A 114,060-nucleotide genomic window follows, 5' to 3' on the forward strand; every position below is an offset into this window, starting at 1 on the left:
GATCGACTACAAGTACAAGCGCACCTACAAGGACGGCCCCATGTGGGCGCCCGTCACCGGGTACTCCTCCCAGCGCTTCGACTCCAACCAGATCGAGAAGCTCGAGGACAAGGTCCTCACGGGCGACGACGACCGGCTGTTCTTCAACCGCACCGTCGACATGATCACCGGAAAGGGCAAGAAGGGCGGTGACGTGATCACCACCCTCAACGCCAAGGCGCAGGAGGCCGCCTTCAAGGGCCTGGGCGACAAGCAGGGCGCCGTCGCGGCCCTGGACCCGCGCACCGGCAAGATCCTGGCCCTCGCCTCCACGCCCTCGTACGACCCCTCGACGATCGCCGGGGCCAACGACGGCGCGGCCTACACGGCGCTGACCAAGGACAAGAACCAGCCCATGCTCAACCGGGCGCTGCGGCAGACCTACCCGCCGGGTTCCACCTTCAAGGTCGTCACCGCCTCGGCCGCGCTCGAGAACGGCCTGTACAAGGACGTCGACTCCAAGACCGACTCCCCGCTGCCGTGGACACTGCCGGACACCGCGGGCGTCGAGCTGAAGAACGAGGGCAACCTCCCCTGCAAGGACGCCACGCTGCGCGAGGCGCTGCGGGTCTCCTGCAACACGGTCTTCGGCAAGGTCAGCGCCGACCTGGGCAACAAGAAGATGATGGACGAGGCCGCGAAGTTCGGCTTCAACAAGCCCATCGACACGCCCGTGCGCGCCGTGCCGAGCATCTTCCCCAAGGACAACCGCCCGCAGAACGCCATGGCGGGCATCGGCCAGGCCTCCAACCGCGTCACCCCGCTGCAGATGGCCATGGTCGCCGCCGCGGTCGCCAACAACGGCAAGCTCATGGAGCCGTACATGGTCGACAAGCTGCGCGCGCCCAACCTGAACGTGATCGAGCACCACACGCCCAAGGAGATGAGCCAGCCGCTCAGCTCCGAGCACGCGCAGATGCTGCAGTCGATCATGGAGACGGTCGTCGAGAGCGGCACCGGAACCGCCGCGAAGATCGACGGCGTCAAGGTCGGTGGCAAGACCGGTACCGCCCAGCACGGTGTCGACAACAGCGGCAACCCCTACGCGTGGTTCATCTCCTACGCCAAGACGGACAACGGCTCGCCCGTCGCCGTCGCGGTCGTGATCGAGGGTGACGACAACACCGCTCGCGACGACATCGCCGGTGGCAGGCTCGCCGCGCCCATCGCCAAGAGCGTCATGGAGGCGGTACTCAAGACGGAGAAGTGATCCGGCTCACCTGTCACAGCCGAACGCCGCCGCGGTCGGTACCGGTCCTGTATCGGGTGACGGTGGCGCCCCTGAGGCGCCCGGTGCGCCGGGTACGGTATGCCGGACAGCACACTGCCGGACGTGACGAAGGTGCGGTCAGGGAAACGGAAGGGCTGGAGCTATGGAAGAGCCGCGTCGCCTCGGCGGCCGGTACGAGCTGGGCTCGGTGCTCGGCCGTGGTGGCATGGCCGAGGTCTACCTCGCGCACGACACCCGGCTCGGCCGCACCGTCGCCGTGAAGACGCTGCGGGTGGACCTTGCCCGCGACCCGTCCTTCCAGGCCCGGTTCCGCCGTGAGGCCCAGTCGGCCGCCTCCCTCAACCACCCGTCGATCGTCGCCGTGTACGACACGGGCGAGGACTACGTCGACGGGGTGTCGATCCCGTACATCGTCATGGAGTACGTCGACGGGTCGACGCTGCGCGAGCTGCTGCACTCCGGCCGCAAGCTGCTGCCCGAGCGCTCGCTGGAGATGACCATCGGGGTGCTCCAGGCGCTGGAGTACTCGCACCGGGCCGGCATCGTCCACCGCGACATCAAGCCCGCCAACGTCATGCTGACCCGCACCGGCCAGGTGAAGGTCATGGACTTCGGCATCGCCCGTGCGATGGGCGACTCCGGCATGACGATGACGCAGACCGCAGCCGTCATCGGCACCGCCCAGTACCTCTCCCCCGAGCAGGCCAAGGGCGAGCAGGTCGACGCGCGGTCCGACCTCTACTCCACGGGCTGCCTGCTCTACGAGCTGCTCACGGTCCGGCCGCCGTTCATCGGCGACTCGCCGGTGGCCGTCGCCTACCAGCACGTACGGGAAGAGCCGAACCCGCCGAGCACCCACGACCCCGAGATCAGGCCCGAGGTCGACGCCATCGTCCTCAAGGCGCTGACCAAGGACCCGGACTACCGATACCAGTCGGCCGACGAGATGCGCGCCGACATCGAGGCGGCCCTCGAAGGGCGGCCGGTGGCCGCCGCGGCCTCGCTGGGCGCGGCCGGGTACGGCGAGGACCAGCCGACGACCATGCTGCACGCGCAGGATGCGGGTGCAGCCGGGCAGACGTCGATGATGCCGCCGGTCTCCGACGGCGGCGGCTACGGCGGCTACGACAACGGCTCCGGCGGCGGGCGCCGCGGCGGTGGCGGCAAGAAGAGCAACCTCTCCACCATCCTGCTGGTCGTCGCGGGCATCCTGGTGCTGGTCGGCGCGATCTTCATCGGCAAGTCGCTGTTCAGCGGCGGCGGGGCCAACTCCGAGGTCACCGTGCCGAACCTCAAGGGCGAGACGCTGGCGTCCGCCCAGAAGCTCGGCGTCAACGGCGACTTCAAGGTCGTCCAGGGCGGCACCAAGCCCTGTGACGAGCCCAAGGGCAAGATCTGCGACCAGGACCCGGGTCAGGGCGCGAAGGTGAAGTCCGGCTCCGAGGTCAAGGTCGTCGTGTCCGAGGGCGAGGAGAAGATCGCCGTACCGGACGTGCGGGGCATGAAGTTCGAGGAGGCCTCGTCGCAGCTGGAGGACAAGGGCTTCACGGTCAAGCAGAAGCAGCAGGAGTCCGACCAGACGCCCGGCGTCGTCATCAGCCAGGACCCGGCGGCCGACTCGAAGGCCCCCAAGGGCACCGAGATCACCCTGACGGTCGCCACGAAGGCGGCGAGCAAGACGGTGCCGTCGGTGGTCGGGCAGACCTACGACGCGGCCAACAAGCAGCTCACCGACAACGGCTTCCAGGTCGTCCGGGAGGACGAGGACTCGGACAAGCCGGTGAACACGGTCACCCGGCAGAGCCCCGACGGCAACACCTCCGCCAAGCCCGGCTCGACGGTGACGCTCTTCGTCTCCAAGGGCGCGGCGCAGAAGGGCGTGCCCGGCCTGATGGGCATGAAGCTCAAGGACGCCAAGAAGGCGCTGACGGACGCGGGCCTCAAGCCCGGCAACATCAACGGCCCGCAGGACGACAACGCCGTGGTGGTGACCTCCGACCCGGCCCAGGGCCAGCAGGTGCCCCAGGGCACGGCGGTCAACCTCACCACCATGGCGGGCCTGCCCGGCGGTGACACCGGCGGGCAGCCGGGCACCGGCGCGGGCCAGACGGGCGGCCAGCAGGACATCGGCGGCCTCTTCGGCGGCATGCCCGGCGGCCGCAAGCACTGACGGCTCATGATGAAGCCCCGGCAACCTCCCTGCGGAGGGTGCCGGGGCTTCATCATGACGTGAACGGCTAGCGGAGCTCCTTGGGCGGGGTGCGCTTGGCGTCGACCTTCTCCGTGCGCTCCAGCTCGGCCCAGACGATGTAGCGGTAGTCGGAGGTGTAGACGGGCGTGCAGGTCGTCAGGGTCAGATAGCGGCCGGGCACGGTCTTGCCGGATTCCTTGGGGACGGCGTCCAGGACATCGACGTTGAAGCGCGAGGTCTCCTTGAGCTCTCCGTAGACCTTGTAGACGTACCAGACGTCGCGCGTCTCGAAGACGACCGGATCACCGGTCTCGATCTTGTCGATGTTGTGGAACTTGGCGCCGTGCCCGTCCCGGTGCGCGGCCAGGGTGAAGTTGCCCTGCTTGTCCCAGGGCATCGCGGCCGGCACGGGGTCGCGGTAGAAGCCGGCCACGCCCTCGTTGAGGACACCGGTGCCGGTGCCGGGCTTGACCAGCACCTCGCCGTTCTTCATGGCCGGCACGTGCAGGAAGCCGATGCCGTCCTTGGTGTCGAGCGCGCCCGGCCCGGCGGGCTTGGCCCAGTTGTGGCGCACGTGGTTGGCCTGGCGCTTGGCCTCGCGGTCCGCGAGGACGTTCGTCCACCACAGGGAGTAGACGACGAAAAGCGCCATGATCACGCCCGCTGTGATCAGCAGCTCGCCTATGAAGCTGACGACGGCGGCGATCCGGCCGCGCGCGCCGCCCGGCCGCGGGCGGTCCGGCCCCTGCTGCCGCCGTGGCTCGTCGCGGTCCGCTTCCTGCTGCAGCTGTGGCTCGTCGCCGTCGGTCCGTGCCACCGCGCCTGTACCCCGTCTCTCCATTGCCTCACTCGACGAGCGCGTCCGGCTTTCCCTTGGACCGGGGCCGCTCGTCGACCATCTTGCCCCACACGATCATGCGGTACGTACTGGTGAACTCCGGGGTGCAGGTGGTCAGCGTGATGTACCGCCCGGGCCCCTTGAAGCCGGAGCCGACCGGAACAGGGTCGATGACCCGCACGTTTGCCGGGGACGTCTGATCCAGACGGCTCGTCATCTCATACGTGTAGAAGGTGCTCTTGGTTTCCACCACGATCTTGTCGCCGGGTTGCAGCCGGTTGACGTAGCGGAACGGTTCGCCGTGGGTGTTGCGGTGCCCGGCGAGCGCGAAGTTTCCCTGCTGGTCCCAGGGCATCACGGCCTTGAGGCCGCTCTCGTCGTAGTGCCCGACCATGCCGCGGTCGAGCACCTTGTGCTTGTCGGTGCCCTGGGCGATGGGGGCCTTCACGTCCAGCTTGGGGATGTAGAGGATGGCGAAGCCCTGGCCCGGCGAGAAGGCGCCCGCGTCCCGGTCGGGGCCGTCGCCCTTGTCCCAGCTGTTCTGCAGGCTGTGGGCGGTCCCGCCCGCCTGCTGGTGGGCGATGATGTTCGTCCACCACAGCTGGTAGGCGACGAAGAGCAGCATCACCACGCCGAGGGTGATGAAGAGCTCGCCCACCAGGCGGCTCACGATCACACCGGGGCTGTCCCGGCGGGCGCGCGCGGCGCGCTGCGCCGCCTTGCGCCGCTCCGCACGCCCCCCGGTGACCGGGGGCGGCGCGGGTTCGATCCGGCGCAGCGTCATGGTCGCGTCGTCCTCCGGCGGCAGCGGCTGCGAGACGACGGGCGTCGCGCGGCCCTGCGGCCCGGAGGTCAACCACGGGTCCTGCTCGGGCCGGAGCGTGGTCACGCCCCGGCCTTGCCCACCACCGGGGCGAGCCCGGCCGACCGTTCCACCGCCCCGGCGTCACCGCAGGCCACCAGCCAGTTCGCGAGCATCCGGTGCCCCCACTCGGTGAGCACGGACTCGGGGTGGAACTGCACGCCCTCCACCGGCAGGTCGCGGTGGCGCAGGCCCATGGCGATGCCCGTGTCGGTCCAGGCGGTGATCTCCAGCTCGTCCGGCCAGCTCTCCCGCTCGACGGCGAGGGAGTGGTAGCGGGTGGCGGTGAAGGGCGAGGGCAGGCCGTGGAAGACGCCCTTGCCCTCGTGCGTCACCGGCGAGGTCTTGCCGTGCAGCAGCTCGGGCGCGCGCCCGACGACTCCTCCGTAGGCGACGGCCATCGACTGCATGCCCAGGCACACCCCGAAGACCGGCACCCCGGTGTTGGCGCAGTGCCGCACCATGTCGATGCAGACGCCCGCCTGTTCGGGTGCTCCGGGGCCGGGCGAGAGCAGCACCCCGTCGAAGCCGTCCTGGGCGTGGCCGGGCTCCACCTCGTCGTTGCGCCGCACTTCGCACTCGGCGCCGAGCTGGTAGAGGTACTGGACGAGGTTGAAGACGAAGCTGTCGTAGTTGTCCACGACGAGGATGCGCGCGCTCACGAGGCAACCGCCGTTCCGCCGGTGACCGGCATGCCGTTGTCGACCGTCACGTCGTTGAACGGCAGCAGCGGCTCCGCCCAGGGGAAGACGTACTGGAAGAGGACGTAGACGATCGCCAGCACGAGGATCAGGGAGATCAGCGCCTTCATCCACGCGTTGCCCGGCAGATGACGCCAGATCCAGACGTACATGCTCTACCCACTCGCCGATGGTTTGGTCGTTTGCAGCACCAGAGTAAGGGGCGGCACCCGGTGCCGGAGGGTCAGCCGAGCAAAGCCTTCGGCTTGCCCTCGGCGGCCGGACGGGTGGTTTCGAGGTGCGCCCAGACGATCAGCCGGTGGCTGTGGCCCCACTCCGGATCGCAGGTCGTCAGCGTCAGATAGCGGCCCGGTTCGCGGTATCCGGAGGCGGCGGGCACCGGGTCGATGACACCGGTGTCGCCGGGGAGGGTGCGGTACGGGCGGGTGTCGACGCGGTAGGTGAACCAGGTGGTGCCGTCGGTCAGCACCACCGCGTCGCCGGGCCGCAGTTCGTCCAGGTCCTTGAACGGGTCGCCGTACGTGCGGCGGTGCCCGGCGACGGCGAAGTTGCCCGTGCCGCCCAGCTCGGCGGTGCGCGCATAGTGGCCGAGGCCCTTCTTGAGGAGCTCGGTGCCGGTGCCCTGGAGGACGGGTTTGGCCCAGCCTTCGCCGAAGCGGGGGACGTACATCACGGCGAAGGGCGCGCCGGAGCGGTAGTCGGCCGGGGGCGGGGCGGAGGAGCGGGCGCCGGGAGGTGTCGTCGCCCCTGGCGTCCGTCCGGCGCGGGGGGCCGGGCCGTTCCCGGCGCTGCCGGCCGCGGCCGTTGCGTCCGCGGGCGGGCCGGGCGCGTCGGTGCCGGTGCCGGTGCCGCCCGGGGTCACCGGGCCGGTGGCCCACTGGTCCTGGAGGCGGCCTATCTCGCCCTCCATGGCGCTGTCCGCCCGGACTCCGGTCCAGTACAGGACGTACACCACGAACAGGACGGTCAACGTACCGACGGTCAGGCACAGTTCGCTGAGCGTACGGACGACGAGTCGTAACCCCATCGGCCGGCTCCCTCCCGGGTCACCCCACGGGCTTGGCGTAGTGGAGATCCACTGTGCCCGAGTAGCCGGGAAGAGTCACCGCGTCGTGCTGGTCGACTTTCCAGCCGAGCCCGTACGCGGCCACGTACTGGAGGTAGTTCTGGATGGCGGGCGAGCTGTCCAGCGCCTTGCGCAGGGCGCCGCGGTCGCCGACGGCGGTCACCTTGTAGGGCGGGGAGTAGACGCGGCCCTGAAGGATGAGGGTGTTGCCGACGCAGCGGACGGCGCTGGTGGAGATCAGCCGCTGGTCCATGACCTCGATGCCCTTGGCGCCGCCCCGCCACAGGGCGTTGACGACGGCCTGCAGGTCCTGTTGGTGGATGACGAGGTCGTTGGGCTGGGGCTGGGGGACGCCGGGGATCTTGGCGGTGGCGTTGGGCGGCGCGTCGGTGAGGGTGACGGTCATCCCGGGGCCGGTGAGCTTCTGAGTGCCGGCGGCGGTCTCCAGGGCGTTGAGCTTGCGGTCCTGGGCCGCGGTGTTGCCGTTGTCGCGGCGGGCGAGGGCGTCGACCTCGGCGCGGGCCGCGGCGGCGCTGTCCTCGAGCTCGCCGTTCTTGTGGCTGCGCTCCTGGATGAGGTCCGACAATCGCAGCATCGAGGAGTCGGTGCGGATGTTGGTGCCCTGGGCCGTGTTGAAGCTCGTCCAGAAGATGAGCCCGGCCAGTGCGAAGACCCCGCCGGTCAGCAGGCGCACGGGCTTGAAGCGCCGGACAGGTGAGCTGGTGGAGTCCGCAGAATTGCTCAACGTACCCTTATCCTCTCCGACGCCGCGGAAGCACTACGCTAACGGACGCCCGGGCCGATCAGCCCACCTTGTAACCCAGCGCGGTCACGCAGCGCATCGACAGGAGAGAGTTCCCTCGTGCCGAAGTCACGGATCCGCAAGAAAGACGACTTCACGCCGCCGCCGGTGAAGCAGCAGAACATCAAGCTGACCACCGGCCGTCGCTGGGTGGCGCCGTTGATGCTGGCGATGTTCCTGATCGGCCTGGCCTGGATCGTCGTCTTCTATGTGACGAGCGGCGACATGCCCGTCCAGGCGCTGCACAACTGGAACATCGTGGTCGGCTTCGGCTTCATCGCCGCTGGCTTCGTCGTGTCCACGCAGTGGAAGTAGCCTCGGCACACCAAGCCTTCCCCTAAGCCTTTCGGCGAGTTATCCACACCCTCGTCCACAGTGGGGAAAACTCAGACGATCTGTGGATAACTTCCGGGACGTTGACGCCGGTGTGACCGGGCGCACGTGCTGTGCTCCCCTGGCCACACCGGTGTCTTCCAGCGCAAACGCAGCTCAGAGGCGTCGCGGAGGCGGGGAACGGACGTTCCCGCACACCGTGCACAAGATTCCGCACTCGCTGTGGACAACGTGTGCATCCACCGATGTGGGTGACGTAACCCGAACGGCTCCCCGCAGCTCCGCTCAGGCGAGCTGGAGGGTCCGTACGCACACCACCACGACGATCGCCAGCGCCGCCGCCGCGCAGGTGAGGCCCTGCACCAGCGCGCGCTTGTCCCGAGGGGCGTGCACCATGCCATACGCCACCGCCGTGCCCACCACGAGCCCGCCGACGTGTGCTTCCCGGGCGATGTTGTGCCACGTGAAGGTGAAGATCAGGTTGAGCACGAGCAGCGCGATCACCGGGCGCATGTCGTACCTCATCCGCCGCAGCAGCACGGCGGTGGCACCCAGCAGGCCGAAGATCGCGCCCGAGGCACCCAGTGAGGGCTGGTTCGGCTCGGCGATCAGATAGGTCAGCGCGCTGCCGCCCAGTCCGGACAGCAGATAGAGGGCCAGATAGCGGGCGCGGCCCAGCGCGGCCTCCAGGGGCGGGCCCAGGAACCAGAGCGAGATCATGTTGAAGGCGATGTGCTCCGGTGCCTGGTGCAGGAAGACGGCCGTCAGCAGCCGGTACCACTGGCCGTCGGCGACGCCCTCCACCGGGCCGCCGTAAAAGCGCGCCTGTCCCAGCATCTCCAGGGAGTCCAGCAGGCCGTCCCCGACGGTCATCACCGCGATCCACAGGGCGACGTTGAGCCCGATCAGGATCTTGGTCACCAGGCGCGGATCGTCGGTGTGCACGCTCCCCGCGACGGTGCGCGGCGCGGAGGCGGCGGGGCCGTGCCCCGTGCCGGAACCACTGCCCACACACTCCGGGCACTGGAAGCCGACGGAGGCGCTGACCATGCACTGCGGGCAGATCGGACGCTCGCAGCGGGTGCAGCGGATGCCGGTCTCCCGGTCCGGATGGCGGTAACAGCGGTCGGCCTGGTCGCTCATGCTCTCCCCTTGCCCCTGTCGCGGGCGCTGCTCGGTGCGCGGCAGCGGTGCCCTGCCCGGCAGCACGCCGCCCCGCCCGTCATACGGACGGACGGGGCGCCAGGTTCCCCCGGGACGTCGTGACAGCCGCGCGGCCCGGCGTCAGCGGGTCTCGACGACGACGGACTCGATGACCACGTCCTGGACGGGGCGGTCGGTGCGCGGGTTGGTCTGGGCGCTGGCAATGGCGTCCACGACCTTCTTGCTCGCGTCGCTCGCGACCTCGCCGAAGATGGTGTGCTTGCCGGTCAGCCAGGCGGTGGGGGACACGGTGATGAAGAACTGCGAGCCGTTGGTGCCCGGGCCGGCGTTGGCCATGGCCAGCAGGTAGGGCTTGGTGAAGGCGAGCTCCGGGTGGAACTCGTCGGCGAACTGGTAACCGGGGCCGCCCGTGCCGTTGCCCAGCGGGTCGCCGCCCTGGATCATGAAGCCCTCGATGACGCGGTGGAAGACCGTGCCGTCGTAGAGCTTGTCCGTGGTCTTCGCGCCCGTCGAGGGGTTGACCCACTCGCGCTCGCCCTTGGCGAGCTCGACGAAGTTCTTGACCGTCTTGGGGGCGTGGTGCGGCAGGAGCCGAATCTCGATGTCGCCCTGGTTGGTCTTGAGGGTGGCGAAAAGCTGCTCGGCCACGGATCTACCTTCCATAGTCTTCACTGACGGCTACCGATCCTCGCACGACGGGTATCCGGCGGGAGCCATCAAAGCCCGGCGCGCGGCGGCGAACCGTGGCATTGTCGACCGGAGCTCCCCTTACGGCGTTCTCCCGGGGGAACGCGTTCTCCGGAAGGCGCTGCACGTGTCGTGGCTCCGCCAGGGGGCGGCTCCCCCGGCACCCGGATGCCCGCTCGCACATGCCGGTCCGCCCATCGGCAGGCATGATTTTCCACTGGGTGGAAAGGCGACAAACCATACGCCACCGAGGAGGAGGTTCACGTGACCCGCAAGCACAGCGTGCACGCCGCGACCTGCACGGCCAAGGACAGCGTGCGTCACGCCGCGGAAGTGGTGGCGCCCTACGCAGGCACCGCGAAGGACGCGGCCGCGCACTACGCCCACGAGGCCCGGGCACGGCTCGCGCCCATGGTCGCCGACGCCGCTCACCAGGCCCGGGCCCAGTACGACGTCCATCTGCAGCCCCGGCTCGAGCACGCCCGCGAGGCCCTGCCGCCGAAGCTGGACCACGCGGCGGCCCGCGCCCGCGCCGCCGCCGAGCCCGTCCGGGACGAGGCGCTCTCCCGGGGCACCGCCGCCCTCGCCGCGCTGCGCGGCGAGGTCTCCGCCGCCGAGGTGGAGATGCTCGTGCGCAAGCGCAGTCGCGGCTGCCGCGTGGGCCGGGCGGCCAAGCGGCTGGCGGTGGTGGGTCTGCTCGCGGGTGCGGCCTTCGTCGCGTGGAAGTGGTGGGACAAGCAGGCCAACCCCGACTGGCTCGTCGAGCCCCCGGAGGCCACCGAGCCCGGCCGCTCCCCCCTCACCTCGGTGGACGGCAGCGCGGAGTCCTCGCTCCTCGACCCGGAGGTCCGTGCCAAGCAGGCGAAGGACTCCGACGACGAGCCCGGCGACACCGCCTGACCCAGGACGCACCGGCCCAGGACGCAAAGAAACCCCTCCGACCGCGTTTACGCAGGTCGGAGGGGTTTCGTCTGTGGAGCCTAGGGGAGTCGAACCCCTGACATCTGCCATGCAAAGACAGCGCTCTACCAACTGAGCTAAGGCCCCGTCGGGGACCAGACTACCCGGTGCCAGGAGTGTTTCCCGACCGGGTATCGCCGGGACCCACCACTCTCCGTAGGATGCACCGCAAGATTCGCGGCAGCGAAGCGAAGGGGAGAGCGAGATGGACGCAGCACAGCAGGAAGCCACCGCCCGCGCACGGGAGCTGCAGCGCAGCTGGTACGGGGAGCCGTTGGGGGCGCTCTTCCGCCGTCTCATCGACGACCTCGGCCTCAACCAGGCCCGTCTCGCCTCCGTTCTGGGCCTTTCGGCGCCCATGCTCTCGCAGCTGATGAGCGGTCAGCGCGCGAAGATCGGCAATCCTGCCGTGGTGCAGCGGGTCCAGGCGCTCCAGGAGCTCTCCAGCCAGGTCGCGGACGGCAGCGTGAGCGCCGCCGAGGCCGCCGAGCGGATGGAGGAGGTCAAGAAGAGCTCGGGCGGCTCGGTCCTCAACTCCACCCAGACCACGGCCAGCAGCGGTGCGCCGACCGTGCGCCGCGTGGTGCGCGAGATCCAGTCGCTGCTGCGCTCCGTGGCGGGCGCGGGCGACATCATCGACGCCGCGGTCACCCTCGCTCCCACCCACCCCGAACTGGCCGAGTTCCTGCGGGTCTACGGCGCCGGACGGACAGCCGAGGCGGTCGCGCACTACGAGGCGCACCAGAGCTGACCGTGTGGGCACGGCGCGGCGGGTGGCTGGGGTGGGGGCAATACGGCTGGCCTGGGCGGGGGCGGTACAGACGCGATGGGTGAGCTCTTCGCCGGGCGGTACGAGCTGGTGGACCCGATCGGTCGCGGCGGGGCGGGGGCCGTGTGGCGGGCCTGGGACCGGCGCCGCAAGCGCTACGTGGCCGCCAAGGTGCTCCAGCAGTCCGACGCCCACACCCTGCTGAGGTTCGTCCGCGAGCAGGCGCTGCGGATCGACCACCCCCATGTGCTCGCGCCGATGAGCTGGGCGGCCGACGACGACAAGGTGCTGTTCACCATGGACGTGGTGCGCGGCGGCTCGCTCGCCCATCTCATCGGCGATTACGGCCCCTTGCCGCCGCACTTCGTGTGCGTTCTCCTCGACCAGTTGCTGTCGGGGCTCACCGCGGTGCATGCGGAAGGCGTGGTGCACCGGGACATCAAACCGGCCAACCTCCTTTTGGAGGCGACCGGTACTGGGCGGCCGCATTTACGCCTCTCCGATTTCGGTATCGCCATGCGCAAGGGCGAGCCCCGGCTGACCGAGACCAACTTCGTGATGGGGACGCCCGGTTACTTCGCGCCGGAGCAAATGGTGGGCGAGGAGCCCGACTTCCCCGCGGATCTCTTCGCCGTCGGTCTGGTGGCGCTCTATCTGCTCACGGGCCGCAAACCGGATGCCGAGGCGCTCGTGGAGCGATTCCTGGAGCACGGCGTGCCAGGCCCGCCGGAAGAGGTCCCGGCGCCGCTGTGGGAGGTGATCGCGAATCTGCTGCAGCCCGACCCCTACGCCCGTTTCCGCACCGCTGCGGGGGCGCGCAAGGCGCTTGCGGCCGCCGTGAAGCTGCTGGATCCGCCCCCGGCGGACGAGGAGCGGATCGAGGTCTTCGACCAGCTGGGCCCGCTGCCCGAGGGTTTCGGCCCGAACGGCCCCGCGCCGCGGCCGGAGCGCTCACCGGAAGGGGAAACGCCGGCCACCGTCCGTCCGGCGGCACCGCCCCGCCCGAACTACCCGCCCACACGGCCCTACAGCGGCGCTCAGCCCTTCTCCCGGCCGCTGCCGCGACCCGCGGCGCCGCCGCCCCCGCTCGTGGCCCATACGCCCCCTGCAAGGCCGTTACGGCCCGCACGCGGGCGTCCCGGCCCCTCGCCCAAGGTGGCGGTCCCGGTGCTGCTCGTCGCGCTGCTGTGCCTGGCGGTCGGGGTGTGGGCGCTCACGGCCGGAGGGTGGTGAGCAGCCGCAGGCAGTTCACTTTCGCAATCATTTTATTTGCGATTGCAAGTATTCGGGGGATGGAACGGCCAAAGGGGCCCGGAACGCCACGCCACAGACCCCGGAACGCCACAGGGCCCCGGCCGCTTGAAGCGGCCGGGGCCCTGCGTCAAAACTCGTGATGGCTCACACGCCCGAACCTGCGGGCACGGAGTCGGTCGCCTCCGTCCACAGGTCCTGCTCGGCACGATCCGCCTGGATCTGCCGGTACACGAGGAGCCCGCCGATGGCGGCCAGTGCGACCAGGAGCAGCTTCTTCACCGCGCGACCTCGTCTTTCCTTGACGTAAGGGGACCTCTGGTGGCCGATGATACACACCGGCCGATACCGATCGGTGACCTGCGTCCGCTCCCCCGGCAGCCGCCCGGCCACGGCCTCCGTGGATAGCCTCCGGCCCGAACTCCCAAAAGCGATCGGCCCGGACGGAGAATTCCGTCCGGGCCGATCGTGCGGTGGGGCTAACAGGACTTGAACCTGTGGCCTCTTCCTTATCAGGGAAGCGCTCTAACCGTCTGAGCTATAGCCCCGCGCTGCACCGAAAGATTAGCGCACTTGGGGCCCAGTCCCAAAATCGTCCGGGCCCCGGCCTCCTCCGGCCGCTATTCGTCCTCGGCGAGAGTGAGCTCGACGCCGCCCACGAACCCGGCGGAGAGGTTGTAGACAAAGGCTCCCAGCGTCGCCAGGGCCGTCGCCAGCACCACGTCGATCACGGCGATCACCGAGGTGAACAGCAGCACGTTCGGCAGCGACAGGAACGACTGCAGGTCGAAGCCGCCGCCCTCGCTGGAGCCCGTGGCGTCGCTGATCGTGCCGCCGACGGTGGAGAAGACGCCCATGACGTCCAGGACCGTCCACAGCACGGCCGCCGCCACGATCGTGCACACGCCCAGCGCCACCGACAGCAGGAAGCTGACCTTCATCACCGACCACGGGTCGGCCTTGGCCACCCGCAGCCGTGCCTTGCGCGTCCGCGGGGCCGTACGGGCCTCAGGACGCGCCGGGCGGGCCTGCTCCGGGACGGTGGGCCGGCCGGACGCCTTGACGGGGCCTGCGGCCTTGGCGGGCTCCGTGGCCTTGGCGGACCCGCGCGCGGCCTTGGCGGGCTTGCCGGCCTTGCCGTTCTTGGAAGCGGATTCGGAAGCGGAACCGGATGCGTCATCGGCTGCGGCACCCGAAGCGGAATCCGAAGCGGAGCGCTCCGCCGGAGGCTCGTAGGCCTTCGGCGGGTGGTAGGGCTGAGGACCTCGGGTCTCCGTCACGCTCTTCCCCCTGCCTGCGGACTTGGTGTCACCACCCTTGGAGACTGCCCCACCCTCGCCGTCGGCATCTGCGGTGCCGACGGCCTTGGTGTCCTCGGTGCCCGAGCCACGGGAACCTGCTGTATCGGTGACGGTGCGGGCGGAACCGCTCCGCTTGGCACCGGCCCCGCCTGCCGCGGTGCCCGTGGCTCGACTCACGACTTACTCCTCGGTGTCCTCGGCCGTGGGCGCCGTGCCCTCGGCCGCCCCCGGCCCGTCGCCCTCGGCTGCGTCGGCCAACTCCTCGACGCCCTCAGCCTCGCGACCGGCCTCGGCGTTCCGTGCGATGCCCACGACGGCATCGCGCTTGCCCAGGTTGATCAGTTGGACGCCCATGGTGTCACGGCCGGTCTCCCTGACCTCGTCCACCCGGGTGCGGATCACGCCGCCGCCCAGCGTGATGGCGAGGATCTCGTCGCTCTCCTCGACCACCAGGGCGCCGACCAGCGAACCGCGGTCCTCGACGATCTTGGCAGCCTTGATGCCGAGACCGCCACGGCCCTGGACCCGGTACTCGTCGACATTGGTCCGCTTCGCGTAACCGCCGTCTGTCGCGGTGAAGACGAACGTGCCCGGCCGGACGACGTTCATCGACAGCAGCTCATCGCCCTCGCGGAAGCTCATGCCCTTGACGCCCGAGGTGGCGCGGCCCATGGGACGGAGGGCTTCATCCGTTGCGGTGAACCGGATGGACTGCGCCTTCTTGCTGACCAGCAGCAGGTCGTCCTCGGCGGAGACCAGCTCGGCACCGATCAGCTCGTCCTCGACACCGCCGTCCGTCTCGCGGAGGTTGATGGCGATGACACCGCCGGAGCGCGGCGAGTCGTAGTCCTTGAGCGGGGTCTTCTTCACCAGGCCGGACTTGGTGGCGAGCACCAGGTAGGGCGCCGCCTCGTAGTCGCGGACGGCGAGGATCTGGGCGATCTTCTCGTCCGGCTGGAAGGCCAGCAGGTTGGCCACGTGCTGGCCGCGCGCGTCCCGGCCGGCGTCCGGCAGCTCGTAGGCCTTGGCGCGGTAGACCCGGCCCTTGTTGGTGAAGAACAGCAGCCAGTGGTGCGTGGTGGAGACGAAGAAGTGGTCGACGATGTCGTCCTGCTTGAGCTTCGTGCCCCGTACGCCCTTGCCGCCGCGCTTCTGCGAGCGGTAGTCCTCGGTCTTGGTGCGCTTGACGTAGCCACCGTTGGTGATGGTGACGACGATGTCCTCTTCGGCGATGAGGTCCTCGATGGACATGTCGCCGTCGAAGGGGATCAGCTCGGAGCGCCGGTCGTCGCCGAACTTGTCGACGATGGCGGCGAGCTCCTCGCTGATGATCATCCGCTGCCGCTCGGGCGAGGCGAGGATCGCGTTGTACTCGTTGATCTTCGCCTGGAGCTCGTCGTGCTCCGCGGTGATCTTCTGGTGCTCCAGGGCCGCCAGGCGGCGCAGCTGCATTTCCAGGATCGCGTTGGCCTGGATCTCGTCGATCTGCAGCAGGCCCATCAGGCCCCCGCGGGCGACGTCGACGGTGTCGCTGCGCCGGATCAGCGCGATGACCTCGTCGATGGCGTCCAGGGCCTTGAGCAGGCCGCGCAGGATGTGGGCGCGCTCCTCGGCCTTGCGCAGCCGGAAGCGGGTGCGCCGGACGATGACCTCTACCTGGTGGGTGACCCAGTTGCGGATGAAGGCGTCCAGCGACAGGGTGCGCGGCACGCCGTCCACCAGCGCCAGCATGTTGGCGCCGAAGTTCGTCTGCAGGTCGGTGTGCTTGTAGAGGTTGTTGAGGACGACCTTGGCGACCGCGTCCCGCTTGAGGACGATCACCAGGCGCTGGCCGGTGCGGGAGGAGGTCTCGTCGCGGACGTCCGCGATGCCGCCGACCTTGCCGTCCTTCACCAGGTCGGCGATCTTCTGCGCGAGGTTGTCCGGGTTGACCTGGTAGGGCAGCTCGGTGACCACCAGGCACTGGCGGTTCTGGATCTCCTCGACCTGGACCACCGCACGCATGGTGATCGAGCCGCGGCCGGTGCGGTAGGCCTCCTCGATGCCCTTGCGGCCCACCACGAGGGCGCCGGTCGGGAAGTCGGGGCCCTTGATGCGCTCCATGAGCGCCTCGAGGAGTTCCTCGGGCGTCGCCTCGGGGTTCGCCAGGAACCACTGGGCGCCCTCGGCCACCTCGCGCAGGTTGTGCGGCGGGATGTTGGTGGCCATGCCGACCGCGATGCCCGCCGAGCCGTTGATCAGCAGGTTGGGGATGCGGGCCGGCAGGACCGTCGGCTCCTGGTTGCGGCCGTCGTAGTTGTCCTGGAAGTCGACGGTCTCCTCGTCGATGTCCCGGAGCATCTCCATGGACAGCGGCATCATCTTGCATTCGGTGTACCGCATGGCGGCGGCCGGGTCGTTGCCCGGGGAACCGAAGTTGCCGTTGGAGTCCACCAGCGGCAGACGCATCGACCAGGGCTGGGCGAGGCGCACCAGCGCGTCGTAGATCGAGGCGTCGCCGTGCGGGTGGTACGTACCCATGACGTCACCGACGACACGGGCGCACTTGTAGAAGCCCTTCTCGGGCCGGTAGCCGCCGTCGTACATCGCGTAGAGCACGCGGCGGTGCACCGGCTTGAGGCCGTCGCGGACGTCGGGCAGCGCACGCGAGACGATCACGCTCATCGCGTAGTCGAGGTAGGAGCGCTGCATCTCCGTCTCGAGCCCCACGGGCTCGACGCGCATCCCCACGCCCTCCAGCGGTGCGGGGGCGCCTTCGGGCGTCACTTCGGGCACAGGGGCGGTGGGAGTCTCAGGGGTCTCGTCGGCCATTGCTGTTCAAAGTCCTTTCGCGCTGCGGCTGTTTCTCGTGGGCCGACAGGCTCAGATGTCGAGGAAGCGGACGTCCTTGGCGTTGCGCTGGATGAAGGAGCGCCGTGCCTCGACGTCCTCGCCCATGAGCACCGAGAACAGGTCGTCCGCCTGCGCGGCGTCGTCCAGGGTGACCTGGCCGAGCACACGGTGGTCGACGTCCATGGTGGTGACGCGCAGCTCCTCGGCGTTCATCTCGCCGAGGCCCTTGAAGCGCTGGACCGAGTCGTCCTTGATCCGCTTGCCGTTCTCCCGGCCGAGCTGGATCAGCGCGTCGCGCTCGCGGTCGGAGTAGGCGTACTCGAAGTCGTCCCGGCCCCACTTGATCTTGTACAGCGGCGGACGGGAGAGGTAGACGTGCCCGGCCTCGACCAGCGGCCGCATGAAGCGGAAGAGGAAGGTCAGCAGCAGGGTGTTGATGTGCTGGCCGTCGACGTCGGCGTCCGCCATCAGGATGATCTTGTGATAGCGGAGCTTCGCGATGTCGAAGTCCTCGTGCACGCCGGTGCCGAAGGCGGAGATCAGCGCCTGGACCTCGGTGTTCTGCAGGATCTTGTCGACGCGCGCCTTCTCGACGTTGAGGATCTTGCCTCGGATCGGGAGGATCGCCTGGTACTGCGGGTTCCGGCCGGACTTGGCCGAGCCGCCGGCGGAGTCACCCTCGACGATGAAGATCTCGCACTTCGTCGGGTCGTTGGACTGGCAGTCGCTGAGCTTGCCCGGCAGCGACGCCGTCTCCAGCAGGCCCTTGCGGCGGGTCAGGTCGCGCGCCTTGCGGGCCGCCACGCGGGCGGTCGCGGCCTGGATGCCCTTGCGGATGATGTCCGCGGCCTCGTTGGGGTTGCGGTCGAGCCAGTCCGTGAGGTGCTCGTGGACGACCTTCTGCACGAAGGTCTTGGCCTCGGTGTTGCCGAGCTTCGTCTTCGTCTGGCCCTCGAACTGCGGCTCGCCGAGCTTGACGGAGATGATCGCGGTCAGACCCTCGCGGATGTCCTCACCCGTGAGGTTGTCGTCCTTCTCGCGCAGCAGCTTCTTGTCGCGGGCGTAACGGTTGATCAGACCGGTCAGCGCGGCGCGGAAGCCCTCTTCGTGCGTACCGCCCTCGTGGGTGTGGATGGTGTTGGCGAAGCTGTACACACCCTCGCTGTACTGGCTGTTCCACTGCATCGCGATCTCGACCGAGAGCATGCGCTCCTTGTCCTCGGCCTCGACGTCGATGACGGTCGGGTGGATCAGCTCGCCCTTACGCGAGTTGAGGTACTTCACGAAGTCGACGATGCCGCCCTCGTAGTGGTACTCGACCGTGAGCGGCTTGCCCTCTTCGTCGACGTGGTCGGCGCGGAAGTCCGTCAGCGAGATGCGCAGGCCCTTGTTGAGGAAGGCCATCTCCTGGAAGCGCCGCGCGAGCGTCTCGAAGGAGTACTCGGTGGTCTCGAAGATGTCGCCGTCGGCCCAGAAGGTGACCGAGGTGCCGGACTCGTCGGTCGCCTCGTTCTTCTGCAGCGGGGCCGTGGGGGCACCGAGCTTGTAGTCCTGGGTCCAGCGGAAGCCGTCGCGCTTGACCTCGACAGCGACGCGCGTCGACAGGGCGTTGACGACCGAAACGCCGACGCCGTGCAGACCGCCGGAGACGGCGTAGCCGCCGCCGCCGAACTTGCCGCCCGCGTGCAGCACGGTGAGCACGACCTCGACGGCCGGCTTCCCCTCGGAGGGGACGATGTCCACGGGGATGCCGCGGCCGTTGTCGACGACGCGCACGCCGCCGTCGGGCAGGATCGTCACGTCGATGGTGTCCGCGTGTCCGGCCAGGGCCTCGTCGACGGAGTTGTCGACGACCTCCTGCACCAGGTGGTGCAGGCCACGCTCACCGGTCGAGCCGATGTACATGCCGGGCCGCTTGCGGACCGCGTCCAGTCCCTCCAGGACGGTGATCGCGCTGGCGTCGTACGACGCCGACGTCTCAGCGGAAGGGGCGCCGGGTGCGGCGCCCTCGTCCTGGGAGGTGGTGGTGTTCTCGTTGGGGTTGCCGGAATCGGCCACGAAGCGCCCTTTCTGGCACAGCACAGGCCTTCCCCTGCCTACGGCGGAAGACCCCGCCCGGGGCAGGCAGGAGCGGCTGCGTCGTTCAGCGTTGGTCGACGAGTCCCGCAAGCCGGCGGGATTACTACCAGTGTACCGGTGGCACTGACATGAATGGGGGTTTGGCGGTGCCTGAGTCCTCACGTGCCGCCCTGAACCGGCATCAGCCGACTCCCTATATGTAGACCCGGGCTCCAAGAGGCTCACAGCGGCACTCAGCGCTTCCGGCTGTCAACCACCCGCAACCATGAGCGGAGTCCCAGGGGGCATCCGGGGTCACGGAGGCCTCCGGGCGCACACCGGAGGTCGATCCGGCGCCCGGTTTCACCCGTAGGTGTCGCCCGGGCCGGTGCTGCCGGGGGCGCGCAGCGGCCCGTAGCGCCGTCCGGGCCCTCCCGGACCCAGCACCTTGATCATCTTTACGGTGCCCTGGCCCAGGTCGTCGTTGAGCCGGGCCACCAGCTGCGGCGCCAGCAGCCGCAGCTGCGTCGCCCACGCCGTCGAGTCGCACTGCACGGTCAGCACCCGTGCGTCCTCGTCGTACTTCTGCGGCTCGCAGTGCAGTGCCACCTCCGGGCCCACCATCTGCGGCCAGCGGCCCATCACCCCGCCCACCGCGGCGGGCGTCTCCCAACCGCGCTCGGTGATCAGCCGGTTGATCGCGGCGCCCAGCGGCAGCGGGTCGCGGCCGTCGGCGCGCGCGCCGGAGCGCAGGCCGCCGCGGCGCGCCTGCTTCTTCTGGAGTGCGGCGTTGCCGCGTGCCCGGGCCTGCTCCTTGGCGGCGCGCAGCGCCACCCGGGCCAGATCCACTCCGGAGGGCTCGGGCGGGGTGGGGGGCGTCACCGGCTGCTCGCTCATACGCGCTCGACCGCACCTTCCGCGACCGCGTAGCGCGCACCGGACAGGAGGGCGGGCACGTCGTCGTCGACGGCGGCCGTCACCAGCACCTGCTCGCCGGGCGCGACCATCTCGGCCAGCCGCTCCCGCCGCCGGGCGTCGAGCTCGGCGAAGACGTCGTCCAGGATGAGCACCGGCTCGTTGCCCTCCGAGCGCAGCAGCTCGTACGAGGCCAGGCGCAGGGCCAGCGCGTACGACCAGGACTCGCCGTGCGAGGCGTAGCCCTTGGCCGGGAGCTCGCCCAGGCGCAGCACCAGTTCGTCGCGGTGCGGGCCGACCAGGGTCACGCCGCGCTCGATCTCCTGCTTGCGCGCCTCGCCGAGCGCCGCGGCGAGGACCTCGTAGAGCTCCTCGCGGCTGTGGGCGCCCTCCGATCCGGCCGGGCCCCGGTAGTCGAAGGAGACCGGGCCGCCGCCGGGCGCCAGCTGCTCGTACGCCTTGTCGGCCAGCGGGCGCAGGGTGGCGATCAAGTCCAGGCGGTGGGCGAGCAGCTCGGCGCCGGCGCGGGCCAGGTGCTGGTCCCACACGTCGAGGGTGGACAGGTCCATGCCCTTGCCTCCGTGGCGGCGGGCCATGGCGGCGGACTTCAGCAGGGTGTTGCGCTGCTTGAGGACGCGCTCGTAGTCGGAGCGGACGCCGGCCATGCGCGGGGCGCGGGCGGTGATCAGCTCGTCGAGGAAGCGGCGGCGCTCGCCGGGGTCGCCCTTGACCAGCGCCAGGTCCTCGGGGGCGAACAGGACGGTGCGCACGATGCCGAGGACATCGCGCGGTCTGACCTGGGAGGAACGGTTGATCCTGGCCCGGTTGGCCTTGCCGGGGTTGAGCTCCAGCTCGATCAGCTGCTGGCGCTCGCCCTGGGTGACGGCGGCGCGGATGACCGCGCGCTCCGCCCCGAGCCGGACCATCGGGGCGTCGGAGGAGACCCGGTGGCTGCCGAGGGTGGCGAGATAGCCGACGGCCTCGACCAGGTTGGTCTTGCCCTGGCCGTTGGGGCCCACGAAAGCCGTGACGCCCGGGTCGAGTGGGACCTCGGCCCGGGCGTACGAGCGGAAGTCGGCCAGCGACAGATGCGAAACATGCATGGTTGCGCGCCGACCTCCCCCGGCTGCGGGTGTTACTTGCTCTCGACCGCGTGGCCACCGAACTGGTTGCGCAGCGCGGCGATCATCTTCATCTGCGGGGAGTCCTCCTGGCGCGAGGCGAAGCGCGCGAAGAGCGAGGCCGTGATCGCGGGCAGCGGCACGGCGTTGTCGATGGCGGCCTCGACCGTCCAGCGGCCTTCGCCGGAGTCGGCCGCGAAGCCGCGCAGGCGGTCCAGGTGCTCGTCCTCGTCGAGGGCGTTGACGGCCAGATCCAGCAGCCAGGAACGGATGACCGTGCCCTCCTGCCAGGAGCGGAAGACCTCGCGCACGTCGGTGACGGAGTCGACCTTCTCCAGGAGCTCCCAGCCCTCGGCGTAGGCCTGCATCATGGCGTACTCGATGCCGTTGTGGACCATCTTGGCGAAGTGGCCGGCGCCGACCTTGCCCGCGTGGACCGAGCCGAAGTCGCCTTCGGGCTTGAGCGCGTCGAAGACCGGCTGGACCTTCGCCACGTTCTCGGCGGTGCCGCCGTACATCAGGGCGTAGCCGTTCTCCAGGCCCCAGACGCCGCCGGAGACGCCGCAGTCGACGAAGCCGATGCCCTTGGCCGCCAGCTCCTCGGCGTGCTTCTCGTCGTCGGTCCAGCGGGAGTTTCCGCCGTCGACGACGACGTCGCCGGGGGACAGCAGCTCGCCGAGCTCGTCGATCGTGGACTGGGTGGCGGCACCGGCCGGGACCATCACCCACACGACGCGCGGACCCTGCAGGGAATCCACAAGCTCCTTGAGGCTGTGGACATCCGCCAGGTCGCGGTTGCGGTCGTATCCGATGACGGTGTGGCCTGCGCGGCGGATGCGCTCGCGCATGTTGCCGCCCATCTTGCCGAGACCGACGAGACCGAGCTCCATCAGTGATCCTCTATGCCGTAGTCGTTGCGATTCCTGGGACCGAGCCTACGCCCGAGGGCCGGTGCACACCTGTGGGGCCGGGGCGCTCAAAGGGTGAGTGCCCCGGTCCCGGGAGGCATGGGCTCAGCCGGACAGTCGCACCGGCATGATCAGGTACTTGTAGGCCTCGTCGGCCTCCGCGTCCACGGCCGGCTTACCGCTGAGCAGCGCGGGCTTGGTGGAGGTGGTGAAGGAGAGCTGGGCGACCGGCGAGTCGATGGCGGACAGGCCCTCCAGCAGGAAGCCGGGGTTGAACGCGATCGAGATGTCGTCGCCCTCGAGCTGGGCGTCGACCCTTTCCACAGCCTGTGCGTCGTCGCTGGAGCCGGCCTCCAGGATGAGCACGCCCTGCTCGAAGCTGAGGCGCACGGGGGTGTTCCGCTCGGCGACGAGTGCGACGCGCTTGACGGCCTCGACGAACGGGGCGGTCTCGATCACGGCGACGGAGTTGAACTCGGTCGGGAAGAGCGTGCGGTACTTCGGCAGGTCGCCCTCGAGGAGGCGGGTGGTCGTGCGGCGACCGGCGCCCTCGAAGCCGATGAGGCCCTCACCGGCACCGGAGCCGCTCAGCGCGAGCGAGACCGTGTCGCCGCCGCTGAGCGACTTGGCGGTGTCCAGGAGCGTCTTGGCGGGCACCAGGGCGACGGCGGAGATGTCCGGCGTCTCGGGCTTCCACATGAACTCGCGGACCGCGAAGCGGTAGCGGTCGGTGGAGGCCAGGGTGACGGTGTCGCCCTCGATCTCGATGCGCACACCGGTGAGCACCGGCAGCGTGTCGTCGCGGCCGGCGGCGATGGCCACCTGGGCGACGGCCGAGGCGAAGACCTCGCCGGGCACGGTGCCGGTGGCGGTCGGCATCTGCGGCAGCGACGGGTACTCCTCCACAGGCAGGGTGTGGAGTGTGAATCGCGAGGAGCCGCAGACGACCGTGACGCGCACGCCGTCCGTGGAGATCTCCACAGGCCTGTTGGGAAGTGCGCGGCAGATGTCGGCGAGCAGGCGGCCGGAGACGAGGACGGTGCCGTCCTCCTCCACATCGGCCTCGACCGAGACGCGGGCGGAGACCTCGTAGTCGAAGCCGGAGAGGCTCAGGGAGCCGTCCTCGGCCTTCAGCAGCAGGCCCGCGAGGACCGGCACCGGCGGACGGGCCGGGAGGCTGCGGGCCGCCCAGGCCACTGCCTCCGCGAGTACATCGCGCTCCACCCGGATCTTCACCGGAACCGCCTCCTGCTTGTTGCTGGCTCGCCCTGCTGGCTACGTCGTCGGCTGAGTTGCCGGAGACCAGTCTGACGCACGCCGCTGACAGTCGGTGCGGCTGGCGGTCAAGTCGAGGTCCGGGGCGTGGCGCGGCCCGAGGCCGATTCATCCACAGCACCCACTTCGAAACCAGTTCCCCGCTAGATCTCTGTGGTCGTAGTAGTAGGGCCTGTGGAAACGGTGGAAAACTGCCTTTGCCCAGGTCGGAACGGATTTTTTGTCCACCGGGCCTGTGGGTGGAGGCGGTGGAAAACCGGGGTGGTCTGTGGACCACGGAAAGTTCTGCACACCCGGTGCACAGGCAGGGCCCACTTCTCCCCAGGGCCATCCCCAGGTTTACCCACGTTGCCCACAGCCCAACCCGGCACCTTGGTGTGACGCCTTTCACTCGGTGCGGTGACCTTGGGCGTTTCGTTGCCGAACAGTGGACAGGGATGTGGAAAGGCTGTGTATAACACCGGTCCTCCTGTGGGCGGCCGGTGGACAACGGTCGGGGCCGTTGTGAGCAGTCCGGCCGTCCACAGGCTGTGGAACCTCGTCGACCACAAATCCACAACCCCCTGACCTCCCCTGATGGCATATCAACAGCCCGGTCTGTGGACACCGTCTGGATAACTTCGCCCTCCCCAGGGTGTGGACGGTGGACAGCGGCGAAATCTGTGGAGAACCGGCAGGTCGGAGGCGGTATTCGAACAGGCTGGGGATATCCGGGCGGGGCCCGAGGACGGCGAGGACGGGCTCGGGGACGGTGGAGACGGGCTCGGGGACGGGCAAGACGGGCTTGAGGACGGGCTCCGGGATGGCGGGGACGGGGCCCGAGGACGGCGAAAGGGCGCCCCGGGGAAGCTCCCGAAGCGCCCTCAGCGGTGCGCGGGCGGCCTGTCTCAGCCGTTCTTGATGCGGTTGGTCAGCTCGGTCACCTGGTTGTAGATCGAGCGCCGCTCGGCCATCAGAGCGCGGATTTTGCGGTCCGCGTGCATCACGGTCGTGTGGTCGCGGCCGCCGAACTGTGCGCCGATTTTCGGCAGCGAGAGGTCGGTGAGCTCCCGGCAGAGGTACATGGCGATCTGCCGGGCCGTCACCAGCACCCGGCTGCGCGAGGCACCGCACAGGTCCTCGACCGTGTGCCCGAAGTAGTCGGCGGTGGCGGCCATGATGGCCGTCGCGGTGATCTCCGGTGCCGCGTCCTCGCCACCGGGGATGAGGTCCTTCAGCACGATCTCGGTGAGGCCGAGGTCCACCGGCTGCCGGTTCAGGCTCGCGAAGGCGGTGACGCGGATCAGCGCGCCCTCCAGCTCGCGGATGTTGCGCGAGATGCGGGACGCGATGAACTCCAGCACCTCCGGCGGAGCGTTGAGCTGCTCCTGGACCGCCTTCTTCCGCAGGATCGCGATGCGCGTCTCCAGCTCCGGCGGCTGCACGTCCGTGATGAGGCCCCACTCGAAGCGGTTGCGCAGCCGGTCCTCCAGGGTGACCAGCTGCTTGGGCGGCCGGTCCGAGGACAGCACGATCTGCTTGTTCGCGTTGTGCAGGGTGTTGAAGGTGTGGAAGAACTCCTCCTGCGTCGACTCCTTGCTCGCCAGGAACTGGATGTCGTCGACCAGCAGGATGTCCATGTCGCGGTAGCGCTTGCGGAACGCGTCCGCCTTGCCGTCGCGGATGGAATTGATGAACTCGTTGGTGAACTCCTCGGAGCTCACGTAGCGCACCCGGGTGCCCGGGTACAGGCTCCGCGCGTAGTGCCCGATGGCGTGCAGCAGATGCGTCTTGCCGAGCCCCGACTCCCCGTAGATGAACAGCGGGTTGTACGCCTTGGCGGGCGCCTCGGCCACCGCCACCGCGGCCGCGTGGGCGAAGCGGTTGGACGCGCCGATGACGAAGGTGTCGAAGAGGTACTTCGGGTTCAGGCGTGCGGTCGGCTCAGCGGCTCCCGAGGCGGAGGACGACGAGGACGACGAGGACGACGAGCCGGAGCCGCCGCCGGAGGCCGATCCCCCGCGCGCGGGGCTCTCGGGCAGCTCGCGGCGCTGCTGCTCGTACGACGGGCGCTCCCCGGCTCCCCCGGAGCGGTAGTCCGGCTGCTGGTGCTGCTGCTCGTACTGCGTGGCGTACGGGTCGCGCTCGCTCTCGGCGAAACCGCCCAGCCGCGGCTGCTGCCAGCCGTAGTCGCCCCGGTCGGGCGCGGGCGGGCCTGCGGGGCCGGAGGGGCCCGTGTGCCGGGGCCAGGAGCCGGGCTCCTGGCGGGGCTGCTGGTAGTCGGGGTACGCGGGGCGGACGGCCGGCAGGTCGTCGGCGGCGGACTGGCGGCCGTAGCCCTCCCGGCCCTCGTAGCCGCCGTGGCCCTCGTAGCCGTCCCGGCCGTTCTCGTACGGGTCGCGTACGTCACGTCCCTGCGCCCCCGTACGGGGGACGGGGCCGGCGCCGGGGTTGTCGTAGGGCGACGGGCGGGTGTCCTGGGCCTGGGGGGCGGGCGGCTCGCCGGCGGAGTCGTCGACGGTGATCGCGATCCGGATGGGGCGGCCGCACTCGCGGCTGAGGGTCTCGCTGACGATGGGGGCCAGGCGGCCCTCCAGGACGCCCTTGGCGAACTCGTTGGGGACGGCCAGCAGGGCCGTGTCGGCCACCAGTGCCAAGGGCTGGCACCGCTTGATCCAGTGCTCGTCCTTGCTCTCCACGCCCTGGCCACGCCCCTCACCGAGGAGCTGTTCGAGCACGCGCGGCCACACTGCGGCAAGATCGGCGGGCAGGTCAGCCACAGGACACGCTCTCTCAGTCACGGGGGGGCGCCCTGGAGTCCCACGAATGTGTGGTTCTCGGGACGGGCGGGAAAGATTAGGAGTTCAGTCAAGGTAGTCAGCCCGAGGCGCGCGGTTCAAGTCGTTGTCCACAGGGTGTGTACAAATGTGCCATGCGGCATGTGCTCGCGGCGCCAGGGCCTCCGGGCAGCTACGGTGTATCCCTGGTGCGCTGCCGGTTTGACCGGATGGCGTAGCCGCGCGTACCGTGACCAGGTCGAGTTGTCGATGGCTGCTGCCGCCTGCCTCCGATGGGCAAAGACGGCGATCCTGTCGGGTCGTGGTCATGAAGCGGTGCACTTGGGCGTATTGCGAGTTCCTCGTGGGCGCACGGTGACAGCCAGGCGATGTCCCGCCATCACACGATTCATTTCTGGAGTCCCCGAGTGAGCAAGCGCACCTTCCAGCCGAACAACCGCCGCCGCGCGAAGACCCACGGCTTCCGCCTGCGCATGCGTACCCGTGCCGGCCGCGCGATTCTCGCGTCCCGCCGTGGCAAGGGTCGCGCCCGCCTGTCGGCCTGACCAGCACGACGTCAAGGTCCATGAAGTGCTGCCTTCCGAGTCTCGGCTGAGGCGGCGCGAGGACTTTGCCACCGCGGTTCGCCGAGGGCGCCGGGCCGGCCGCCCGCTCCTCGTCGTCCACCTACGAAGCGGTTCAACGGACCCGCACACACCCGGGGAGAGTGCTCCCCCGGTGCGTGCGGGTTTCGTCGTGAGCAAGGCCGTCGGCATCGCCGTCGTCCGCAACCGGGTCAAGCGGCGGCTTCGCCACCTCGTGCGTGACCGGCTGGATCTTCTGCCCGCCGGTAGCCTGGTGGTGGTGCGAGCCCTGCCCGGCGCGGGCGAGGCGGACCACGACGAACTGGCCCGCGATCTCGATACCGCGCTGCAGCGGCTGCTGGGAGGGGCGCCGCGAAGCAATCCCCCGGGGGGTGACCCCCGGAACCCCGGTCACCCGGGAGGGAGTGCACAGTGAAGTATCCGCTGCTCTGGTTGATCAAGATCTACCAGTGGACCATCAGCCCTCTGCTGGGCCCGGTCTGCAAGTACTACCCGTCGTGCTCGCACTACGGCTACACAGCCATTGACAGGCATGGTGCGGTCAAAGGAACGGTGCTGACGGCCTGGCGCATCCTGCGCTGCAACCCGTGGTCGCTCGGTGGCGTCGATCACGTCCCTCCCCGGAAGCGTCCGGTCTGGCACCAGCGGCTGAGGAGCCGACTGGGTGGGCACCCCGAAGCGGGGCCCGTCGCTCAGCCCGAGACCCAGCCCAACGCCCAAGGAGCCTGATTCGTGGACACGATCCTCGGTCCCCTCTATTACGCCGTTTCCTGGATCATCGTCCAGTTCCACGCGTTCTACAGCTTGATCTTCGACAGGAACAGCGGCTGGGCGTGGGGCCTGTCGATCGTCTCGCTGGTGGTGCTGATCCGCATCTGCCTGATCCCGCTCTTCGTGAAGCAGATCAAGGCCACGCGGAACATGCAGGCGCTCCAGCCGAAGATGAAGGCGATCCAGGAGCGCTACAAGAGCGACAAGCAGCGCCAGTCCGAAGAGATGATGAAGCTCTACAAGGAGACGGGCACCAACCCGCTCTCGAGCTGTCTCCCGATCCTGGCCCAGTCGCCCTTCTTCATCTCGCTGTACCAGGTCCTGAACCACATCGCGCAGGGCAAGACGGTCGGCTTCATCGACAAGTCGCTGCTGGACAGCGCGCGCCAGGCACACATCTTCGGTGCCCCCCTGTCCGTGAAGTTCACGGACTCCGCGGCCAAGGTCGAGTCCCTCGGCGCCTCGCTGACCGATGTGCGCGTCGTCACGGTCATCATGATCATCCTGATGTCGCTGTCGCAGTTCTACACGCAGCGCCAGCTGATGACCAAGAACGTCGACCTCACGGTGAAGACGCCGTTCATGCAGCAGCAGAAGATGCTGATGTACGTCTTCCCGATCATGTTCGCCGTCTTCGGCATCAACTTCCCCGTCGGTGTCCTGGTCTACTGGCTCACCACCAACGTGTGGACCCTCGGTCAGCAGATGTTCGTCATCCGCCGCAACCCGACCCCCGGCTCCCTCGCCTTCGCCCAGCGCCAGGAGCGCCTGCGCGCCAAGGGCAAGCTCAAGGAGGCCCCGGCCGAGGTCGAGGCCAAGAAGGCCGCCGAGGCCGCCCGCGCCTCCCGCCAGCAGCCCAAGCGGCAGACCAAGTCCAAGCGCCAGGTCGGCGGCACCACCCAGGCTGCCCAGCCCGGCAAGAAGACCTCGCTGGAGAAGGATCAGCCGGGCTCCGGCGAAGGCTCCGGCGGTGACGCCAAGTCCGACCAGGCCGGCGGTTCGTCCCGCGGCACCAAGGCCGGCCAGCGCAAGGGCGGCCCGCAGCAGCCCAAGCACCCGACGAAGAAGTAACGAAGGAGTCCACCGTGACGGACACGCAGCCTCAGACCGGCGGGACCGCCGCTCCGGGCACCGACACCCTCTCCCGGCTGGAGCAGGAGGGCGAGATCGCGGCCGACTACCTCGAGGGGCTGCTGGACATCGCCGACCTCGACGGCGACATCGACATGGACGTCGAGGCCGACCGCGCCTCCGTGTCGATCATCAGCGACTCCACCAGCCGTGACCTGCAGAAGCTGGTGGGCCGCGACGGCGAAGTGCTGGAAGCGCTCCAGGAGCTCACCCGGCTGGCCGTCAACCGGGAGACCGGGGACCGCAGCCGTCTGATGCTCGACATCGCGGGCTTCCGCGCGCGCAAGCGCGAGGAGCTGGCCGAGCTGGGCGCCAAGGCCGCCCAGGAGGCCAAGACCAGCGGCGAGCCGGTCAAGCTCGACCCGATGACGCCCTTCGAGCGCAAGGTCGTCCATGACGCGGTGGCCGCCGCCGGCCTGCGCAGCGAGTCCGAGGGCGATGAGCCCCAGCGCCGAGTGGTCGTACTCCCGGCCTGACCGGTCCCACTTCCAGGTGTGTACGGCCCCGTCTGCTCGCAGGCGGGGCCGAACCTTGTCAGCCTGAGATTCCTCAGGGCACCCTCAGCCTGATATTCAGAAGCCTGATCTTCTGATCAAGACTCCCCGACGATGTTGTACGGAAGGACGGTTCCCCGTGGAAGAGGCAGCGGAGCTCCCCCCGGCGCCCGAAGCGGCGCGGGCGGTTTTCGGTGACCGCTTTCCAGAGGCCGTTCGCTATGCGGAGCTGCTCGCCGACGCGGGGGTGAAGCGCGGCCTGATCGGCCCCCGTGAGGTCCCCAGGCTCTGGGAGCGGCACCTGCTGAACTGCGCGGTGCTCTCCGAAGCCGTACCGGACGGCGTGACGGTGTGCGACGTGGGCTCCGGCGCCGGCCTGCCGGGCATTCCGCTGGCGCTGGTCCGGCCCGACCTGCAGATCACCCTGCTGGAGCCGCTGCTGCGCCGTACGACCTTCCTCCAGGAGGTCGTGGAGCTGCTGGGCCTGGACCATGTCACGGTCGTCCGGGGCCGCGCCGAGGAGATGCTCGGCAAGGTCGAGCCCGTCCACGTCGTCACGGCCCGGGCTGTGGCACCGCTGGACCGGCTCGCCGGCTGGGGTGTACCGCTGCTGCGCCCGTACGGCGAGATGCTCGCTCTCAAGGGCGACACGGCCGAGGAGGAGCTCAAGAGCGCCCGAGGCGCGCTGAGCAAGCTCGGTGTCGTCCGGACATCGGTGCTCCAGGTGGGTGAGGGTGTGGTCGACCCGTTGTCCACAGTGGTCCGGGTCGAGGTGGGGGAGAGCCCCGGCGGGGTGCGCTTCGCCGCCAAGCGGGCCAAGGCGGCCCGGAGCACGCGCTCGCGCCGTCGGCGCTAAGGCATTTTGCCTACGGGCAGTGCTCCATACAAGCTGGCAAAACTACCCATAACGGAGTGTCGCGGCGGGGTCGCGGTGTGTGCCATGCATCGTGTTTCACGTGAAACGTCGCTCCCTGTTGCATGGAATCATCGGCCGAGGGCGCGCGGGTGCCGCCGCTCTCGCCGCGCCGCGTGACCGCCGACCGGTCCAGGACGTGGATTCATCCACAGGCTCATGGGATTCATCCACAGGAGAACGGGCCTCGCTGGTTCACGACCCCGAAAGCATGGCAGGCTCTGCCTATTGCGAGCCTGATGTCGAGGAGAGTGAATCCTTGCGGTCCGACGCCAATCTTGCGGGGCCGATGACCGATCCGGTCCCCGGTCCCCGCCCCGCCGATTCCGAGCCGGTGGCGGCTCCCGGTTTTCTCCCCGCCGGAGAGGCCGCTTCCGAAGTCGTTTCACGTGAAACGCCGCACACCATGCCCCGGCCGGAGCAGACCAGGGTCATGGTGGTCGCCAACCAGAAGGGCGGCGTGGGCAAGACCACCACTACGGTCAACCTCGCGGCGTCCCTGGCGCTGCACGGCAACCGGGTGCTCGTGATCGACCTCGACCCGCAGGGCAATGCCTCCACGGCGCTGGGCATCGATCACCACGCCGAGGTGCCCTCGATCTACGACGTCCTGGTGGACAGCAGGCAGCTCTCCGATGTGGTGCAGCCGGTCATGGATGTGGAGGGGCTCTTCTGCGCCCCTGCCACCATCGACCTCGCGGGCGCCGAAATCGAGCTGGTCTCGCTGGTGGCCCGGGAAAGCCGGCTGGACCGGGCGATCAAGGCCTATGAGCAGCCGCTGGACTACATCCTCATCGACTGCCCGCCCTCGCTCGGCCTGCTGACCGTGAACGCCCTGGTCGCAGGCGCCGAGGTGCTCATCCCGATCCAGTGCGAGTACTACGCGCTGGAGGGGCTGGGGCAGCTGTTGCGCAATGTGGAGCTGGTCCGGGGGCACCTCAACCCCAAGCTCCATGTCTCCACGATCCTGCTGACGATGTACGACGGGCGGACCCGGCTCGCGTCGCAGGTGGCGGACGAGGTGCGCAGCCACTTCGGGCACGAGGTGCTGCGGACCAGCATTCCGCGCTCCGTCCGTATTTCGGAGGCGCCGAGCTATGGGCAGACCGTTCTTACCTATGACCCGGGCTCCAGCGGCGCGCTGTCCTACCTGGAGGCAGCCCGGGAGATCGCACTGCGGGGGGTCGGGGTGCACTACGACGGTGGCATGGCCCATACGGTGGGCCGTCAACAGCAGCATGACCAGCACAGCATGTCGGAGGGGCTTCAGTGAGTGAGCGACGTAGAGGACTGGGCCGGGGGCTCGGTGCGCTGATCCCACCTGCACCCAAGGCGGCGGAGAGCAGCGGGCCGGCCATGGGGCCCGGCGCGACCTCCCCTGCTGCGGTGCCCGTGCTCACGGTGGAGCGGGGGGTGACAGCGGGGAGGGCGGCCACGCTGCCGGTGGACGAGCTCTCCGACGCCCTTGAGCCGGCTGCTCCGGATTCTGCGTCGCTGGGCCGCGTTTCACGTGAAACAGAGGCTGCACAGGGAATCGACGGTGTGGAGTCGGCGCCGGTGGCGGGGGCCCACTTCGCCGAACTCCCCCTGGACTCCATTACGCCCAACCCCAGGCAGCCTCGCGAGGTATTCGACGAGGATGCGCTCGCCGAGCTGGTGACCTCCATTCGGGAGGTCGGCCTTCTCCAGCCCGTGGTGGTCCGGCAGCTGGCCCCCGAGCGCTACGAGCTCATCATGGGCGAGCGCCGCTGGCGCGCCTGCCGTGAAGCCGGTCTGGAGAAGATTCCCGCCATCATCCGGGCGACGGAGGACGAGAAGCTTCTCCTGGACGCCCTGCTGGAGAACCTGCACCGGGCCCAGCTGAACCCGCTGGAAGAGGCGGCCGCCTATGACCAGTTGCTCAAGGACTTCAGCTGCACCCATGACGAGCTGGCCGACCGCATCGGCCGTTCGCGCCCTCAGGTCTCCAACACGCTGCGGCTGTTGAAGCTTTCTCCGCCGGTGCAGCGGAGGGTGGCGGCCGGGGTGCTGTCCGCCGGGCATGCGCGGGCTCTCCTCTCCATCGACGACTCCGAGGAGCAGGACAAGCTCGCGCATCGCATTGTGGCCGAGGGGCTGTCGGTGCGTGCGGTGGAGGAGATCGTCACCCTGATGGGCTCACGGCCCAAGGGGTCGGGGAAGCCCAAGGGCCCCCGGGCCGGTGCCCGGGTCTCCCCGGCGCTGACCGATCTGGCGTCGCGGCTGTCGGATCGCTTCGAGACCCGGGTGAAGGTGGACCTCGGGCAGAAGAAGGGCAAGATCGTCGTCGAGTTCGCCTCGATGGACGACCTGGAGCGGATTCTGAGCACGCTGGCTCCCGGCGAGGGCCGGGTGCTGGAGCAGAAGCTCACCGGCGATGACGAGGGCGCCGCAGAGTAAGCAGTGCCCCTTGTGTCGGGTGCTCAGGGCGGGTTGTGTTTCACGTGGAACCTCCATGATGAACACAACCCGCCCTTTGCCTTGTCGAGCTATCGACCCAAACAAGCTGCGGATACCATGCGTTGAGGTATGGCACATCCACGTTGGACTTGGTTCACGGAGGGGCGGGGCCATGCGAACGGTGAGCCGGACCGGACTGGTGGCAGCGGGCTTGATCCTGGGGGCAGTCGGCGGATTCGTCGGCAGTCTTCTCAGGGAGCGCAGTGCGCTGGGCGCCGCCCGGAGCGTGGCACGCGACGGAAGTGAGGAACTGGCTGCATGGGGCGTCGGCTCGTACCGCTCACTCTCGACAACCTCCCGGACCTCCCCAAGCGATGTCGCGCCTGTGTCTTCTGGGAGCTCGACCCCGTCAGTGGTGAAGCCGCGCTGAGAGCCGGCCGTCCCGAGCTGGAGAAGGAAGCCTGGATCTCGGCCGTCCTGCTGGAGTGGGGGTCCTGTGGTCGGGTGGTCTATGTCGACGATGTGCCGGTGGGCTTTGTGCTCTATGCGCCGCCCGCTTATGTGCCACGCTCGACGGCCTTTCCCACCAGCCCCGTGGCCGCGGATGCCGTCCAGCTGATGACCGCCTGGCTGATGCCGGGATACCAGGGGCAGGGGCTGGGCCGGGTGATGGTCCAGACGGTCGCCAAGGATGTGCTGCGGCGGGGCTTCAAGGCGATCGAGGCCTTTGGCGACTCCCGCTGGAAGGAGCCGGTGTGTGTGCTGCCCGCCGATCACCTGCTGGCGGTGGGCTTCAAGACCGTACGCCCGCATCCCCGCTACCCCCGGCTGCGGCTGGAGCTTCGTTCGGCGCTCTCCTGGAAGGAGGACGTCGAGCTGGCCCTGGACCGGCTGCTCGGAGCCGTCCAGAAGGAGCCCGCCCTACGGCCGCTGTGAAGGCCTGACGGTTGTGAAGGCCTGACGGTGCGACGGGGCAAGAAAACAGCGCGCGGTTTCACGTGAAACCGCGCGCTGTCTTCTGTACTTCGCTTACACGTGGATGAAGTCCGTGAGCTCGCGCTCCAGAGCGGCCTTCGGCTTGGCGCCGACGATGGTCTGGACGACCTCGCCGCCCTTGTAGACATTGAGCGTCGGGATGGACATCACGCCGTACTTGGCGGCCGTGGTCGGGTTCTCGTCGATGTTCAGCTTGACGATCTCGATCTTCTCGCCGTGCTCGGCGGCGATCGCCTCCAGGGCCGGGGCGATCTGGCGGCAGGGGCCGCACCACTCAGCCCAGAAGTCCACCAGGACGGGCTTGTCGCTCTTGATGACGTCCTCGTCGAAGGAAGCGTCGGTGACGGCCTTGAGAGCCATTGAGATGTCTCCTTGAATCTTCTGTGTGTGGGGGGGGGAGAGAGATGAAGGTCAGACGGCGGCGGACTGCTCGGGCTCACGGAGGTTCTCGCCGTCGGCGAGCGCGGCCAGGTAGCGCTCGGCGTCGAGGGCGGCGGAGCAGCCCGTACCGGCGGCGGTGATCGCCTGGCGGTAGGTGTGGTCGACGACGTCGCCGGCGCCGAAGACACCGGTGGCGTTGGTGCGGGTGGAGGGGGCGTCGACCTTGAGGTAGCCCTCCTCGTCCAGCTCGAGCTGGCCCTTGAAGAGCTCCGTGCGCGGGTCGTGGCCGATGGCGATGAAGAGACCGGTCACCGGCAGCTCGGAGGTCTCGCCGGTCTTGAGGTTGCGCAGGGTCAGCCCGGAGAGCTTGCTCTCACCGTGGATCTCGGCGACCTCGCTGTCCCACACGAAGGAGATCTTCGGGTCGGCGAAGGCCCGCTCCTGCATGGCCTTGCTGGCGCGCAGGGCGTCACGACGGTGGACGACGGTGACGGACTTGGCGAAGCGGGAGAGGAAGGTGGCCTCTTCCATGGCGGTGTCGCCACCGCCGATGACGGCGATGTCCTGGTCCTTGAAGAAGAACCCGTCACAGGTGGCGCACCAGGAGACACCCCGGCCGGACAGCTCGTCCTCGCGCGGCAGGCCCAGCTTGCGGTGCTGGGAGCCGGTGGTGACGATCACGGACTTGGCGCGGTGCACGGTACCGGCGGAGTCGGTGACGGTCTTGATCTCGTCGCTGAGGTCGACGGCGATGACGTCGTCCGGAATCAGCTCCGCACCGAAGCGCTCGGCCTGGGCCCGCATGTTGTCCATCAGGTCCGGGCCCATGATGCCCTCGCGGAAGCCGGGGAAGTTCTCCACGTCGGTGGTGTTCATCAGCGCACCACCGGCGGTCACGGCGCCCTCGAAGACCAGCGGCTTCAGGGAGGCACGGGCGGTGTAGAGCGCGGCCGTATAGCCCGCGGGCCCGGAGCCAATGATGATCACGTTGCGGACGTCGCTCACGGGTGTCTTCCTTGTCTCTGCCGACAGCTGTTTGGGTCCTTGCTGGGTCTCACCCCACCCAACGGATCCTACGGGGCGCGCATTCCCGAGGAGGACGACAGCACGCGGCGAGACGGCTCAGTTACGCGCCAAGGTCTCGTTGAGCAACACCTTCCCGGCACCCGGCCCCTGGGAGGGAGAGGTGCCACAGGTGGCGGAGACCACATAGGCGTCCACCAGAGCGGTGTTGCCGGAGTGGGGCAGGACGAACAGATAGGCGTCTTCCCCGTTGTACGTCTCCTGATGTGTGGCCAGCGCAGGCTCGGCCCGCTGGATGCCGTCGCGGACACAGGCCGGGGGCGTGGTCCCGGTGTCCTGGAAGGTCTCGGGAGAGCTCTGGGCGCTCATGCCCCGTGACTCGGCGGACTTATTGCTCACCAGCAGCTCGTGGACGCGCGTCCTGAGGTCGCCGGAGGCGAGCCCGACCGCCGACGGGCTCTTGGCCGGCTCGGGGTGGTCCGCGCGGGTCGCGTTGTCACCGGTCTGGAGGAAGAAGCTGCCGACTCCGATGACCGCGGCGGCACAGGCGGTGCCCAGCAGCACCTTGGGCCAGCGGCGGGCCCGCCGGATACGGGCCCCGGAAGCGGGGCCTTGACGGCTGGGCCCGGTCGCCGCGCGAGGGCGTCCCGCCGGGCGGTCGTTGGTTTCACGTGAAACGCGCTCGGTTTCACGTGAAACCACGGTGGGCGCGACAATCTCCGTTTCACGTGAAACGGGGACCTGCGCCGGGTCAGGTGCCTCGGCGTCCACGGGAGCCGTTGCGTCCAGCAGCGCTTCCGCCGCGAGGGCCGCATCGATACGGCCGGCGATGTCCTCCGGCATCCGCATGGGCCCGGGGAGCGTCCCCAGCAGCCCCCGGATCTCGTTCAGCGAGCTCCGTACGTCTTCGCACAGAGGGCAGCCCGCCAGATGTTCCTTGACGTCCGCCGTCCGCGAGGGGGAGAGGATGCCTTCGGTGAGTGCGGAGATCTCCGCGACCTCCGGGTGCCCATCCGTGCCGGTCGTTGAAGTCACGCTCGCCCACCTCCGCCCTTCACTGGATCTGCGTCGCTCTGCCCTGCCGGTGGTGGGACGGACGTCCCCTGCGACCGGTTCCTTTCCCTGTCAAGAGGTGGGCTACCCCTGCCATCGGGGCGCAGATGGGTGAGCAGAGGGAGCAGCCGCGCCCGGCCGCGAGCACATCTGCTCTTCACCGTGCCGGTCGGCACGTCCAGCACCTTGGCTGCTTCGGCCACCGGGTAGCCCTGCATGTCGACGAGGACCAGAGCTGCCCGCTGGTCCGGCGGCAGGGTGGCCAGCGCCTGGATCAGCTCACGGTGAAGATCCCCGCGTTCGGCGGGTGCGGCCGCGGACTCGTGCGGTTCGAGGAGCTGCTCCAGCCGCTCGGTCTCGACGAGGGGCGCGGTGCGCCGGGAGGCGGCCTTGCGGGCTCGGTCGAGGCAGGCGTTGACGGTGATGCGGTGCAGCCAGGTGGTGACGGCGGACTGGCCGCGGAAGGTATGGGCGGCCCGGTAGGCCGAGACCAGGGCGTCCTGCACGGCGTCCGCGGCCTCTTCCCGGTCTCCGAGCGTGCGCAGCGCCACCGCCCAGAGCCGGTCACGGTGGCGCCGCACTATCTCCCCGAAGGCTTCCGGGTCCCCGTCGACATGCAGCGCGAGGAGCTCGGTGTCACTTGTGCCGGCGCGTGTGACGTCGTCCAACGTCGAGCCTCCCCCCCTGCCGGTCCGACGTGCGGTCAGCCGGTGAACTGCACCTCGGTGATGGCCTGCTTGTAGCCCGCACCGCTGTATTGCTCGCGTCCAGCGTGGGGCATCGCGGTGATCCACAAGAGGACGTACCGCGTCTCCGCCGGCTTCTTCAGGGAGATTTTCGCCGTGGTGGCGCTCGTCTTCACCTTTGCGAGCTTCTTCATCGAGCTCAGCGGCGCCGAGGGCGAATCGGCCCCGTAGAGAGTCATGGTGGTGTGATCGCCGCCGAACTGCAGCCCCACCGTGGCGCCGTCGACCTTCTGACTGGACCCGAGGTCGTAAACGATCCCCACGCCGGGCTTGATCACGATTTCCGGCCCGTCGTCGAACGAGTGGGTGTGCCACGCGGTGTCGGGCTTCCCGTCGTAGGTCTGGCCCACTTGCTCGCTGTGCTGCGGCTGGCCGTCGGCTGCGTACTCCTCGGCGCCCGCGATGGCGATCGGCTTGCTCTCCGCCTTCTTCGAATTGTCTTCATTCGACGGCTGCGAGTGCGAGGTGTCCGGCTCGCCCTTCTTGAGCAGAGTGTCCGCGAGCTGCCAGCTTCCCAGGCCCAGTGCGGCGATGAGGATGGCCGAGACGGTCCACTTCAACGCCCGTCCCGTGCGGCTCTGCAGGGGCGGCGGCGGGGCGGCCGGCATGGGCTGGACGGGGCGGCCGTTGCGGGACGCCTGTGGGGCACGGGCGAACGGGGGCGGCGTCGCGTACTCGGACTGCGGGGGCCGGATGCGCGGCATCGCGGCGACCGCCTTGGCCAGCTCCTCCGGCGTGGTGCAGGGCTGCTCCTGCCGCGCCGCGGTCGCGCCGTCGTTGACGAGGGCGCGCATGGCGAGCTCGGAGAGGCCCCGGTGGACACCGGCGCGGACCTGATCGGGGGCGATGAGCCCCACGCCCTTGGGCAGGCCGGACAGCCCGTGCGCATTGCTCTCGTACGGCCAGCGCTGGGTGAGCGCGGCGTAGAGCAGCGCGCCGATCGCCTCGGTGTCGGTCCGCTGGGGATGGTCGGAGGTGATGCCGCGCAGTGCGGCCATCACGGCCAGGCCGCGGATGCGGTACTGCCCCGTCCCCGTGCGCAGGACCGAGCCGGGGTTGAGGCGCAGGTGGGCGAGACCCTCGCGGTGGGCCGCGGCCATGGCCTGGGAGACCTGGCTCACGAGCTGGTAGGCGTCGTGCGGCTCCATGGGGCCGGTGGCGAGGATCGGGGTGAGCTCGGTGGCGTCGGGCAGCCACTCGTGGACGACGTAGACCAGCTCGTTCTCCTCGACGGCGTCGAGGACCTGGACGAAGCGGGGGTCACCGAGCAGCGCGGCGGACCGGGCCGCGGCGAGCACCGGGCGGGCCCGCGGATGGTCGGCGGGCAGCAGGTGGACGCCGACGGCGCGGCGCAGCTTCTCGTCGACGGCACGCCAGCTGCTGAATCCGTCCAGACGGGTGACGCACTCCTCCAGCCGGTACCTTCTGGCGAGCTTGTGACCGCTGTGCAGCTCGGGCGGTTGTGCGTCGCGCGCGGGGCTCTCGCTCTCCGTGCGCTGGGTGCCCTTGTGGGTGCTGACCTTCTTTTCGGCCTGCGCCTCGTCGGTCGTGGCCTGGTCCGCCTCGGCGGTCAGCGGCTGGTCGCCGCTGTTGTCGGCCACGTCGACGGCAGCCGTGCTCCGTTCCGCCACCGTCGCTCCTGCCTCCCCATCCGTTGCACGCTGTCCACAGCCAAGACAATTGTGCCCACAGTCCGGTGCTATGCACGACACGCGGCGGCGGGCGATGGTTGTGCTCCGGTCAGCGACCGAGTCGACCGCGAACCATACCGACCATGGCGGTCAACTCGTCAATGCGCATCCGCTTGGCGGCGATATAGAAGACCGCGATCAGGATCAGTCCGCCACCGACCAGGGCCGCGAGCGATCCCATGACGCCGTTGCCCAGAACCTGACCGATTCCGTAAGCGATCGCTCCGCCGATCAGTGCCGCGGGGACGGACGCACCGGCCAGGCGGGCGTAGGTCCGTACGACGCGGGCGCCGTCCAGCTCCCCGCCCAGCCGGGTCCGCAGCCGTCGCCAGGCGACGCCGACGCCGACCGCGTAGGCCAGGCCGTAGGACGCGGCCATGCCGGCAACGGCCCAGCGCGAAGGAAGGACGAAGAAGCTGACGACGGAGGCCACGGCGTTGACCGCGGCGACGATCACGGTGTTGTAGAACGGGGTGCGCGTGTCCTCGTAGGCGTAGAAGCCGCGGAGGATGACGTACTGCGCGGAGTACGGGATCAGGCCGAGGCCGAACGCCATCAGGATGAACCCGATGTTGGTGGCGCCCGCGCTTCCCGCGCCGCCCGAGAACATCAGGGTGCACATCGGGACGCCCAGTGCGACGAAGACGAAGGCACAGGGCACGATCGCGACCGCCGAGGTGCGCAGGCCGTGTGAAAGATCGTCGCGGACGGCCGAGGCATCGCCGTCGTGGGCGGCGCGGGAGATCCGGGGCAGGACCGCGGTCATCACCGAGACGGTGATGATGGCCTGCGGCATCTGCCAGAGCTGCAGTGCGTACTGGTAGGCGGCGAAGCCGGTGCCGGTGTGGCCACCCTTCTCCGCCAGACCACCGGCCCGGGTGGCGAGCTGAGTGACGACGACCATGCCGAGCTGGTTGGCGAGGACGAAGAAGAAGGTCCACTTGGCGAGGCCCATGGCCTTGCCGAGGCCCTGGCCGCGCCAGTCGAAGCGCGGCCGGATCCGGAAGCCCGCGTCACGCAGGTAGGGGAACATCGACAGGGCCTGGACGACCAGGCCCAGCAGGGTGCCGATGCCGAGCAGGCGAATGCCTTCGGGCGAGATGTTCGCGGCGCCGACGTGGCTTTCGCTGAAGGGACCGAAGGCCCAGATGAAGGAGCCGAAGGTGGCGATGATGATGATGTTGTTGAGGACGGGCGTCCACATCATCGCGCCGAACCGGCCCCGGGCGTTGAGGATCTGGCCGAGCACGACATGCACACCCATGAAGAACATCGTGGGCAGGCAGTACCGGGCGAAGGCGACCGCGACGTCCATCTGTGCGGGGTCGGAGGCGATGCTCGGCGACATCATCTTGATGAAGAGCGGAGCCCCCAGGACACAGACCGTGGTGACGCCTGCCATCAGGACGACGACGAGGGTCAGAAGGCGGTTGGCGTAGGCCTCGCCGCCGTCCTCGTCGTTCTTCATCGCGCGCACCAGCTGCGGAATGAAGACGGCGTTCAGCGCGCCACCACCGACCAGGATGTAGATCATGGTCGGCAGGGTGTTGGCGACCTGGTAGGTGTCATTGAGGCTGCCGACACCGATCGCGGCCGCCATGACCAGGTTCCGGCCGAAGCCGAGGAGGCGCGACACCATCGTGCCCGCCGCCATGAGCGCGCTCGACTTCAGCAGGCTCGCCGCCTTGCCGCCCTTGGCCGCGGCCGGAGCCGCCGCGGGGGCCTCTTCCGGCGGCGTGGGCTCGGCGGACGGGGACTGCGGCGTCTGCGGAGGCTGGGGGACGTACTGACCAGGCGCGGGGATCTGCTGGCCGGGCTGGCGCGGCGGCTCGTACGGCTGCTGCTGGTCCCGGTAGAGGTGCGTGAACGCGTCCCGCTCGGGCCGGCCGTCCGAGGCGGAGGCCTGGTTGCCGAAGCCCTCCACGCCCACGAGCTTGGTCGTGGCGTCGACGTCGTACGGCCGGGCGGGTGCCGGAGCCGGGGCCTCGGCACGCTGGGCCTGGGCGGGCGGCCACATCTGCGGCTCCGCCGCGTGCGCAGGCGCGGACTGCTGCTGGTAGCCACCCGGCTGCTGCGCGGGGTGGGGGTTCAGGTCGTACGGCGCGTCGGTCACCGGACCCTGGGCGGTCGCGTCGTGCCCGGGGTACGGCTCGGCGGCGTAGGCGTCGCGGAGGTAGGGGTCCTGGGCGTACGGGCCCTGGTGCGCGGCGCCCGGGCCGGGCGGCGGGGGCGGCGGGAAGGGCTCCCGCTGCTGCTCACCGCCCGCGTCCTGCCCGCGGTCACCGTCGTACGGCGCGTTCATCGCTACCCCACCTCATTGTCCGCGGCCGACCGGCCCCACAAAGTCGTCAACGTTCCACTTTCTCACCTGGGCCGGACGGCCCACCGCTTTGCGCCGTGGTGTCCGCGGCCTGGTCACCCGGCTGCGCGGGCTTGCCGTCATCGGACCCGCCGCCGTCGTCCGGCTCTCCCCCGCCCGGCTCGTCAGGGCCGCCACCTGCGGCTTTACGGGCAGCAGCCCGCTTGCGCTGGAGGTAGATGCGGAGCCCGGCGAGAACCAGGAGGAGGACGCCACCGGCGATGACCAGCAGCACCATAGGCGTGATGGAGGTGACATGCACAGTGAAGGTGATCGGGTCGCCGTAGGGCTGGCCGTCGGCGGCGTAGAGCCGGGCGGTCACCTGGACCGGACCGTTGGCGTTGGCCCGGGCCTCGAACTTCACCGTCTGCTGGCGTCCGCCCTCGATCCGGATCTGCTGCTTGTCCTCGATCTGGAGGCGGTTCGTCTGCTGGGAGACCAGGACGAGCGTCAGCCCCTGGACCCCCTGCAGCAGGCCGTTCTGCACGGTCACCGGGATCGTCGCGCTGCGTCCGGACAGCGTCGCGTCCGACTTCCTGACCAGGTGGACCTGGCGCTTGAGCTGGTCGAGGTAGGACTGCACGGCGTCGCGGAAGGCCTGTCCGCCTTTGGGATCGCCGCGCCACGACGTGGACATCTCCCGCATGATCGCGCTGCCGAAGGGGGTGACGACCCGGTCCTGTGCGGTGAGGATCACCTTGAAGCCGTCCAGATCGCTCTGGGTCTTCTGGATCTGCTCGAACGCCTCGGTCGTCAGCTCCTGGGCACGCAGCCCGTCGGGGTAGGAGCCGCTGCCGGGCACCTGCTGGTTCGCGGACGGGTCGGGCTTGGCCGTCGCCGCGTCGCCCAGGTCCAGGGGTTCGGTCCAGCGGCCGTCCGAGAGGCCCTTGAGCGCCGTCGCCATGGCCTGCGCCTGGCTCGTCGTGGGCATCCGCTGCGGTGCCACGACGATGCTGCGCTCCTCCTCCGGCGCCTGCTTGTTCACCATCAGGGTCTGGGAGAGGAAGCGCTGCACAGCGAGCGAGGAGTCGCCCGCCCGGATCATCTCGCTCTGGAAGGCGGTGGACAGCCGGGCGTCGGCCACGATCGCCGTGTTGCCGCCGCCGATCTGGCGGGCGGCCGTGGGGGCGTACGGGCCGCTGGGGTCGCGGAGGCTGTCGCTGCGGGCGATGACGTTGTGGGCGCCGGCCGAGGTGGCGACGTCCACGATCGAGGAGTCGACCGCGCCGTCGACGGGCCAGGCGAAGTCGGTGCGCGGCTTGACCCCGAGGATCGTGTCCACCGTCGTCGAGGCCAGCTCGGTCGCCGACTGGAGGTGGCTGAGGGCCCCGGAGACGTCCTTGCCGCGGTGGGCGAGCGAAGCGAGGTCGGGGTCGCCGAAGGGCAGCGCCACCACTTGGTGGCCGCCGACGGCGTCCTGGAGCTGGTTGAGCCACTGCTTGGCGACGGCCTGGCCCTTGCCGGGGGTGCTCTGGTCGCTCTGCTCGCCGACCCGGTAGCTCTTGGTCATGGCCTCGACTGTCGCGAGCAGGTCGGGGTCGATCACCCAGGTGATCGGCAGCCCCTTGCCCAGCGCCACCAGCTGCTGCAGCCGGCCGCCCGGCGCGAGCTCGGCCACCAGGTCGTCGTTGGGGAAGATCGGCGTCTGCTGCTGGTCGGACTCCGTGCGGGCGGAGAGGTGGGTGGCGGAGATCAAGGGCCACAGGAAGGTGAGCTTCGTCTTCTTGCCGTCGGTCGCGGACGGCTGCCACGGCAGCAGGGTCCGGTGGATGCCGAGGACGTGCTCGTACGGCTGGTCGGCGGACTGCCCGGAAAGGGTCACGCCGAGCGGGTAGACGCCGTCCTTGCCGAGGTCCAGGTCCTTCACCGGAAGCGAGAGCGAGAAGTCCTGGCTGACCCCGGGCGCCAGCTTTTCGATCTTCTGGGTGTGGTTGCCGCCCACTTCGGAGCCGTCGGTGCCCGGCGAGAACCCGCTGCGGTCGGCGATGTCGTCGATGTCGCTGCGCGTGCCGACCTGGGGGCCCACCCGCAGGCCCACCCGGGCCCCGGTGATCGTGGACTTTCCGTTGTTGGTGACCGTGCCGGAAACGGTGAGCGTGTCGTCCTGCTTCGGGGCGACGGGCGTCAGCGAGTCGACCGAGATGGCGACCGCCCGGGAGCCGGCGGACTCCGCGTGCGCGGACTGCGCCGCGGGAAGCTGTCCCAAGCCCATGACCAGCAGCACCCCGGCGATCAGCATCGCGAGGTGCCGGTACCACCGGCAGGCAGGAGCGGATCTCGTCCCCTGGAACTCTGCCGCATCGGCCACGCGCTCGCCCGTCTCTCGTCGTCGTCAGTGGTCGTCGGATGTGCGTCCACGAATGGTAACGAGGCCCGCTGTGACGAAGTGCTGCGGACCGCACTACAAGATCGCTGCCCGGCCTGTTGTCCGGGCTCCGCCTGCTTTGTGAGAGCTGTTGTGAAGCGCCCCATAACGAAGAGGCCTCGGCGCGCGCGGACACGTACCCTGTTCTGTTGTGCCGAACGCCAACAATGACAGCCCCACCCCGCCGTCGACGAACGAGCTCAGCCAGGTGCAGCGCCGTGCCGTGAGTGAGCTCCTGCGGGTGTCCCCCGTAGCCGACGATCTTGCCCGCCGATTCCAGGAGGCCGGGTTCACGCTTGCCCTGGTCGGCGGATCGGTGCGGGATGCGCTGCTCGGCCGCCTCGGCAACGACCTGGACTTCACCACCGACGCCCGCCCCGAAGAGGTGCTGAAGATCGTCCGGCCGTGGGCCGACGCGGTCTGGGAGGTCGGGATCGCCTTTGGCACCGTGGGGTGCCGCAAGTCGGACTTCGACATTGAGGTCACGACATATCGGTCGGAAGCCTACGACCGGACCTCCCGGAAGCCGGAGGTCTCCTACGGCGACTCCATCGAGGAGGACCTGGTCCGCCGCGACTTCACCGTCAACGCCATGGCCGTGGCGCTGCCGGAGAAGGAGTTCATCGACCCGCACAACGGGCTGGAGGACCTGGCCGCCCGCGTGCTGCGGACCCCGGGCACCCCGGAGGACTCCTTCTCCGACGACCCGCTGCGCATGATGCGGGCCGCGCGCTTTGCCGCACAGCTGGACTTCGAGGTCGCGCCCGAGGTCGTCACCGCCATGACGGAGATGGCCGGCCGCATCGAGATCGTCTCCGCCGAGCGGGTCCGGGACGAGCTGAACAAGCTGATCCTCGCCGACCACCCCCGCAAGGGCCTGAGGCTCCTGGTCGACACCGGCCTTGCCGATTTCGTCCTGCCGGACCTTCCGGCGCTGCGCCTGGAGCGCGACGAGCACCACCGCCACAAGGACGTCTACGAGCACACGCTGACTGTCCTTGAGCAGGCCATCGACCTCGAGGAGAACGGGCCCGACCTGGTGCTGCGCCTGGCCGCGCTGCTCCACGACATCGGCAAGCCCAGGACGCGGCGCTTCGAGAAGGACGGCCGGGTCTCCTTCCACCACCACGAGGTGGTGGGCGCCAAGATGACCAAGGTGCGGATGACCAAGCTCAAGTACTCGAACGACCTGGTGAAGGACGTCTCGAAGCTGGTCGAGCTGCACCTGCGCTTCCACGGCTACGGCACGGGCGAGTGGACCGACTCCGCTGTGCGTCGGTATGTCCGGGACGCCGGGCCGATGCTGGACCGCCTGCACAAGCTGACGCGCTCCGACTGCACCACGCGCAACAAGCGCAAGGCCCAGGCGCTCTCCCGTGCCTACGACGGCCTGGAGGAGCGCATCGCGCGGCTCCAGGAGCAGGAGGAGCTGGACTCGATCCGCCCCGACCTGGACGGCAACGCAATCATGGAGATCCTGGGCATCGGCCCGGGCCCGCAGATCGGCCAGGCGTACAAGCACATGCTCGAGCTCCGGCTGGAGCACGGGCCGATGGAGCACGATGCGGCCGTCGCTGCCCTCAAGGAGTGGTGGGCGGCCCAGGAGGGCTGATGCGTCGCGGTGGTGTTTCACGTGAAACATCACTGGCGGAATGTGCTGAGGGGCGGTGTTTCACGTGAAACACCGCCCCTCAGCACATCCGGGGTCGATCCGTCCCCTACTTCTTGTTGTCACCCAGGCAGAGCGTGAACTTGTTGGTGCGCTCCTTCCAGGTGAGCGCCTCGGTGGCGCCCTCGACGTTGCTGCACGCCAGGCTAGCCAGGGTGGAGCCGTCGACCTTCTTGAGCACCTTGTGGGTCGCCTTGCTGTCCGTGCAGTCGAGCTTCTTGATGTTCGGGTTGGTCATTGAGCCGGTGTTCTGCAAGCAGTCGCCGACCGCCAGCGAGGTGGTGTCGTCGTCGCTCATGTGGCGGAAGAAGTAGAAGCCGACGGCGGCTATGAGGGCGAGAACGAGTCCACCGATTTTCTTGCCCAGCCTCTTGCCCCGGGACGGCGCCGGCGGGGGCACCGGGGTGCCGGGGTAGCCGCCGGGCTGGCCGTACGGGCCGGGCTGCTGGCCGTAGGGACCGGGGGGCTGCTGGCCGTACGGGCCCGGCTGCTGCGCGTACGGTCCGGGCTGCGGCTGGCCGTACGGGCTGCCGCCCTGCTGGCCGTACGGGTGCTGGTTGGGCGGCGGAGTGGACAAGGTAACCCCCGAAAAGAAGCGTGATCCGGTTGCGAATGCAGCCCGTAAGGTATCCGGACTCACCGACAATTCCGCAGCGCTGAGGCATGCTGTGGCCTTGGCGTGACATTTACCGGCGGATAAACCCGCGCAAAGTAAGGGCGATTGTTGCGTAGATCACGGCGACCGTTGCCACCAACAGTGGCGATCGGCCGTCCGGTGGCAGCATGAGCGCCGCCACCGCTGCCGCGCCGACGAAGGCGACGTTGAACAGGACGTCGTAGAGCGAGAAGACCCGCCCGCGGAAGGCGTCGTCGACCGAGGCCTGGACCACCGTGTCGGTGGAGATCTTGGCGCCCTGGGTGGTGAGACCCAGGACGAACGCGGCGACCAGCATGGGTGCGGGCTCGAAGGGAAGGCCGAGGGCGGGCTCCAGGACGGCAGCCGTCGCGGCGCAGCACGCGATCCAGCCGAGCCGCCCCAGTCGGCCCACGGCCCACGGCGTGACGAGGGCCGCCGCGAAGAACCCCGCCCCCGAGACGCCGACGGCATAGCCGAGCAGGGCCAGTGCTTGTGAGTCGTTGTCGGACCAGGCGTACCGGCAGAGCATCAGCAGAGTGACCGTCAGTGCCCCGTAGCAGAAGCGCATGAGGGTCATCGCCGCCAGTGCGCAGGCGGCCGCGCGGCGCCCCGCCAGATGTCGCATCCCGGCGGCCAGCCCGCGCACGGTGACCGCCAGAGCCGTCCGCAGCCGGGTGCGGATGACGCGGGCGTCCGGCCCCAGCAGGCCCACGGGCATCCGCAGCGCGGCCAGTCCGGCACACAGGTACAGCACGGCACCCAGGAGGACGACGCACGCGTCGGACGCGACGCCACCGGGGGCGGCCAGGCGTACGGCGAAGGCGAGCCCGCCACCTGCGGTGGCCGCGAGCGTGCCGGCGGTCGGGGAGAGGGAGTTGGCCATGACCAGGCGCTCCGCGGAGTCGACGACGCGGGGCAGGGAGGCCGAGAGCCCGGCGAGGACGAAGCGATTGACCGCGGTGACCGACAGGGCGGAGACGTAGAAGAGCCAGTCGGGGACCCGGGCGACGATGAGCAGCGCGGTACCGGAGGCCAGGGCGGCACGCAGCAGGTTGCCGCAGAGCAGCACCTGGCGGCGGCGCATGCGGTCGAGGAGCACCCCGGCGAAGGGGCCCAGCAGCGAGTACGGCAGGAGCAGCACGGCCATGGCGGAGGCGATGGCGGCCGGGGACGTCTGTTTCTCGGGGGAGAAGACCACGTAGGCAGCGAGGGCGACTTGGTAGACGCCGTCGGCTGCCTGGGAGAGCAGCCGGACTGTCAGCAGGTGGCGGAAATCGCGCAGGTGGAGCAGGACGCGAAGATCACGCACAACGGGCATGCAGCACAGCCTCACACAACGCGCAGGTCCCCGGGTGGATTACCCGGGGACCTGCGGTGGGTGCGATGCGCCGGACGGCAGCCGGGCCGCCGACGCTCGAGCGCGCTGCGCTTTAGCGCTCGACCTCGCCCTTGATGAACTTCTCGACGTTCTCGCGGGCCTCGTCGTCGAAGTACTGCACCGGCGGCGACTTCATGAAGTACGAGGACGCGGAGAGGATCGGGCCACCGATGCCGCGGTCCTTGGCGATCTTCGCGGCGCGGACGGCGTCGATGATGACACCGGCGGAGTTGGGGGAGTCCCAGACCTCGAGCTTGTACTCCAGGTTCAGCGGGACGTCGCCGAACGCGCGGCCCTCGAGGCGCACGTAGGCCCACTTGCGGTCGTCCAGCCAGGCCACGTAGTCGGACGGGCCGATGTGGACGTTGTCCTCGCCCAGCTCGCGGTCGCGGATCTGGGAGGTGACGGCCTGCGTCTTGGAGATCTTCTTGGACTCCAGGCGCTCACGCTCGAGCATGTTCTTGAAGTCCATGTTGCCGCCGACGTTCAGCTGCATCGTGCGGTCCAGGATGACGCCCCGGTCCTCGAAGAGCTTCGCCATCACGCGGTGCGTGATGGTGGCGCCGACCTGCGACTTGATGTCGTCGCCGACGATCGGGACGCCCGCCTCGGTGAACTTGTCCGCCCACTCCTTGGTGCCGGCGATGAAGACCGGGAGGGCGTTGACGAAGGCGACCTTGGCGTCGATGGCGCACTGCGCGTAGAACTTGGCGGCCTCTTCGGAGCCCACCGGCAGGTAGCACACCAGGACGTCGACCTGCTTGTCCTTGAGGACCTGGACGATGTCGACCGGGGCCTCGGCGGACTCCTCGATGGTCTGGCGGTAGTACTTGCCCAGGCCGTCGAAGGTGTGGCCGCGCTGCACGGTCACACCGGACTGCGGCACGTCGCAGATCTTGATGGTGTTGTTCTCGCTGGCGCCGATGGCGTCGGCGAGGTCGAGGCCGACCTTCTTCGCGTCGACGTCGAAGGCGGCCACGAACTCGACATCACGCACGTGGTAGTCGCCGAACTGCACGTGCATCAGACCCGGCACGCGGCCGTTCGGGTCGGCGTCCTTGTAGTACTCGACGCCCTGCACCAGCGAGGCGGCGCAGTTGCCCACACCGACGATCGCTACGCGAACCGAACCCATTCCGGTTGCTCCCTGTTTGTACTCGACAAGCCCTGCGGAGTGCAGAGCTCACTTGGTGGTGTCGTCGGACGGATCCGGCCGGGAGCCACCCCGGTGCCGGGGCAGGCCGCCCGCTTCTCCTGATGTGTCTGGCGCGGCGGAGCCGTTGCGCTGGTAGCGCCCGGCCCGCTCGCTCTCGATCAGCTCGTTCAGCCAGCGGACCTCGCGCTCCACCGACTCCATACCGTGACGTTGCAGCTCGAGGGTGTAGTCGTCCAGCCGCTCGCGGGTGCGGGCCAGGGAGGCGCGCATCTTCTCGAGGCGCTCCTCCAGGCGGCTGCGGCGGCCTTCCAGCACGCGCATGCGCACGTCCCGCGAGGTCTGGCCGAAGAACGCGAAGCGGGCGGCGAAGTGCTCGTCCTCCCACGCGTCCGGACCGGTGTGGGCGAGCAGCTCCTCGAAGTGTTCCTTGCCCTCGGCCGTCAGACGATAGACGATCTTCGCCCGCCGGCCGGCGAGGGACGCCGCGCGGGCGTCCTCCGGGGCACTGCCGGGCTCTTCGATCAACCATCCGTTGGCCACAAGAGTCTTCAGGCAGGGATAGAGGCTGCCGTAACTGAACGCACGGAACACCCCGAGCGAGGTGTTGAGGCGTTTGCGCAGCTCGTAGCCGTGCATGGGGGACTCGCGGAGGAGGCCGAGGACAGCGAATTCCAGGATTCCGGAGCGCCTGCTCATATCCAGCCCCCTTCGTCCCCTTGGTCCCTTTATGCCGAGCTGATGTATCGACTCGATACATCCAGACGATAGAACGAGCGCCTTCCAGCGACAAGAGGAGGCACGGTGAACGAGGTCACATCACTGATTCGTGGGACACAACGGGCCTGAATTGGAGTGAACATCCCCAGTGGGCTGGATTTGGCCGTGCGTAGTCTGTGCGCCATGCAAACCACTGGGAACCGGGTGATGCCCCCGGGCGTCCTCGTCCCGTGTGCAGTGCGGCTCGCGGCTCGGGGGGACGGCCGGATCGCACATCGGGGGGAACGCAAGCCACCTGCCGCTGTCAGGCGATAGCGCCTGCCCGAGGAGTAATCGTTCGATGAGCGAGCACCGCCGCAAGCCGCCGCAGCCCGAGGGCGGCGGACGCGCCGCGGCCCGGCGCGCGGCCCAGCAGCCGACGTCCGGCCGACGCGCCACACCACCCAGCAACTCCGCAGGACCCGATCCACGCGCCGGAGGCCGGGCCGATTCCCGGCGCGCCGTCACGCGCGGCGGCTCGGGAGGCGGCCGCAGACGCGGCCCGGACACCGCCACCGGCGGGGGCGGCCGGGGACGAAAGGACAACGGCCGTCCGGTCACGAAGCGCTTTATCGACTACCCGCGGGCCGGCAAGTCCGGCGTGCGGCGCTGGCTTCCGTCCTGGAAGCTCGTCCTGGGCATGTGCGTCGGCTTCGCCGGGCTGATCGTCGGCATCGTCGGCGTGGCGCTGGCCGTGGTGCAGGTGCCCAGTGCGCAGAAGGCCTCGGTGGTCCAGAAGAACGTCTACTACTGGGCCGACGGCAAGCAGATGGTCGTCGCCGGCGGCGGCAATCTGAACCGGCAGATCGTGCCGATCTCACAGATCCCCAAGTCGATGCAGTTCGCGGTGATTTCCGCCGAGAACGCCAGTTTCTACCAGGACTGGGGCGTCGACCCGATGGGCATCGCGCGCGCGGTCGTGAAGATGGCGCAGGGCGGTGAGACGCAGAGTGGCTCGACCATCACGCAGCAGTTCGTGAAGAACACCTACCTGAGCCAGGAGCAGACGCTCAAGCGCAAGGCGACCGAACTCCTCATCTCCATAAAGGTGGGAGCCACCCAGGACAAGAACGACATTCTGGCGGGCTACCTCAATACTGCTTATTACGGGCGGGGGGCCTATGGCATCCAGGCTGCGGCGCGCGCCTACTACGACCGCGACTGCGCCGACCTCACCCCGAGCCAGGGCGCGTTCCTGGCGGCGACGCTGAACGGCCCGAACCTGTACGACCCGTACGGCGGCCAGGGCCCGGCGGCGACGCCGGAGAAGAACCTCAAGCGGGCCTCGGACCGCTGGAAGTGGACGCTGGACCGAGAGGTCCAGGTCAAGCACATGGCGCCGGAAGAGCGGGACAAGTGGGTCAAGGAGGGCTTCCCGCAGCCGCAGAAGCCCAAGCAGGCGACCAACCGTGCCGGGCAGATCGGCTACCTCACCGACCTCGCCGACAACTACGTCGTCGCCCACTCCAAGATCAGCAAGGCTGAGCTCGACAAGGGCGGCTACCAGATCTACACGACCTTCGACCGTAACAAGGTGGACGAGCTGACGAAGTCGGTCGAGGAGGTGCGCAAGGCGAACATCAAGCCGAAGGAGCGCGACGTCGACCAGTTCGTCCAGTTCGGCGGCGCCTCGGTGGAGCCGAAGACAGGCAAGATCGTCGCCATTTACGGCGGCGAGAACGCCCTGGAGCACTTCACCAACAACGCCGACTACACCGGCGTCCAGGTCGGCTCGACCTTCAAGCCGTTCGTCCTGGCCGCGGCGATGACGCACGGCAAGCGCAACCCCGGCCTCGGCGAGCAGCAGAGCGACAGCCAGCGCACGCTCGTGTCGCCGGAGAGCGTCTACAACGGCAACAACAAGCTGGCGCTGCGGACGTACAACGGCCAGATCTGGCACGACACCGACGGCAGCGAGTGGCACCAGCGCAACGACGGTGACGAGGACCGGGGCAACATCACCCTCCGTACCGCCATGCAGTTCTCCGTGAACACCCCCTACATCCAGCTCGGCATGGACGTGGGCACGGACCTGGTGCGCGACGCCGCGGTGAAGGCGGGTCTGGACAAGGACCAGCTCGCCTCGCTGACCCCCACCTTCTCCCTGGGCACCTCCGCCCCCAGCGCGATCCGGCTGGCAGGGGCGTACGGGACCTTCGCGGCGGCCGGCAAGCAGGTCGACCCGTACTCCGTCGACAAGGTGGAGAAGGACGGCAAGCCGGTCTTCGAGCACGAGGAGAAGAGCGCGCAGGCCTTCGACGCGAACGTGGCGAACAACGTCACCGACGTGCTGAAGACCGTCGTCGAGTCGGGTACCGGTACGTCGGCGCAGCTGGGCGACCGCCCGGTGGCGGGCAAGACGGGTACGACCGACGGCAACCGCTCCGCCTGGTTCGCGGGCTACACGCCCCAGCTGTCGACCGCGATCGGCATGTACCGCGTCGACCCGAACGCCAAGAAGCAGGAGTTCCTGTCGATGCGCGGCGTGGGCGGCAAGCCGACGATCCACGGTGCGTCCTTCCCCGCGGAGATCTGGGCGGACTACATGGGCAAGGCGCTCAAGGGGGCGCCCGTCCTGCAGTTCGACGCGCCGCAGCCGATAGGAGAGAAGGTGTACGGGGACGGGGCCAGCCCCTCCCCCAGCGCCGCACCGTCGGCGCCGCCCTCGGCGCAGCCCTCGGCATCCGCCTCGCCGTCGGCGTCGAAGTCCCCGTCCGCTTCCCCGTCGCCGAGCAAGCAGTGCAAGCCCGGCAAGTGCCGCCCGGGCCAGATCGGCGGCGTCGACGGGGGCGACACGGGCGGCCCCGGCGGTGTGGACGGCGGTACGGGCGATACGCCGACGCCCGATCCGAGCCGGCGCCAGACGGGCGGTGGCGGCCTGTTCGGCGGTCCGCAGGGCTGACGAGCGGGCTGCGGCCCTGGTCGCGGCCGTGAGGTTCAGGGGGCCGTCCCGCGTTCGCGCGGGGCGGCCCCCGACGTTATCCACAGCCTCCGACGGGTTCGCGGCGCGTACGGCAGGATGGGCCCATGAGGAGCGTGCAGGACGACCAGCTCGTGCGGCCCACCGTCGAGGACGGTGTGGCCGTGGCCGGCAGCGAGCTCATCGGGGGGCCGGTGGGACGCCGGGCGCTGCTCGGGGTGAGCTGGTGGACGCCGGTCCGGGTGATCGCCCTGGTGGCCATCGGGATGTTCGCGCTCGGGATGGTGCAGAAGCTCCCGTGCTACAACCACGGTTGGTTCTTCGGTGCCACCACCCAGTACACCCACGCCTGTTACTCCGATATCCCGCACCTCTACAGCGGGCGCGGCTTCGACCAGGGCCTCATCCCGTACTTCGACCGCATCCCGCAGAGCGTCTCCGGCGGGATGGACTATCTCGAGTACCCGGTGCTGACGGGCCTGTTCATGGAGGTTGCGGCGGTCTTCACGCCGGGCGGCGGGAGCATCCAGCACCGCGAGCAGATGTACTGGTTCGCCAACGCCGGGATGCTGCTTGCCTGTACCGCGGTGATCGCCGTGTGCGTGGCCCGCACGCACCGCCGCCGTCCCTGGGACGCGCTGCTGGTGGCTCTCGCGCCCGCCTTCGCGCTGACCGCCACCATCAACTGGGACCTCTTCGCCGTCGCCCTCACCGCGGCCGCGATGCTCATGTGGTCGCGCGGCCGGACGGTCGCGACGGGCGTCCTGATGGGCCTGGCGGCCGCGGCCAAGCTCTATCCGGCGCTCCTGCTGGGCCCGTTGCTCGTCCTGTGCCTGCGGGCCGGGCGGCCCCGGGCGTTCCTCTCCGCGGCGGGGGCGGCGGTGGGATCGTGGCTGGTGGTGAACCTGCCGGTGATGCTCACCCATGACGCCGGCGGCTTCCACATCCGCGACGGATGGTCGAAGTTCTACCGTTTCAGCCAGGAGCGGCCGATCGACTTCGGCTCGGTCTGGCTGTTCATCTCCCAGCGCACCGGAAACCCGCTGGACGACGCCAATGTCTACGCGGAGCTGCTGATGCTGCTCGGGTGCCTGGGCATCGCGGCGCTCGGCCTGTGCGCCCCCAGGCGTCCGCGCTTCGCGCAGCTGGCCTTCCTGGTGATAGCGCTCTTCATCCTGGTCAACAAGGTCTATTCGCCGCAGTACGTGCTGTGGCTCGTCCCGCTGGCCGCCCTGGCCCGGCCCAAGTGGCGCGACTTCCTCGTCTGGCAGGCCTGCGAGGTCCTCTACTACCTCGGGATCTGGTTCTATCTGGCCTATACGGGAAGCGGCGACAAGCACCAGGGCCTGCCGCCGGAGGGCTACCAACTGGCGATCGTCCTGCACCTGCTGGGGACGCTCTACCTGTGCGCGATCGTGGTGCGTGACATCCTCAAGCCCGAGCGGGACGTGGTCCGCCGCGACGGCTCGGACGACCCCTCCGGGGGCCTCCTGGACGGGGCGCCGGACATATTCGTCTTCGGCCCCGCGCGCCGTGCGTCACGGCACGCGGAGCACTCGGACGAGGTACGTGTCCAGTGGGGCACCGGGAGCCGCAGCTCGTAGTCCGCGGCGCCGGGCCCCTTCCACCGGGGGGGAATCAGTGGTCGAGCACCCGGTCGAACTGCGTGGTGGTGTGCCGCAGGTGGGCCACCAGCTCGTCGCCGACCTGCGGGGCGGGAGCGTCGCCCGGCACGAAGAGGATGGAGACCTGCATGTGCGGGGGCTCCGCGAACCAGCGCTGCTTGCCCGCCCAGACGAACGGCGAGAGGTTGCGGTTCATGGTCGCCAGGCCCGCGCGGGCGACGCCCTTGGCACGCGGCATCATGCCGTGCAGCGCCTTCGGCGCCTCCAGCCCGACACCGTGCGAGGTGCCTCCGGCGACCACCACCAGGTAGCCGTCGCCGGCTGCCTTCTGCTGGCGGTAGCCGAAGCGGTCGCCCTTGGCGACGGGCGTGACGTCCAGGACCGAGCCGCGGTACTGGGTGGCGTCGTGGTCGCCGAGCCACAGCCGGGTGCCGATGCGGGCGCGGAAGCGCGTCTGCGGGAACTGCTGCTGCAGCTGCCTCAGTTCCTCGGCCTTGAGGTGGCTGACGAACATGGTGTGCAGCGGAAGGTGGGCGTTGCACAGCCGCTCCATCCAGCCGGCCACCTCCTCGACGGCACTGGTGCCGTCCCCGCGGTCCAGCGGCAGGTGGATGGCGAAGCCCTCCAGGCGCACGTCCTCGATGGCCGCGTGCAGCTTGGGCAGGTCGGCCTCGCTGATGCCGTGCCGCTTCATGCTGCTCATGACCTCGACGACGACCCGGGCGCCGACCAGGCCCCGTACGCCCTCGACCGAGGAGACGGACCGGATGGCCCGGTCCGGCAGCGGCACCGGCTCCTCGCCGAGCCGGAAGGGGGTCAGCACCAGCAGGTCACCGCTGAAGAAGTCCTTGATCCGGGCCGCTTCGTAGGTGGTGCCGACGGCGAGGATGTCGGCACCCATGCGGGTCGCCTCATCGGCAAGCCGCTCGTGGCCGAAGCCGTAGCCGTTGCCCTTGCAGACCGGGATGATGCCCGGAAACTGCTGGATCACGGACTGCTGGTGTGCCCGCCAGCGCTTGGTGTCGACGTAGAGCGTGAGCGCCATGGCCGGTCCCGGAACCTTTCCCTGAGTGTGGATGGAGCTGTTGGATCAGCGGCGCGACATGTAGATGTCGAGGGCCTTGTGGAGCAGCTTGTTGAGCGGGAAGTCCCACTCGCCGAGGTACTCGGCGGCCTGGCCGCCCGTGCCGACCTTGAACTGGATGAGACCGAAGAGGTGGTCGCTCTCGTCCAGGGAGTCGCCGATGCCGCGCAGATCGTAGACGCTGGCGCCGAGCGCGTAGGCGTCGCGCAGCATCCGCCACTGCATCGCGTTCGACGGCCGGACCTCGCGCTTGTGGTTGGCGGAGGCGCCGTAGGAGTACCAGACGTGCCCGCCGACGATCAGCATCGTCGCGGCGGCGACGGCCTCGCCCTCGTGCACGGCGAAGTACAGCCGCATGCGGTTGGGGTCCTCGCTGTTGAGGGCCGTCCACATGCGCTGGAAGTAGCTCAGCGGGCGCGGGCGGAACTTGTCGCGCTCCGCGGTGATCTCGTACAGGTGCTGCCAGGTGGCCAGGTCCTCGTAGCCGCCTTGGACGACCTCGACGCCGGCCTTCTCGGCCTTCTTGATGTTGCGGCGCCACAGCTGGTTGAAGCCCTTGTGGACGTCTTCGAGCGAGCGGTTCTCCAGCGGCACCTGGAAGACGTAGCGCGGCTGCACGTCACCGAAGCCGGCGCCGCCGTCCTCGCCCTGCTGCCAGCCCATGCGGCGCAGCTGGTCGGCGACCTCGAAGGCACGCGGCTCGATGTGGGTGGCCTCGACGTCGCGCAGGCGCTTGACGTCGGGGTCGGCGATGCCGTTCTTGATCGCGGTCGCGTCCCAGCGCCGGATGACGACGGGCGGGCCCATCTTCACGGAGAAGGCGCCCTGCTGCTTGAGGTGGGCCAGCATCGGCTCGAGCCAGTCCTGCAGGTTCGGGGAGAACCAGTTGATGACCGGGCCCTCGGGCAGGTAGGCCAGATAGCGCTTGATCTTGGGCAGCTGGCGGTAAAGGACCAGCCCGGCACCCACGAGCTGTCCGGTCTTGTCGAACCAGCCCAGGTTTTCCGAGCGCCACTCGGCCTTTACGTCTGCCCATCCCGGCACCTGCATGTGACTGGCCGCGGGCAAGCTCTGGATATATGCCAGATGCTGCTCTCGGCTGATTGTCCTCAGGGTCAGGCTCATGCGGGGCGCTCCTCGGCAGGTTTGTCCCCAGGTCGGGGCTCCGGCTCTCGCGCCGAAGCCTACTGCGACAAGGGAGCGCCCCGTTTGGGCGTACGCCCGGCTATCCGATCACACCCCCGAAGAGACCCCCGTGCGCCATGCCCAGAAAGAAGCCGATGGCCGAGGCTCCGAGCCCGATGATCAGCAGGAAGCGCTCGCCCGTCGTCGCCGAGATGAATTGGCCCCAGGCCCCGGTGAGTATGCCCACCAGGCCGCTCCACGAAGTGAGCAGGTGGAGATTGGTGAATGCCGAGGTGATGAAGGCGAGCGCACCGAGCACGACGGTCGCGGCGACAAACGTGTTCTCGACGGGATGGGCCTTGCCGTCGCTGTTCAGCACTCCGCTGACCAGTGAGCGGAGCCCGTGGGGTTGCCGTGCTGCCTGTGTCATGGGACTACCTCCTGAAGGCAGGCGGCGCATGTAGCGCCGGTCACACCCGTTGCGTCCAGATTGCGGGGCCGGGCGGCCGGATTTCAACCGCACGCCGTAGTGCGGGTACTCTGTACGGTCTGCACCGGTGTCTGCCCAGACCCAGCTTCGGTCCCAGGGGCAACCCAGGACTTTCCGCTGATTGTCAGTGTCGGCCGATACCGTTGTTTACGCATCACGACCCTCCTGCCACGGATCGACCGTGGCCGCTGAGTCCAAAGGAGGTGGGTTCCACATGCGTCACTACGAGGTGATGGTCATCCTCGACCCCGATCTCGAGGAGCGCGCTGTCTCCCCGCTGATCGAGAACTTCCTCTCCGTCGTCCGTGAGGGCAACGGAAAGGTCGAGAAGGTCGACACCTGGGGCCGTCGTCGTCTGTCGTACGAGATCAAGAAGAAGCCCGAGGGCATCTACTCGGTCATCGACCTGCAGGCCGAGCCTGCGGTCGTCAAGGAGCTCGACCGCCAGATGAACCTGAACGAGTCGGTCCTCCGGACCAAGGTCCTCCGTCCCGAGACCCACTGAACCCCAGCGGTTCAGAGGTAATCGGGCTGCATCGCAACGAGTAGCAAGCAGCCAGCAGCACACCCGCCGAGAGGTTCACCCATGGCAGGCGAGACCGTCATCACGGTCGTCGGCAATCTCGTCGACGACCCCGAGCTGCGCTTCACCCCGTCCGGTGCGGCGGTCGCGAAGTTCCGCGTCGCGTCCACTCCCCGCACCTTCGACCGCCAGACCAACGAGTGGAAGGACGGCGAGAGCCTCTTCCTCACGTGCTCGGTGTGGCGGCAGGCGGCGGAGAACGTCGCCGAGTCGCTCCAGCGCGGCATGCGCGTCATCGTGCAGGGCCGTCTGAAGCAGCGGTCCTACGAGGACCGCGAGGGCGTCAAGCGCACGGTCTACGAGCTCGACGTCGAAGAGGTCGGCGCCAGCCTGAAGAACGCCACGGCGAAGGTCACCAAGACCGCGGGTCGCGGTGGCCAGGGTGGCTATGGCGGCGGCAGCGGCGGCAACCAGGGCGGCGGCTGGGGCTCCGGTCCCGGCGGCCAGCAGGGCGGCGGGGCTCCCGCCGACGATCCCTGGGCGACCGGCGCTCCGTCCGGCGGCCAGCAGGGCGGCGGCGGAGGTGGCTGGGGCGGCGGCTCCGGCAACTCCGGCGGCGGCTACTCGGACGAGCCGCCCTTCTAGGCCCGTTTCCGGGCCCGGGCCCGCAGGGGTCCGAGGGCGTCAGCACAAAACTTCTTGATTCACAGGAGAGAGACAATGGCGAAGCCGCCCCCGCGCAAGCCTAAGAAGAAGGTCTGCGCGTTCTGCAAGGACAAGACCGCTTACGTGGACTACAAGGACACGAACATGCTGCGGAAGTTCATTTCCGACCGCGGCAAGATCCGTGCCCGTCGCGTGACCGGCAACTGCACTCAGCACCAGCGTGACGTCGCCACGGCCGTGAAGAACAGCCGTGAGATGGCGCTGCTGCCCTACACCTCGTCCGCGCGATAAGGGAAGGGTGACCAACTAATGAAGATCATCCTCACCCACGAGGTCTCCGGCCTCGGCACCGCCGGTGACGTCGTCGACGTCAAGGACGGCTACGCCCGCAACTACCTGGTCCCGCGCGGTTTCGCGATCCGCTGGACCAAGGGTGGCGAGCAGGACGTCGCTCAGATCCGCCGCGCTCGCAAGATCCGCGAGATCGCCACGATCGAGCAGGCCAACGAGGTCAAGGGTCAGCTGGAGGGCGTCAAGGTCCGTCTGGCCACCCGTGCCGGCGAGGCCGGCCGCCTGTTCGGCTCCGTGACCCCGGCCGACATCGCTGCCGCGATCGAGACCTCCGGTGGTCCGAAGGTCGACAAGCGTCGCGTCGAGGTCGGTACGCCGATCAAGACCCTGGGTGCCCACCAGGTGTCCGTGCGTCTGCACGCCGACGTCGTTGCCAAGCTCGGCATCGAGGTCGTCGCCGCGTAATCGCTGCGCTCGGCAAGCTCGGAGAGGGCCGCACCCCGCAGGGGGTGCGGCCCTCTCGCCGTATCACCGGCCCGGTACCGGGTGCGCTGCCGGGCGTCAGGCGCGTACGGCCCCGGTGACCAGCCATCGGCCGGACCGGGCCCGCAGCCACAGGGTCGTCATCCGGACCGTCATCATCAGGGTCATCGCCCACCACAGGGCCGTGAGGCCGCCGCCCAGGTGCGGTACCAGCAGGGCGACGGGCGCGAAGACGGCGAGGACCAGCAGCATGGCCCACGCGAGGTAGGACCCGTCCCCGGCGCCCATCAGCACGCCGTCCAGGACGAAGACGACGCCCGCCACCGGCTGGCCCAGGGCCACCACCAGCAGCGCGGGCAGCAGCGCGTCCCGTACGGCCGCGTCGGAGGTGAACAGCGGGACGAAGAGCGGCCGCGCGGCCACGACCAGGGCGCCCAGCACCACACCCGAGGCGATGCCCCACTGCACCATGCGGCGGCAGGCGGCCCGGGCCCCTTCCGGATCCGCGGCACCCAGACAGCGCCCTATGATCGCCTGCCCGGCGATGGCTATCGCGTCCAGCGCGAAGGCCAGCAGGCTCCACAGGGTGAGCACGATCTGGTGCGCGGCGATGTCGGTGTCGCCGAGGCGGGCCGCGACGGCCGTGGCCGTCATCAGCACCGCGCGCAGCGAGAGGGTGCGCACCAGCAGCGGCACCCCGGCCCGGGCGCAGGCCCGGATGCCGGCGGGGTCGGGCCGCAGGGAGGCGCGGTGCCGCCGGGCACCCCGTACGACGACGGCGAGGTAGGCGGCGGCCATGGCGTTCTGGGCGATGACGGTGCCCCAGGCGGAGCCGGCGATGCCGAGGCCCGCTCCGTAGACGAGGGCGAGGTTGAGCGCGGCGTTGGCGGCGAAGCCGCCGACGGCCACGTACAGCGGGGTCCGGGTGTCCTGCAGGCCGCGCAGGACACCCGTGGCGGCGAGGACGACGAGCATGGCCGGTATGCCCAGGGCGCTGATCCGCAGATACGTGGTGGCGTGGGGGGCCGCGGCGGGGGAGGCGCCGAAGAGGCCGACGAGGGCCGGGGCCGCGGCCAGCAGGAGGCCGGCGACGGTGGCCCCGAGGACGAGGGCGAGCCAGATGCCGTCCATGCCCTGCCGGATGGCAGCCCCGAGCTCTCCGGCGCCGACCCGGCGGGAGACCGCGGCGGTGGTGGCGTAGGCGAGGAAGACGAAGACGCTGACGGCGGTGGCGAGCAGCGCCGCGGCTACGCCGAGGCCGGCGAGCTGCGGGGTGCCGAGGTGGCCCACGATGGCGCTGTCGGCCATCACGAAGAGGGGTTCGGCGACGAGCGCGCCGAAGGCGGGGACGGCCAGCGCGATGATCTCGCGGTCGTGTCGGCGGGCGCGCTGCCGCGCGCTCGTGGTGGCCTGGCCCACGGTGACCGTCCAATCTTCCACAGGTAACAACTGCACCTACTCTAAGCCCCTTACTCTCCAGGGTTGAGTGTGATCTTCTCTGCGCCGTTTGTCGCGATCTCGGGCCGGGCAGCGAAGTTTTTCTCCTCAACAGCCGGTGGACGACAAACGTGCAGGTCAGATGGGTGGGCGGCAGAGGACTGTGTGTTTGTCCACAGTGGTTTCCCCCGCGCCGTGCACAGGTTCGGCGGAGTTCTCCACAGGATGGGGCCGGTCATCCACATGCCCTGTGGATAACCAGATTGGCTGACGTGGCCCGCGGGCCTACCGTGGACCGGCGCCCGCCGTCTGTTCGCCCGTCATCCCGCCGTCCCGCGGAGCCTCACGAGGTCTCCACGCCGTCGCCGCGAAGCCGCCGCGAACTCGACGCGTCACAAACGGAGTCGGGCGTACTGAATGTCAGAGCCGTGCCGTAAGAAAGAGGAGCACGGCGAGGTCCGCTTCGCGGACGGGAGGAGGTGGCCGGGGTGAGCATGCCCGAGCCCATGGACGACCCCTGGGCCGAGTCCGGTCCGGGCGACCGGCTCCCCTTCCCCCGCTCCCGTCGCGACGGCAAGGGCCGCGGCGAGCAGCACGACCGCGGGGGAGATGAGGGCGGCTGGTCACAGGGCGGCGGCTTCGAGCGCGTCCCCCCGCAGGACCTGGACGCCGAGCAGTCCGTCCTCGGCGGCATGCTGCTCTCCAAGGACGCCATCGCCGACGTCGTCGAGGTCCTCAAGGGCAACGACTTCTACCGTCCGGCGCACGAGACCATTTACCAGGCCATCCTCGACCTGTACGCCAAGGGCGAGCCGGCCGACCCGATCACGGTCGCGGCCGAGCTCACCAAGCGCGGCGAGATCACCCGCGTCGGCGGCGCGGCCTATCTGCACACCCTGGTGCAGACCGTCCCCACCGCCGCCAACGCCGAGTACTACGCCGAGATCGTCCACGAGCGCGCGGTGCTGCGCCGCCTGGTCGAGGCCGGCACGCGCATCACGCAGATGGGCTACGCGGCCGACGGCGACGTCGACGACATCGTCAACAACGCCCAGGCCGAGATCTACGCCGTCACCGAGCAGCGCACCAGCGAGGACTACCTCCCGCTGGGCGACATCATGGAGGGCGCGCTCGACGAGATCGAGGCCATCGGTTCGCGCAGCGGCCAGATGTCCGGCGTCCCCACGGGCTTCACCGACCTCGACGCCCTGACGAACGGCCTGCACCCCGGCCAGATGATCGTCATCGCGGCCCGTCCCGCCATGGGTAAGTCCACCCTCGCGCTGGACTTCGCACGGGCCTGCTCGATCAAGAGCAATCTGCCCAGCGTGATCTTCTCCCTGGAAATGGGGCGCAACGAGATCGCGATGCGCCTGCTGTCCGCCGAGGCCCGGGTCGCCCTGCACCACATGCGCTCCGGCTCCATGACGGACGAGGACTGGACCCGTCTGGCCCGCCGGATGCCGGACGTCTCGGCCGCCCCGCTCTACATCGACGACTCCCCCAACCTGTCGATGATGGAGATCCGCGCGAAGTGCCGCCGTCTCAAGCAGCGCAATGACCTCAAGCTCGTCGTCATCGACTACCTCCAGCTGATGCAGTCCGGCGGCGCCCGCCGCCCCGAGAGCCGCCAGCAGGAAGTCTCCGACATGTCCCGGAACCTCAAGCTCCTCGCCAAGGAGCTGGAAGTCCCGGTCATCGCCCTCTCCCAGCTGAACCGTGGCCCCGAGCAGCGCACCGACAAGAAGCCGATGGTCTCCGACCTCCGTGAGTCGGGCTCCATCGAGCAGGACGCGGACATGGTCATCCTGCTGCACCGCGAGGACGCCTACGAGAAGGAGTCCCCCCGCGCGGGCGAGGCGGACCTGATCGTGGCCAAGCACCGAAACGGCCCGACGGCCACGATCACGGTGGCCTTCCAGGGCCACTACTCCCGCTTCGTGGACATGGCCCAGACCTGAGCCGGTCCCTGGGGCGGTGTGCCGTTAAACGGTGTGCCGCTCAAAAAGCGGTCGTTAGGGTGCGGTCATGACCGCCTTGTACGCAGCCTCCGGCCCGGTGTCCTCCGATGTGACAAGGGAGGACGAGCAGTTCGCGGAGCTGCTGCCCGTCACCCGTCGTGCGCTCCTGCACCGCGTGGCTGTCGGCCAGGTGAAGGGGCGCACGCCTTCGCTGGTGGGGGCGGTGATGCGCGATGGGCGCATGGTGTGGAGTGCCGGGCGCGGCGAGGTCTCCGGCGAGGTGCCGGGTATCCAGACGCAGTACCGCATCGGTTCGGTCACCAAGACCTTCGTCGCCGTGCTCGTGCTGAGGCTGCGCGACGAGGGCCTGCTCGATCTGAACGACCCGCTCGGCAAGTACCTCGACACCCCCGAGGGGGGCGAGGCCACGCTCGCGCAGCTGCTGGCGCACACCTCCGGCCTCGCTGCCGAGGCGCGCGGACCCTGGTGGGAGCGTACGGACGGCGCCCTGCGCCCCGAGCTCGCGGACATCTTCGGCGAACAACCCCAACTGCACCCGGCAGGGCGCCTGCACCACTACTCCAACCCCGGCTACGCGCTCCTGGGCGCGCTCGTCGAGCAGGTGCGCGGGGAGAGCTGGTACGAGGTGCTGCGCCGGGAGGTGCTCGTACCGCTCGGCATGGACCGTACGACGCTCGTGCCCGAGGCGCCGTACGCGGAGGGCTGGGCGGTGCACCCCTGGGCGGACGTGCTGCTTCCCGAACCGGCCGTCGATACCGGCCGGATGGCCCCGGCCGGGCAGCTGTGGTCCACGGCGGAGGACCTGTGCCGCTTCGCGGAGTTCCTGCTGCACGGCGACGACCGGGTGCTCGCTGCCGAAACGATCGCGCAGATGCGGGTGCCGGAGACCGGTCCGCAGGAGCCCGGCTGGACGAGCGGCTACGGGCTCGGCCTCCAGCTGCAGCGGAAGGAGGGCCACTTCCTCTTCGGGCACACCGGGACGATGCCCGGCTTCGTGGCCGGGCTGTGGGTGAGTGCGGAGGAGGGGACCGCGGGCGTCGCGCTGGCCAACCTCACGTCGTCGTTCGAGACGGCAGCGGTGGCGGCGGATCTCGTGCGCACGGTCGCCGAGCACGAGCCGAGGATTCCGGAGCCGTGGCGTCCGCTGGAGCTCGCGGACCCGGCGCTGCTGGAGCTGACCGGGCCCTGGTACTGGGGGTCCACGCCGTTCGCCCTGCGGTTGTGCGCCGACGGCGGTCTGGAGCTGTCGCCCCTGGGCCCGGGCGGCCGCGGCGCCCGCTTCCGGGCGGAAGCGGACGGTACCTGGACCGGCCTCGACGGCTACTACCTGGGGGAGACCCTCAGGGCCGTCCGCTCGGCGGACGGCGCGCCCGGCCATCTGGACATCGGCACCTTCGTCTTCACCCGCGAGCCCTACGCGCCCGACGGCGCCGTCCCGGGCGGTGTCGACACGGGCGGCTGGCGGTAGGCCTGAGGCCCGGACCCGGGCGGGCGGACGTAGAGTCGGCCGGGAGATTGGCGGGCGCCGGGACGCGGCGCGACACCACCTGGAAGGCCATCGTGACCACCGTGACCGCGAACACCGCACCGGTCCTGCTCGACCTCGCACCGCTCGAAGCCGCCCGCTTCGCGTGCATCGAGGACAAGGTCGCCGCGCTGATGCGCACCCGCGAGACCGTCATCGCGATGCAGGGCGAGGCGCTGCTGCCGCTGGAGGCCTGCATCCGCTCGGCCGTCCGGCCCGGAAGCACCGCGCTCAACGTCATCACCGGTCCCTACGGCGAGACCTTCGGCGGCTGGCTGCGCTCGTGCGGTGCGGAAGTGGTCACCGTGAGCGCGCCGTTCAGCGGTGCGGTCGGGGCGGAGCAGGTGGCCGAGGCGCTGCGCGCCCGCCCGGACATCGACTTCGTCAGCCTGGTGCACGCCGAGGCCGCCACCGGCAACACCAACCCGGTCGCCGAGATCGGCGCCGTCGTCCGTGAGCACGGTGCGCTGCTGATGCTGGACGCGGTCGCCTCCGTCGCCGCCGAGCCGCTGCTGACCGACGAGTGGGGCGTGGACCTGTGCGTCATCGGCGGCCAGAAAGCCATGGCCGGGCCGGCCGGAGTGTCCGCCGTGTCGGTCAGCGGCCGCGCCTGGGAGCGGATCGCCGCCAACGAGCAGGCGCCCCGGCGCTCGTACCTGTCCCTGCTGGACTGGAAGGAGCGTTGGATCGACGCCGGGCGCACGGCTCTGCCGCACGCCCCCGCACAGTTGGAGATGCTCGGCCTGGAGCAGGCCGTCGACCGCATCGAGGCGGCCGGCCTGAACGCCGTCATCGCCCGGCACCGCGCCGCCTCGGCCGCGATGCGCGCGGGGGTACGGGCGCTGGGCGGGCTCGCGCCCTATGTCGTCCGGGACGAGGACGCCGCACCCGTCGCCACCACGCTGCGTACGCCCGACGGCGTCGATGCCCGTGAGCTCGTCGCGCTGGCCCTGACGAAGGACGGCTCCCTGCCCGTCCAGGCCGCCGCGGGAGCGCTCGCCGGGGAGATGGTCCGCGTCAACCACTACGGACTGGCCGCGGACCGCACCGTCGTGCTCGCCGCCCTGGCGGCGCTGGGCGAGGGGCTGCGGGTGCTGGGGGTGCCGGTCGCGGACCAGGACAAGGCGGAGGAGGCCGCGCGTGCGGCCTGGGACGCCGTGAGCTGACCGGACCGCCGTCCGGCACGCGGGCCCTCCGGGGCCTTGAGGCTGCTGTGGGTGCTTTTTGCACCGACAGCAGCCTTTTCTTTGCTGTTTTTCCGGTTTGGTGCGGCGCGCATCCTCGTTCACACACCCGGATAAAATCGGAACCACCATCCCGTTTTCTTTTCTCGCTCCCCGGAGGCCGTACGCATGGCGCAGCGCAGGAATACGTCGGCGTCCGGATCGGGTATGGCGTCGCTGAGGGCGGACGCGCGGCGCAACCGGGTCCTGGTGCTCCAGGCGGCCCGATCGGCCTTCGAAGAGGCGGGGTTGGCGGTTCCGCTCGGCGAGATCGCGCGCCGGGCCGGGGTGGGCGCGGGGACGGTCTACCGCCATTTTGCTTCCAAAGAAGCCCTGTTCAGAGCCACGGTCGTGGACCGGGTGCGGCTTTTCACGGACAGCGCACGGGAGTTGGCGGAGGCGGAGGACCCGGGTGCGGTGTTCTTCCGGTACCTGGCGGCGGTGGTGCGGCTGTCCGTGCGGAACAAGGGCCTGTGCGACGCGCTGGAGGCGAGCGCGGAGGGGCGCTTCGAGCCTTCCCCGGGGGTCGAGAAGGACTTCCGTGAGGCGCTTGCAGTGCTCCTGGCCAGGGCTCAACAGGCCGGTGCCGTACGGCGGGACGTCACCGTCGAGGACGTGCTGGGCCTGCTGCTGGGGTGTCTGTCGATGGAGCAGCGACAAGGTCCGGACGGGGCGCCGGGGCGGCTGACGGCGCTCATGTGCGACAGCCTCCGCGCGGGGCGCCGTGTGACGAAACTGCCTCCGAGGGTCGCGCAAAGGCGTAACGAAACGGGTTGTGCCGCCTGCGGCGGTCCCGTGCCCTCCGCCCGTACGGGCCGGCCCGCCCGGTACTGCGGCGCCGCCTGCCGTCAGAAGGCGCACCGGGAGCGGGCCCGGGCCCGGGCCGAAGCGGGGTCGGAGCTGGTACTTGAGGCCCCAGAGCTGGTACCTGAAGCCTCAGAGCCGGTACTTGAAACCGAGGTGTGAGGCCTCGAAGCCCAGCCGTTCGTAGAAGCGGTGGGCGTCCACGCGGGTGGCGTCGGAGGTCAGCTGCACCAGGCTGCAGCCCTCGCGGCGGGAGGCTTCGATGGCCCACTGGATGAGCTGCGTGCCCAGGCCGCTGCCGCGTTCGTCGCGGTGGATGCGCACGGCCTCGACGAGGGAACGGGTGGCGCCGCGCCGGGAGAGGCCGGGGATGACGGTGAGGTGCAGGGTGCCTACCGTGCGGCCGTCGCGGACGGCGACCACCAGGTGCTGGCGGGGGTCGTCGGCCAGGCGGGCGAAGGCCGTGCGGTAGGGGGACAGGTCGTCGGGGGACTCGCGCTGGGCGCCGAGCGGGTCGTCGGCCAGCATGGCCACGATGGCGGGGATGTCGTCGTCGGTCGCGCGGCGGATCTCGAGGTCGCTCATGATCCGGACCCTATGCGCGGGGTGGTGGGGTGCACAGGGGCCTGAGTGACCGGAGTTGGCTTCCGGGATGGTGCCGAGGGGGGGGGGCTTACCGGGCGCCTTCGAGGGCCTACGACGTCGGAGCGAGCGATTCCACGGCGGCGACCAGCGGCGCCAGCTCGCTGCGGTTCGACGCCTCCCGCAGCGCTTCCCGCAGGGCGGCGTCATTGGTGGGCCGGGCCTCTTCGAGGAGCGTGCGGCCGGCGTCCGTGACGTCGGTGTAGATGCCGCGGCGGTCGGTCAGGCAGAGGTAGCGCGTCAGCAGACCGCGGTCCTCCAGGCGGTTGACCAGGCGCGTTGTGGCGCTCTGGCTGAGCACGACGGCGTCGGCGACTTCGTTCATCCGCAGGTGGCCGCCCTCGCCGCTGTGCTGGCGGTTGAGCACGTCGAGGACGGAGAACTCGCGCACGCTCAGCTCGTGGTGCGCCTGGAGGGCCCGCTCTATGTGCGTCTCGATCCGGCTGTGCAGCGCCGAGAGCGCGCACCAGCCCTGGGCCAGGCCGGCCAGAGCGGGGTCCGGGGTGCAGGACATGAGTGAGCCCTCCTTCGGAGTCGTACGCGCGTCTCGTCATGGATCAGGATAGCTCTCCACTGCAATAGCCAGCGCTTGCAAGTAACTGCGTCTGCAATTATTGTGGGCGCAGGTAAGGGTCCGCCGCAAAGACTCCGCGGCCGAGGCCTGCTCCCGATGTCTCCCCCCTCTAAGGACCCCTGTCATGCCCCTTGCCCTGCTGGCGCTCGCCATCGGCGCCTTCGGTATCGGCACCACCGAGTTCGTGATCTCGGGCCTGCTCCCCGAGATCGCCGGCGACTTCGGTGTCTCCATCCCCGCCGCGGGCTTCCTGACCACCGGCTATGCGCTGGGGGTGGTCGTCGGGGCCCCGGTCCTCGCCATCGTCGGCAGCCGCGTCCCGCGCAAGAGCATGCTGATGGCCCTCATGGGGCTGTTCGTCGTGGGCAATGCGCTCTCCGCGGCGGCCCCCGTCTTCGCTCTGATGCTGGCCGGGCGGATCATCGCCTCCCTCGCGCACGGCGCGTTCTTCGGCATCGGCGCGATCGTGGCCGCCGGGCTCGTCGCCCCGCAGAAGAAGGCGGGCGCCATAGCGATGATGTTCACCGGCCTGACGGTCGCCAATGTGGTGGGGGTTCCGCTGGGCACGCTGGTCGGGCAGAGCGCCGGCTGGCGCGTCACCTTCTTCGCCATAGCGGCGCTGGGTGTGCTTGCCGTGCTCGGCATCGCCGCGCTGGTGCCCCAGCAGCCCCGGCCCGGACAGGCCCGGATCAGCGGTGAGCTGGCGGCCTTCCGCAACCCTCAGGTCCTGCTCGCCATGGCGATGACCGTCCTCGGCTTCGGCGGCGTCTTCACCATGAGCACGTACATCACGCCGATGCTGACCGACGTCGCGGGCTATGCGCCCTCGTCCGTCACCTGGCTGCTCGTCCTCTTCGGCCTCGGCATGGTGGGCGGCAATCTCGTCGGCGGCCGGTTCGCGGACCGCTCGCTGATGCCCATGCTCTACACGGCGCTCGGCGGCCTGACCCTGGCCCTCGTCCTGCTGCCCCTGGCCGCGCACGACAAGATCGCGGCAGCTGTCGTCATCCCACTGGTCGGCGCCTTCGGCTTCGCCACCGTGCCGCCCCTGCAGAAGCGGGTCCTCGACCAGACCGCGGACGCCCCCACCCTCGCCTCCGCCGTCAACATCGGCGCGTTCAACCTCGGCAACGCCATAGCGGCCTGGCTCGGCGGGCTCGTCATATCCGCCGGCTTCGGCTACGCGGCACCCAATGCGGTCGGCGCCGCCATGGCCGCCGTCGCGCTGGCCCTCGCCCTGCTCTCCGCGTCGCTGGAGCGGCGTACGAGCCGGGGTGCCGGAAGCGTCGTCGTGGGCCGCTCGACCGCGGTCGCCTAAGCGGCCGAGACCGAGACCGAGGCCGACGCCCACGCCGCGCCCGCCGCCCGCTGACGCCTGCCGCCGACAGCCCTCCCCTTGACGCACTGACTCACCCGTCAACAAGCCCCCTCAACAAGGAGCACCGCCGCATGACCACCGCCAACACCCCCGTCCTTCCGCTCGCCACGGACGAGGCGGAGGCCTTGATAGCCGTCGCCCGGTGCGCCGCGGAGGACCGGGGCGTACGGGCCGCCGTGACCGTGCTCGACGGCGGCGGGCACCTGCTGGCCTTCCGGCGCGACGACCGCGCTGTGCTGATCGCGGGGGAGACCAGCACGCGCAAGGCGTTCACCGCGCTGCAGCTGAACGCGCCGACCGCCGACGTCGTGGACGCCGTGCAGCCCGGCGGCCCCTTCCACACCCTGCCGACCGCCCTCGACCGCCCGCTCCTCTTCATCGCCGGAGGCGTCCCGCTGCACCGCGACGGCCGCCTCATCGGGGCCATCGGGGTGGGCGGAGGGGCGCCCGAGCAGGACCACCGCATAGCGGTGGCGGCCATCGAGGAGGTGCTGGGCGGCTGACGGGGCCCGGGAAAATCGCCGGGCGTCCGCGCCCGGGTTGCGCCTACGCTCGACGGTCATGAGCAGACTGCATGTGTTCGATCTCGACGGCACGCTGATCCAGGGCTCGGCGGCGGCCGTCGAGATCTCCCGGCAACTGGGCCTGGAGTCGGAGATCGGCGCGTTGGAGCGGGCGTTCGCCGCGGGGGAGCTGTCACCGCCCCAATTCGCGGAACGGGCGGTCGCGCTGTGGGCGGAGCTCACCGAAGCACAGGTCGCGGCGGCGTTCGAGGGCGCGCCCTGGCTGGACGGCATACGGGAGGTGTGGGCGCGGATACGGGCGCGGGGCGAGCGGTGCGCGGTGATCTCGCTGTCGCCGGGGTTCTTCGTGGAGCGGCTGCTGGACTGGGGGGCGGATGCGGCGCACGGTTCGCTCTGGCCCTCGGTGCCGTTCCGGGAGCCATTGGACCCGGCGGGCATCCTCGATGCGTCGGCGAAGGTCAGGATCGCCGATGAGCTGTGCGCGGCGTACGGGCTGAGCCGCAGCGATCTCGTGGCGTACGGCGACTCCATGTCCGACGCCAAGTTGTTCGCAGCCGTGCCGGTGTCGGTGTCGGTCGCCATCAATGCGGATCACCATGTGCGGGACATTGCCTCGCACGCGTATACGGGGCGTGACCTGCGGGAAGCCTACGAACTGGTCGTCGACCGAGGCTAGTTGCCCAGGTACATCTGCATGTGCACACGCGCTCTCGGTGGGCCAGCCTAGCCTCAACGCGCCCTTGGTCGCACGGACTTCCGGCAAAACCACCGTGCCCGGTGCGCTCGGTGACATGCTGCGCGGACGGGAACGGCGACTGCGCGGGACCGACCGAGCGATGTTCGAGGCGAGGCGACGATGAACGCTCCGACCACCCCGTCGGCCGACGGCGGCACCTCCGGCGAGGGAGGTGAGTGGAGCTGGTTCACCCCCTCGGAGCGGCCGGAACGGCCAGATCAGCCGGAACGGCCGGAGTGGCAAGAGCAGCCGGAGCGGCTGGCGCGCGCGGGCGGGGAGCGCGCCCGCCCCGCTCCCCGCAGCCACCGCGGGCTACCGGAGCGGCACCCCCCGGCGCCCGCGCACCGGGAACAGGCGCACCAGGAACACGCGCACCGGGAGCACGAGCATCAGCGCCCGGCGGACCAGCCACCCGAACGGGGCGCCCGGCCGCAGGAAACCCCCGCCTCCGGCCGGGCGCCCTCCCCCGACACGCTGCTCATCCGCAGGACCATGGCCGAGATCGAGCCAATCGCCGACAAGGTCACCTCCTACTTCTACGCGCTGCTGTTCATCCGCCACCCCGAGGTGCGCGACCTCTTCCCGCCCGCCATGGACGCCCAGCGCGACCGCCTCTTCAAGGCGCTGCTCACCGCCGCCGAGCACGCCGACGACCCCGCCACGCTCACCGCCTACCTCTCCCGGCTCGGCCGCGGCCACCGCAAATACGGCACGGTGCCCGCGCACTACCCGGCCGTCGGGGAATGCCTGATCGGCGCCCTCACCCGCTATGCGCCCGACAGCTGGGACGAGGTGACCGAGGCCGCATGGGTGCGCGTCTACACCGCGATCTCCCAGATCATGATCGACGCGGCTGCCGAGGACGAGCGGACCTCCCCCGCCTGGTGGCAGGCCGAGATCGTCGGGCACGAGCTGCGCACGCCGGACATCGCCGTGGTGACCGTACGCCCGGACCGGCCCTACCCCTTCCTGGCCGGGCAGTACACGAGCCTGGAAACCCCCTGGTGGCCGCGGATATGGCGGCACTACTCCTTCTCCTGCGCGCCCCGCGCCGACGGGCTGCTGAGCTTCCACGTCAAGGCCGTGCCGGCCGGCTGGGTGTCGCGCGCCCTGGTGCACCGCGCCCGCCCCGGCGACTTCATCCGGCTCGGTGGCCCCGCCGGTTCGATGACCGTGGACCACTCCACCGACAGCGGAATGCTCTGCCTGGGCGGCGGCACCGGAATCGCCCCGATCAAGGCGCTGGTCGAAGACGTCGCCCGGCACGGCCGCAGCCGCCCCGTCGAGGTCTTCTACGGCGCCCGCCGGGGCGACGACCTCTACGACATCGACACCATGCTGCGTCTGCAGAAGTCGCACCCCTGGCTCTCGGTCCGCCCCGTCGTCTCGGACGGCCCGACGCTCGGCCTGAGTGGCCAACTTCCCCAGGTCGTCCGCAAATACGGGCCCTGGACGGCCTACGACGCCTACCTCTCCGGGCCGCCCGGAATGATCCGCAGCGGTGTGGACACCCTGGTCGGTATCGGCATACCGTCCCACCGCATAAGACACGACTCCCTCGACGAATTGACGGCGGCAGGCTGATCCGGGCGGTGGTCTGATGACGATGGCGAACCGACGGGGCGGCGACGGGGAGCGCCTGTTGCAGACCCGGCTCGGCACGGCCGAGCGGGCCGGCCGGTTCTACGACGAGCAGGTGCTCTCCCATGTCAACGCGCGGATGCGGGAGTTCGTGGCCCGGCAGGAGATGTTCTTCCTGGCCACCGCCGACCGGAACGGCGTGTGCGACAACACTTTCCGGGCCGGCCCGCCCGGCTTCCTGCGCGTGCTGGACGACCGTACGCTCGCCTACCCCGAGTACCGGGGCAACGGCGTCCTGGCCAGCCTCGGCAACATCGAGGAGAACCCGCACGTCGGCATCCTGATGATCGACTTCTTCCGGGACCGCATCGGCCTGCACGTCAACGGCCGGGCCCGGGTCGTCGACGACGCCGTTCTGCGGGCCGTCCACCCGGGCCTGCCCGTGGAGGAGTGCCCCGGCCGCCGGGCCGTGGTGTGGGTGGAGGTCGCGGTCGAGGAGGCGTACGTCCACTGCTCCAAGCACATCCCGCACCTGCTGAAGGCGTCCCGTGAGGCGGGAGCGGACGGGCGCAGCTGGGGCACGGACGACGTGCGCCGCAAGGGCGGGGACTTCTTCGGGGCGGCGGCGGGCGTGCAGTAGGGCCGCCGCCCGGCTCCGCGCCGGCGAGCTCAGCCCAGATCGTCCGCGAGCAGCGCCCGGACGCCCTCGATGTTGGCGCCGAGATACTCGCGCAGCGAGGGCGGCACCACGTCCACCGAGGCGATGCCCGCCCGGGTGAAGGGGATGCGGACGACCTCGTACGTCCCACAGGGCTCGTCCACCTCGGGGCCGTGGCGCCGGGAGAGGTCCATGGAGGCGAGGCGGCAGACGAAGAAGTGCTGGACCTTCACGCCGTGGGCCGCGTGGTGCAGGGAGTGCGAGACGGTGTCGACGAAGGCGGGGACCACGTCCGTGACCTTGGCGCCGAGCTCCTCGTCGACCTCGCGGTGGAGGGCTGCGACCACCGTGGCGTCCTCGGGCTCCACGCCGCCGCCGGGGGTGATCCAATAAGGGGATTCACCCGGTTTGGTGCGCTTGATAAGGATCATTTCGAGCTCGCCGGAGCCGGGCTCGCCGTCGAGCAGGATGGCGCGGGCGGTGCGTTTGACCACAAGTCGTTCGGTCATGGGGGACATCTGCCGCGTCCGTCCCTCGGTGAAACCCGCTCTCACCAGGAAACGGCAGCACGCAACAGCCACTCATGCGCCCGCGCGAGGTGGGGATGCGCGAGCGTCCCGGCGCGTACGACGAGGAAGTAGGTGCGCAGCGGGGGCACCGGCGGGTCGGCGAGGGCGACGACCTCGCCGGTGTCGAGGGCGTCGCCGCACAGATAGCGCGGCAGGACGCCGATCCCGGCGCCCGCGGCCACGCAGGCGAGCACGGCGCGCAGGTCGGGGGCGATGACGGTGCCCGCCGCCAGCGGTTTCGCATCGAAGACCGCGGACCAGTAGCGGGTGACGAAGGGCAGGGTCTCGTGCACCTCGACCACCGGCAGGTGTTCCAGCAGCTGGACGCCCTTGTCGCGTACGACGGCGGCGCCGCCGAGGCGGGCGGCCCAGCGCGGGGCCGCGACGAGCACGTGTTCCTCGTCGCAGAGCGGGGTGGCGGCGAGGAGGCGGCCGCGCGGGCGGGAGGTGGTGATGGCGAGGTCGTGGTGGCCGAGGGCCAGCCCCTCGAAGAGGTCTTCGGCGGTGCCGTGGGTGACGCGTACGGCCAGGCCCTGGGCGACGAGCGGGGTGAGGGCCGGAAGGGCGCGCAGGGCGGTGAACTCGGGGGGACCGGCGAGATGCAGGGTGCGGTTGGCCCACTGTTCGTCGAAGCCGGCCTCGGTGATCTCCAGCAGGGCGTCGACGTGCGGTGCGATCTTGTGGGCCAGTTCGTCGCCGACGGCCGTGGGGCGCACACCGCGGGCCTGCCGGACGAAGAGCGGACGGCCCAGCTGGCGTTCCAGGGTCCTTATCTGGCTGGTGACCGCGGGCTGGGAAAGGCCGAGCAGAGCGGCGGCGCGAGTGAACGAACCGGCCCGGTGCACCGTGACGAATGTGCGCAAAAGGGCCAGATCCATGCCAACTCCCCTGGTTCGCCGCCACCGATCGTAGGGGAACTATAAATAAGTCGATAGGTCTGTGCCGTCAGCGTGATTGGACACTGACGCTGAGTCAACTAGCCTTGGTCGCACGGTTCTTCGTGTGTAGACGCGTCCGACGGAGGGCCGGGGCGGCTCGAGCCAAGAGGGGGGAGGCTCGAGCCGCTCTTCTGCGTCTTCGCCGCCCCGGGCTAGGGCGTGTCCGATGGGTCAGCACAGGCCCCACGACGCCTGGCGCCGCACTGACTCATCGGACACGCCCTAGTCCTGCTCGTCCGGCAGGATCACATGCATCGCCCAGGCCACGATCGAGATGATCACGCCGCCGACCAGGGCCGACCAGAAGCCCGTCACATGGAAGGCCAGATGCAGCTTGCCCGCCACCCAGGAGGTCAGCAGCAGCATCAGCGCATTGATCACCAGCGTGATCAGGCCGAGGGTGAGGATGAACAGCGGGAGCGAGAGAAGCTTCACGACCGGTTTGACGATGAAGTTGACCGCGCCGAAGACGAGCGCGACGAGGAAAAGCGTGCCCAGTTTCCGGGCCGTGTTCTCGCCGGACAGTGTGATGCCCTTGAGCAGCCAGATGGCAACTGCCAGGGCCGCCGCGTTGGCGATCGTCTTGACTACGAAATTCTTCATGGTGAGATCGTGGCAGACGCCGGCGCCCGACGTGGATCCCCGCGATTACCACCGCTTGGCCGGGCGGGCATCTTACCGAGGGTTGCACCAGGGGCCGTATCAAGGCCCGAAGCGAGAGGTGGACGGCATATGAAGGCGTTCCGGCTGGACGAGCTGGAGGCGGAACGGGTCGCGAACGAGGGCGCGTATCTCCAGTTCCTGCGGGAGCGGAACATGTCGGTCGGGCTGTACGCGCTCGACTCCGGCGCCACCGACCCGCAGGGACCGCACGCCCAGGACGAGGTGTACGTGGTGATGAGCGGCCGGGCGTCGATCACGGTGGGCCAGGAGACGACGGAGGTCGGCCGCGGCAGCGTGGTGTACGTACCGGCCGGCGTGACGCACAGGTTCCACCACATCAGCGAGGACCTCCGGGTGCTGGTCGTCTTCTCTCCGCCCGAAAGCTGAGGGTCGCCCCCGAAAACCCGTAGGGGGACGCTCAGGGGTGGACGGGGGCCGGGGAACACCCATCGGACCACCCGCCCGTCCTAGCATCGAGAGCAGACCGGGGCGGCCCGCCCCGGACGGCCGGCGGACCACGGCGCGACTGATCGCGCCGCCCCCACGGCCGTGAGATGACAACCACGCGCGAAGCGGAGAGCAGGGGTCGGCATGGCTGAGAAGGGGATATTCGCAGGACTGCCCTGGTGGGTGAAGTGGATCGCCCTGCCGGTCCTGGTCTTCGTGGTGTTCGGCAGCCTGATCATGAGCGTGCTCGGCTTCTTCATCGGCCTGCTCTTCAAGGTCCTGCTGCTGGTGGCGCTCGTCAGTGCTCTGATCTTCGTCGTCAAGAAGTTCACGTCGTCCTCGTCGTCGAGGGGCGACTGGTAGGGGCCGGCCCGCCCGGGCGCGAAATGCCGCCCGGGTGCGCCGCACCGGCCGGACCGCGTCGCCCACGCCGTCTGCCGGTGTCCGCTCGGTCAACTCAACGAAGCGGAAGGCGGGGAGTTATCTCTTCCGTCAACTTGAGAACGATTTCCCCGCCCTTGTCCTGAAATCCGGGCCCACTCGGGCCGCTTTGGCCAGTTCTCGGCTGTTCCGTGCCACCAAATCCCGCTGGAACGACTCCGCCCCGTAGTCGAGTCGCTACGCTCCAGAGTCGGAGAGCTCGTATGCTCACCCTCGGTCTCTCCCGGTATCTGGAAAATCACTCCTTGTGATCCGCTGGGCGTTCTTGTCAGACTATGGCGTCATTGGGGCCATCAGGCTTCAATCCCTGCCAAACCGACGAAGACGGGGCATTGGGCGATGCGCGACACAGTTCAGGCAGAAGTGGTCATGACCTTCCTCGTCTCCGAGGAGCTGTCCTTCCGGATCCCGGTGGAGCTGGGCTACGACAGCAGTGACCCGTACGCGGTGAAGTTCACCTTCCACCTCCCCGGCGACGCCCCGGTCACCTGGGCCTTCGCCAGGGAGCTGCTGCTCGACGGGCTCAGCCAGCCCTCCGGCGAGGGCGATGTGCACATCGCCCCCGCCTCCGCGCAGCACCTTTCGGACGTCTTCATCCGGCTGCAAGTGGGCGGCGAAGGCGCCCTGTTCCGGGCGGGCGCGGCCCCCTTGGTCGCCTTCCTCGACCGGACCGACCGGGTGGCCCCGCTCGGCGAGGAGCACTCGGTGGCCGACTTCGACTACGACCTGGCCGCGGCCCTCGACAGCATCCTCGCCGGCAACCCCGAGGGTCAGAACGCGGGTTAGCGGGCCGCCTCCGGCGCGCTAATCCGCGTCCTCGACCGGCACCCGCTCGGCGCGGGGTGCCGCCCCCTGCGGCCCGGCCTTCGCACCCCGGACCACGGGGGCGACGCCGCTGCCGTTCCTGCCCGCGACGCCCTCGGCACCGCCCACGGCGGGCCCTTCCGCCGTGCCCATCGTCGAGAGCAGCTGACGGGCCAGGCCCAGGCCCGTGCCTCCCATCGTCAGGGCCTTCGCAAACAGGTCGGACATGCCGTCCGCCCCGTTCAACAGCACCATGTGGTCCACGTTCCCGAACGCCTGCGCACCCGCCTGCACGATCTCGGGCCACTTCTCCGCCAGTTGCTGCGCCACCACCGCGTCCTGGTTCTCCGCCAGGGCCGCCGCCCGCGCCTTGATGGCCTCCGCCTCGGCCAAGCCCTGGGCCTTGGCGGCCTCGGCAGCCGCCAGACCCCTGGCCTGTGCCGCCGCGGCCTCGGCCTCACCGGTGGCCCGGGTCGCCGCAGCCGAGGCGGTGCCGCGTGCCTTGGTGGCCTCCGCCTCGGCGGCCGCTGCCGTCTTCACCCGCGTCGCCTCGGCGGCCGCCGCGAGCTCCGTTTCCCTGGCCTTGGCCTGGGCGGCCGAGATCCGGGCGTCCCGCTCGGCCTCCGCCAGCGTCCGCTTCTCGTACGCGGCGGCATCCGCCGGCTTGCGGACGTCCGCCTGGAGCTGCTGCTCCCGGCGCTGCGCCGCCAGCTCGGCGACCCGCGTCTCCTGGACCACGACCTCCTGCTGCGCCGCCGCATCGGCCAGCGGCCCGGCCTGCCGCGCCTTGGCCGCCGCGCTGTCGCGCTCGGCCTGGTAGCCGGCCTGCAGGATCTCGCTGTCCCGGGTCGCCTCCGACATCCGGGCGGCGGCCTGCTGTTCGGCCTCGGTGGCGAGCCGGTCCGCCTCGGCCTGGGCGATCCGGGCGTCCCGCTGCACCGCGGCCGCGAACGGCGCGGAGAGGTTCTTGATGTAGCCGGTGGGGTCCTGGATCTCGTGGATCTGCAGCGAGTCGATGATCAGACCCAGCTTCTCCATCTCCGAGCCCGAGGCGGCCCGGGTCTCGCCGGTGAGCCGCTCCCGGTCCCGGATCATGTCCTCGACCGTCAACCCGCCGACGATCGAGCGCAGATGACCGGCGAAGACGTTGTGCACCCGGTCGCCCATGACCTTCTGCTGGTCGAGGAAGCGGCGGGCCGCGTTGGCGATGGAGACGAAGTCGTCGCCCACCTTGAATATGACCACGCCATGCACTTTGAGTGGAATGCCCTGTTTGGTCACGCAATCCACATGGAGATCCGCCTCGTTGAGGTCAAGCGACAACTTCCGCACCACCTGGACACCGGGCACCACCAAGGTGCCCCGGCCGGTGACGATCCGGAAGCCCATCCCTTCCTCCAAGCCCTCCGTGCGGTGCTTGGAGCCGGAGATGACGAGCGCCTCGTTGGGCTCGGCGACCCGCCACATGAGCTTGAACAGCCCGACCAGGATGATGACCGCGACGAGGACAGCCCCCGCCACGACGCCAATGAGCATGCGTCACGCCCCCTTTGTGGGCCCCAGCGGAGCCCTCTGAGCACAAGTGTGCGCCCGGACGCGCCCGGGGTGAAGCGCTGATACCCGCTCGTATCGATCTTGAACCGGGCGAGGGACCGCGGACGGCCGGCAGTCGTTTTCCGCCGGCTCACCCGTAGGCGGCCGCCACGTACACCGTGCGCGGCGGCTGGTACTCCACGACCAGCACCACCGTGCCCCGCTCCATCCGCTCGCCCGGCTCCGCCGCGTACGCCAAGAACGCCTCGGCGCCGCCGCGGACGCGCACCATCACCTCGCCGACCAGGCCCGGACCGACCGTCCCCGTCACTCTGCCCAGCTCCCCGACCACAGGTGCCCCCCGTTCGGCGCTACTTGGCGCGGCGGCGCCTGCCGCCCTTCGCCCCGGCTTTCCCCTTACCCGGATTGTGCCGGTCGGCACCGGCAACGAGCGCCGCCAGCGCGGTCGTCACCGGAACCGAGGCCACCAGACCGATGCTGCCGACCAGCGTCCGTACGATCTCCTCCGCGACGATCTCGCTCGTGGCCACCGTGCTCACCCCGCTGTCCGCGATCGAGAACAACAGCAGCAACGGCAGTGACGCACCCGCGTACGCCATCACCAGCGTGTTGACCACGGACGCGATGTGGTCGCGTCCGATCCGCATCGCCGAGCCGTACAGTTTGCGCCAATTGGCGCTGGGGTCGGCCTCCTTCAGCTCCCAGACCGCCGAGGTCTGCGTCACCGTGACGTCGTCCAGCACGCCGAGCGAGCCGATGATGATGCCCGCGAGCAGCAGGCCCCGTATCTCGATCTGCGGATAGAGGCCGTGCACCAGCCCGGTCTGGTCGTCGGTGTTGCCCGTCAGCCGCGCCCACTCGGTGAACGCCGCGCCGAGCAGGCCGATGAGCAGCAGCGAGGTCATGGTGCCGAGCACCGCCACCGACGTCCGGGCATTGAGGCCGTGGCACATGTACAGCGCGATCAGCATGATCGCGCTGCCGCCGATCACCGCCACCAGCAGCGGGTCCGAGCCCTGGAGGATCGCCGGGAGGATGAAGAGCGTGAGTATGCCGAAGCTGATCACCAGGGCGACCAGGGCGAAGACCCCGCGCAGCCGTCCCACGACCACCACGGCGAGCGCGAAGATGCCCGCGAGCAGGGCCATCGGCACGGTCCGGTCCACATCGGTGACCGAATAGCGCAGATTTTCCGGTGCCTTGGGGGCGTAGGCGAGGACGACCTTCTCGCTCATGTCGTAGTGGCGCGAGGAGCTCGGCTGGACGATCTCGGTGAAGGTCGTGCCCTTGTCCGGGCCCGAGGTGACCTCGACGGTCGCCTTCTGGCACGGTCCCTGCGGCGGAGCGGGGGCGCCCGGCTGCTGGGACGGCGACTGCTGCTGGGGCTGGGCGCCCACCTTGGCGCAGTCGACCTCCTCGATCTTCACCACCCGTCCCGACTCGGTCTGCTGGTCGAGGCCGAGCCCGGTGTGGTGGTGCGGGGGCGCGCCGCCCGGCCAGAGCACGATCAGCCCGGCCACGACCGCGACCGTGAACGGGATCAGGACCGCCGCGATCACCTTGCGCAGATGCGACGAGACGGGCGTGGCCGGCCCATGGCTGTGGCTGTGGCCATGGCTGTGCCCATGGGAGTGGCCGGGGGAGTTGCCCGGGGAAGGATCGCCGCCGGGTCTCTGGTGGGGCGTCTGTGGGTGGGGGGCGTGGTGGGTGTGGTCGGTGGGGGTCACCCCCACATCATCACAAGCCGTACTGGCCCTCCTGCCGGGGTAGGCGCTAGCGTTGTCCCGACTTTGCAATCGCGGGAGCTCGGAGCACCGGGCTGAGAGGGCGCTGATCTCCGTCCCGGACAACCGTCCGGACGTACGAAAAGCTGCTGCGCCGACCGCCGAACCTGTTACCGGGTAATGCCGGCGTAGGGAGTACTGGTCTCATGACCTCGCAGGATGCACGCACGTCCGAAACCGGCGGGCCGATCGGCTGGCACAAGGACTACGTGACCGGCTCGCGTCCGGACCTCCGGGTCCCGGTCCGCCGGGTCCACCTGACCAATGGGCAGGACGTACGCCTGTACGACACATCCGGCCCGTACACCGACCCTGCCGTCGAGACGGACGTCCGGCGCGGCCTCCAGCCGCTCCGGGAGAACTGGATCATCGGCCGCGGCGACACCGAAGAGTACGCCGGGCGCCCGATGCGCCCCGAAGACGACGGCATCAAGCACACCTCGCCCCGCGGCGGCCTGAAGAACCTCGACGCCGTCTTCCCGGGCCGCCCGCGCCAGCCGCGCCGCGGCCGGGGCGGCGCCGCGGTGACCCAGCTCGCGTACGCCCGCCGCGGGGAGATCACCGAGGAGATGGAGTACGTCGCCCTGCGCGAGAACGTCTCTCCGGAGACGGTCCGCGAGGAGATCGCGGCCGGCCGCGCGGTCCTCCCGGCGAACGTGAACCACCCGGAGATCGAGCCGATGATCATCGGCAAGAAGTTCCTGGTCAAGGTGAACGCCAACATCGGCAACTCCGCCGTCACCTCCTCCATCGAGGAGGAGGTGGAGAAGATGACCTGGGCCACCCGCTGGGGCGCCGACACGGTCATGGACCTGTCCACCGGTCGCAACATCCACACCACCCGCGAGTGGGTGCTGCGCAACTCCCCCGTGCCGATCGGCACCGTCCCGCTCTACCAGGCGCTGGAGAAGGTCGACGGCAAGGCCGAGGAGCTGACCTGGGAGATCTACAAGGACACGGTCATCGAGCAGGCCGAGCAGGGGGTCGACTACATGACCGTCCACGCCGGCGTGCTGCTGCGGTACGTCCCGCTCACCGCCCGCCGCAAGACCGGCATCGTCTCGCGCGGTGGTTCGATCATGGCCGCCTGGTGCCTGGCGCACCACAAGGAGTCCTTCCTCTACGAGAACTTCGAGGAGCTCTGCGAGATCCTCGCGGCGTACGACGTCACGTACTCGCTCGGCGACGGTCTGCGCCCCGGTTCGATCGCGGACGCCAATGACGAGGCGCAGTTCGCGGAGCTGAAGACGCTGGGCGAGCTGAACACGATCGCCAAGCGGCACAACGTGCAGACCATGATCGAGGGCCCGGGCCATGTCCCGATGCACAAGATCAAGGAGAACATCGACCTCCAGCAGGAGATCTGCGAGGAGGCGCCGTTCTACACGCTCGGCCCGCTGACGACCGACGTCGCCCCCGCGTACGACCACATCACGTCCGGGATCGGCGCCGCGATGATCGCGTGGTGGGGCACGGCGATGCTCTGCTACGTGACGCCCAAGGAGCACCTGGGCCTGCCGGACCGCGACGACGTCAAGACCGGCGTCATCACGTACAAGATCGCGGCCCATGCGGCGGACCTCGCCAAGGGCCACCCGGGCGCGCAGGAGTGGGACGACGCGCTCTCGGACGCACGCTTCGAATTCCGCTGGGAGGACCAGTTCAACCTGGCCCTCGACCCGGACACCGCGCGCGCCTTCCACGACGCGACGCTGCCCGCGGAGCCCGCGAAGACCGCGCACTTCTGCTCGATGTGCGGGCCGAAGTTCTGCTCGATGAAGATCTCGCAGGACATCCGTCGTGAGCACGGCGGCGATCTGGAGCTCGACCCCGAGGCGGGGATGGCCCAGAAGTCGCAGGAGTTCGCGGCGGCGGGCAACCGGGTGTACCTGCCGATCGCGGAGTAGCTCCGAGTGACGGCCGAGGGGCCCCCGCCGGTGGCGGGGGCCCTGCCGCATGTGTGCGGGCCGTTCGTTTGCAGTCCGGAATTCCGGCACCCGTGGCGCCGGACCGGCTATCGGGGCCGGTTGTCCGACCCGTCGAAGTCGGGGCTGGTGAAGTCCGGGCTGGTGTAGCCGGTGCGGGTGGGGGTGGATTCCTCGTCGGGGCTGCTGAAACCTGGGCTGGAGTAGCCCAGGTGGGGGGTGCGGCTGTGACCGGCGGGGGTCCTGGGGGCGTAGGAATTCTGTGATGCGGCCGGGGCATTGCCGAGGGCTTCCCGGAGGAAGGGGCGCACGCCGCGCTCCAGCAGCGCGCGCTGCCATGCCTCCCGCGCCCGGTCGGCCTCTTCCACCACGGCCGGGCGCTCTTCTCGTGGTGCGTCCTCGGCCTGCCGGCCGTTGCGCAGTGCCGTCAGCAGGATGCCGGTCATGGCGATGAGCACGCCCGCGGCGGTGAGGCCGCCGAACCACCAGCCGACCGTGATCATGGGCCCGGCGACGGCCTCGCTCGAGCCGACCGAACGCATCACATAGCCGATGAGCAGAAAGAGGAGAGCGGCGATTCCGGCCAGGACCGGCGCCAGCACGGCGAGCACCGCACCGGCGCCCGCGCCCTCCGCGTCGGGGCCGTCGTCGTACAAGGGGGCGGGGGCGTCTTCGCTCGGTCGGGGGTGCGCGACGGGCGGGTGGGCGCGCAGCTCCTCGCGAGCGCTGACGTAGGTCGCGTACTCCGCCGAGGCACAGGCGGAGATGGCGGTGATGGCGCTCACCGCCATGGTGCGCAGCTGTTGGTTGGTGAGCCGCCGTCCTATCGCGGCGGCGAGTTCCGGGTCATGGTTCGCGGCACGCAACGCCTGGTCGAGGACCCGCTCGAAATCCGGGCGGTCTTCGGCCAGCAGGTGCGGAGCGCTGTTCATGTGCATCCCCCGATGCTCCGTAGGGCCTTGTTTGCCGGCTTGTACCGGGCAGTGGGCGGAAACGGAGGAGAGCCTGCTACGGATAAGCCGATGGTAGAGCCGTACCGGCGCGAGGTAACAGTCTGTTTCCCGAATTACCCCGTGCCGGTGGAACTCGTCACTTGCCCGCGCTACCGTGCGCCGAACCCTCAGCCCGCGAGCGGAAGTTGCACCACCAGCAGTTTTCCGGCCATGGTGACTCCGCCGTCCATCGCGAGCGCGAGCCCGTCGGCGTAGAGATGCGGGCCGTCCACGGCGGGCGCGCCGCCGTCCTCACCGTCCGCATCCTCGGTGCCGACCTCGCCCAGGAGGTAGGGGATGGGGCTGTGGCCGTGCACCACGCGGCTGCCGCCGTAGGTCTCCAGCAGCTCCCGCGCGGCCACCGAGCCAGCCTCGTCGCGGAAGGCGAAGCGCTTGGTGAACTTGCGGAAGAGGTCCCAGCACTCGTCGGGGTCGTTGCGCTGGAGCGCTTCGGTGACGGCGTCGTTGACGGCCTCGATGGAGTCGCCGTAATCCAGGTAGGCGGTGGTGTCGGAGTGGACGAGCAGGTGCCCGTCCTCCTCGGCGATGGCGTCCAGCCGCGACATCCACTGCAGGTGGTGGTCCTCCAGGCGCTCCATGTCGGTGCGCTGGCCGCCGTTGAGCAGCCAGGCGGCCTGGAAGGAGGCGGTGCCCGCGCCGGAGTTGACGGGCGTGTCGGCGAACCGCTTGGCGCCGATGAGCAGCAGCTCGTGGTTGCCCATGAGGGCCTTGCAGTAGCCGCCCGCGGCCGCGGCCTCGGCGGACAGCCGCATGACCAGGTCGATCACGCCCACGCCGTCCGGGCCGCGGTCGGTGAAGTCGCCGAGGAACCACAGCCGGGCGTTGCCCGCGGCCCAGTGGCCGGAGGCGTCGATGAGGCCCTGCGCGGCGAGCGCTTCGTGCAGCTCGTCCAGGTAGCCGTGGACGTCGCCGACGACGTAGAGCGGGCCGGGGCCCGTGGGCAGCGGCTGCGGCTGGGGCTGCGGCGCGGCGAGCGGGGTCAGCTCGACCGTCGGCATGTCCGTGGGGATGCCGGGGGCGGCCGGGGCGCTGCTGCGGGTGATGACCGGCAGGTCGCGGGCAGTGGGGGTGTAGCCCTCGGGGAACTTCTGGTACTCCGGGAACTCGCGGCCCGGGTCCACGGCCGGGGCGGACCGCTCGTAGCCGGGCATGGGCGGGGGAGCGGCGTACCCGGGGAAAGGCGGCATCGCCGCCGTGGTCCGTGCCGCAGGTCCCTGCCCGGCCCCCTGAGTCATCGACCCCTCCACCATCGCGCCGCCGTGCACCTTGTGGACCTTGCCTGGTCGTCGGCGGTCCGTGGTGTCGTGCGCCCATCATAGGAATGACCGTCGCGGCTTGTGACGCACCAGGGGCCGTGAATCGGAGCAGGTGACCGGGATCGCCGGTTATTTCTCCCCAAATGAGCCGTTAAATGAGCTGTTCGCGCCGGTCAGACGCGCTCGGGGCGGCTTTCCCCGGATCGCGGCCCGTCCCCCCGTGCGCCGGATGCGGGTCCACGCGTGGTTGACGCGGGTGTCCCGTGGGCGCCTGCCCGGGGGTCTTGCTCGCGGTCTTCTGCTGTGTTCTGCCTGTCGTCGGCGGTGGTTCTCGCCGCCGTTCCTGCCGGTGTGTCGCGGTGGGGTGCACCGGCGTGGCGCGTGCACGTGGGGTGGGTGCACGGGGGGTGTGCGCGGCGGGTGTGTGCGCGGGGCGTGCCGTCGGGTTGTGCGCGCGGGTCAGGGCGCGGCGGGGCCGCGCGGTGAGCTGATCGTGGTGCGCGGGGGGCGCCGCTCGGAGGAGGTCCGCACGATCAGTTCGGTGGGTATGACCTGCTCCACGGGCCGGCCGGTGTCCAGCCCCTCGATGGCGTCGATCAGCAGCTGGACGACCGCTGTGCCGATGCGCCGGGGCTTGAGGGAGAGCGTGGTGATGGGCGGTTCGGTGGTGGCGTAGACGGTGGACTCGCTGCAGCAGACCAGCAGCAGGTCGTCCGGGACGCGCAGGCCGTAGCGGCGGGCGGCGGCGAGCAGGTCGGTGCCGTTGGGGTCGAAGAGCCCGTACACCGCGTCGGGCCGGTCGGGGCGGGCGAGCAGCCGGTCGGCGGCCACCGCCCCCGCGCAGGGGTCGTGCGCGGGGTACTCCTCGTAGACGGGGTCCTGGCCCACGCGCTCGCACCAGTGCAGATAGGCGTGGGTGGAGAGCCTGGTGTACGTGTCGGTGGTGGTGCCGGTGAGCAGGCCGATGCGGCGGGCCCCCGCGGCGGCGAGGTGGTCGAGGATGCCGACGACGGCGGCCTCGTGGTCGTTGTCGACCCAGGCGGTGACGGGGAGGGTGCCCGCCGGACGCCCGTCGGAGACGACGGGGATGCCCTGGCGGACGAGGTCGGAGACGACGGGGTCGTGGTCGGAGGGGTCGACGACGACGGTGCCGTCGAGCGCGACGTTCGACCAGACGTCGTGTCTGGAGGTGGCGGGGAGGATGACCAGGGCGTAGCCGCGCGCGAGGGCGGCGGAGGTGGCGGCCCGGGCCATCTCGGCGAAGTAGGCGAACTCGGTGAAGGTGAAAGGTTCATCCCCGTACGTGGTCACGGTCAGGCCGATGAGGCCGGACTTTCCCGTGCGGAGGGTGCGGGCCGCGGCCGACGGGCGGTAGCCCAGCCGGTCGGCGACCTCGCGGACATGGCGGCGGGTCGCGTCCGGTAGCCGGCCCTTGCCGTTGAGCGCGTCGGAGACGGTCGTGATCGAAACCCCGGCGGCGGCGGCAACGTCCCGGATGCCCGCCCGGCCCTGCCGACTGCCCCTGCGCGAGGGTTCCGCCCGGCTCACCTGATGCTTCCCTGCTGCTGTCATGGCGAGCCGATAGTAGGGCTCGGGTGGTCCTTTGGCAGGGTGCCTTATTTGACTGTTGACAGGCACGTTTCTGCTGTGCTGATTTCCCTCAATGATCATGGAAACACAGGCAGTTCAGCAGATCTATGACGGCCGGACGGCCCTTGACGTATCCCGGCCTGCCGAATGGTCCAGGTCTCGAAGAGGTCTCAACTCACCTTCACGGGTGATGCGCGCCACGGCGTCCGCCACGGCGCGCGGCAGAACAACGAGCGCTCCTTCGGCTCTGGACGCCGCCCGGGTCAATCCTCATAAGGTGTGCAGTATTCAAAGTCCGAGGTGGAGGAGGACCCGCGGTGACCGAGAAGACCCCCAGGCTGCGCGCCGCGCTGGAAGCCGTGCCGACCTACAAGCCGGGCAAGCCCGCGGCCGCCGACGGCCCGGTTGCCTACAAGCTGTCCTCCAATGAGAACCCCTATCCGCCGCTGCCCGGGGTGCTCGAAAGCGCCGTCGCCGCGGCCGGCTCTTTCAACCGCTACCCCGACATGGCCTGCACCGGTCTGATGGCCGAGCTCGCCGAGCACTTCGGCGTGCCGCTGACGCACCTGGCCACCGGCACCGGCTCGGTCGGCGTCGCCCAGCAGCTGGTCCAGGCGACGGCGGGCCCGGGCGACGAGGTCGTCTACGCCTGGCGCTCCTTCGAGGCGTACCCGATCATCACCCAGGTCTCGGGCGCCACGCCCGTGCAGGTCCCGCTGACCGAGGGCGATGTGCACGACCTGGACGCGATGCTCGCCGCGATCACGGACCGGACCCGGCTGATCTTCGTCTGCAACCCCAACAACCCCACGGGCACCGTCGTCCGCCGGGCCGAGCTGGAGGCCTTCCTGGACCGGGTGCCCTCCGACGTCCTGGTGGTCCTGGACGAGGCCTACCGCGAGTTCATCCGCGACGAGGCGGTCCCGGACGGCATCGACCTCTACCGCGACCGCCCGAACGTCTGCGTGCTGCGCACCTTCTCCAAGGCGTACGGGCTCGCCGGGCTCCGGGTCGGCTTCGCGGTCGCCCACGAGCCGGTTGCGGCGGCGCTGCGCAAGACCGCCGTCCCGTTCGGTGTGAGCCAGGTGGCGCAGGATGCCGCGGTGGCCTCGTTGCGCAGCGAGAAGGCGCTGGGCGAGCGGGTGGACGCGCTGGTCGCGGAGCGGACGCGGGTGGCCGCGGCGCTCGCCGGGCAGGGCTGGACGGTGCCCGAGTCGCAGGCCAACTTCGTCTGGCTGCGGCTGGGGGAGCTCGCGCTCGACTTCGCGGCCGCGTGCGAGCGCGCGGGTGTGGTCGTACGGCCGTTCCCGGGCGAGGGTGTGCGGGTGACGATCGGTGAGACCGAGGCGAACGATCTGTTCCTGCGGGCAGCGGAGGAATTCCGCAAGGAGCTCTGACCGCCCGGGTCCGCAGCGACGCGATACGGAGGCCGTGTCCCCTCGGGGGCACGGCCTTTGTGCTGTGCGCAAGGGTCGAAGGGGGTACCCCCCTCACTTGTCCGAAAAGCTCATGCGCCATAATGCTTCTGAATGTGAACGCGTTCACAAGCTCACCTGTATGCCCCGCTTTATCTGGTTCATACACGGCAAAGCGTCAGCGGTATGTGGTCATCCGGTGACGCAAGAGGCAAGGAGGGACCGAGTGGATCTCGCTCTGGCACCGGAGACGCTGGCGCGCTGGCAGTTCGGCATCACCACCGTCTACCACTTCCTCTTCGTGCCACTGACGATCAGCCTCGCGGCGATCACCGCCGGCCTGGAGACCGCCTGGGTGCGCACGGGCAAGGAGAAGTACTTCCATGCCACGAAGTTCTGGGGAAAGCTCTTCCTGATCAACATCGCGATGGGTGTGGTCACCGGCATCGTCCAGGAGTTCCAGTTCGGCATGAACTGGTCCGACTACTCGCGCTTCGTGGGTGACGTCTTCGGTGCCCCGCTCGCGATGGAGGCGCTGCTGGCCTTCTTCTTCGAATCCACCTTCATCGGCCTGTGGATCTTCGGCTGGGACAAGCTGCCCAAGAAGCTCCACTGCGCGTGCATCTGGATCGTGGCCGCCGGCACCGTCCTGTCCTCGTACTTCATCCTGGCCGCGAACTCCTGGATGCAGCACCCCGTCGGCTACGCCGTCGACAAGGCGACCGGCAGGGCCCGGCTGACCGACATCTGGGCCGTCCTGACGCAGAACACCACCATGGTCGTGGTCTTCCACACCCTGACCGCGGCCTTCCTCACCGGCGCCGCGTTCATCGTCGGCATCGCCTCCTTCCACCTGTGGCGCGCCAAGCGCAAGCAACTGCAGGGCGAGGAGCTCGGCGAGAAGCAGCGTCATCAGATCGGCGCGATGCGGGCGTCGTTGCGGGTCGGCCTGGTGGTCGCGGTGATCGCCGGGCTGGGCACGGCGCTCAGCGGCGACAGCCTCGGCAAGGTGATGTTCGAGCAGCAGCCGATGAAGATGGCGGCCGCCGAGGCCCTGTGGGACACCCAGTCCCCGGCGCCGTTCTCGGTCTTCGCGGTCGGCGACGTCAGCAAGGGCCACAACAGCGTCGAGATCGAGATACCCGGCATCCTCTCCTTCCTCGCCCACAGCAACTTCTCCGACCCCGTGCCCGGCATCAACGACATCGCCGCGCAGGAAGCCGCCCGCTACGGCGGCAAGCCGGAGGACTACATCCCCAGCATCTTCATGACCTTCTGGGGCTTCCGGCTGATGATCGGCTTCGGGATGACCTCCTTCGTCGCCGGCGTCATCGGACTGTGGACGACGCGCAAGAAGCTCTGGCTCGACCCACGGTTCCGCACCGGCGAGGACGAGGTGCCCAGACTGATGCTCACGCGGACGCGCGAGCTGAGCCCCTTCCTCACCCGGTGGTCCTGGCGCGTCGGCATCCTCACCATGGGCTTCCCGCTGATCGCCAACTCCTTCGGCTGGATCTTCACCGAGATGGGCCGTCAGCCCTGGGCCGTCTACGGCCTGATGAAGAGCGGTGACGCGGTCTCCCCGGGCGTCGGCCAGGGCGAGATCGTCACCTCCATGACCGTCTTCACGGTGCTGTACGCCGTGCTCGCGGTGGTCGAGGTCAGGCTGCTGACGAAGTACGCCAAGGCCGGCCCGGACACCGATGAGAAGCCGCCCGCCAAGGACCCGCGGCTGCGGCTGCCCTCCGGCGGGGACGGCGACGGCAAGGCCGCCGCGGAGGACGCCGACAAGCCGCTGACCTTCGCGTACTGACGCGGCGGACGGAAGGGAGACACCTCATGCACCTCCACGACTTCTGGTTCTGGCTCATAGCCGTGCTCTGGACCGGCTACTTCTTCCTCGAGGGCTTCGACTTCGGCATCGGCGTGCTGACCAAGGCGCTCGCCAAGGACCGCACCGAACGCCGGGTGCTGATCAACACGATCGGGCCCGTCTGGGACGCCAACGAGGTCTGGCTGATCACCGCGATCGGCGCCACCTTCGCCGCCTTCCCCGACTGGTACGCCACGCTCCTGAGCGGCTTCTACTTGCCGATGCTGGCCGTCCTGGTCTGCCTGATCGTGCGCGGCGTCGCCTTCGAGTACCGGCACAAGCGCACCGGCGAGCGCTGGCAGCGCAACTGGGAACACGCGATCTTCTGGTGCTCGCTGCTGCCCGCCTTCCTGTGGGGGCTGACCTTCGCCGACATCGTGCACGGCGTGCCGATCGGCCCGGACAAGGACTTCACCGGCGGCGCAGCGGACCTGCTGACCCCGTACGCACTGCTCGGCGGTGTCTTCGCGGTGGTGCTCTTCACCTTCCACGGAGCCGTCTTCGCCGCGCTCAAGACCGAAGGCGACATCCGCCACCGGGCCAGGGCCTTCGCCGCCCGGTCCGGACTGGTGGCCGGCGTCCTCACCCTGGCCTTCCTCGGCTGGACCCAGGCCGAGTCGGGCAACGGGCGCAGCCTGGCGGCGCTGGCCGTGGCGGCGGTCGCCCTGGCCGCGGCGCTGCTCTTCAACCGGGCCGGGCGGGAAGGCTGGGCGTTCGCCCTCTCCGGGGTGACGGTCGCGGCCTCCTTCGCGATGATCTTCCTGGCGCTCTTCCCGGACGTGATGCCCTCCTCCGCGGACCCGGTGTGGAGCCTCACTGCCGCCAACGCGGCCTCCAGCCCGTACACGTTGAAGATCACGACGTGGGTGGCCGCCCTGATGACCCCCCTCATCATCGGCTACCAGGCCTGGACGTACTGGGTGTTCCGCAAGCGCATCGGCACCCGGCACATCCCGGGCCCCGGCGCGCACTGAGAAACGGACCGCCGGATGAAACCCGTCGACCCCCGCCTGCTCACCCACGCCCGTGCGACACGCTTCTTCCTGGCCGCCTCCGTGGTGCTGGGCCTGGCGGGAGCCGGGCTCGTCATCGCCCAGGCGATGCTCGTCGCCGAGATCGTCACCGGTTCCTTCCAGCACGGCCGTACGGCCGGCGAGCTGGCCGTGCCACTGGCGCTGCTGGCCGCCGCCGGCCTGGGCCGGGCCGTGGTCGCCTGGCTCACCGAGCTGGCCGCCCACCGCGCGAGCGCAGCCGTCAAGTCCGAGCTGCGCACCCGGCTCCTGGCGCACGCCGCCCGGCTCGGCTCCGGCGGAGCCGCCGGCGGAGCGTCACTGCCGAACACCGGTGAACTGGCCAACCTCGCCACGCGGGGAGTGGACGCCCTCGACGCCTACTTCGCCCGCTATCTGCCGCAGCTGGGTCTCGCGGTCGTCGTGCCCGTGGCCGTCCTGGCCCGGATCGTCACCGCCGACTGGCTCTCCGCGCTCGTCATCGTCCTCACGCTGCCGCTCGTCCCCCTCTTCATGGTGCTCATCGGCTGGGCCACCCAATCGCGCATGGACAAGCAGTGGCGGCTGCTGTCCCGGCTGTCCGGGCACTTCCTCGACGTCGTCGCCGGACTGCCCACCCTCAAGGTCTTCGGCCGGGCCAAGGCCCAGGCCGAATCGATCCGCGTCATCACCTCCGACTACCGGCGGGCGACCCTGCGCACGCTGCGCCTGGCCTTCCTCTCCTCCTTCGCCCTGGAACTGCTGTCCACCCTGTCTGTGGCGCTCGTCGCGGTCGGCATCGGCATGCGGCTCGTCCACGGCGAACTCGACCTCGCCACCGGGCTGATGGTGCTCGTCCTGGCGCCGGAGGCCTACCTTCCGCTGCGTCAGGTGGGTGCGCAATACCACGCTGCCGCGGAAGGGCTGGCCGCCGCCGACCAGGTCTTCGCGGTGCTGGAGAGCGAGCTCGCCCCCGCCGGGAAGGGCCGGGCGCCCGGCGCCCGGGGCGCCGTCCTGAGCGTCGAGCGGCTCGTGGTGCAGCACGCGGGGCGCACCGGGCCGTCGCTGCCCGAGGTCTCCCTGGAGATCCGGCCCGGCGAGACGGTGGCGGTGACGGGCGCCAGCGGGAGCGGCAAGTCGACCTTGCTGAACGTGCTGTTGGGACTCGAACGGCCGACGACCGGCCGGGTGCTCGTAGGCGGTACGGATCTGGCATCGCTCTCCCCCGAAAGCTGGCGGCACCAAGTGGCCTGGGTGCCGCAACGACCCCGTCTGTTCGCCGGGACGGTCGCCGAGAACGTACGGCTGGCCCGGCCCGAGGCCACGGACGCGCAGGTGCGCGAAGCGCTGCGCGCGGCCGGTGCGCTCGACTTCGTCACCATGTTGCAGGACGGCACTGACACTCGCCTCGGCGAGGACGGCGCGGGGCTGTCGGCGGGACAGCGCCAACGGATCGCGCTGGCACGGGCGTTCCTGGCCGACCGGCCGGTCCTGCTGCTCGACGAGCCGACCGCGGGCCTGGACGGCGAGACCGAGGCGTCGGTCGTCGAGGCCGTCCGGCGGCTGGCCGTGGGGCGGACCGTGGTGCTCGTGGTGCACCGGCCGGCGCTGCTCGCCGTGGCCGACCGCACGGTGCGCCTGGGGTCCCGGCCCTCCGGGCCCGGGGTACTCCCGGCTGACGTGCCCGTGTGCCCGCAGCCCCGGCGCGAGGCGGGGGAGGCCCCCGCCGTGCCCCGTGCCGTGCCGGGTCCCGGGCCCGCACGGAGCTCCGGGGTGCTGGCCCGGGTCAGGGCCGCCGGGCGGCCGTGGGCGCCCCGGTTCGCCCTCGCGCTGCTCCTCGGCGCGCTGGCGCTCGGCAGCGCCGTCGGCCTGATGGCCGTCTCCGGCTGGCTCATCTCCAGGGCCTCGCAGCAGCCCCCGGTCCTGTACCTGATGGTGGCCGTCACGGCGACGCGGGCGTTCGGCATCGGCCGTTCCGTCTTCCGCTATGCCGAGCGGCTCGTCTCGCACGACGCCGTGCTGCGGGTCCTGGGGGATCTGCGCGTCTCGGTGTACCGGCGGCTGGAGCGGCTGGCGCCCGGCGGGCTGCGGGACGCCCGGCGCGGCGACCTGCTCTCCCGGCTGGTCGGGGACGTGGACGCGCTGCAGGACTATTTCCTGCGCTGGCTGCTGCCGTTGGGTGCGGCCGTGCTCGTCGGCGCGGTCTCGGTGGGCTTCACGGCCTGGCTGCTGCCGGAGGCGGGTGCGCTGCTGGCCGCGGGGCTGCTGCTGGCGGGCGTGGTCGTTCCGGTGCTGTCGGGGGCGTGTGCCCGGCGTACCGAGCGGCAGTTGGCGCCCGCGCGCGGCGAACTGGCTGCGCACACCGTCGATCTGCTGTCCGGCAGCGCGGAGCTGGCGGTTGCGGGCGCGCTGCCCGCCCGTCTGGAGCGCCTGCGCCGTGTGGACGGCGCGCTCACCCGTATCGCGCGCCGGACGGCTTCCGTGACCGCCCTCGGCGCGGGCCTGTTCGCGCTGGCCTGCGGGCTGACCGTGGCGGCCGCGGCGTGGGCGGGTGTTGGGGCCGTGCACGACGGGCGGCTGGGCGGGGTGTGGCTGGCGGTCGTCGTGCTCATGCCGCTGGCCGCGTTCGAGGCGGTGACGGGGCTGCCGCTGGCGGTGCAGTACCGCCAGCGCGTGCGGCGCTCCGCGGAGCGGGTGTACGAGGTGCTGGACGCGCCCGAGCCCGTACGCGACGGGGACGGGCCGGTGCCCGCTTCGCCGTTCCCGCTGTCCCTGAAGGACATGACGGCGCGTCATCCGGGCCGGGCCGAACCGGCCTTGGCGGGCTTCGGGATGGAGCTCATCGCCGGGCGGCGGGTCGCCGTGGTGGGGCAGTCGGGGGCGGGCAAGACGACGCTGGCGCAGGTGCTGTTGCGCTTCGTGGACGCCGAGAGCGGGACGTACACGCTCGGTGGCCGGGACGCCGCCGGTATGGACGGCGACGCGGTGCGCCGGATGGTGGGTCTGTGCGCGCAGGATGCGCACATCTTCGACAGTTCGGTGCGCGAGAACCTGCGGCTGGCCCGTCCGGGAGCGGACGACGGCGCGCTGCGGGAGGCGCTGCGGGCCGCGCGGCTGCTGGAGTGGGTGGACGGGCTTCCGCAGGGGCTGGACACGCCCGTCGGCGAGCACGGCGCACGCATGTCGGGCGGCCAGCGGCAACGGCTGGCGCTGGCCCGCGCGCTGCTCGCGGACTTCCCCGTGCTGCTGCTGGACGAGCCCGCCGAACACCTCGACCTGGCCACTGCCGACGCTCTGACCGCGGACCTGCTGGCCGCCACCGAGGGCCGTACGACCGTGTTGATCACGCACCGGCTGGCCGGGCTGGAGGCGGTGGACGAGGTGATCGTCCTGGAGCGCGGGCGGGCGGTGCAGCGCGGCACGTACGAGGAGCTGGCCCGGGCGGCCGGTCCGTTCTGCCGGATGCTGGAGCACGAAGCCGAGGCCGACCGCTGGGACGGCAGCGGACGGGCGGACGACGGCAATACCAGCCAGAGGGCGCTTTCCATGGCAAAAGCCACTTATTAGGCTCGATGTATGGCAGCCATGGCAGAACCCTCCGACCCTCCGCCCGGCCTCCCGGGCGCCGGAGCCGAGCAGGGGCCGGAAGGAGGCGCCCTGCACTCCCTGGACGCCGCCACGGAGGCCACGCGCAGCCTCCAGGGGCTGTCCACCGAGCTGACCGCGCGCGTGCCGCACCTGCTCGAAGCCATGCGCTCGGTCGGCACCGGCCTCGAACTCCACACCACCCTCGACCGGATCGCCGAAACGGCCGCCGAGCTGGCGGGCGCCCGCTATGCCGCCATCGGGGTCGTCGACGCCACCGGGGAAGGCCACTCGGACTTCATCACCTACGGGGACACCCAGGACCGGCAGTACGAGAGCATCGGCGCCTTCCCGGACGGCCAGCACGCCCTGGGGGTGCCGATCCGGGTCGAGGGCGAGATCTTCGGCAACCTCTACCTCACCGAGAAGCGCGACGGGGGCGAGTTCAGCCTCGCCGACCTGCACATGGTGAAGATCCTCGCCACCGAAGCGGGCATTGCGATCGGCAACGCGCGCGTGCACGAAGAAGGCCGTCAGCGCATGCGCTGGATCGACGGCTCGGTGGCCGTCACCACGGCACTGCTGTCGGGCAGCGACGCCGAGGACGCGCTGTCCGTGGTCGCCGAACAGGCGCGCCGGCTAGCCGACTCGGCCGCGGGCATCGTGCTGCTGCCGGACGGCGAGGGCGGCCTGGAGATGGTGGCGGTCTCCGCCGACGAACCGGCCGGGCTGCTGGGCACGGTCATGCCGCCGCACAGCCCGGTCGTCTCGCAGCTCCTCGCCGGGGAGCCGGTGTTCGTCGACGATTCGTCCACCGACCCCCGGATGATCACGGACGTCGCGCCCCGTTTCGGCCCGAGCATGCTGCTGCCCCTCAAGAGCGGGGACCGCGTCCTCGGCACCCTGGCCACCCCCAGGGCGCGCGGCGCCCGGCCCTACACCGCCACCGAGCGCACCCTTGCCGCCCAGTTCGCCGCGCAGGCCGCCCTCGCGCTCGTCCTGGCCGAGGCGCAACGCGACCGCGAACGGCTCGCCGTCTTCGAGGACCGCGACCGCATCGCCCGGGACCTGCACGACCTGGTGATCCAGCGGCTGTTCGCGACCGGTCTGCTGCTGGAGAGCGCACAGCGCAAGGCGGGCGAGACCGATGTGCGTGACAAGGTAGGACAGGCGGTCGAGGAACTGGACGTGACCATCCAGGAAATCCGTACGGCCATCTTCGCGCTGCAGCAGGGGCCCTCGGAGGCGCCCGCCGGGCTGCGGACGCGCGTCCTGCGGGAGCTGGGCACGGCCGCCGTACCGCTGGGTTTCCAGCCCTCCGCCGGCTTCGTCGGCCCGGTCGACGCGAAGGTCGGCGAGCTGACCGGAAAGAACCTCATCGCCGCACTGCGCGAGGCGCTGTCCAATGCCTTCCGGCACGCGCGGGCGTCACGGATCGAGGTGCTCGTCGACGCCACCGCCACGCTCCCGGACGGCCGGGAGGCGGTCCGGCTGACCGTCGCCGACGACGGAGTGGGCATCCCTGAAGGCGGCCGCCGCAGCGGCCTGCGCAACCTCGCCAAGCGGGCCGAGTCGCTGGGCGGCTCCAGCTCCTACGGGCCGGGGATCGGCGAGGACGGGGGCGGCACGCGGGTGGTGTGGGAGGCGCCGCTGTAGGCGTGGGCGGCGCCGGGTGGGCGCGTCGTTCGTCCGAACGGTCCTCTGCGGGGGCGGCCGCGCGCGGGGCACGCCAGCATCGCGAGCATGCGGCGTTCGTATCGTCCTATCTTTTCCTCTTCGGGCGGCCGTGTCCGGCAGGCACGCCGGAGCGGCGGAGCGGCTTTGTGCGCGCTGTGCATCGCCGTCACCTCGCCCGTGCCCGTCGCCCCGGAGGCGGCCGCCTTCGTACGGGCGCCCCACCGGCTCGTACGCATCAGCTCCGAGGTGGTCCGGCTGACGCAGGAGGCCGGGCGCGCGCGGCAGCGCTACGAGCGCGGGGCGCGCGCGGCGAAGGAGCAGAAGAGGCGGGCCGAGCACGTGACCCAGCTGCTGCGTGGGCAGCGGTTCGTGTCGGCGGTGCTGCACCAGGACGCGGGGGCCGTCGCCCGGGCGCAGTACCGCACCGGAGGGATCACTGTCGCGGTCGACGACGAGGGCGACGTCGACCCGTTCGCACTGCTGGAGCGGCAGTCCTTCGAGATGGGCCGCAGGGAGCGGCTGGCGTGGATGATGGCCGCGACCGACAGCAAGAGCCAGGCGCTCGCGTCCGACGAGGAGACGACGGTGCGGGCCTGGCACGCGCTCGACGAGGACGCCGAACAGCTGCGGACGGAGAAGCGCGCCGTCGACGAGCGGCTGGCCGAGGCCCGCGACGAGCTGAACGCGGCGGCGGGGGCGGCGGTGGAGTCCGGGAAGTGCGCACCGGTCGACCTCGCGGAGGTGGACGGCGCCCCCGGCGCCCAGGGCGACGAGGCGGGCCGGGACGGCCGGACACCGGCGGACCGGGAGGCCGTCTCCGAGAGCGGCTGGACGCGGCCGGTGCTGGACTACGAGCTGACCGCCGGTTTCGGGGGTCACGGGTCGCACTGGTCGGGCGGGCACTCGGGCCAGGACTTCGCCGTCCCCGCCGGCACGCCCGTGCGCGCGGTGGGCGACGGGACGGTGGTGACGGCGGGGTGCGGCGGTGCCTTCGGCATCAGCATGGTGATCCGGCACGACGACGGCTGGTACTCGCAGTACGCACACCTTGCGGCGCCCTTCGCCGAACCGGGCCACCGGGTGCACGCGGGCGAATGGATCGGATTGTCGGGGACCACCGGGAACTCCACCGGCCCGCACCTGCACTTCGAGATCCGTACGACCCCGGAGTTCGGTTCCGCCGTCGAGCCGGTGGAGTGGCTGCGCAACCGCGGCGTGCACCTATAGGGCCGCGGGTACGCCCGTAGCGGGCCGCTAGAGGCCGTGCAGGATCTGCTCGATGACGGCCGCCACGCCGTCCTCGGTGTTGGCCGCCGTGCGGTGCGTGGTGGCTGCCAGCACCTCGGGGTGGGCGTTGGCCATCGCGTACGAGGTGCCCGCCCAGGAGAGCATCTCCAGGTCGTTGGGCATGTCCCCGAAGGCCACGACTTCCTCGGGCGAGATCCCGCGCTCGGCGCAGCACCGGGCCAGCGTGCTCGCCTTGCTGACGCCCAGGCCGCTGATCTCCAGCAGCGCGGTCGGGCTGGACCGGGTGAAGGAGCCGTGCTCCCCGGCCGCCATGCGGGCCAGGCCCAGGAAGTCGTCGGGTGCGAGCTCGGGGTGGAAGGCGAGCAGTTTGACGATGGGGTCGTCGTGGTTCTCGACGCTGTGCAGCAGCTCCTCCGCCGAGGCGATCCGGGAGCCCGGGTCGAGCTGGAAGGGCGGGTAGTGCGGCTCGTAGTGCACGCCCGAGGTGCGCTCCACGGCGAAGGAGGCGGCGGGGGCGGCGATGCGCAGGGCGCGCACGATGGCGAGGGCGGCGGCGGGCTCCAGCGGGCGGACCTCGACGAACCGGCCGCCGTCGTGCAGGTCGGCGACGACGGCACCGTTGGCGCAGATCGCCAGGCCGTGCCCGTGCACGTGGTCGCGGACGACGTCCATCCAGCGGGCCGGGCGGCCGGTGACGAAGAAGACCTCGATGCCGGCCGCCTCGGCGGCGGCCAGGGCCGCGACGGTGCGCTCGGACACCGTCTTGTCGTCGCGCAGCAGGGTGCCGTCGAGATCGGTGGCGATCAGCCGGGGAGTGGCGGCTGTCCGGCGGACGGCCGGGGTCTCGGGCTCGGTAGCTGAAGTCACGGGCCCATTCTCGTTCACCCGCCGGGCCGGGGCGTACAAACGTACGGAGCGGGGACGTTCTTGAGCCGTGCCGACGGGGGCGCGGGGAGGGCCGTCCGGGGGCGGGCGGTCCTCCCCCGGAGCGCGGCCTGTCGGACCCGGCGCCTACGCTCGGTGGCATGCACTTGAGCACCGTGATCCTTCCCGACCGCCGCTGGGCCGAGGGCGGCCGTGCGTCCTGGCAGCGTGCCGAGGAGCTGGGCTTCCACACCGCCTACACCTACGACCACCTGTCCTGGCGCACCTTCCGGGACGGGCCGTGGTTCGGTGCCGTGCCGACCCTGACGGCGGCGGCCGGGGTGACGTCACGGATGCGGCTGGGCACCCTGGTGACCTCTCCGAACTTCCGCCACCCGGTGACGCTGGCCAAGGAGCTCATCTCTCTGGACGACATCTCGGGCGGGCGCATCACGCTCGGCATCGGCGCCGGCGGCTCCGGGTTCGACGCGACGGCCCTGCTGGCGGGCGGCCGGGAGCCGTGGACGCCGCGGGAGCGGGCGGATCACTTCGGCGAGTTCGTGCCGCTGCTGGACCGGCTGCTGACCGAGGACGTCGTCTCCCACGAGGGCAAGCACTACTCCGCCCACGAGGTGCGCAACATCCCCGGCTGTGTGCAGCGGCCGCGGCTGCCTTTCGCGGTCGCCGCCACGGGCCCGCGCGGCATGCGGCTCGCGGCCCGGCACGGGCAGGCGTGGGTGACCACCGGGGACCCGAAGCTCTTCGAGAGCGGTACGCCGGAGCAGTCGCGGGCGGCGATCGCGGGGCAGCTGGAGCGGCTCGGCGGGATCTGCGCCGAGGCCGGCCGGGACGTGGGCGAGCTGCGCAAGGTGATGCTCACGGGCTTCACCCCGGACCGTCCGCTGGAGTCCTTCGACGCCTTCGTCGACTTCGCCGGGGCGCATGCGGAACTGGGGATCGAGGAGATCGTGGTGCACTGGCCGATCGCCGACTCCATGTTCGCGGCGGACTTCGCGGTGTTCGAGAAGATCGCGACGGAGGGGCTCGCACAGCTCGGCTGAGGTTTTCCGCCTCGGCGGAGATTTCTCGGTGGAGGATTTACGCCCGTCACACGGCGGCGAGAGGGAGAATCGGGTCAGAGGCACGTACCGGACACGGTCCGCAGAGCCTTGGAGGCCGCCATGCAAGGCACCCGATTCGCCCCCGACCGAGGCCTGACCACCCGCATGGTGAGCACGATGTTCTTCATCGGGCTGCTCTATGTGGTCTTCGTCGGCGTGCTGGTGGTGCTGCTGCGCGGCGCCTGGCCGATCGTCCTGATCCTGGCGGGCACCCTGTTCGTCGCCCAGTTCTGGTTCAGCGACCGGATCGCGGCTTTCGGCATGGGCGCCCGTGAGGTCACCCCGCAGGAGGCGCCCGAGCTGCACGGCGCGGTCGACCGGCTGTGCGCACTGGCGGACATGCCCAAGCCGCGCGTGGCCGTCGCCGACAGCGATGTGCCCAATGCCTTCGCCACCGGCCGCAACCGGAACAACGCCCTGGTGTGCGCGACGACCGGGCTGCTGCGCAGGCTGGAGCCGGAGGAGCTCGAAGGCGTGCTGGCGCACGAGCTGTCGCACGTGGCCCACCGTGACGTGGCGGTGATGACCATCGCCTCCTTCCTGGGCGTGCTGGCCGGGGTCGTCACCCGCATCGGACTGTGGGGCGGGCTGCGCCGCGTCGGCGGCCGCGACAGCAGCACCGCCGTCCTGATGGTGGTGATTCCGCTGGTCAGCGCCGTCGTCTACGTCATCAGCTTCCTGCTCACCCGGCTGCTCTCGCGCTATCGCGAGCTGTCCGCGGACCGCGCGGCCGCGCTGCTGACGGGCCGGCCGTCGGCGCTGGCCTCCGCGCTGACCAAGGTGACCGGAGATATTGCCCGGATCCCGACGCGCGATCTGCGCCGGGCGGAGCCGTTCAACGCCTTCTACTTCGCGCCTGCCTTCTCCACGGAGAGCCTGAACAGGCTGCTGTCCTCGCACCCGACGCTGGAGCAGCGGCTGGACCAGCTCGGCCGGATATCGGCCCGGCTCGGCCGCGCTTGAGACCGCGTGTCCTCCCCGGAAGGAGCTGGTGCCCATGGGTTTCCTGGACGTCATCCTCGGCCGCAGCAAGCCGGTCCGCCCGGATCTCGACCAGCTCTTCGCGCTGCCCTCGGCCGCCGTCACCCTCCAGGCCGGGGCGGGCTTCACGCCCACCGGGCTGGGGTCGGTGTGCTTCGCGAGCGTCGAGGGCGGCGCCTTCGACCGGATCCGGGAAGGGGTGCAGGAGCTGCTGGACACGGATACGGGCCACGGCGGGGTCCCCGTGGAGTTCAGCCGGGACGACTACGGCTACACCTGGCTGCTCGCGCGGCAGCCGGCGGACGCCGCCGACGGCGCCGCCACCCTGGTCAACGACCTGCACGCGGTCAACTCTGCGCTGCAGGACGGCGGTTTCGGTTCGCAGTTGCTCTGCTCGCTGATGGGCTTTCGCGACGCCGGGCAGCGGTCGCTGGCGCTCGTCTACCTCTACAAGCGCGGCACTTTCTACCCTTTCGCGCCCGTGGCGGGCGGGGGCGACAAGCGGGACAACGGGCTGGAGCTCCAGGTGCGGGCCCTGCTGGCGGACGACCTGCGGATCGAGAAGGACCTGGGCCGCTGGTTCCCGGTGTGGGGAGCACCGGGCCTGTGAGGCCGGCTCACCCGGCCCGGCCGGTGTGCGGCTGCCCCTCGATCTGCTCGGCGGCCCAGCGGGCCCACTCCTCGTACATGGCGCTGAAGCGCAGCCCGTACTCCAGGGCCAGGCGGCCGTTGACCGACAGCGGGTCGTCGCCCCAGTCGACCACGCCCTCCAGCTCTTCCAGCGCGGCGTGGCGCTCGGCGGCGCGGCCGGCTTCGGTGGAGAGATAGGCGACGGCCTCCAGGGGGGTGAGGAGGTTGAGGAAGAAGACCCGGAGCATGGCGTCGCTGCGGCGCACCCGCTCGGGCTCGGTCTCGGTGAGCCAACGGCGCAGCTCGACGAGGCCCTCCTCGGTGATCGCGTATTCCTTACGCCCCCGCGGGCCTTCCGCGGCGACCTTGAGCAGGCCGGACTTCGCGAGCTTGCCGAGCTCTCCGTAGACCTGGCTCTGGGTCGCGGGCCACACGTTGGAGAGCGATGTCTCGAACCGCTTCATCAGGTCGTATCCACTGGCGGGCCGGTCGGCCAGCAGGCCCAGCATCGCGTGTCTCAGGCTCATGCCTCCACTCTACATTCCGATGTTGACAGGTCAAGGCTAGACCTTCTACTTTTGATATGTCAGAGTTGGAATGTCGGTTGGAGCGGCCAACCACAGGCCCGCCCGTCGTCGGCTGAGGAGACCTCATGAACTACCTGCGCGGCTTCATCCCCTGGATCGCCTTCGCGGTCGTGTCCTCGGCCGGCTGGCAGTGGGGAGCGGTCACCGCCCTCGTCATCGGCATCGCCCTGCTGGTCAAGGACCACAAGGCCGGCGTCGCGGGCGATTCGCTGATCCTGGAGCGCAGCACGGTCGTCTTCTTCGCGGGCCTGGCCGTGCTGGCCTTCGCCCTGCCGCACAGCGGGCTGCGGGCCTACTCCGGCGCCCTGGCGCTGGGCTGGCTCGCCCTCACCGCGTGGGCCACGCTCGCCATCGGCCGGCCCTTCACCACCGGCATAGCCAAGCAGCAGGCGCCCCGTGAGGTGTGGGACACCCCGGTCTTCCGCCGGATCAATGTGGTGATCACCGCCGCCTGGGCCGCCGCCTTCACGCTGACCGCCGCCGCCCTGACCGCCGTCTACGCGAGCCACCTCGGCAGCGGGGTCTCCATCCCGGTCCAGGTCGCCGGATTCGTCCTGCCCGCCGTGTTCACCGCCCGCTACCCCGACCGCGTCCGCGCCCGCCTGGCCCAGGCGGGCCGGTAAGCGCGACGGCCGGTCACCACGACGGCAGCCCAGCCGACACCCCGCCACCGCACAGCCGGACTCGCAGGAGGTTCGCCGATGACGACCGACCCCGCCCATCTCGCCGGTAACTTCGCCCCCGTCCAGGAGGAGCTGACCGCCTACGAGCTTCCGGTCACCGGAGCGATTCCGCCCGAGCTCACCGGCTGGTACGTGCGCAACGGCCCCAACCCGCAGGACGCCGCCTCAAGTCACTGGTTCTTCGGCGACGGCATGGTCCACGGCGTGCGCCTGGAAGGCGGCCGTGCCACCGCGTACCGCAACCGCTGGGTCCGCACCTCGACCTTCACCCGCGGCGCCCGGATCTACGACGAAGAGGGCAACCACGACCTCACCGCGGGGCGCGCCAACACCCATGTGGTGCGGCACGCCGGGCGCACCCTCGCCCTGGTGGAGTCCTCCTTCCCGTACGAGCTGGACTTCCGCCCCGGCCGCGAGCTGGGCACGCTCGGGCCGCACGACTTCGACGGCCGGCTGACCACGCCGATGACCGCCCACCCCAAGACCTGCCCGGACACCGGCGAGCTGCACTTCTTCGGCTACGGCGGACTCACCGCGCCGTATCTGACCTACCACCGGGCCGACGCATCAGGCGAGTTGACGGTCAGCAGGCCGGTGGACGTTCCGGCGCACACGATGATGCACGACTTCCATCTCACCGCCGGGCACGTGATCTTCATGGACCTGCCCATCGTCTTCGATCTGGAGCGGGCCCAGCAGCGCGGCGGCGGGATGCCCTACGGCTGGGATCCCGACTACGGCGCCCGGCTGGGGGTGCTGCGGCGCGACGACCCCCACGGCGAGGTGCGCTGGCTGCCCATCGACCCCTGCTACGTCTTCCACGCGCTCAACGCCCACGACGAGAGCGACGGGACGGGCGAGCGGATCGTGCTCCACGTCGTGCGATATCCGCACTTCTACGCGAGCCCCGACCTCGGCCCCGCCATGCCCGCGCTGTGGCGCTGGACCGTCGATCTGACCCGGGGGACGGTCGCCGAGGAGCAGCTGGACGACCAGCCGTGCGAGTTCCCCCGGATCGACGACCGGCTGGCCGGGCACGCCGCGCGGTTCGGCCATGTCACCGTCGCACCCCCTCCCGGGGTGGACGAGGTGCGCGGTGAGCTGGTCCGTTACGACCTGCACTCGGGTTCGGCGGCCCGGCACGTCTTCGGGCCGGGGCGCACCCCCGCCGAGGCCTCGTTCGCTCCCGCCGACGGCATACCCGGCGGGTCCGGCTGGCTGCTCAGCTATGTCCACGATGCGGCCACCGACACCAGCGACCTGGTCGTACTCGACGCCGGAGACCTCGCCGCGCCGCCCGTGGCCACCGTCCATCTGCCGCAGCGGGTGCCCTACGGCTTCCACGGCAACTGGCTGCCGGATCCGGCTGGTTAGCCGCCGGGGAGCAGGGCGTCCATGGTGCGGGCCGACACCTCGCGGTCGGCGGCGGCCGCTATGAACGCCGCCACGTTCTCCGGGCCGACCAGGGCGCGCACCGACCGCACGGTCCGGGCGGGCAGCCGCACCTGCTCCGCGGGCACCTCGTCGGTGGCGGCGGTCCGATCGACGGGGGTTTCGGCGGGTGCTTCGACGGGCGGTTCGAGAGCGGCCGCCGCCGAAGGGGCCGCGTCGCCCAGGTGATCACGGAGGAAGCGCGTGGCCAAGGTCCGCATGGCGCGGGCGAGTTCGGCGTCGACGGTCTGCTGGGCGAGCGGGCGCAGCCGCCGCACCAGCGCGGCCGCTTCCTCGGCCTCCTCGTCGGTCGGCGGATGATCGAGGTACTGGAGGAAGACGTGCTCGGTGGTGAAGTGGAGGAAGCGCGCGGCAATGTGCTCGACATGGGTGCGGAGCTCCCGCAGGTGCCCCGAGATAGCGAGCAAGGGCACCCCGGCGGCGTGGAGTTCGGCCGCGACGGCCAGCTCCTGCGGGCTGGGCACGAGGAACTGGTCCGGCGAGGACGGCAGCCGGACCAGGACGCCGAGCCCCACCGCGTCCTCGATCGCCGCGTCGTCCGTGGTGCCGCCGAACGCCTCGCGCAGCTCGGCACGGCTGATCCGGCCGGTCTCCTCGTCGCTCCACGGGCCGTCGACTTCGGCGACCAGCCCGAGGACACCGCGCAGCCCCCGGCCGGTGTTCCAGGCTTCCAGCAGCTCCTTGATGCTGGCCAGGGTGTAGCCGCGGTCGAGGAGGGCGGCGATCTGGCGGAGCCGGGACAGATGGGTGTCCCGGTAGACGTTGGCCCGCCCGCGCCGCTCGGGCTTGGGCAGCAGCCCCCGGTCCTGGTAGGCGCGGATGGTGCGCACGGTGGCGCCGCTGTGATGGGCGAGGTCCTCGATGCGGTATTCGGCGGTGGCCGTCGCGGGGGAGGCCGGGCCGGGGAATCCGGTCTCCGGGGCGTGGTCGGGCAAGGTGTCGCTCCTTACGAAAGGGCCGCGCGGCCAATCGCGCCCGCCGCGGACCGTGCCGCGGGTGAGGTCGCCAGATAGTCCACGGCTCTGCGCAGCGACCCCTCCTTCGAGGGATGGTACGACCGCCGGAAGTAGCGGGGCACGGCCCCGCCCAGCTCGCGCCAGCTGGGCAGCAGCCCCTTGCCTATGGCCCGGTTGTGCTCGCGCATCGAATAGCGCAGCCGGCCGGCCAGCCGTGGGTCGTTGCGCAGCAGGTGGATCGTGCCCGACCGCCACAGATAAGCGAGCACCGGTGCGGTGATCGCCATGCCCAGCAGCCGCCGGGCGTAGCGCGCGGGGTCCTCGCCGCCGCAGTGCTCGTACATGTCGAAGGCCACCGCGCGGTGCTCGACCTCCTCCGCGCCGTGCCAGCGCAGCAGGTCCAGCATGACCGGGTCCGGCCCGGCCGCGTCGAGCCCGTCCGCGTCGAGCACCCAGTTGCCCAGCACGGCGGTGAACTGTTCCACCGCGGCGATCACCGACAGCCGGAAGCGCAGCCACTCCTCGGGCGACAGGCGCAGGCCGAACGGCGGCTTCTCGCCGAGCAGGACGTCGAAGAGGAAGTCGACCTGCCGGAGGTAGGGGCCCGTGTCCAGCCCTTGGGCCGCGAGGTGGTCGAGCACATAGGAGTGCTGCAGGCTGTGGGTGGCCTCCTGGCCCATGAACCCCTTGACGTCACGGAGCAGTTCCTCGTCCCGCACGAGGGGCAGGGCCTCTTTGAAGACCTTGACGAACCACCGCTCCCCGGCGGGAAGCAGCAGGTGCAGGACGTTGATGACATGGGTGGCCGTGGGCTCATCCGGTATCCAGTGCAGCGGGGTCGTCCGCCAGTCGAACGAGACACGTCTGGGGGCTATGCGGTAGTCGTGGCTCATGTGAAGGCTCCTTGTGCGGGGCTACAGCGGGGGGTCGAGCCGGGCGAGGCCGCGCCTCAGCCGGGGTGTGAAGCGGGACATCAGACGCAGCCCGTGGGCCTCGGGGGTGACCGGGACGACGGCCCGGTCCTCCACCACGGCCCGCAGGACGGCCTCGGCGACCTTCTCCGGCGGGTAGCCGCGCTTGCCGTACAGCCGGGCGGCCTTGAGACGGCGCCGCCGCTGCTCGCCCTCCGGGACGCCGACGAAGCGCGCCGTGCCGGTGATGCCGGTGTTGACGATGCCGGGACAGATCGCCGTGACCTTGATGCCCCGGGACGCCAGCTCGGCCCGCAGGCACTCGCTCAGCATCAGCACCGCCGCCTTGGACGTGCTGTAGGCGGAGAGCGACTTGGAGGGCTGGAAGGCCGCCGCCGACGCGGTGTTGACGATGTGGCCGCCCTGCCCGCGCTCGGCCATCTGCCTGCCGAAGGTACGGCAGCCGTGGATGACCCCCCACAGATTGACGTCGAGGACCGCGCGCCAGTCCTCGACGGAGGTGTCGAGGAAGGCGCCCGCAAGGCCGATGCCGGCGTTGTTGACCAGCACGTCCACCACGCCGCGTTCGGCGGCGACCTTGGCCGCCAGCTGCTCCATCGCCTGCCCGTCCGAGACGTCGCAGCACTCGCTCCACGCCTCCGGCGCGCCGACCAGCCGCGCCAGCTCCGCGGTGCGCGCCGCGCCGTCGGCGTCCCGGTCGACGGCGATCACTCGCGCCCCGGCCTCGGCGAAGGCGAAGGCGGTGGCCCGGCCGATGCCGCCGGCCGCGCCCGTCACCAGCACCAGCCGGCCCGCGAACCACTCCGCGTACGGCCCGGTCCCCATCGGCAGCCGGGCGGGCCCGCTCTCCCCGCCCTCATGCCGTGCCGTGACGAACTCGGTGATCCACGCCGCCAGCTGGTCGGGCCGGGAGCGGGGCACCCAGTGCTTGGCGGGCAGGGTCCGCCGCACCAACTGCGGCGCCCACCGGTCCAGATCGTCGTAGAGCCGCTGCGAGAGGTAGGCATCGCCGGTGGGGGTGATCAGCTGGACGGGCACATGGGCGTAGGCGTCGGAGCGCGGGCGGCGCATCCTGGCCCGTACGTTGTCGCGGTAGAGCCAGGCGCCGTGCGCGGCGTCCTCGGGCAGCGAGTTCGTGGGGTAGCGGCCCGGGGGCAGCTTCTCCGACCGGGCGAGCACCTTGGGCCACTGCTTGGCGAGCGGCCCCCGCCAGAACGCCTCCGGCAAGCGGGGCGTGTGGAGGGCGTAGACGTACCAGGACTTGGCGCCCTGACCGAGGAGCTGGGCCGCCCGGCGCGGGGTGGGCCGGGCCATCCGCTCCTTGATCCAGTGCCCGAAGTGGTCCAGCGACGGCCCCGAAATGGAGGTGAAGGAGGCGATGCGCCTCTGGGTGCGCCCCACCGTGACGAACTCCCAGCCCTGCACCGAACCCCAGTCGTGCCCCACCAGGTGCACTGGTGCGTCCGGGCTCACCGCGTCCGCGACCGCCAGGAAGTCGTCCGTCAGCTTCTCCAGCGTGAACCCGCCGCGCAGCGGCTCGGGCGCCGTGGACCGGCCGTGGCCCCGCACGTCGTACAGCACGACGTGGAACCTGTCCCGCAGCCGCTCGGCGACCTCCGACCAGACCTCCTTGCTGTCGGGATAGCCGTGCAGCAGCACCACCGTGGGATTCGCCGCGTCGCCCAGCTCCGCGACGCACAGCTCCACCCCGTCCGTACGCACCCGGCGCTCCCGGGCGCCCTCCAAGCCCCTGCTGCTCATACGGCCGCCCTCTCTTCCCGCCAGCGCCGCACATGCGGCAGATCGTCGTCGAGCCAGAAGGCACTCTCCTCGGGATCCCGGGAGTCGGTGACCACCAAGAGCTCCTCGAACTTCGCTCCCGTGCCGCGGAAGCCCAGGTGGGGCTCGACGGCCCACAGGCCCGGCCGGGGCGGGTGGTCGGAGAAGCGGTAGGGGCTCCACAGCGGCGACCAGCCCTCCCGGTGGCCGTGCAGGGCATCGGACGCCAGCCCCTTGAGCGCCTGGGTGCCGAAGCCGAACAGCTGCGGCGCCAGGCGGCGCTCCTTGACCCGGTGCACCTTGTGGGCGATCACCCCGAAGGGGTAGGCCCGGTGCCGGTTGACGTAACCCTGGCGGACCATGAGGCGCTCCACGTCCTCGTAGATCTCCCGCAGCGGACGGCGCTTGCGGACCTCGCGCAGCACCAGATCGCGATGGGCCTCCAGATCGGCGAGCAGTCTCTCCAGCAGCGGATTGGGCCCCAGCGCGCCCGTATAGCCGATGTCGGCGGTGAAGCCCCTGTGCACCGGCGCCATGTCCAGGACGAAGGGCATGCCCGGCTCCAGCCGCCGGTCCGTGGGGAAGAACTGCAACGGCACCCGGAACCCCGTGAACGCCGTGCGGTCGCCGAACCAGGCGAAGGGGAGGTGGAACCAATCTCGCACCCCGCGCCGGCGCAGCCACTCCCGCTGCATCCGTGCCGCCTCGCGCTCGGTCACCCCCGGCCCGAGCTGGGCGGCGACCGCTTCGGCGCACTCGTACGCCAGCTGCTGCACCACCCGGAAGCCGCGCAGCTCCGCCTCGTCCGTCACGCCAGACGCCATGCCCACCCCTTCGACCAAGGCCCAAGCCGTGCCCGCAAGTTGACACTGGTGACTGTGACAATGTCCGGAGGCTGCGTCAAGGGTCCGGGTCCGGCCTGTGGAAAACCCGGCTCGTCCCCCCGTCTCATCCGCACGGGCGTGTCAGACCCGAGGACTACGCGCATCCAGCCGTCTGGTCTGACGACCGCTGTGGTCCGCGCCACTACCGTCGGAGAGGTGACTGTGATCGCTACCGAAAGCCTCAGCAAGCGGTACCCCAGGGTGACCGCTCTCGACCGGCTCTCCCTCGACATCACTCCGGGTGTCACCGGTCTGGTGGGCGCCAACGGAGCCGGCAAGTCCACGCTGATCAAGATCCTCCTCGGCCTCTCCCCGGCCACCGAGGGCCGCGCCGAGGTGCTCGGCCTCGACGTCGCCACGCAGGGCGCCGAGATCCGCGAGCGCGTCGGCTACATGCCCGAGCACGACTGCCTGCCGCCCGACGTCTCGGCGACGGAGTTCGTCGTCCACATGGCGCGGATGTCCGGCCTGCCGCCGACCGCCGCCCGGGAGCGCACCGCCGACACCCTGCGCCACGTGGGGCTCTACGAGGAGCGGTACCGCCCCATGGGCGGCTACTCGACGGGCATGAAGCAGCGTGTGAAGCTGGCGCAGGCGCTGGTGCACGACCCGCGCCTGGTGCTGCTGGACGAGCCGACGAACGGCCTGGACCCGGTCGGCCGGGACGAGATGCTCGGCCTGATCCGCCGGGTGCACACCGACTTCGGCATCTCGGTCCTGGTCACCTCGCACCTGCTCGGCGAGCTGGAGCGCACCTGCGACCACGTCGTCGTCATCGACGGCGGGAAGCTGCTGCGGTCCTCCTCGACCGACGAGTTCACCCAGGCGACCGGCTCGCTCGCGGTGGAGGTCACGGACACCGACGCGTGCCCGGACGGCACGGCGGCGCTGCACGCCGCCCTCGCCGGTGCGGGCCTTGCGACCCAGCCCGCCGGGCGCGCCGCCGACGGCACCCCCGCCTCCGGCAGGGTGCTGCTCGTCGACGTGGTCGACGACACCACCTACGACACCGTCCGCGACGCCGTCGTCGGGCTGGGCCTCGGCCTGGTCCGCATGGAGCAGCGTCGCCACCGCATCGCGGAGCTCTTCCAGACCGACGGCGGCTCGCACGAAGCCGCACACGGCCGCCCGGTCGAAACGGGCCGCCCGCATGAAAGGGGCACCGCCGATGCCGCCTGAGACCCTCGCAGGCCCCGGCGGCAAGCCCGCCCAGGACGTCATCCACAACATCGGCTACCGCCACTACGACGGCCCCCGTCTCGGCCGCGGCTACGCCCGCCGCTCGCTCTTCTCCCAGAGCCTGCGCGGCGCCTACGGGCTCGGCCGTTCGGCCAAGTCCAAGGTCCTGCCGATGACGCTGTTCGCCGTGATGTGCCTGCCCGCCGCGATCATCGTGGCGGTCGCCGTGGCCACCAAGATGAACCGGCTGCCCATGGAGTACACGCGTTACGCGATCTACCTCCAGGCGGTCATCGGCCTCTATCTCGCCGCCCAGGCGCCGCAGTCGGTCTCCAGGGACCTGCGGTTCAAGACGGTGCCGCTCTACTTCTCCCGGCCGATCGAGCGTGTCGACTACGTGGTGGCCAAGTTCGCCGCCATGGCGTCGGCGTTGTTCGTCCTGACGGCCACGCCCCTGGTCATCCTCTACGCGGGTGCCCTGCTCGCCAAGCTTGACTTCGTGGAGCAGACGAAGGGCTTCGCGCAAGGACTGGTGTCCGTGGCCCTGCTCTCCCTGCTCTTCGCCGGCCTCGGCCTGGTGGTCGCGGCGCTGACGCCGCGCCGCGGCTTCGGGGTCGCCGCCGTGATCGCCGTGCTGACCATCTCCTACGGCGCGGTCAGCACCGTCCAGAGCATCGCGCTCGCCCGCGACAACTCCGACGTGATCGGCTGGCTCGGCCTGTTCTCCCCGATCACCCTGATCGACGGCGTGCAGACGGCGTTCCTCTCCGCCCACAGCGCCTTCCCTGGCGGCCACGGCCCCTCCGCCGGTGGCGGGGTGGTCTACCTGCTCGTGGTCCTCACCGCGATCGCCGGTTCGTACGGGCTGCTGATGAGCCGCTACCGAAAGGCCGGGCTGTGACAACGCTCCGCATCGACAACGTCTCGCGCTGGTTCGGCAACGTGGTCGCCGTCAACGACATCTCGATGACCGTCGGCCCCGGCGTCACCGGCCTACTGGGCCCCAACGGCGCCGGAAAGTCCACCCTCATCAACATGATGGGCGGCTTCCTGGCCCCCTCCACCGGCAGCGTCACCCTCGACGGGCAGCCGATCTGGCGCAACGAACAGATCTACCGCCATATCGGCATCGTCCCCGAGCGGGAGGCGATGTACGACTTCCTCACCGGAGCGGAGTTCGTCCGGGCCAACGCCGAACTGCACGGCCTGGGTGCGAAGGAGGCGCAGCACGCGCTCGCCACGGTGGAGATGGAGTACGCGCAGGACCGCAAGATCGCCACGTACAGCAAGGGCATGCGGCAGCGCGTGAAGATGGCCTCCGCCCTGGTGCACGAGCCGTCGGTGCTGCTGCTGGACGAGCCCTTCAACGGCATGGACCCGCGCCAGCGCATGCAGTTGATGGACCTCCTGCGGACCATGGGCGCCGAGGGCCGCACCGTGCTGTTCTCCTCCCACATCCTGGAGGAGGTCGAACAGCTCGCCGCCCACATCGAGGTGGTCGTCGCGGGGCGGCACGCCGCGTCGGGCGACTTCCGCAAGATCCGGCGGCTGATGACCGACCGCCCGCACCGCTATCTCGTGCGCTCCAGTGACGACCGTGCGCTCGCCGCCGCACTGATCGCGGACCCGTCGACTGCGGGCATCGAAGTGGACGTCCACGAGGGCGTCCTGCGCGTCCAGGCCGTCGACTTCGGGCGGTTCACCTCGCTGCTGCCCGCCGTCGCCCAAGCGCACGGCATCCGGCTCCTCACGGTCTCGCCCTCGGACGAGTCCCTGGAATCGGTCTTCTCCTACCTCGTCGCGGCCTGAAGGGACCGGTAACAGCCATGTACAACGCGACTGTCGCCCGGCTTACCTACCGGGGGCTCCTCGGCCGCCGCCGGGCGTTCATCCTCTTTGCCCTTCCCGCCCTGCTGCTGGTCATCTCGGCCGCCCTGCGCATGCTGACGGGCGCCGACGACCAGACCGCCACCGATGTCCTGGGTGGCTTCGCCCTGGCCACGATGGTGCCGCTCATCGGCGTGGTCGCCGGTACGGGCGCGATCGGCCCGGAGATCGACGACGGTTCGGTCGTCTACCTCCTCGCCAAGCCCGTCAAGCGCCCGACGATCATCTTCACCAAGCTCGTCGTGGCGGTCGGCGTCACCGCCGCCTTCTCGGCGCTTCCCACGCTCATGGCGGGCTTCCTGCTCAACGGCAACAGCCAGCAGATCGCGGTGGCCTACGCCGTCGCGGCCGCCGTCGCCTCCGTGGCCTACAGCGCCATCTTCCTGCTGCTGGGCACGATCACCCGGCACGCGGTGGTGGCGGGCCTGGTGTACGCGCTCGTATGGGAGTCGCTCTTCGGCAACCTCATCCCGGGCGCCCGCACCCTCAGCGTGCAGCAGTGGGCCCTCGCTCTCGCCCAGAAGATCGCCGGCGAGGGGGCCATCACCTCGGAGGTGGGGCTGACCCAGGGGCTGGTGCTGCTGGTGGGCGTGACGGTGGCCGCCACCTGGTACGCGGGCCGGAAACTGCGAACTCTCACCCTTGCGGGAGAAGAGTAAGGAAGCAGGGTTTCAAGGCAACTGATGCACCAACAGGCGCCCGGGCACGCAGTACGTGCCCGGGCGCCTGTTGCGTCTCGCCTTTAGGGGACACCGGTCCGGCGGTTCAGACCTTCCGGTCGCGCCCCGCACCCAGCCCGAGGAAGAGCAGAGCCGCGCAGGCGACGAGGAGCAGCGAGATCGGGAGTGTCCAGCCGTGCGTCTGCCCGTACACCCAGCCGATCGCGAACGGGCCGACGGAGGCGAGCAGATAGCCCCACGTCTGGGCCATGCCCGACAGCCGCGCCGCCGTGTGCGCGTCGCGCGTGCGCAGCACCATGAAGGTCAGCGCGAGGCCGAGCAGACCGCCCTGGGCCACGCCCATCAGCGTCGCCCACCACCAGGCGCCCGCCACGGGGGCGGTCAGCAGGCCGGTGACGCCGGCCGCCATCAGCAGCACGACGCCGACCACCAGCGGCCGCTGGTCCCGCATCCGTCCGGCGAGCAGGGGCACCACGAACGAGCCGGTCATCTGCACCAGGGTGTAGAAGGCGTAGACCATCCCGGCCTCGGACTTGCTCATGCCGTGGTCGGTGAAGATCGTGGGCATCCAGGCGATGCAGACGTAGGCGACCAGCGACTGGGTGCCCATCATCAGCGTGACCTGCCAGGCCAGCGGCGACCGGGTGAGCTTCGGCCCGGGGCCGGCGGCGCGGGGCGTGGCGGCCGCCTGGCCGTGTGCCGTGCCGCGGCGGGTGAGATACGCCTGGGGCAGCCACAGGAGCGCCGCGACGGCGGCGAGCAGCCCCCAGGAGGCGAGGGAGCCCTGCCAGCTGCCGAGGGCGTTCTCCAGGGGCACCGCGGATGCCGCGGCGCCGGTGGCGCCGAGGATCAGCGTGGTGGAGTACAGGGCGGTCATGCTCGCCGCGCGGTCCGGGTAGTCACGCTTGACCAGTCCGGGCATCAGTACGTTGAGCAGCGCGATCGCCGAGCCCACGAGGGCGCAGCCGGCGAACAGCGCCACGATGGGCGGTGCGATGCGCAGCAGGATGCCCCCGCACAGCAACAACAGCGCGCCGCACAGCACGGCTTCCGTGCCGAAGCGCCGGGCGAGCTTGGGCGCGACGATCGAGCCGAGGCCCATGAAGATCAGGGGAATGGTCGTCAGCAGGCTGCTCGCGGCGGCGGTCAGGCCGAAGTGACCGCTGATCTCGCTCATGAGGGGCGAGACTCCGGCCAACGCGGCCCGCATGTTGAGCGAGGCCAGGACGATGCCGAGCATGACGAACACGGGGTGGGCGAGCAGGCGTCGCCGTGCGACGGCGACGGCGGGGGAGGGAGCGAGGTCCTCCTCCGCGTCGGTCAGTGGTATTCCGTGCCTCGTCTCCGGCATGGGGGTGCCTCCTGGGGTGGTGCGTGGGTGGTGCGGTGGTGCGCGTCAGCTCTCGCCGAGCAGCGATTCGACGGCCTGCTTGGGGCGTTCGAGGAGCGTGCGGGCCGCCTGTCCGGCTGCCTCGGGGTCGCCGGAGGCGATGGCCGTCATCAGGGCGTGGTGGTCGCCGTGGATGATGCGCGGCATGTCGCGGTCGCCGAGGGCGGTGACCAGCGCCTCGCGGACGGAGCTGCTGAACCAGGTGTAGGTGGCCGTCAGTGCGGGGTTGTGCGCGGCCTCCACGACGGCCTTGTGGAACTCGACGTCGTGGTCGGCGTAGAGCTCGAGGTGGCCGGAGTCGGGCTGGCCGTCGGGGTCCTCGAAGGCCGCCTGGGCGTCCAGCGCGGCCCGCATCCGCTCCAGGTCCGCCGGCTCGTGCCGCAGGGCCGCCAGCCGCGCGGCCTCCGCCTCCAGGGCGATCCGCAGCTCCAGGACGTCGCGCACACCGGCGAGCTGCAGTCCGCGCATGATCTCGCCCGGGTCAGCCGTGGAGACGACGAACGTGCCCTCGCCCTGCCTGGAACGCAGCATTCCGGCATGCACGAGGACGCGTACGGCCTCGCGGACCGTGTTGCGGCCCACCTGGAGCTGCTCGGCCAGGGCGTGCTCGGCCGGAATCCGCTCCCCGACCGCCCACTCGCCGGCGGCGACCTGTCCGCGCAGCTGATCCACGACGGTGTCCACGAGCGACTGCCGTCCCGCTGCCTGCAGTGCCATCCGTCCTCCGGTCTGTTCGGGGTGCGCGAAGCGTCGTGCGGGCAAGTCGCCCGGTTGCCCAGTCATCCTACAACTCGCTCGTCGACCGCCCGTCCCTCGCGTTCTCCGGCTACCGTCGAAGGGTGAAAGCCGCCGGTTCAGGCACGGCGGCCCACCGCTGGCCGCCCGTCCGCGCCTGGACAAGTGCCTGGGTCCGCACCGCCCCGGGTACCCACATCTGGCTGTTGATCATCGGCATCAACAGCCTGGTGCTGGCTGCCGCCAGCCAGGGTATGGAGACCTTCCTGCTGCACCGCACCAGCAGCAACATCCACCAGCTCAACAAGCATCCGCTCCAGTCGCTGCTGATCAGCGGCTTCTGGATACAGAGCCCCTCGTCGTACCTGCTCTACGTGGTGCTGTTCGAGATCTTCCACGCCAACGTCGAACGCTGGCTCGGCACGTGGCGCTGGCTCACCACCGTCCTCATCGCGCACGTCGCCGCCACGCTGATCAGTCAGGAAGTGCTCCTGATGGCCATACAGAGCCATTCGGCGCCCCGCTCGATGAAGCACGTCGTCGACATAGGCGTCTCGTACGGGCTCGCCGGTGCGGTGGGGGTGCTCACCTACCGCGTGCCCCGGCCCTGGCGCTGGATCTACCTCACGGCGGCCGTGCTCTTCTTCGGTCTGCCGATGCTGACGGGCGGGACGTTCACGGACCTCGGGCATGCGGTTGCCCTCGCGCTGGGGCTGGCCTGCTGGCCGCTGACGCGCGGCCTGCCGACGTGGGACTGGGGGTGGAGTGCCCTCAGCCGAAAATGCGCTCCAGGACGACCGCGATCCCGTCGTCCTCATGGGAGGCCGTGACTTCGTCCGCCACGGCCTTCAGCTCCGGGTGGCCGTTGGCCATGGCGACGCCGTGCGCCGCCCAGCGGAACATCGGCACGTCGTTCGGCATGTCGCCGAAGGCGATCGTCTCGGCGGCCTTCACGCCCAGCCGGCGGGCCGCCAGCGACAGGCCGGTGGCCTTGCTCAGGCCCAGCGGCAGCAGCTCGATGATGCCCGCGCCCGCCACCGTGACGTCCACCAAGCCGCCCGCGGCCGTCCGGGCCGCCTCGGCCAGCGCGTCGTCGTCCAGCTCGGGGTGCTGGAGGTAGACCTTGCTCAGCGGGGCGGTCCACAGCTGTGCCGGATCCGTGATCGGCACGGCCGGGAGGGGGCCCTCCTGCATCCGGTAGCCGGGGCCGACCAGGATGTCGCCGTCCATGCCGTCACGGCTCGCGGCGAGGAAGAGCGGTCCGGTCTCCGCCTCGATCTTGGCGATGGCCAGCGCGGCAAGCTGCCGGTCCAGCGTGACCGAGGTCAGCAGCCGGTGCTCGCCCGCGTGGTAGACCTGCCCGCCCTGCGCGCACACCGCGAGACCCCGGTAGTCCAGGGCGTCGAGGATGGGCTTCGTCCACCCCACGGCCCGTCCGGTGACGACGATGTGCGCCGCACCCGCCGCCGTGGCCCGCGCGAGGGCCGCGCGGGTGCGCTCCGAGACGGTGTCGTCGGAGCGCAGCAGCGTGCCGTCGAGGTCGGTGGCGATCAGCCGGTAGGGAGCTGAACTCGGACTCACTTGGTGACGGGCTCCAGCACCTCGCGGCCGCCCAGGTACGGCCGGAGGACCTCCGGGACCCGGACGGAGCCGTCGGCCTGCTGGTGGTTCTCCAGCAGCGCCACGATCGTGCGCGGCACGGCGCACAGCGTGCCGTTGAGCGTCGCCAGCGGGCGGACGTTCTTGCCGTCGCGCATCCGGATGGACAGCCGGCGGGACTGGAACTCGTTGCAGTTCGAGGTGGAGGTCAGCTCGCGGTACTTGCCCTGGGTGGGGATCCACGCCTCGCAGTCGAACTTGCGGGACGCGGACGAGCCGAGGTCACCGGTGGCGACGTCGATCACCTGGTAGGGCAGCTCCAGGCTCGTCAGCCACTGCTTCTCCCACTCCAGCAGGCGCGCGTGCTCCGCCTCGGCGTCCTCCGGCGCGATGTACGAGAACATCTCGACCTTGTCGAACTGGTGGACGCGGAAGATGCCGCGGGTGTCCTTGCCGTACGTACCGGCCTCGCGGCGGAAGCACGGGGAGAAGCCCGCGTAGCGCAGCGGCAGCTGGTCCGCCTCGACGATCTCGTCCATGTGGTACGCGGCGAGCGGCACCTCGGAGGTGCCCACCAGGTAGAAGTCGTCCTTCTCCAGGTGGTAGACGTCCTGCGCGGCCTGGCCGAGGAAGCCGGTGCCCTCCATGGCGCGCGGCTTGACCAGCGCGGGGGTGAGGATCGGCGTGAAGCCCGCGGCGGTGGCCTGGGCGATGGCGGCGTTGACGAGGGCGAGCTCCAGCAGCGCGCCGACGCCGGTCAGGTAGTAGAAGCGCGATCCGGAGACCTTGGCGCCGCGCTCGACGTCGATCGCGCCGAGCGCCTGGCCGAGCTCGAGGTGGTCCTTGGGCTCGAAGCCCTCGCCCGCGAAGTCGCGGGGGGTGCCGACGGTCTCCAGGACGACGAAGTCGTCCTCGCCGCCGCGCGGCACGTCCGGGTGGACGAGGTTGCCGATTTGCAGCAGCAGGCGCTGCGCCTCGGCGGCGGCCTCGTCCTGCTCGGCATCGGCGGCCTTGACGGCGGCGGACAGCTCGCCGGCCTTCTTCAGCAACCCGGCCTTCTCGTCGCCGGTGGCCTTG

The 114,060-nt window shown here is 70.4% G+C and carries 103 protein-coding genes, 2 tRNA genes and 1 pseudogene (2 of these 106 cut by a window edge); 51 read left to right on the top strand and 55 right to left on the bottom strand.

Features of this window, described 5'->3' with window-relative positions; genetic code table 11:
* Nucleotides 1-1,249 carry the 3' portion of a penicillin-binding transpeptidase domain-containing protein gene (locus FHS39_RS15190; RefSeq protein WP_184349879.1) on the top strand. The gene continues 209 nt to the left of window position 1, outside the view, so only the last 1,249 of its 1,458 coding nucleotides appear in the window; the start codon falls outside the window, past its left edge; it ends in the stop codon at nt 1,247-1,249.
* 163 nt (nt 1,250-1,412) lie between these two features.
* Nucleotides 1,413-3,440 (top strand): Stk1 family PASTA domain-containing Ser/Thr kinase, encoded by a 2,028-nt coding sequence (gene pknB, locus FHS39_RS15195; RefSeq protein WP_184349880.1) that lies wholly within the window; start codon nt 1,413-1,415, stop codon nt 3,438-3,440.
* A 67-nt stretch (nt 3,441-3,507) separates the two neighbouring features.
* Here the strand turns inward: pknB and FHS39_RS15200 are convergent, their stop codons facing one another.
* The 6 genes from FHS39_RS15200 to FHS39_RS15225 form a co-directional block, all read right to left on the bottom strand.
* Nucleotides 3,508-4,278, bottom strand: coding sequence for a class E sortase (locus FHS39_RS15200; RefSeq protein ID WP_343069590.1), 771 nt, complete (start codon nt 4,276-4,278; stop codon nt 3,508-3,510).
* 28 nt (nt 4,279-4,306) lie between these two features.
* A complete protein-coding gene (locus FHS39_RS15205) occupies nt 4,307-5,188 on the bottom strand; it encodes a class E sortase (protein WP_425507785.1) in 882 nt (293 codons plus the stop codon).
* Complete coding sequence (locus FHS39_RS15210; RefSeq protein WP_184349882.1) at nt 5,185-5,823, bottom strand: aminodeoxychorismate/anthranilate synthase component II; 639 nt, start codon at nt 5,821-5,823, stop codon at nt 5,185-5,187. Before FHS39_RS15210 ends, FHS39_RS15205 begins: the two co-directional genes overlap by 4 nt.
* Nucleotides 5,820-6,014, bottom strand: a complete 195-nt coding sequence (locus FHS39_RS15215; protein WP_045932053.1) for a hypothetical protein — start codon at nt 6,012-6,014, stop codon at nt 5,820-5,822. Before FHS39_RS15215 ends, FHS39_RS15210 begins: the two co-directional genes overlap by 4 nt.
* A gap of 71 nt (nt 6,015-6,085) precedes the next feature.
* The gene (locus FHS39_RS15220; protein ID WP_184349883.1) at nt 6,086-6,889 is read right to left on the bottom strand and encodes a class E sortase; all 804 of its coding nucleotides are present in this window, start codon (nt 6,887-6,889) and stop codon (nt 6,086-6,088) included.
* A 19-nt stretch (nt 6,890-6,908) separates the two neighbouring features.
* On the bottom strand, nt 6,909-7,673 hold the full coding sequence (locus FHS39_RS15225) for a DUF881 domain-containing protein (RefSeq protein WP_184349884.1): 765 nt from the start codon (nt 7,671-7,673) through the stop codon (nt 6,909-6,911).
* A 117-nt stretch (nt 7,674-7,790) separates the two neighbouring features.
* On the opposite strand from FHS39_RS15225, the gene crgA reads away from it, so the two are divergent.
* Nucleotides 7,791-8,045: a cell division protein CrgA gene (gene crgA / locus FHS39_RS15230; RefSeq protein ID WP_045932056.1), complete on the top strand. Its 255-nt coding sequence runs from the start codon at nt 7,791-7,793 to the stop codon at nt 8,043-8,045.
* Nucleotides 8,046-8,348: 303 nt separating this feature from the next.
* Here the strand turns inward: crgA and FHS39_RS15235 are convergent, their stop codons facing one another.
* Complete coding sequence (locus FHS39_RS15235) at nt 8,349-9,206, bottom strand: rhomboid family intramembrane serine protease (RefSeq protein WP_184349885.1); 858 nt, start codon at nt 9,204-9,206, stop codon at nt 8,349-8,351.
* A 141-nt stretch (nt 9,207-9,347) separates the two neighbouring features.
* A complete protein-coding gene (locus FHS39_RS15240; protein ID WP_184349886.1) occupies nt 9,348-9,875 on the bottom strand; it encodes a peptidylprolyl isomerase in 528 nt (175 codons plus the stop codon).
* Nucleotides 9,876-10,178: 303 nt separating this feature from the next.
* Here FHS39_RS15240 and FHS39_RS15245 point away from each other — a divergent pair, with 303 nt between their 5' ends.
* Complete coding sequence (locus tag FHS39_RS15245; protein WP_184349887.1) at nt 10,179-10,814, top strand: DUF5324 family protein; 636 nt, start codon at nt 10,179-10,181, stop codon at nt 10,812-10,814.
* A 74-nt stretch (nt 10,815-10,888) separates the two neighbouring features.
* On the opposite strand, the gene FHS39_RS15250 is transcribed toward FHS39_RS15245, so the two are convergent.
* Nucleotides 10,889-10,961, bottom strand: a tRNA-Ala gene (locus FHS39_RS15250).
* 118 nt (nt 10,962-11,079) lie between these two features.
* Between FHS39_RS15250 and FHS39_RS15255 the strand changes: the two genes are divergently transcribed.
* Nucleotides 11,080-11,625: a helix-turn-helix domain-containing protein gene (locus tag FHS39_RS15255; RefSeq protein ID WP_045932060.1), complete on the top strand. Its 546-nt coding sequence runs from the start codon at nt 11,080-11,082 to the stop codon at nt 11,623-11,625.
* A gap of 75 nt (nt 11,626-11,700) precedes the next feature.
* Nucleotides 11,701-12,876, top strand: coding sequence for a serine/threonine-protein kinase (locus tag FHS39_RS15260; RefSeq protein WP_184349888.1), 1,176 nt, complete (start codon nt 11,701-11,703; stop codon nt 12,874-12,876).
* A 165-nt stretch (nt 12,877-13,041) separates the two neighbouring features.
* On the opposite strand, the gene FHS39_RS25160 is transcribed toward FHS39_RS15260, so the two are convergent.
* The 10 genes from FHS39_RS25160 to dnaA form a co-directional block, all read right to left on the bottom strand.
* Nucleotides 13,042-13,176, bottom strand: coding sequence for a DLW-39 family protein (locus FHS39_RS25160; RefSeq protein ID WP_003958712.1), 135 nt, complete (start codon nt 13,174-13,176; stop codon nt 13,042-13,044).
* A 192-nt stretch (nt 13,177-13,368) separates the two neighbouring features.
* A tRNA-Ile gene (locus FHS39_RS15270) sits at nt 13,369-13,442 on the bottom strand.
* Nucleotides 13,443-13,514: 72 nt separating this feature from the next.
* Nucleotides 13,515-14,372, bottom strand: coding sequence for a DUF3566 domain-containing protein (locus FHS39_RS25875; protein WP_343069591.1), 858 nt, complete (start codon nt 14,370-14,372; stop codon nt 13,515-13,517).
* A 3-nt stretch (nt 14,373-14,375) separates the two neighbouring features.
* A complete protein-coding gene (gyrA, locus tag FHS39_RS15280; protein ID WP_184349889.1) occupies nt 14,376-17,006 on the bottom strand; it encodes a DNA gyrase subunit A in 2,631 nt (876 codons plus the stop codon).
* 51 nt (nt 17,007-17,057) lie between these two features.
* Nucleotides 17,058-19,109, bottom strand: coding sequence for a DNA topoisomerase (ATP-hydrolyzing) subunit B (gene gyrB / locus FHS39_RS15285; RefSeq protein WP_184349890.1), 2,052 nt, complete (start codon nt 19,107-19,109; stop codon nt 17,058-17,060).
* 339 nt (nt 19,110-19,448) lie between these two features.
* On the bottom strand, nt 19,449-19,982 hold the full coding sequence (locus tag FHS39_RS15290) for a DciA family protein (RefSeq protein WP_045932064.1): 534 nt from the start codon (nt 19,980-19,982) through the stop codon (nt 19,449-19,451).
* Nucleotides 19,979-21,103 (bottom strand): DNA replication/repair protein RecF, encoded by a 1,125-nt coding sequence (gene recF, locus FHS39_RS15295; protein ID WP_184349891.1) that lies wholly within the window; start codon nt 21,101-21,103, stop codon nt 19,979-19,981. The genes FHS39_RS15290 and recF overlap by 4 nt, the downstream gene beginning before the upstream one ends.
* A 32-nt stretch (nt 21,104-21,135) precedes the next feature.
* The gene (gene gnd, locus FHS39_RS15300; protein ID WP_045932066.1) at nt 21,136-22,011 is read right to left on the bottom strand and encodes a phosphogluconate dehydrogenase (NAD(+)-dependent, decarboxylating); all 876 of its coding nucleotides are present in this window, start codon (nt 22,009-22,011) and stop codon (nt 21,136-21,138) included.
* A gap of 123 nt (nt 22,012-22,134) precedes the next feature.
* Nucleotides 22,135-23,265, bottom strand: a complete 1,131-nt coding sequence (dnaN, locus tag FHS39_RS15305; protein WP_184349892.1) for a DNA polymerase III subunit beta — start codon at nt 23,263-23,265, stop codon at nt 22,135-22,137.
* Nucleotides 23,266-24,191: 926 nt separating this feature from the next.
* A complete protein-coding gene (gene dnaA, locus FHS39_RS15310; RefSeq protein WP_184349893.1) occupies nt 24,192-26,063 on the bottom strand; it encodes a chromosomal replication initiator protein DnaA in 1,872 nt (623 codons plus the stop codon).
* 425 nt (nt 26,064-26,488) lie between these two features.
* Here dnaA and rpmH point away from each other — a divergent pair, with 425 nt between their 5' ends.
* The 9 genes and pseudogenes from rpmH (at nt 26,489) to FHS39_RS15355 (ending at nt 33,328) form a co-directional block, all read left to right on the top strand.
* A complete protein-coding gene (rpmH, locus tag FHS39_RS15315; RefSeq protein WP_003949374.1) occupies nt 26,489-26,626 on the top strand; it encodes a 50S ribosomal protein L34 in 138 nt (45 codons plus the stop codon).
* A 25-nt stretch (nt 26,627-26,651) separates the two neighbouring features.
* Nucleotides 26,652-27,020 (top strand): annotated as a pseudogene (rnpA, locus tag FHS39_RS15320) (ribonuclease P protein component); the annotation flags it as partial.
* Between the two features lie 56 nt (nt 27,021-27,076).
* A complete protein-coding gene (gene yidD, locus FHS39_RS15325) occupies nt 27,077-27,394 on the top strand; it encodes a membrane protein insertion efficiency factor YidD (RefSeq protein WP_184349895.1) in 318 nt (105 codons plus the stop codon).
* A gap of 3 nt (nt 27,395-27,397) precedes the next feature.
* Entirely contained in the window at nt 27,398-28,507 is a 1,110-nt protein-coding gene (yidC, locus tag FHS39_RS15330; protein ID WP_184349896.1) for a membrane protein insertase YidC, read from the top strand.
* 14 nt (nt 28,508-28,521) lie between these two features.
* Nucleotides 28,522-29,043, top strand: coding sequence for a R3H domain-containing nucleic acid-binding protein (locus tag FHS39_RS15335; RefSeq protein WP_184349897.1), 522 nt, complete (start codon nt 28,522-28,524; stop codon nt 29,041-29,043).
* A 157-nt stretch (nt 29,044-29,200) separates the two neighbouring features.
* Nucleotides 29,201-29,917 carry a 16S rRNA (guanine(527)-N(7))-methyltransferase RsmG gene (gene rsmG / locus FHS39_RS15340; protein ID WP_184349898.1) on the top strand — a complete coding sequence of 239 codons (717 nt, stop codon included), beginning with the start codon at nt 29,201-29,203 and terminating at the stop codon, nt 29,915-29,917.
* Nucleotides 29,918-30,185: 268 nt separating this feature from the next.
* Entirely contained in the window at nt 30,186-31,247 is a 1,062-nt protein-coding gene (locus FHS39_RS15345) for a ParA family protein (RefSeq protein WP_184349899.1), read from the top strand.
* Complete coding sequence (locus FHS39_RS15350) at nt 31,244-32,392, top strand: ParB/RepB/Spo0J family partition protein (protein ID WP_184349900.1); 1,149 nt, start codon at nt 31,244-31,246, stop codon at nt 32,390-32,392. The genes FHS39_RS15345 and FHS39_RS15350 overlap by 4 nt, the downstream gene beginning before the upstream one ends.
* 318 nt (nt 32,393-32,710) lie before the next feature.
* Nucleotides 32,711-33,328, top strand: a complete 618-nt coding sequence (locus FHS39_RS15355; RefSeq protein WP_184349901.1) for a GNAT family N-acetyltransferase — start codon at nt 32,711-32,713, stop codon at nt 33,326-33,328.
* A 93-nt stretch (nt 33,329-33,421) separates the two neighbouring features.
* Here FHS39_RS15355 and trxA read toward each other — a convergent pair whose 3' ends face one another.
* The 7 genes from trxA to FHS39_RS15390 form a co-directional block, all read right to left on the bottom strand.
* On the bottom strand, nt 33,422-33,748 hold the full coding sequence (gene trxA / locus FHS39_RS15360) for a thioredoxin (protein ID WP_184349902.1): 327 nt from the start codon (nt 33,746-33,748) through the stop codon (nt 33,422-33,424).
* A gap of 51 nt (nt 33,749-33,799) precedes the next feature.
* The gene (gene trxB / locus FHS39_RS15365) at nt 33,800-34,774 is read right to left on the bottom strand and encodes a thioredoxin-disulfide reductase (protein WP_184349903.1); all 975 of its coding nucleotides are present in this window, start codon (nt 34,772-34,774) and stop codon (nt 33,800-33,802) included.
* A gap of 117 nt (nt 34,775-34,891) precedes the next feature.
* Nucleotides 34,892-35,827, bottom strand: a complete 936-nt coding sequence (locus FHS39_RS15370) for a zf-HC2 domain-containing protein (protein WP_184349904.1) — start codon at nt 35,825-35,827, stop codon at nt 34,892-34,894.
* A complete protein-coding gene (gene sigM / locus FHS39_RS15375) occupies nt 35,824-36,513 on the bottom strand; it encodes an RNA polymerase sigma factor SigM (protein ID WP_184349905.1) in 690 nt (229 codons plus the stop codon). The genes FHS39_RS15370 and sigM overlap by 4 nt, the downstream gene beginning before the upstream one ends.
* A 35-nt stretch (nt 36,514-36,548) precedes the next feature.
* Nucleotides 36,549-38,222, bottom strand: coding sequence for a protein kinase family protein (locus FHS39_RS15380; protein ID WP_184349906.1), 1,674 nt, complete (start codon nt 38,220-38,222; stop codon nt 36,549-36,551).
* A gap of 109 nt (nt 38,223-38,331) precedes the next feature.
* Entirely contained in the window at nt 38,332-40,584 is a 2,253-nt protein-coding gene (gene murJ / locus FHS39_RS15385) for a murein biosynthesis integral membrane protein MurJ (RefSeq protein ID WP_184349907.1), read from the bottom strand.
* Nucleotides 40,585-40,630: 46 nt separating this feature from the next.
* Nucleotides 40,631-42,949, bottom strand: coding sequence for a DUF6049 family protein (locus FHS39_RS15390; protein ID WP_184349908.1), 2,319 nt, complete (start codon nt 42,947-42,949; stop codon nt 40,631-40,633).
* Nucleotides 42,950-43,157: 208 nt separating this feature from the next.
* On the opposite strand from FHS39_RS15390, the gene FHS39_RS15395 reads away from it, so the two are divergent.
* Nucleotides 43,158-44,618, top strand: coding sequence for a CCA tRNA nucleotidyltransferase (locus FHS39_RS15395; RefSeq protein ID WP_184349909.1), 1,461 nt, complete (start codon nt 43,158-43,160; stop codon nt 44,616-44,618).
* Nucleotides 44,619-44,724: 106 nt separating this feature from the next.
* Here the strand turns inward: FHS39_RS15395 and FHS39_RS15400 are convergent, their stop codons facing one another.
* The 4 genes from FHS39_RS15400 to FHS39_RS15415 form a co-directional block, all read right to left on the bottom strand.
* Nucleotides 44,725-45,252, bottom strand: a complete 528-nt coding sequence (locus FHS39_RS15400; RefSeq protein ID WP_184349910.1) for an LppU/SCO3897 family protein — start codon at nt 45,250-45,252, stop codon at nt 44,725-44,727.
* A gap of 109 nt (nt 45,253-45,361) precedes the next feature.
* Nucleotides 45,362-46,630 (bottom strand): MFS transporter, encoded by a 1,269-nt coding sequence (locus FHS39_RS15405; RefSeq protein ID WP_184349911.1) that lies wholly within the window; start codon nt 46,628-46,630, stop codon nt 45,362-45,364.
* Between the two features lie 112 nt (nt 46,631-46,742).
* A complete protein-coding gene (locus FHS39_RS15410) occupies nt 46,743-47,825 on the bottom strand; it encodes an inositol-3-phosphate synthase (RefSeq protein ID WP_184349912.1) in 1,083 nt (360 codons plus the stop codon).
* 48 nt (nt 47,826-47,873) lie between these two features.
* A complete protein-coding gene (locus FHS39_RS15415) occupies nt 47,874-48,542 on the bottom strand; it encodes a PadR family transcriptional regulator (RefSeq protein ID WP_184349913.1) in 669 nt (222 codons plus the stop codon).
* Between the two features lie 361 nt (nt 48,543-48,903).
* On the opposite strand from FHS39_RS15415, the gene FHS39_RS15420 reads away from it, so the two are divergent.
* Both FHS39_RS15420 and FHS39_RS15425 read left to right on the top strand, forming a co-directional pair.
* A complete protein-coding gene (locus FHS39_RS15420) occupies nt 48,904-51,504 on the top strand; it encodes a transglycosylase domain-containing protein (RefSeq protein WP_184349914.1) in 2,601 nt (866 codons plus the stop codon).
* Nucleotides 51,505-51,629: 125 nt separating this feature from the next.
* Nucleotides 51,630-53,126: a glycosyltransferase family 87 protein gene (locus FHS39_RS15425; RefSeq protein ID WP_184349915.1), complete on the top strand. Its 1,497-nt coding sequence runs from the start codon at nt 51,630-51,632 to the stop codon at nt 53,124-53,126.
* A 34-nt stretch (nt 53,127-53,160) separates the two neighbouring features.
* On the opposite strand, the gene FHS39_RS15430 is transcribed toward FHS39_RS15425, so the two are convergent.
* From FHS39_RS15430 to FHS39_RS15440, 3 genes are all read right to left on the bottom strand, one after another.
* Nucleotides 53,161-54,192, bottom strand: a complete 1,032-nt coding sequence (locus FHS39_RS15430) for an alanine racemase (RefSeq protein ID WP_184349916.1) — start codon at nt 54,190-54,192, stop codon at nt 53,161-53,163.
* Between the two features lie 45 nt (nt 54,193-54,237).
* Nucleotides 54,238-55,356, bottom strand: coding sequence for a lipid II:glycine glycyltransferase FemX (locus FHS39_RS15435; protein ID WP_184349917.1), 1,119 nt, complete (start codon nt 55,354-55,356; stop codon nt 54,238-54,240).
* 100 nt (nt 55,357-55,456) lie between these two features.
* Nucleotides 55,457-55,786 (bottom strand): hypothetical protein, encoded by a 330-nt coding sequence (locus FHS39_RS15440; protein ID WP_184349918.1) that lies wholly within the window; start codon nt 55,784-55,786, stop codon nt 55,457-55,459.
* Between the two features lie 274 nt (nt 55,787-56,060).
* Between FHS39_RS15440 and rpsF the strand changes: the two genes are divergently transcribed.
* The 4 genes from rpsF (at nt 56,061) to rplI (ending at nt 57,791) form a co-directional block, all read left to right on the top strand.
* Nucleotides 56,061-56,351, top strand: coding sequence for a 30S ribosomal protein S6 (gene rpsF, locus FHS39_RS15445; RefSeq protein WP_006604399.1), 291 nt, complete (start codon nt 56,061-56,063; stop codon nt 56,349-56,351).
* 81 nt (nt 56,352-56,432) lie between these two features.
* The gene (locus tag FHS39_RS15450; RefSeq protein WP_184349919.1) at nt 56,433-57,014 is read left to right on the top strand and encodes a single-stranded DNA-binding protein; all 582 of its coding nucleotides are present in this window, start codon (nt 56,433-56,435) and stop codon (nt 57,012-57,014) included.
* A gap of 75 nt (nt 57,015-57,089) precedes the next feature.
* Nucleotides 57,090-57,326 (top strand): 30S ribosomal protein S18, encoded by a 237-nt coding sequence (rpsR, locus tag FHS39_RS15455; RefSeq protein ID WP_004950692.1) that lies wholly within the window; start codon nt 57,090-57,092, stop codon nt 57,324-57,326.
* 18 nt (nt 57,327-57,344) lie between these two features.
* A complete protein-coding gene (rplI, locus tag FHS39_RS15460; RefSeq protein ID WP_184349920.1) occupies nt 57,345-57,791 on the top strand; it encodes a 50S ribosomal protein L9 in 447 nt (148 codons plus the stop codon).
* A gap of 96 nt (nt 57,792-57,887) precedes the next feature.
* Here the strand turns inward: rplI and FHS39_RS15465 are convergent, their stop codons facing one another.
* A complete protein-coding gene (locus tag FHS39_RS15465) occupies nt 57,888-59,228 on the bottom strand; it encodes an MATE family efflux transporter (RefSeq protein ID WP_343069621.1) in 1,341 nt (446 codons plus the stop codon).
* Between the two features lie 506 nt (nt 59,229-59,734).
* Here FHS39_RS15465 and dnaB point away from each other — a divergent pair.
* The 4 genes from dnaB to FHS39_RS15485 all read left to right on the top strand — a co-directional run bounded on the left by dnaB (nt 59,735) and on the right by FHS39_RS15485 (nt 64,942).
* Nucleotides 59,735-61,207 (top strand): replicative DNA helicase, encoded by a 1,473-nt coding sequence (gene dnaB, locus FHS39_RS15470; protein ID WP_184349922.1) that lies wholly within the window; start codon nt 59,735-59,737, stop codon nt 61,205-61,207.
* Nucleotides 61,208-61,274: 67 nt separating this feature from the next.
* A complete protein-coding gene (locus FHS39_RS15475) occupies nt 61,275-62,696 on the top strand; it encodes a serine hydrolase domain-containing protein (RefSeq protein ID WP_184349923.1) in 1,422 nt (473 codons plus the stop codon).
* 101 nt (nt 62,697-62,797) lie between these two features.
* Complete coding sequence (locus FHS39_RS15480; protein WP_184349924.1) at nt 62,798-63,919, top strand: aminotransferase class V-fold PLP-dependent enzyme; 1,122 nt, start codon at nt 62,798-62,800, stop codon at nt 63,917-63,919.
* A gap of 225 nt (nt 63,920-64,144) precedes the next feature.
* Entirely contained in the window at nt 64,145-64,942 is a 798-nt protein-coding gene (locus FHS39_RS15485) for a TetR/AcrR family transcriptional regulator (RefSeq protein ID WP_221462790.1), read from the top strand.
* On the opposite strand, the gene FHS39_RS15490 is transcribed toward FHS39_RS15485, so the two are convergent.
* Entirely contained in the window at nt 64,913-65,365 is a 453-nt protein-coding gene (locus FHS39_RS15490; RefSeq protein ID WP_184349926.1) for a GNAT family N-acetyltransferase, read from the bottom strand. The two genes, FHS39_RS15485 and FHS39_RS15490, sit on opposite strands and share 30 nt — an antisense overlap.
* Before the next feature lie 109 nt (nt 65,366-65,474).
* Nucleotides 65,475-65,936: a MarR family winged helix-turn-helix transcriptional regulator gene (locus FHS39_RS15495; RefSeq protein WP_184349927.1), complete on the bottom strand. Its 462-nt coding sequence runs from the start codon at nt 65,934-65,936 to the stop codon at nt 65,475-65,477.
* A 184-nt stretch (nt 65,937-66,120) separates the two neighbouring features.
* Here FHS39_RS15495 and FHS39_RS15500 point away from each other — a divergent pair, with 184 nt between their 5' ends.
* From FHS39_RS15500 to FHS39_RS15520, 5 genes are all read left to right on the top strand, one after another.
* A complete protein-coding gene (locus FHS39_RS15500; RefSeq protein ID WP_184349928.1) occupies nt 66,121-67,314 on the top strand; it encodes an MFS transporter in 1,194 nt (397 codons plus the stop codon).
* A 131-nt stretch (nt 67,315-67,445) separates the two neighbouring features.
* Nucleotides 67,446-67,877 (top strand): GlcG/HbpS family heme-binding protein, encoded by a 432-nt coding sequence (locus FHS39_RS15505; protein WP_184349929.1) that lies wholly within the window; start codon nt 67,446-67,448, stop codon nt 67,875-67,877.
* Between the two features lie 58 nt (nt 67,878-67,935).
* Nucleotides 67,936-68,574, top strand: a complete 639-nt coding sequence (locus tag FHS39_RS15510; RefSeq protein ID WP_184349930.1) for an HAD family hydrolase — start codon at nt 67,936-67,938, stop codon at nt 68,572-68,574.
* Nucleotides 68,575-68,754: 180 nt separating this feature from the next.
* A complete protein-coding gene (locus tag FHS39_RS15515; protein ID WP_184349931.1) occupies nt 68,755-70,218 on the top strand; it encodes a globin domain-containing protein in 1,464 nt (487 codons plus the stop codon).
* A gap of 16 nt (nt 70,219-70,234) precedes the next feature.
* Nucleotides 70,235-70,855: a pyridoxamine 5'-phosphate oxidase family protein gene (locus FHS39_RS15520; protein WP_184349932.1), complete on the top strand. Its 621-nt coding sequence runs from the start codon at nt 70,235-70,237 to the stop codon at nt 70,853-70,855.
* Nucleotides 70,856-70,884: 29 nt separating this feature from the next.
* On the opposite strand, the gene FHS39_RS15525 is transcribed toward FHS39_RS15520, so the two are convergent.
* From FHS39_RS15525 to FHS39_RS15535, 3 genes are all read right to left on the bottom strand, one after another.
* The gene (locus FHS39_RS15525; RefSeq protein ID WP_184349933.1) at nt 70,885-71,382 is read right to left on the bottom strand and encodes an NUDIX hydrolase; all 498 of its coding nucleotides are present in this window, start codon (nt 71,380-71,382) and stop codon (nt 70,885-70,887) included.
* Between the two features lie 41 nt (nt 71,383-71,423).
* Nucleotides 71,424-72,320: a LysR family transcriptional regulator gene (locus FHS39_RS15530; RefSeq protein ID WP_184349934.1), complete on the bottom strand. Its 897-nt coding sequence runs from the start codon at nt 72,318-72,320 to the stop codon at nt 71,424-71,426.
* A gap of 282 nt (nt 72,321-72,602) precedes the next feature.
* Nucleotides 72,603-72,983 (bottom strand): phage holin family protein, encoded by a 381-nt coding sequence (locus FHS39_RS15535; protein ID WP_184349935.1) that lies wholly within the window; start codon nt 72,981-72,983, stop codon nt 72,603-72,605.
* A gap of 129 nt (nt 72,984-73,112) precedes the next feature.
* On the opposite strand from FHS39_RS15535, the gene FHS39_RS15540 reads away from it, so the two are divergent.
* From FHS39_RS15540 to FHS39_RS15550, 3 genes are all read left to right on the top strand, one after another.
* Complete coding sequence (locus FHS39_RS15540; RefSeq protein ID WP_184349936.1) at nt 73,113-73,430, top strand: cupin domain-containing protein; 318 nt, start codon at nt 73,113-73,115, stop codon at nt 73,428-73,430.
* A gap of 204 nt (nt 73,431-73,634) precedes the next feature.
* Nucleotides 73,635-73,853, top strand: a complete 219-nt coding sequence (locus FHS39_RS15545; RefSeq protein ID WP_184349937.1) for a DUF5326 family protein — start codon at nt 73,635-73,637, stop codon at nt 73,851-73,853.
* A gap of 417 nt (nt 73,854-74,270) precedes the next feature.
* Nucleotides 74,271-74,717 (top strand): SsgA family sporulation/cell division regulator, encoded by a 447-nt coding sequence (locus tag FHS39_RS15550; RefSeq protein ID WP_071966095.1) that lies wholly within the window; start codon nt 74,271-74,273, stop codon nt 74,715-74,717.
* Nucleotides 74,718-74,735: 18 nt separating this feature from the next.
* On the opposite strand, the gene FHS39_RS15555 is transcribed toward FHS39_RS15550, so the two are convergent.
* From FHS39_RS15555 to FHS39_RS15565, 3 genes are all read right to left on the bottom strand, one after another.
* The gene (locus FHS39_RS15555; RefSeq protein ID WP_184349938.1) at nt 74,736-76,271 is read right to left on the bottom strand and encodes an SPFH domain-containing protein; all 1,536 of its coding nucleotides are present in this window, start codon (nt 76,269-76,271) and stop codon (nt 74,736-74,738) included.
* 148 nt (nt 76,272-76,419) lie between these two features.
* Nucleotides 76,420-76,620, bottom strand: coding sequence for a hypothetical protein (locus FHS39_RS15560; RefSeq protein WP_184349939.1), 201 nt, complete (start codon nt 76,618-76,620; stop codon nt 76,420-76,422).
* 19 nt (nt 76,621-76,639) lie between these two features.
* On the bottom strand, nt 76,640-78,016 hold the full coding sequence (locus tag FHS39_RS15565) for a YibE/F family protein (protein ID WP_343069593.1): 1,377 nt from the start codon (nt 78,014-78,016) through the stop codon (nt 76,640-76,642).
* A 203-nt stretch (nt 78,017-78,219) separates the two neighbouring features.
* Here FHS39_RS15565 and thiC point away from each other — a divergent pair, with 203 nt between their 5' ends.
* The gene (gene thiC / locus FHS39_RS15570) at nt 78,220-79,980 is read left to right on the top strand and encodes a phosphomethylpyrimidine synthase ThiC (RefSeq protein WP_184349941.1); all 1,761 of its coding nucleotides are present in this window, start codon (nt 78,220-78,222) and stop codon (nt 79,978-79,980) included.
* A 107-nt stretch (nt 79,981-80,087) separates the two neighbouring features.
* On the opposite strand, the gene FHS39_RS15575 is transcribed toward thiC, so the two are convergent.
* From FHS39_RS15575 to FHS39_RS15585, 3 genes are all read right to left on the bottom strand, one after another.
* Nucleotides 80,088-80,936 (bottom strand): hypothetical protein, encoded by an 849-nt coding sequence (locus FHS39_RS15575; protein ID WP_184349942.1) that lies wholly within the window; start codon nt 80,934-80,936, stop codon nt 80,088-80,090.
* Between the two features lie 182 nt (nt 80,937-81,118).
* Nucleotides 81,119-82,261: a metallophosphoesterase gene (locus FHS39_RS15580; RefSeq protein WP_184350210.1), complete on the bottom strand. Its 1,143-nt coding sequence runs from the start codon at nt 82,259-82,261 to the stop codon at nt 81,119-81,121.
* Nucleotides 82,262-82,726: 465 nt separating this feature from the next.
* A complete protein-coding gene (locus FHS39_RS15585) occupies nt 82,727-83,839 on the bottom strand; it encodes a LacI family DNA-binding transcriptional regulator (RefSeq protein ID WP_184349943.1) in 1,113 nt (370 codons plus the stop codon).
* Nucleotides 83,840-84,174: 335 nt separating this feature from the next.
* On the opposite strand from FHS39_RS15585, the gene hisC reads away from it, so the two are divergent.
* The 6 genes from hisC (at nt 84,175) to FHS39_RS15615 (ending at nt 94,623) form a co-directional block, all read left to right on the top strand.
* Nucleotides 84,175-85,254, top strand: a complete 1,080-nt coding sequence (gene hisC, locus FHS39_RS15590; protein ID WP_184349944.1) for a histidinol-phosphate transaminase — start codon at nt 84,175-84,177, stop codon at nt 85,252-85,254.
* Between the two features lie 244 nt (nt 85,255-85,498).
* On the top strand, nt 85,499-87,085 hold the full coding sequence (locus FHS39_RS15595; RefSeq protein ID WP_184349945.1) for a cytochrome ubiquinol oxidase subunit I: 1,587 nt from the start codon (nt 85,499-85,501) through the stop codon (nt 87,083-87,085).
* Between the two features lie 26 nt (nt 87,086-87,111).
* Nucleotides 87,112-88,119, top strand: coding sequence for a cytochrome d ubiquinol oxidase subunit II (gene cydB / locus FHS39_RS15600; protein ID WP_184349946.1), 1,008 nt, complete (start codon nt 87,112-87,114; stop codon nt 88,117-88,119).
* A gap of 15 nt (nt 88,120-88,134) precedes the next feature.
* A complete protein-coding gene (cydD, locus tag FHS39_RS15605; protein WP_184349947.1) occupies nt 88,135-91,701 on the top strand; it encodes a thiol reductant ABC exporter subunit CydD in 3,567 nt (1,188 codons plus the stop codon).
* Nucleotides 91,702-91,719: 18 nt separating this feature from the next.
* Nucleotides 91,720-93,375, top strand: coding sequence for a sensor histidine kinase (locus FHS39_RS15610; RefSeq protein ID WP_184350211.1), 1,656 nt, complete (start codon nt 91,720-91,722; stop codon nt 93,373-93,375).
* Between the two features lie 165 nt (nt 93,376-93,540).
* Nucleotides 93,541-94,623, top strand: coding sequence for a M23 family metallopeptidase (locus FHS39_RS15615; protein WP_184349948.1), 1,083 nt, complete (start codon nt 93,541-93,543; stop codon nt 94,621-94,623).
* Nucleotides 94,624-94,650: 27 nt separating this feature from the next.
* Here FHS39_RS15615 and FHS39_RS15620 read toward each other — a convergent pair whose 3' ends face one another.
* Complete coding sequence (locus FHS39_RS15620) at nt 94,651-95,511, bottom strand: Cof-type HAD-IIB family hydrolase (protein WP_184349949.1); 861 nt, start codon at nt 95,509-95,511, stop codon at nt 94,651-94,653.
* 158 nt (nt 95,512-95,669) lie between these two features.
* On the opposite strand from FHS39_RS15620, the gene FHS39_RS15625 reads away from it, so the two are divergent.
* The 3 genes from FHS39_RS15625 to pspAB all read left to right on the top strand — a co-directional run bounded on the left by FHS39_RS15625 (nt 95,670) and on the right by pspAB (nt 98,220).
* Entirely contained in the window at nt 95,670-96,569 is a 900-nt protein-coding gene (locus FHS39_RS15625; RefSeq protein ID WP_184349950.1) for an LLM class flavin-dependent oxidoreductase, read from the top strand.
* 120 nt (nt 96,570-96,689) lie between these two features.
* Nucleotides 96,690-97,592 (top strand): zinc metalloprotease HtpX, encoded by a 903-nt coding sequence (htpX, locus tag FHS39_RS15630; protein WP_184349951.1) that lies wholly within the window; start codon nt 96,690-96,692, stop codon nt 97,590-97,592.
* 34 nt (nt 97,593-97,626) lie between these two features.
* A complete protein-coding gene (pspAB, locus tag FHS39_RS15635) occupies nt 97,627-98,220 on the top strand; it encodes a PspA-associated protein PspAB (RefSeq protein WP_184349952.1) in 594 nt (197 codons plus the stop codon).
* Nucleotides 98,221-98,227: 7 nt separating this feature from the next.
* Here pspAB and FHS39_RS15640 read toward each other — a convergent pair whose 3' ends face one another.
* Nucleotides 98,228-98,767 carry a PadR family transcriptional regulator gene (locus FHS39_RS15640; protein ID WP_184349953.1) on the bottom strand — a complete coding sequence of 180 codons (540 nt, stop codon included), beginning with the start codon at nt 98,765-98,767 and terminating at the stop codon, nt 98,228-98,230.
* Between the two features lie 125 nt (nt 98,768-98,892).
* Here FHS39_RS15640 and FHS39_RS15645 point away from each other — a divergent pair, with 125 nt between their 5' ends.
* Entirely contained in the window at nt 98,893-99,450 is a 558-nt protein-coding gene (locus FHS39_RS15645) for a hypothetical protein (protein ID WP_184349954.1), read from the top strand.
* 78 nt (nt 99,451-99,528) lie between these two features.
* Entirely contained in the window at nt 99,529-100,884 is a 1,356-nt protein-coding gene (locus tag FHS39_RS15650) for a carotenoid oxygenase family protein (RefSeq protein WP_184349955.1), read from the top strand.
* Here FHS39_RS15650 and FHS39_RS15655 read toward each other — a convergent pair.
* From FHS39_RS15655 to FHS39_RS15670, 4 genes are read right to left on the bottom strand one after another with little or no spacing between them, the layout of a single operon-like run.
* The gene (locus FHS39_RS15655; RefSeq protein WP_184349956.1) at nt 100,881-101,897 is read right to left on the bottom strand and encodes a MerR family transcriptional regulator; all 1,017 of its coding nucleotides are present in this window, start codon (nt 101,895-101,897) and stop codon (nt 100,881-100,883) included. The genes FHS39_RS15650 and FHS39_RS15655 overlap by 4 nt on opposite strands.
* A gap of 11 nt (nt 101,898-101,908) precedes the next feature.
* Nucleotides 101,909-102,811, bottom strand: a complete 903-nt coding sequence (locus FHS39_RS15660; RefSeq protein ID WP_184349957.1) for a metal-dependent hydrolase — start codon at nt 102,809-102,811, stop codon at nt 101,909-101,911.
* A 21-nt stretch (nt 102,812-102,832) separates the two neighbouring features.
* Nucleotides 102,833-104,611 (bottom strand): SDR family oxidoreductase, encoded by a 1,779-nt coding sequence (locus FHS39_RS15665; protein WP_184349958.1) that lies wholly within the window; start codon nt 104,609-104,611, stop codon nt 102,833-102,835.
* Nucleotides 104,608-105,453, bottom strand: a complete 846-nt coding sequence (locus FHS39_RS15670; protein WP_184349959.1) for a M24 family metallopeptidase — start codon at nt 105,451-105,453, stop codon at nt 104,608-104,610. Before FHS39_RS15670 ends, FHS39_RS15665 begins: the two co-directional genes overlap by 4 nt.
* Before the next feature lie 189 nt (nt 105,454-105,642).
* On the opposite strand from FHS39_RS15670, the gene FHS39_RS15675 reads away from it, so the two are divergent.
* Genes FHS39_RS15675 through FHS39_RS15690 form a run of 4 tightly spaced genes read left to right on the top strand, consistent with a single transcriptional unit; the run spans nt 105,643 to nt 109,238 of the window.
* Nucleotides 105,643-106,692, top strand: coding sequence for an ABC transporter ATP-binding protein (locus tag FHS39_RS15675; protein WP_343069594.1), 1,050 nt, complete (start codon nt 105,643-105,645; stop codon nt 106,690-106,692).
* A complete protein-coding gene (locus FHS39_RS15680; RefSeq protein WP_184349960.1) occupies nt 106,682-107,593 on the top strand; it encodes an ABC transporter permease subunit in 912 nt (303 codons plus the stop codon). Before FHS39_RS15675 ends, FHS39_RS15680 begins: the two co-directional genes overlap by 11 nt.
* Nucleotides 107,590-108,501 carry an ATP-binding cassette domain-containing protein gene (locus tag FHS39_RS15685; protein ID WP_184349961.1) on the top strand — a complete coding sequence of 304 codons (912 nt, stop codon included), beginning with the start codon at nt 107,590-107,592 and terminating at the stop codon, nt 108,499-108,501. The genes FHS39_RS15680 and FHS39_RS15685 overlap by 4 nt, the downstream gene beginning before the upstream one ends.
* Before the next feature lie 17 nt (nt 108,502-108,518).
* Nucleotides 108,519-109,238 carry an ABC transporter permease subunit gene (locus FHS39_RS15690; protein WP_184349962.1) on the top strand — a complete coding sequence of 240 codons (720 nt, stop codon included), beginning with the start codon at nt 108,519-108,521 and terminating at the stop codon, nt 109,236-109,238.
* Nucleotides 109,239-109,344: 106 nt separating this feature from the next.
* Here FHS39_RS15690 and FHS39_RS15695 read toward each other — a convergent pair whose 3' ends face one another.
* Nucleotides 109,345-110,610: a CynX/NimT family MFS transporter gene (locus tag FHS39_RS15695; protein WP_184349963.1), complete on the bottom strand. Its 1,266-nt coding sequence runs from the start codon at nt 110,608-110,610 to the stop codon at nt 109,345-109,347.
* A 45-nt stretch (nt 110,611-110,655) separates the two neighbouring features.
* On the bottom strand, nt 110,656-111,366 hold the full coding sequence (locus FHS39_RS15700) for a FadR/GntR family transcriptional regulator (protein ID WP_184349964.1): 711 nt from the start codon (nt 111,364-111,366) through the stop codon (nt 110,656-110,658).
* Between the two features lie 122 nt (nt 111,367-111,488).
* Between FHS39_RS15700 and FHS39_RS15705 the strand changes: the two genes are divergently transcribed.
* Nucleotides 111,489-112,214 (top strand): rhomboid-like protein, encoded by a 726-nt coding sequence (locus FHS39_RS15705; RefSeq protein WP_343069595.1) that lies wholly within the window; start codon nt 111,489-111,491, stop codon nt 112,212-112,214.
* On the opposite strand, the gene FHS39_RS15710 is transcribed toward FHS39_RS15705, so the two are convergent.
* Complete coding sequence (locus FHS39_RS15710; protein WP_184349965.1) at nt 112,156-112,965, bottom strand: Cof-type HAD-IIB family hydrolase; 810 nt, start codon at nt 112,963-112,965, stop codon at nt 112,156-112,158. The two genes, FHS39_RS15705 and FHS39_RS15710, sit on opposite strands and share 59 nt — an antisense overlap.
* Nucleotides 112,962-114,060: the 3' portion of a serine--tRNA ligase gene (serS, locus tag FHS39_RS15715; RefSeq protein WP_184349966.1), read on the bottom strand. 179 nt of this gene lie beyond the right edge of the window; only the last 1,099 of its 1,278 coding nucleotides appear in the window; its start codon lies off the right edge, out of view — the gene reads right to left on this strand; its stop codon occupies nt 112,962-112,964. Before serS ends, FHS39_RS15710 begins: the two co-directional genes overlap by 4 nt.

Source organism: Streptomyces olivoverticillatus (assembly GCF_014203555.1).
GTDB lineage: Bacteria > Actinomycetota > Actinomycetes > Streptomycetales > Streptomycetaceae > Streptomyces > Streptomyces olivoverticillatus.

Excerpts from the sequence above, each read along its gene's own strand:
- FHS39_RS15220 (WP_184349883.1), bottom strand. The coding sequence starts at position 6,889 with ATGGGGTTACGACTCGTCGTCCGTACGCTCAGCGAACTGTGCCTGACC.
- FHS39_RS15550 (WP_071966095.1), top strand. The coding sequence starts at position 74,271 with ATGCGCGACACAGTTCAGGCAGAAGTGGTCATGACCTTCCTCGTCTCC.
- FHS39_RS15530 (WP_184349934.1), bottom strand. The coding sequence starts at position 72,320 with ATGGATCTGGCCCTTTTGCGCACATTCGTCACGGTGCACCGGGCCGGT.
- trxA (WP_184349902.1), bottom strand. The coding sequence starts at position 33,748 with ATGGCTCTCAAGGCCGTCACCGACGCTTCCTTCGACGAGGACGTCATC.
- thiC (WP_184349941.1), top strand. The coding sequence starts at position 78,220 with ATGACCTCGCAGGATGCACGCACGTCCGAAACCGGCGGGCCGATCGGC.
- FHS39_RS15610 (WP_184350211.1), top strand. The coding sequence starts at position 91,720 with ATGGCAGAACCCTCCGACCCTCCGCCCGGCCTCCCGGGCGCCGGAGCC.
- FHS39_RS15700 (WP_184349964.1), bottom strand. The coding sequence starts at position 111,366 with ATGGCACTGCAGGCAGCGGGACGGCAGTCGCTCGTGGACACCGTCGTG.
- FHS39_RS15660 (WP_184349957.1), bottom strand. The coding sequence starts at position 102,811 with ATGAGCCACGACTACCGCATAGCCCCCAGACGTGTCTCGTTCGACTGG.
- FHS39_RS15260 (WP_184349888.1), top strand. The coding sequence starts at position 11,701 with ATGGGTGAGCTCTTCGCCGGGCGGTACGAGCTGGTGGACCCGATCGGT.
- FHS39_RS15435 (WP_184349917.1), bottom strand. The coding sequence starts at position 55,356 with ATGAGCCTGACCCTGAGGACAATCAGCCGAGAGCAGCATCTGGCATAT.
- FHS39_RS15290 (WP_045932064.1), bottom strand. The coding sequence starts at position 19,982 with ATGAGCGAGCAGCCGGTGACGCCCCCCACCCCGCCCGAGCCCTCCGGA.
- FHS39_RS15495 (WP_184349927.1), bottom strand. The coding sequence starts at position 65,936 with ATGTCCTGCACCCCGGACCCCGCTCTGGCCGGCCTGGCCCAGGGCTGG.
- FHS39_RS15665 (WP_184349958.1), bottom strand. The coding sequence starts at position 104,611 with ATGAGCAGCAGGGGCTTGGAGGGCGCCCGGGAGCGCCGGGTGCGTACG.
- FHS39_RS15535 (WP_184349935.1), bottom strand. The coding sequence starts at position 72,983 with ATGAAGAATTTCGTAGTCAAGACGATCGCCAACGCGGCGGCCCTGGCA.
- FHS39_RS15490 (WP_184349926.1), bottom strand. The coding sequence starts at position 65,365 with ATGAGCGACCTCGAGATCCGCCGCGCGACCGACGACGACATCCCCGCC.
- cydD (WP_184349947.1), top strand. The coding sequence starts at position 88,135 with ATGAAACCCGTCGACCCCCGCCTGCTCACCCACGCCCGTGCGACACGC.
- FHS39_RS15430 (WP_184349916.1), bottom strand. The coding sequence starts at position 54,192 with ATGGCGCTCACGCTCTACGTCGACACCAAGCGCTGGCGGGCACACCAG.
- pknB (WP_184349880.1), top strand. The coding sequence starts at position 1,413 with ATGGAAGAGCCGCGTCGCCTCGGCGGCCGGTACGAGCTGGGCTCGGTG.
- FHS39_RS15650 (WP_184349955.1), top strand. The coding sequence starts at position 99,529 with ATGACGACCGACCCCGCCCATCTCGCCGGTAACTTCGCCCCCGTCCAG.
- FHS39_RS15555 (WP_184349938.1), bottom strand. The coding sequence starts at position 76,271 with ATGCTCATTGGCGTCGTGGCGGGGGCTGTCCTCGTCGCGGTCATCATC.
- FHS39_RS15585 (WP_184349943.1), bottom strand. The coding sequence starts at position 83,839 with ATGACAGCAGCAGGGAAGCATCAGGTGAGCCGGGCGGAACCCTCGCGC.
- FHS39_RS15645 (WP_184349954.1), top strand. The coding sequence starts at position 98,893 with ATGAACTACCTGCGCGGCTTCATCCCCTGGATCGCCTTCGCGGTCGTG.
- FHS39_RS15640 (WP_184349953.1), bottom strand. The coding sequence starts at position 98,767 with ATGAGCCTGAGACACGCGATGCTGGGCCTGCTGGCCGACCGGCCCGCC.
- FHS39_RS15405 (WP_184349911.1), bottom strand. The coding sequence starts at position 46,630 with ATGCCCGTTGTGCGTGATCTTCGCGTCCTGCTCCACCTGCGCGATTTC.
- FHS39_RS15215 (WP_045932053.1), bottom strand. The coding sequence starts at position 6,014 with ATGTACGTCTGGATCTGGCGTCATCTGCCGGGCAACGCGTGGATGAAG.
- FHS39_RS15510 (WP_184349930.1), top strand. The coding sequence starts at position 67,936 with ATGAGCAGACTGCATGTGTTCGATCTCGACGGCACGCTGATCCAGGGC.
- FHS39_RS15485 (WP_221462790.1), top strand. The coding sequence starts at position 64,145 with ATGGCGTCGCTGAGGGCGGACGCGCGGCGCAACCGGGTCCTGGTGCTC.
- FHS39_RS15475 (WP_184349923.1), top strand. The coding sequence starts at position 61,275 with ATGACCGCCTTGTACGCAGCCTCCGGCCCGGTGTCCTCCGATGTGACA.
- FHS39_RS15500 (WP_184349928.1), top strand. The coding sequence starts at position 66,121 with ATGCCCCTTGCCCTGCTGGCGCTCGCCATCGGCGCCTTCGGTATCGGC.
- FHS39_RS15540 (WP_184349936.1), top strand. The coding sequence starts at position 73,113 with ATGAAGGCGTTCCGGCTGGACGAGCTGGAGGCGGAACGGGTCGCGAAC.
- FHS39_RS15520 (WP_184349932.1), top strand. The coding sequence starts at position 70,235 with ATGACGATGGCGAACCGACGGGGCGGCGACGGGGAGCGCCTGTTGCAG.
- FHS39_RS15680 (WP_184349960.1), top strand. The coding sequence starts at position 106,682 with ATGCCGCCTGAGACCCTCGCAGGCCCCGGCGGCAAGCCCGCCCAGGAC.
- FHS39_RS15420 (WP_184349914.1), top strand. The coding sequence starts at position 48,904 with ATGAGCGAGCACCGCCGCAAGCCGCCGCAGCCCGAGGGCGGCGGACGC.
- rpsR (WP_004950692.1), top strand. The coding sequence starts at position 57,090 with ATGGCGAAGCCGCCCCCGCGCAAGCCTAAGAAGAAGGTCTGCGCGTTC.
- FHS39_RS15625 (WP_184349950.1), top strand. The coding sequence starts at position 95,670 with ATGCACTTGAGCACCGTGATCCTTCCCGACCGCCGCTGGGCCGAGGGC.
- htpX (WP_184349951.1), top strand. The coding sequence starts at position 96,690 with ATGCAAGGCACCCGATTCGCCCCCGACCGAGGCCTGACCACCCGCATG.
- gnd (WP_045932066.1), bottom strand. The coding sequence starts at position 22,011 with ATGGAGCTCGGTCTCGTCGGTCTCGGCAAGATGGGCGGCAACATGCGC.
- FHS39_RS15410 (WP_184349912.1), bottom strand. The coding sequence starts at position 47,825 with ATGGGTTCGGTTCGCGTAGCGATCGTCGGTGTGGGCAACTGCGCCGCC.
- FHS39_RS15255 (WP_045932060.1), top strand. The coding sequence starts at position 11,080 with ATGGACGCAGCACAGCAGGAAGCCACCGCCCGCGCACGGGAGCTGCAG.
- FHS39_RS15415 (WP_184349913.1), bottom strand. The coding sequence starts at position 48,542 with ATGAGCAGGCGCTCCGGAATCCTGGAATTCGCTGTCCTCGGCCTCCTC.
- FHS39_RS15670 (WP_184349959.1), bottom strand. The coding sequence starts at position 105,453 with ATGGCGTCTGGCGTGACGGACGAGGCGGAGCTGCGCGGCTTCCGGGTG.
- FHS39_RS15450 (WP_184349919.1), top strand. The coding sequence starts at position 56,433 with ATGGCAGGCGAGACCGTCATCACGGTCGTCGGCAATCTCGTCGACGAC.
- pspAB (WP_184349952.1), top strand. The coding sequence starts at position 97,627 with ATGGGTTTCCTGGACGTCATCCTCGGCCGCAGCAAGCCGGTCCGCCCG.
- FHS39_RS15695 (WP_184349963.1), bottom strand. The coding sequence starts at position 110,610 with ATGCCGGAGACGAGGCACGGAATACCACTGACCGACGCGGAGGAGGAC.
- cydB (WP_184349946.1), top strand. The coding sequence starts at position 87,112 with ATGCACCTCCACGACTTCTGGTTCTGGCTCATAGCCGTGCTCTGGACC.
- FHS39_RS15690 (WP_184349962.1), top strand. The coding sequence starts at position 108,519 with ATGTACAACGCGACTGTCGCCCGGCTTACCTACCGGGGGCTCCTCGGC.
- FHS39_RS15235 (WP_184349885.1), bottom strand. The coding sequence starts at position 9,206 with ATGAGCGACCAGGCCGACCGCTGTTACCGCCATCCGGACCGGGAGACC.
- FHS39_RS15525 (WP_184349933.1), bottom strand. The coding sequence starts at position 71,382 with ATGACCGAACGACTTGTGGTCAAACGCACCGCCCGCGCCATCCTGCTC.
- FHS39_RS15355 (WP_184349901.1), top strand. The coding sequence starts at position 32,711 with ATGGGGCGTCGGCTCGTACCGCTCACTCTCGACAACCTCCCGGACCTC.
- recF (WP_184349891.1), bottom strand. The coding sequence starts at position 21,103 with ATGCATGTTTCGCATCTGTCGCTGGCCGACTTCCGCTCGTACGCCCGG.
- FHS39_RS15440 (WP_184349918.1), bottom strand. The coding sequence starts at position 55,786 with ATGACACAGGCAGCACGGCAACCCCACGGGCTCCGCTCACTGGTCAGC.
- FHS39_RS15515 (WP_184349931.1), top strand. The coding sequence starts at position 68,755 with ATGAACGCTCCGACCACCCCGTCGGCCGACGGCGGCACCTCCGGCGAG.
- rplI (WP_184349920.1), top strand. The coding sequence starts at position 57,345 with ATGAAGATCATCCTCACCCACGAGGTCTCCGGCCTCGGCACCGCCGGT.
- FHS39_RS15505 (WP_184349929.1), top strand. The coding sequence starts at position 67,446 with ATGACCACCGCCAACACCCCCGTCCTTCCGCTCGCCACGGACGAGGCG.
- FHS39_RS15425 (WP_184349915.1), top strand. The coding sequence starts at position 51,630 with ATGAGGAGCGTGCAGGACGACCAGCTCGTGCGGCCCACCGTCGAGGAC.
- FHS39_RS15575 (WP_184349942.1), bottom strand. The coding sequence starts at position 80,936 with ATGCACATGAACAGCGCTCCGCACCTGCTGGCCGAAGACCGCCCGGAT.
- rpsF (WP_006604399.1), top strand. The coding sequence starts at position 56,061 with ATGCGTCACTACGAGGTGATGGTCATCCTCGACCCCGATCTCGAGGAG.
- FHS39_RS15345 (WP_184349899.1), top strand. The coding sequence starts at position 30,186 with ATGGCAGGCTCTGCCTATTGCGAGCCTGATGTCGAGGAGAGTGAATCC.
- FHS39_RS15580 (WP_184350210.1), bottom strand. The coding sequence starts at position 82,261 with ATGGTGGAGGGGTCGATGACTCAGGGGGCCGGGCAGGGACCTGCGGCA.
- FHS39_RS15545 (WP_184349937.1), top strand. The coding sequence starts at position 73,635 with ATGGCTGAGAAGGGGATATTCGCAGGACTGCCCTGGTGGGTGAAGTGG.
- gyrA (WP_184349889.1), bottom strand. The coding sequence starts at position 17,006 with ATGGCCGACGAGACCCCTGAGACTCCCACCGCCCCTGTGCCCGAAGTG.
- murJ (WP_184349907.1), bottom strand. The coding sequence starts at position 40,584 with ATGAACGCGCCGTACGACGGTGACCGCGGGCAGGACGCGGGCGGTGAG.